This window comes from Variovorax sp. MSC1_012 (genome assembly GCF_023667525.1).
GTDB classification, from domain to species: domain Bacteria; phylum Pseudomonadota; class Gammaproteobacteria; order Burkholderiales; family Burkholderiaceae_C; genus Variovorax; species Variovorax beijingensis_B.
The window spans coordinates 2,526,060-2,638,436 of sequence record NZ_CM174443.1 but is presented as its reverse complement, the minus strand read 5'-3'; the positions used below and the strand labels follow the sequence as shown (position 1 = coordinate 2,638,436).

Here is a 112,377-nt window from a genome sequence, read left to right as displayed (position 1 = left end):
CGACGACACGCGGCCGCCGGTGGTAACCGGCAGCCACATCGACACCCAGCCCACGGGCGGCAAGTTCGATGGCAACTATGGCGTGCTGGCCGGGCTGGAGGTGATCCGCAGCCTCAACGATGCCAAGGTCGTCACCGAGGCGCCGCTGGAGATCGCGGTGTGGACCAACGAGGAGGGCTCGCGCTTCGTGCCGGTGATGATGGGCTCGGGCGTGTTCGCCGATGCCTTCACGCTCGAGCATGCGCTGGCGCAGCGCGACAACGACGGCATCAGCGTGGCCGAGGCACTGGCTTCCATCGGCTATGCGGGCAGCGCGCCGGCCTCGGCCGCGGCGTCGCCGGTGGGCGCGTATTTCGAGGCGCACATCGAGCAGGGGCCGGTGCTCGAAGCCAACGAGCGCGTCATCGGCGTGGTCGAGGGCGCGCTCGGCCAGCGCTGGTACGACGTGGTGCTGCAGGGCATGGAAGCGCATGCCGGTCCCACGCCCATGGAACTGCGCAAGGACGCGCTGCTCGCGGCCTCCGAACTGGTGATCGAGGTCAACCGCATCGCGCTGGCCCATGCGCCGCATGCGCGCGGCACGGTCGGCTGGATCGACAACTATCCGAATTCGCGCAACGTGATCCCGGGCCGCGTGAAGCTCAGTGTCGACCTGCGCGCGGCCGACGACGTGGTGCTGTCGGCCATGGACGCTGAACTGAAGCAGGCGGTGCAGCGCATCGCCGCCAAGGCCAAGGTCGAGGCCACGGTGGAGCAGGTCGTCTACTTTCCTCCGCAGCCCTTCACGCCAGCGCTGGTGTCGGCCATTCGAGAGGCCGCGCAGGCGCAGGGCATGACCTGGATGAACGTGATCAGCGGCGCGGGCCACGATGCGGTGTACCTCGCGCGCGTGTGCCCCACGGCAATGATCTTCGTGCCCTGCCTCGACGGCATCAGCCATAACGAGATCGAGGATGCGCAGCCCGACCATCTCGAGGCGGGCTGCAATGTGCTGCTGCAGGCGATGCTGCAAAGCGCGGGAGTGGTGTCGTCATGAAGGTGCTGATTGCGCGGCTCAACCACGAGACCAACACCTTCTCTCCGGTGCCCACGCCGCTCGCGGCCTTCGGGCCCGATGGCCCCACGTTCGGAGCGCAGGCTTACAAGGACAACAAGGGCATGCGCACCGCGATGTCCGCCTTCATCGACCTGGCCGAGCAGGCCGGCGCCACGCTGGTCACGCCGGTGTCGGCCTCGGCCAATCCGAGCGGACCGGTCGATGCGCAGGCCTACACCACGCTCACCCAATGCATCGTCGATGCAGCGCCGGGCTGCGACGCCATCCTGCTCGACCTGCACGGCGCCATGGTGGCGCAGAACAGCGCCGACGGCGAAGGCGACCTGCTGCTGCGGCTGCGCGCCGCGGCGCCCGGCGTGCCCATTGGCGTGGCGCTCGACCTGCATGCCAACGTCACGCCCGCGATGGTCGGCAATGCCGACGTGATCGTCGGCTTCAAGACCTATCCGCACATCGACATGTACGAGACCGGCGAGCATGCGGGCCGCCTGCTGTTCGATCTGCTCGCGGGGCGCAGCAGGCCCGCGATGCGCTGGCACCCGCTGCCGCTGATGGCGCACACGCTGCGCAGCGCCTCGTTCACCGGCGCGATGCAGCGCGCCATCGAGGCGGCGCGCGCCGCCGAAGCGTCGGAATCGCTCGCGGTGTCGATCTTTGCCGGCTTCTCGCTGTCGGACATCGAGGCGCCCTGCATGAGCGTGGTGGTGGTCGATGCCGAATCGCCCGAGCGCGCGCAGGCCACGGCTGACCGGATCGCCAAACAGATGTGGGACGAGCGCGAGGCCTTCATCTACCGCAGCGAGCCGCTGGCCGAGTCGATTGCGCGCGCCAAGGCCATCGCCGGCGGCGCGACGCGCCCGGTGCTGCTGCTCGACCATGGCGACAACTGCATGTCGGGCGGCAGCTGCGACACCATGGACGTGCTGCAGGAGGCGCTGGCGCAGGGGCTCGACGGCATCGGCGTCGGTCCGCTGTGCGACCCCGAGGCGGTGGCCGCGCTGATCGCGGCGGGCGAGGGCGCGACGGTGACGGTGGCGCTCGGCAACAAGGTGTCGCTCGAAGGCATCGGCCTGTCGAAGAAGCCCGTGACGCTGACCGGCGCGGTGCGCACCGTCGGCAACGGCGAATACGTGATCACCGGCCCCACCTACACCGGCCAGCGCAGCAGCATGGGCCGCACGGTGCTGTTCGACATCGGACCGGCGCGCATCGTGGTGACCGAGCGCACGCAGGAGCCCTGGGACATCGGCGTCTTCGAATGTGCGGGGCTCGATCCGCGCAAGGAACGCTTTCTGCTGCTCAAGTCGCGCATGTACTGCCGGCCGGTGTTCGAGCCGCTCTCCGCCGCGCTGGTCGAATGCGACAGCCCGGGCGTGACCAGTTCGGACTACAGCCTGTTCCCGTTCTCCAAGGTGCGCAGGCCGGTCTTTCCGCTCGACCCGGTCTGAGCCGGAGGGGGTTGAGCCTACCTATGCAAAAGTCTGCATAGGTAATTGGAGGTACACCCCGATACTGCGGCGCTTCCACCCATGAAGCCCACCGCGTGAACACCTTTGCCCAGAGCGCCGTCGCGGCCTGGCAGCTGCTCGTGTCCGGCGATCCGGTGCTGCTGGCCATCGTCGGGCGCTCGCTTGCGGTCAGCGCCAGCGCCTGCGTGCTGGCCTGCGGCCTGGGCCTGCTGCTGGGCGCCTGGCTGGGCGTGGCGCGCTTTCGCGGCCGCGCCGGCTTGCTCACGCTGCTGAACACCCTGCTGGCGCTGCCGTCGGTGGTGGTCGGGCTCGTCATCTATCTGCTGCTGTCGCGCTCCGGCCCGCTCGGCTTCCTGGGTTGGCTGTTTTCGTTCAAGGCCATGGTGCTGGCGCAGACGGTACTGGTGCTGCCGGTGGTGACGGCGCTGACGCGCCAGGCCATCGAGGACGCCGAGCGTGCGCATGGCGAGCAGCTGAATTCGCTCGGCGCCAGGCCGCTGGTGCGGGCGCTGCTGCTGGTGTGGGACGAGCGCTATGCACTGCTCACGGTGCTGATCGCGGCCTTCGGCCGCGCGGTATCGGAAGTGGGCGCGGTGATGGTGGTGGGCGGCAACATCGACGGCTTCACGCGCGTGATGACCACGGCCATCGCACTCGAAACCAGCAAGGGCGACCTGCCGCTGGCGCTGGCGCTGGGCATCGTGCTGCTGGGCGTGGTGCTGGTGCTGAACCTCGCGATTGCCGCCGTGCGCGGCTGGCGCGAGCGGGTCGACGGCGGTGGCGGTGCAGGTGGCATGGCGGCCTGGTGGCGGCCGGAGGCGCGCCCGTGAAGGAACACGCGCAACTCGCGAGCGTGGATGCCACCGTCTTCGCACTCTATGGCGTCGACGTTCGCCTGGGACGCGTCGCGGCGCTGCAGGGCGCGACCCTGACCATCGCGGCCGGCGAGCGCGTGGCGCTCATCGGCGCCAACGGCAGCGGCAAGACCACGCTGCTGCGGCTGCTGCACGGCCTGGTGCCGCATGCGGCAGGGAGCTTCACCAGCGCCGCGCCGCGCGGGCAGCAGGCCATGCTGTTCCAGCGCCCGCACATGCTGCGCGCCTCGGTGACGGTCAACGTGGCCCTGGCGCTGTGGCTGCGCGGCATGCGCTGGCGCGATGCCCGCCGCGCCGCCATTCCGGCGCTGGCGCGCGTGGGCCTGGAAGACCTGGCCGAGCGCAACGCGCGTGCGCTGTCGGGCGGCCAGCAGCAGCGCGTGGCGCTGGCGCGCGCCTGGGCGCTGCATCCGGCCGTGCTGCTGCTCGACGAGCCCACGGCCAGCCTCGATCCCACCGCCAAGCGCGAGGTCGAGACGCTCATCGCCGAAGCCGCGGCCGGCCGCACGCTGGTGTTCGCGAGTCACAACCTCGGGCAGGTCAAGCGGCTCGCGAGCCGCGTGGTCTACCTCGAGCACGGCCGCGTGCTGGCCGATCTGCCGGTCCACGATTTCTTCCATGGGCCCCTGCCGGAAGAGGCCCGCCTGTTCGTCAAAGGAGAGTTGGCATGAACCTGTTCCTCAAGCAGCACCGCGCAGGCACGGGCCTGCGCGCCTCGCTGGCCGTTGCGGTCTTCTTCGTGACGGCCGGCGCCGCGAACGCCGAGACCATCACCATGGCCTCGACCACCTCCACCGAGCAGTCGGGCCTGTTCTCGCACCTGCTGCCGGCTTTCAAGAAAGCGAGCGAGATCGACGTCAAGGTGGTGGCGGTGGGCACCGGCCAGGCCATCGACATGGCCAAGCGCGGCGATGCCGACGTGCTGTTCGTGCACGACACCGCGGCCGAGGAAAAATTCGTGGCCGAGGGCTTCAGCGCCAGGCGCTACCCGGTGATGTACAACGACTTTGTGCTGGTGGGCCCGCAGGCCGACCCGGTGGGCGCGAAGGGCAGCGACATCGTCGCTGCGCTGAAGAAGATCGCGGCCGCCAATGCGCCTTTCGTGTCGCGCGGCGACAAGAGCGGCACCGAGGCGGCCGAGCGCCGCCTCTGGACGCAGACCGGCGTGGCCGAGGCGGGGCAGCCGGTGCCCAACGAGCGCAAGGGCACGGGCTACAAGGAGTGCGGCTGCGGCATGGGGCCGGCGCTGAACATCGCGGCCTCCTCCGGCGCCTATGTGCTGGCCGACCGCGGCACCTGGCTCAGCTTCAAGAACCGCGCCGGGCTGGCGGTGCTGGTCGAAGGCGACAAGCGCCTCTTCAATCAGTACGGCGTGATGGTGGTGAGCCCGGCGAAATTCCCCTCGCTCAACAGCCGGGGCGCGCAGAAGTTCGTCGACTGGGTGATCTCGCCGGCCGGGCAGCAGACCATCGCGGCCTACAAGATCGGCGGCGAGCAGCTGTTCTTTCCCAACGCATCGGCGAACTGAGGCCATGACCTGCGAGGTCATCGACGCCGTGCGCGCCCGGCGCGACCATTCCTTCACCCCGCGATGTTGCGGGTCGAACCCTCGAAAGGAAATGGTCATCATGAACACTGCCGCACACGACGCCGCCGCCATTGCCCAACGCTACATCGCGGCCTGGAACGAAACCGATGCCGCGCGCCGCGCGCAACTGATCGAAGCCGGCTGGACGGCCGATGCGCACTACGCCGACCCGCTGGCGCAGGCCAGCGGCCGCGAGCAGATCGGAGCGCTGATCGGCGCCGTGCACCAGCGCTATCCGGGTTTTCGCTTCAACCTGTTCGGCAAGCCCGAGGCGCATGGCGACAACCTGCGTTTCTCGTGGACCCTGGGCCCGAGCGGCGCCGAAGATCTGATCCAGGGCACCGACTTCGCGCGGCTCGACGCGGGCAAGCTGCAGTCGGTGACCGGCTTCCTCGACAAGGTGCCTGTGGGGGCCTGAACAGGCTTCAGTCTGCGGCGCCCGAAGCGGCGCGGCCGCGCCAGAGCTTGCGGTAGACCGTGGCGCGGCTGATGCCCAGCGTGCGCGCGGCTTCGGCCACGTTGCCGCGGGCGTCGGCCACGGCCTTGCGGATCAGCGCGGCCTCGACGTCGCGCAGCCGCGGCCGGGCTTCGGGCACCGCGACGGCCAAGCCCTTGCCGCCGCGCTGGGGCCGGACCTGCACGCGCAGGCCTGACCACAGCGGCACCTCGAGCACGGCGTCGCCGCGGCGGGCCGCATCGAACAGCATGTCGAGCGGCATCGCGAACAGGTCGTTGCAGTGCAGCGTGTGCGGGCTGCGCGCCAGCGGCTCGTGCAGCATCTGGCGCGCCGCGGCATTCGCGCCCGCCACGGTGCCGTCGGCGTCGATGCATAGCAGCCCGTCGGTGGCTTCGCCGTGCGGGCAGCCCGGCCACGAGAGATGCAGGCGCAGTTCGCAGGGCTGGTTCAGCACCAGCAGGTTCTCGATGCTGCGCGCCGACAGCGTGGCCAGGTGCCGCAGCTCCGGCCGCTCCGCCGCCTGCACGCCGGTCAGGTCGAGCATGCCGATGCAGTCGCCCCGCGGGCCGAACAGCGGCGCCCCGGCGCAGCTGTAGATGCTGGTGTCCTCGAAGAAGTGCTCGCCGCGGTGCAGCCACACCGACTCCTGCTCGGCCAGCGCGGTGCTGATCGCGCTGGTGCCGACCGCGCGCTCCGACAGGTCGACGCCCACGCGGGCGATGTTGCGGGCATAGCGGCTCGCGGTGTCGGTGCCGTCGGGCAGCGGGCCCACGTCGACCACGATGCCCTCGGCATCGGTCAGGACGGCGAAATAGCGCGTGTCGGCGATGGCGCGCGACAGCCGCTCGATCACCGGCCGCGCCGCCGACACCAGCGCGCGGTTGCGCTCGGCCATGTCGCGCACGGCCGACCTGGCCACGGGCTCGAAGGTGATCTGCTGCTGCGGCTGCCGCCCCGCCTCCAGGCAGCGCTCCCAGGAACGCAGGATCCACGGCTCGATGCGCACCGCGCTCCGCGAGCGGGGGGCTTCGCCGTGGATCAGTTCCCGGCGGGCCTGCGCAATGGCGGCGGAACGTTCGGGCAGGGGCGCAACGATGGAGGCGGACATCGGATCGGTTCGCTCGGGTGGGGCGTTTTTTTCAGACTTGCCGGGCTGCAAGCTGTTTCATTTTGAGAATTTCGTACGGGCTGCGCAAGCGGCAAGGGTTTTGCCTAGGATAGTGCACCGGGCCGGCATCCAAGATGCCTTTCGCTGAACCAGCCATCACCTTCAACGGAGACAGCCAAATGCAGGTAGCTTTCACGGTCAACGGCCGACCGGCCACGGTCGACGCACCCCCCAATACCTTCCTGGTGCACGCCATCCGCGAGCATCTCCACCTGACCGGCACCCATGTCGGCTGCGACACCGCCCAGTGCGGCGCATGCACCGTCCACATGAACGGGCGCGCGGTGAAGTCGTGCAACATCCTGGTCGGGCAGGCGGCCGGCGCGCAAATCACCACCATCGAGGGCGTCGCCCAGCCCGACGGCACCATGCACCCTATGCAGGCGGCCTTCAAGGAATGCCATGGCCTGCAGTGCGGCTTCTGCACCCCGGGCATGGTCATGAGCGCCATCGACCTGTGCACCCACCATCCCAGGTCGAGCGAGTCCGAGATCCGCGAGCTGCTCGACGGCAACCTGTGCCGCTGCACGGGCTACCAGAACATCGTGAAGGCCGTGCAGATGGGCGGCGAGGCCATGGCCTCGGGCACGCCGGTCAAGACAACCGCCACGGCGTGAAAGGAGCAGCATCATGGGTGCCTCCGACTTCTCGAACCTGCCCCACATCGGCGAAGCGCTGCGGCGCAAGGAAGACTATCGCTTCCTGACCGGCGCGGGCAACTACACCGACGACATCACGCTGGCCAACCAGAGCCATGCGGTCTTCGTGCGCTCGCCGCACGCCCATGCCGTCATCAAGTCGGTCGACACCGCCGAGGCGCTCAAGATGCCCGGCGTGGTCGGCATCTTCAGCGGCAAGGACATCGAGGGCAAGATGGGGGGGCTGCCCTGCGGGTGGCTCATCAACAACCCCGACGGCACCCCCATGAAGGAGCCGATGCACCCGATCCTCGCGATCAACAAGGTGCGCTACGTGGGCGACCACGTGGCCATGGTGGTGGCCGAAACCGTCGAGCAGGCGAAGAACGCGGCCGAGGCCGTGGTGGTCGACTACGACGTGCTGCCCGCGGTCGTGAGCGTGGCCGACGCGGCGAAGAAGGCGAGCGGCGTCACCCTGCACGACGAAGCACCCGACAACCAGTGCTACAAGTGGACGCTGGGCGACAAGGCTGCGGTCGATGCGGTGTTCGCCACGGCTGCACACGTCACCAAGCTCGACCTGGTCAACAACCGGCTGATCCCCAACCCCATCGAGCCGCGCGTGGCCATCGGCAGCTACAGCCGCGGCACCGACGACTACACGCTCTATGTGTCCAACCAGAACCCGCACGTCGAGCGCCTGCTGATGACGGCCTTCGTGCTGGGCCTGCCCGAGCACAAGGTGCGCGTGATCGCGCCCGACGTGGGCGGCGGCTTCGGCTCCAAGATCTTTCTCTACGCCGAGGACGTGTGCCTGACCTGGGCCGCCAAGCAGCTCAACCGCAACATCAAGTGGACGGCCGAGCGCTCGGAGTGCTTCCTGTCCGATGCGCACGGCCGCGACCATGTGAGCCATGCCGAGATGGCGTTGGACAAGGATGGCAAGTTCCTCGCGATGCGGGTGCACACCGACGCCAACCTGGGCGCCTACCTGTCGACCTTCTCGACCGCCGTGCCGACCATCCTCTACGCCACGCTGCTCGCGGGCCAGTACACCACGCCGCAGATCTACGTCGAGGTCGATGCCTGGTTCACCAATACCGCGCCGGTCGATGCCTACCGCGGAGCGGGCCGGCCCGAGGCCACCTACCTGCTGGAGCGGCTGGTGTCGCGCTGCGCCTGGAAAATGAATCTGGGCCAGGACGAGATCCGCAAGCGCAACTTCATCACCACCTTTCCCTACCAGACCCCGGTGGCGCTGCAGTACGACACGGGCGACTTCCACGCCTGCATGGACAAGGCCCGCGTGCTGGCCGACGTCGATGGCTATGCGCAGCGCAAGTCGGCCAGCGAGGCCGCGGGCAAGCTGCGCGGCATGGGCTACTCGAGCTACATCGAGGCCTGCGGCATCGCGCCGTCGAACATCGCCGGGGCGCTGGGCGCCCGGGCCGGCCTGTTCGAATGCGGCGAGATCCGCGTGCACCCCACCGGCAGCGTGACGGTCTTCACCGGCTCGCACAGCCATGGCCAGGGGCATGAGACCACCTTTGCGCAAGTGGTGGCGGCGCGCCTGGGCATTCCCGTGGACAACGTCGACGTGGTGCATGGCGACACGGGCCGCGTGCCCTTCGGCATGGGCACCTACGGCTCGCGCTCCATTTCGGTGGGCGGCGCGGCCATCATGAAGGCGCTCGACAAGATCGAGACCAAGGCCAAGAAGATTGCCGCGCACCTGATGGAGGCGAGCGATGCCGACATCGAGTTTGCGAACGGCGAGTTCACGGTGAAGGGCACCGACAAGAAGATTCCGTTCGGACAGGTGGCGCTCACGGCCTACGTGCCGCACAACTACCCGCTCGACAAGCTCGAGCCCGGCCTGAACGAAACCGCCTTCTACGACCCGACCAACTTCACCTTCCCGGGCGGCACCTACATCTGCGAGGTCGAGGTCGACAAGCAGACCGGCGAGGTGCGCGTGGACCGCTTCACCGCGGTGGACGACTTCGGCACCATCATCAACCCGATGATCGTCGAGGGCCAGGTGCACGGCGGGCTGGTGCAGGGCATCGGCCAGGCGCTGCTCGAGAACTGCGTCTACGACAACGAGACCGGCCAGCTGCTCACAGGCAGCTTCATGGACTACGCCATGCCAAGGGCGGCCGACTTTCCGCAGTTCAAGCTCGACACCGTGTGCACGCCGTGCACGCACAACCCGCTGGGCACCAAGGGCTGCGGCGAGGCGGGCGCCATCGGCTCGCCGCCGGCCGTGATCAACGCCGTGCTCGACGCGCTGGCGCCGCTCGGCGTCAAGGACTTCGACATGCCCGCATCGGCCAGCCGTGTCTGGGAAGCGATGCAAAAAGGCAGCGGGAGCGCGGCGCGAGATTCGCAGCCGCAGGAGCCCTCGCTCTCCGCAAGTACCCAAGGCCGCCCGGTCCCCTGAACATAGAAGGAATCGCAAACCATGTACGCCTTCACACTCGAACGGCCGGCCACCGTGGCCGATGCGGCCAAACTCGTTGCCGCCGGCGCCAAGCCGCTGGCCGGCGGCCAGACGCTGCTCGCCTCCATGAAGCTCAGGCTGTCCGCGCCCGAGCAGCTCGTCGACCTGGGCGGCATCAAGGAGCTCACCGGCATCAGGAAAGACGGCGCCACGATCACCATCGGTGCGATGTCGCGCCACCTCGACGTGGCCAACAACGCCGACGTGAAAGCTGCCTTCCCGGCGCTGGCCGACCTGGCTGGACGCATCGGCGACCGGCAGGTGCGCGCAATGGGCACCATCGGCGGCTCGGTGGCCAACAACGACCCTGCCGCGTGCTATCCCAGCGCGGTGCTGGGTTCTGGTGCGACGGTCATCACCTCGAAGCGCGAGATAGCGGCGGACGATTTCTTCCTCGGGCTGTTTACCACGGCGCTGGAAGAAGACGAGCTGATCACCGCGATCCGCTTTCCGATTCCGAAGCGCGCCGTGTACGAAAAGCTGCGCCAGAAGGCATCGAACTTTCCACTCGTCGGCGTGTTCCTCACGCAGTCCGACAGCGGCGTGCGCGTGGCTGTGACCGGCGCGGGCAACGGGGTGTTCCGCCACGCGGGGCTGGAAGACGCGCTCAACAAGAGCTTCACCGCGGCAGCCGCCGCGGCCGTGAAGATCGACGCGAGCGAACTCAACAGCGACCTGCATGCCTCGGCAGCCTACCGCGCCAACCTGATCAGCGTGCTCACGCAGCGCGCCGTCACCAGGGCGCTGGGCTGAACCGGACAGCGCCGCCAACGCTCGCAGACGCGGAAGGCGCGACATCCCCGCGTCTTCCGCTACGCTTCGCCATGATCTTTCCGACCATCGATTCTCTTTCCGAAGGCTTGATGCAGGCCGGCTATTTTGCCGACCGGCGCCTGGCCACGGCCGTGTTCCTCGCGCTCAGGCTGCAGCGTCCGCTGCTGCTCGAGGGCGAGCCCGGTGTCGGCAAGACCGAACTGGCCAAGGCGCTGTCGAAGGCGCTCAACCGCGAGCTGCTGCGCCTGCAGTGCTACGACGGGCTGGAGCAGCGCGAAGCACTCTACGAATGGAACTACGCCGCGCAACTGCTGCACATGCGCGCGGCCGAGGCGCAAGCGAAGGCCCCCACGCTCGGCACTGCCGTGTCCTCGCTGCCCCCCGAGGGGGCGCTCGCGCCTTCGGGCGGCCGTGCGGCGCTCGGCGCGGCGCGCGACGTCGAGGCCGAGGTCTACCAGCCGCACTACCTGATCCGCCGCCCGCTGCTGCAGGCCCTGCAGACGCCCGCGCCGGGCGCCGTGCTGCTGATCGACGAAGTGGACCGCGCCGACGAGCCCTTCGAGGCCTTCCTGCTCGAATACCTGGGCGAGTACCAGGTCAGCATTCCCGAGCTCGGCACCGTGCGCGCCGTGGTGGCGCCGGTCACCATCCTCACGAGCAATCGCACGCGCGAGCTCAACGACGCGGTGAAGCGGCGCTGCCTCTACCACTGGCTCGACTACCCGGAGCGCGAACGCGAACTGGCGATCGTGCGGGCCCAGGTGCCGCAGGCCGGCGAGAAGCTCTCGGCCCAGGTGGCCGCCTTTGTCGCGCGGCTGCGCGATGCGCCCTTCGTCAACGCCTTCCAGCGCGCGCCCGGCATCGCCGAAAGCGTCGAGTGGGCGAGGGCGCTGATCGCGCTCGACACGGTCGAGCTCGACCCCGAAGTGGTGGTCGATACCGCCGGCATCCTGTTCAAGCAGCGCGACGACGTGGCGGCGCTCACGCACGAGCTGGCTTCCGATCTGCTGAAACCCGAGGAGCCGGTCGCGCCCTGAGCGCGGCCGAAGGTCGAGGCGCCCGCATGGCCGGCATCCAGCAACTCGGCGACGTACGCAGCGGCAAGCTGGCCGGCAACATCACGGCCTTCGGCCGCGCCCTGCGCCGCGCCGGCGTTCGCACCGATGCCATGCGCATTGCGCTGGCCGCCGAAGCGGCCACGCTGGTGGGCGTGGAAAGCAGGCTCGACCTGAGCGCCGCGATGGAAGCGGTCATGGTCAGCCGCGAGCAGGACCGCATGGTGTTCCGCGAGCTCTTCGATGCCTGGTTCCGCGACCCCGAGCTGGCCAACAAGCTGCTCGCGCAGATGCTGCCGAGCGCCGAGGGCAAGGCCGAGCCCTCGAAGCGGCGCCCGCGCGTGCGCGAGGCCCTCACGGCGCCGCGCGATCCCGCCCGGTCCGCTGCGGTTGCCAAGCCCGACAAGGAGGTCGAGTTCGATGCCGCCATGACATCGAGCGACCGCCAGCGCCTGCAGCATGCCGACTTCAATGCGCTGGGCGCGTCCGAGTACCGGCTGGTGGAACGGCTCGCGCGCGACATCAGCCTGCCGATTCCTTCGGTGCCGTCGCGCCGGCTGCGCGCGGCCAACGACGCCGGCCGTCAGCATGCGCGCATGCATTGGCCCGGCGTGCTGCACGAGGCGGCGCGCACGGGTGGCGAAATACTTCGCCTGCCGAAGCTGAACCGCCGCGATCAGCCCTTGCCACTGCTGGTGCTGGTCGACGTGTCCGGCTCGATGGAACGCTATGCGCGGCTGCTGCTGGCCTTTCTGCATGCGTCCACGCGGCGGGCCGGGCGGCGCGATGTGTTCGCCTTCGGCACCCGCCTGACCGATCTCACGCCGGCGTTCCGGCTGGCCGATACCGATGCCATGCTGGCGGCCGCCGGTCTGGCCATCGACGATTTCGCGGGCGGCACGCGGCTCGGCAGTTCGCTCGCCGAACTCCGGCACCGCCACGCACGCCGCCTGACCGGACGCCGCACGCTGGTGCTGGTGATCAGCGACGGGCTCGACACCGGCGAGCCGGCGCTGCTGGAAAACGAGCTGCTCTGGCTCAAGCGCCACTCGCGCCGCCTGCTGTGGCTCAACCCGCTGCTGCGCTTCGAGGGCTACGCCCCTTTGGCGCGTGGGGCCAGTGTGCTGCACCGGCATGCGGATGCGATGCTGGCGGTCCACAATCTCAGTGCCCTCGAACAGCTCGCAAGCAGCCTCGCCGCCCTGATGCGGTCCGGGCGCTAGGGACTTCACAGAAGCAAAAAAGGAAAACCACCATGGAAATGCTCGGCAACCGCCGTCTCGGCGTCACCCAACAACAGGCCTGGGAAGCGCTCAACGATCCCGAGACGCTCAAGAAGTGCATTCCCGGCTGCGACAAGTTCGAGCTCACCGGCGACAACCAGTACAGCGTGGCGCTGGCGGTGAAGATCGGTCCGGTGTCGGCCAAGTTCAGCGGCAAGGTCGCGCTGTCGGACATCGTGGCGCCCGATGGCTACAAGCTCAGCTTCGAGGGGCAGGGCGGCGTGGCGGGCTTTGCCAAGGGTTCGTCCAGCGTGACACTGCGGCCGCTGGACGGTGCCGCCGAAGCCGCGCCGGCTGCGACCGGCTGCGAGCTCGACTACACCGTGCAGGCGCAGGTCGGCGGCAAGATCGCGCAACTGGGCCAGCGCCTCATCGATGGCGCCGCCAAGTCGACCGCCGACGACTTCTTCAAGCGCTTCGAGGCCGAGATGCAGAGCCGCTACGGCCCCCCGCCGGCTGCTGCGGCTGCGGAAACGGCCGAGGCGCCCGCCGAAAAGGCCGGGGTGATGTCCGGCCTCATGAAGAAGATCGGCCTCGGCAAGAAGGACGACAACGACGCGTCCGCCGCACCGGGCGACGCCAGCTAGGACGGATCACGCGATGGAAAATCTCGACGTCATGGTGCTGCGCACGCTGCGCGACTGGCGCCGCGCCGGCAAGCGCGCGCTGCTCACGACCGTGGTGCGCACCTGGGGCTCCTCGCCGCGGCCGGTCGGCTCGATCATGGCGCTGGCCGACGACGGCGCAGTGGTGGGCTCGGTCTCCGGCGGCTGCATCGAGGACGACCTGATCGCGCGCTACAGCCATGCGCACGGCAACGGCGAACAGGTGCCCGTGGGCGCGCCGCCCGTACTCGTGAAGTACGGCATCACGGCCGACGAGGCGCACCGCTTCGGGCTGCCCTGCGGCGGCACGCTGGAGCTCTTGCTCGAATACGACCCCGACGCGGTCGCGCTCGACACGCTGGTGGCCCAGCTGGAGCAGGGCCGGCTCATGCAGCGCACCGTGACGCTTTCGACCGGTGCCGTGCGCCTGGCCGAAGCCACCGCGCCCGACGAGCTCAAGGTGGACGACACCGAGCTCACCAACACCTTCGGCCCCGAATACCGCATGCTGCTGATCGGCGCCGGCCAGCTCGCCGAGTACCTCGCGACCATGGCCAAGTTCAGCGGCTTTGCCGTGACGCTGTGCGATCCGCGCGCCGAATACCGCACCGCATGGACGCTGTCCGGCGTGAAAATCACGACCGAGATGCCCGACGATGCGGTGCTGGCCTTCAAGCCCGACCGCCGCAGCTGCGTGGTTGCGCTCACGCACGATCCCAAGCTCGACGACCTCGCGCTGCTCGAAGCGCTGCAGAGCGAGGCCTTCTATGTCGGCGCCATCGGCTCGCGCCGCAATGCCGATGCGCGGCGCAACCGGATGATCGAGCACTTCGACCAGACGGCCGAATCGCTCGCGCGGCTGCGCGGCCCCATCGGCATCTACATCGGCAGCAAGACGCCGCCCGAGATCGCCGTGAGCGTGATGGCCGAGATCCTGGCCGTGAAGAACGCGGTGACGCTGCCGCGCGAAATGGAAGTGGCGCGCGCCAAGGGGATGCAGCAGCTCGCGATGAGCTGACGAGGCGCCGGTTTCATTCAGCCGGACTTGGCCGCCGGCGGCACGTTGCCGCCCTTTTGCCGTTCCCGGAAGAGCGCGGCGCGCATCAGGAAGATGGTGGTGATGGGCGCCGTGAGCGCAATGAACAGGACAATGAGCACGGCGTGCAGGAAGAGGCTGAAGCCCTGCACCGAGAAATAGACGATGGTGGCAATCGTCATGCACCACACGCCCACCGTGGCGCCGAGTGTCGGCGCATGGATGCGGCGGAAGAAGGTGGGCAGCCGCACGAGGCCGAAGGAGCCGATGGCGGCAAAGGCCGCGCCGAGCACCGCGAACACGGCGGTGACGATTTCCGCCCACAGCGGCAGCGGCCCCACGATGAAGTCGTTCATTCAATGACCTCCCCGCGCAACAGAAACTTGGCCATGGCCGTCGACCCGACGAAGCCGAACAGCGCCGTCAGCATCGCGGCTTCGAAGTACACGTTGCTCGCATAGACGATGCCCAGCACCAGCATCATCAGCATGCCGTTGATGTAGAGGCAGTCCAGGGCCATCACGCGGTCCTGCGCGCTCGGGCCCACCAGCAGACGGGCCAGTGCGCAGAGCATGGCCACTGCCAGCAGCAGCAGCGCGAGTTTCAAGGCCCAGAAAAGTACAGGCGTCATGATTCGAAGATCTCCATCAAGGGGTGCTCGTAGCGCTGCTTGATCATGGCGATGAAAGCGGCTTCGTCGTCGACGTCGAACACATGGATCAGCAGCGTGCTGCTGTCGAACGCGATCTCGCCCCAGGCGGTGCCGGGCGTGAGGCACATGATCATGGCCAGCACCGCGAGCCCGTTCGGATCGCGAAGGTCCAGCGGCACGTTGATGAACCGAGAGGCGATGCGCGAGGTGCGGCGCGTCAGCAGCCGCCGCGCCACGAAAAGCGCCGATTCCAGCATGTCGGCCGAGGCCCGGCCCGCGAGCCGCAGCGCGACCCAGGGCTTGCGCATGCGCACCGTGGCGGGCCGCAAGCCCTTGGTGAGCAGCGGAACCGCAATGGCCAGCACCGCGGCCGACAGCAGCGTGGCGGCGTCGAGCGACTGGTTGAGCAGCAGCCACACCGCAAACAGCGCCAGCGAGAGCGGCGGCGAAGGAATCCAGCGCTTCATGGTTCCGGGCCTTTCGCGGGGGCCGCGGGGTTGGGCACCTGCCGCGCGCCCATCACGGCGTTGCGGTAGGCCGTGGGCGTACGCAGCCCTTCGGCGGTGGTGATGGCGTGGCGCATGACGGGGCCGGCCCAGACCGTGAGCGCCACGCTGGCCGCGAGCAGTCCGGCCACGGGCAGTACCTCGAGCGCGGGCAGGGCCGGCATGGTGGGATGCGGCTGGGTCCAGAAGTGGCGCATGCCGGTGCGGCTCAGCGCAATCAGCGCGAGCAGGCCCGAGACCACCAGCAGCGCCAGGAAGATCCATGCGGGCATCGAGGTGCCGCCGGTGGAGAAGGCGCTCGACAGCATCGCGAACTTGCCCACGAAGCCCGACAGCGGCGGCAGGCCCGCGAGCAGCAGGGTGCAGCCGATGAAGCTCAGCCCCAGGAAGGCCACCCCGGCGGGAATCGCGCGGCCGTAGAGCGCCTGCGCCTCGTCGTCGAGGTTCACATCGTCGAGCACGCGCAGGTCTTCCGCGAGGAAGGGCGCATTGCCGGCCTTCTCGTGCGGCGCAACGCTCATGCCGGCGTTGCGCCAGCGCTCGATCATGTCGGTCAGCAGGAAGAAGGCGCTCACGGCCAGCGTCGAGCTCAGCAGGTAGTAGAGCGCGCCGGCCCACACGGCCGGCTCCCCCAGCCCGATGGCCGCGAGCAGCGTGCCCGCCGACACCAGCACGCTGAAGCCCGCGAGGTTGGAGAGCCGCTGCGTGCCCACGATGCCGATGGCGCCCGCGAACAGCGTCGCGAGCCCGATCGCGATGAGCGCGGACTGACCGAACGCGGCCGAGCTGCCGGCATCCGGCGCGAAGAGCAGCGTCCACAGCCGCAGCAGCGTGTAGATGCCGAGCTTGGTCAAGAGCGCGAACACGGCACCCACCGGCGACACCGCCGCGCTGTAGGCCGGCACCAGCCAGAAGTTGAGCGGCCAGGCGCCGGCCTTCGCGAAGAAGGCGGTCGCAAGGATGGCGGCCGCCGCATGCACCAGGCCGCGGTCGGCCGGCGGGAGCTGCGCGATGCGCATGCCGAGGTCGGCCATGTTGAGCGTGCCGGCCGCGCCGTAGAGCAGCGCCGCGCCGATCAGGAAGAGCGACGAGGCGGCCAGGTTGATGGCGATGTAGTGGAGACCGGCCTGCACCCGCAGCCGGCCCGAGCCATGCAGCAGCAGACCGTAGGAGGCCGCGAGCATCACCTCGAAGAAGACGAACAGGTTGAACAGGTCGCCCGTGAGGAACGCGCCGTTCAGGCCCATGAGCTGCAGCTGCAGCAGCGGATGGAAATGCACCCCCGCGCGGTCCCAGCGCGAGGTGGAATAGATCGAGGCCGCAAAGGCGACGACGCCCGTGAGCGCCACCATCATGGTCGACAGCCGGTCCGCCACCAGCACGATGCCGAAGGGCGCCTGCCAGTTGCCCGGCAGGTACACGCCGACCGAGCCGGGGCCGTCGCCGGTCTCGGGTGCATTCACCCAGCGCAGCAGCGCCAGCGCCGCCAGCAGGCCCACCAGCCCCGAGACCACGCTCAACGCCGACTTGGTGCGGCGCCGGCTTTCGCCCAGCAGCAGCATCAGTGCGGCCGTGAGCAGCGGCACGAGGATCGGCACCGCGACGAGGTGCGGCATGCTGAACTCGAGCAGCCGGTCGAGCAGCTGGACCAGTTGCCCCGTCACTCTGCCGCCTCCTGCCGCTCTTCGCCGTCCACGTGGTCGGTGCCGGTGAGGCCGCGCGAGGCCAGCAGCACCACGAGGAACAGCGCCGTCATCGCAAAGCCGATCACGATCGCCGTCAGCACCAGGGCCTGCGGCATCGGGTCGGCGGTGTTGACCAGCGTGGCGGCGATGCCCTTGACCAGCACCGGTTCGCTGTCGAGCTTGAGCCGCCCCATGCTGAAGATGAACAGGTTGACCGCGTACGAGATGAGCGTGAGGCCCATGATCACCTGGAAGGTGCGGGGGCGCAGCAGCAGGTACACCCCCGAGCCGGTGAGCACGCCGATGGCCAGCGCAAGCACGATCTCCATCAGCGCGCTCCTTCCGGACTTGCGCTGGCGGCCGCAGCGGCTTCGGCTTCCTTTTCGCGCTGCTCATCGGCCCAGCGGTGGCTGCGTACCGACTGGTGGGCCAGCGCCGTGAGGATCAGCATGGTGGCGCCCAGCACCAGTGCGAACACGCCGATGTCGAAGAACAGGGCGCTCGGCACGTGCAGCTCGCCCAGCACGGGAAGATGCAGGTGCGCGGTGTGGGTGGTCAGGAACGGATAGCCGAACGCCACCGCGCCGCTGCCCGTGGCCAGCGCGAGCAGCAGGCCGCCGGCGATCCAGCGGCGCGGATAGATGCGCAGGTGCTCTTCCACCCACTCGGTGCCCGAGACGATGAACTGCAGCACCAGCGCCACCGACATCACCAGCCCCGCGACGAAGCCGCCGCCAGGCGCGTTGTGCCCGCGCATGAAGAAATAGACCGACACCAGCACCGCAAGCGGCAGCAGCAATCGCACCAGCACGGCCGGCACCATCAGGTAGCCCACGGCCGTGTCCTTGGCGAGGCGCGGGTTCAGCAAGTCGCTGCTGCCATCGTCGGCCTGCGCGCGCTGCTGTACCGGCAGGGCCATCGATTCGCGGGCCGGCCGGAAGCGGCGCAGCAGTGCATAGACGGTGAGCGCCACAACGCCCAGCACGGTGATCTCGCCGAAGGTGTCGAAGCCGCGGAAGTCGACCAGCATCACGTTGACCACGTTGGTGCCGCCACCCTCGGTGAGCGCATGCTCGAGAAAGAAGGGCGAGATGCTTTGCGGAAACGGGCGCGTCATCATCAGCCACGCGAGTGCCGCCATGCCACCGCCGACGCCGGCCGCCACCAGCAGGTCGCGTCCGCGCCGCCCCCAGGGGCGCAGCCTGGCGCGGGCCGGCTGGACCGCGTCCTTGCTGCGCATCGGCAGCCAGCGCAGGCCCAGCAGGATCAGTACCGTGGTCACGGCCTCCACCACGAGCTGCGTCAGCGCAAGGTCGGGTGCCGAGAACCAGATGTAGGTCACGCAGCACACCAGCCCGGCGCCCGAGGCCAGCATCAGCGCGGCCAGGCGATGGAATTTGGCCTGCCATGCCGCCGCCAGCGCGCAGACGCCGCCGATCAGCCAGGTCATCGCGAACATCGGCGAAAAGGGCAGCAGCTCGCGGTCGCCACGGGCGACGGGTGCGGTCCATAGCGAAGCCGCCGCGCCTGCCGCCGCCACCGCAATCAGCAGCAGCAATTGCGACTGCATGCGCCGCGTGCCCAGCAGGCGGCGGCTGCGCCGGCCAGCCTCGCTGAGCCGCGCGAGCAGGTGCTCGAAGATGGCCTGGCCGTCGAAGCGGTGCAGGAGCGGCGTGTGTTCGAGCTTGCCGTCGGCGCGGCGGCGGCGCTGCGACAGGTAGAGCGCCATGCCGCCGGCCAGCGCCACGAAGCTCATCGCCAGCGGCAGGTTGAAGCCGTGCCACACGGCCAGGCTGTATGCGGGCAGCACACCGCCGACCACCGGCGTGGCGGCAGCGGCCAGCAGCGTGCCGATCGACCAGGCCGGCGCCACGCCCACCACCAGGCAGACCAGCACCAGCAGCTCGACCGGCACGCGCATCCAATGCGGCGGCTCGTGCGGCTGCCTCGGCACCTCGGGGCCGCAAGGCGGACCGAAGAACACATCGAACACGAAGCGCGCCGAATAGGCCACGCTGAAGACGCCCGCAACGGTGGCAATGACCGGAAGGCTCAGGTTGATCCATGGCGTCGCCTGGATGAACACCGTCTCGGCGAAGAACATTTCCTTCGAGAGAAATCCGTTGAGCAGCGGCACGCCGGCCATCGATGCGCTCGCGATGATCGCCAGCGTGCCGGTGATCGGCATCAGCCGCAGCAGGCCGCTGAGCTTGCGGATGTCGCGCGTGCCGCTCTCGTGGTCGATGATGCCGGCCGCCATGAAGAGCGATGCCTTGAAGGTCGCGTGGTTGATGATGTGGAACACCGCCGCCACTGCCGCGAGCGGGCTGTTCAAGCCCAGCAGCAGCGTGATGAGCCCGAGGTGCGAGATGGTCGAATAGGCCAGCAATGCCTTCAGGTCGCGCTGGAACATCGCCACGAAGCCGCCGAGCAGCAACGTGATCGCGCCCGCGCCGCCCACCAGCCAGAACCACTGCTCGGTGCCCGACAGCACCGGCCACAGCCGCGCCATCAGGAACACGCCGAGCTTCACCATGGTGGCCGAATGCAGGTAGGCCGAAACCGGCGTGGGCGCCGCCATGGCGCGCGGCAGCCAGAAGTGGAACGGGAACTGCGCGCTCTTGGTGAAGGCACCCAGCAGTATCAGCACCAGCGCCGCCGGATAGAGCGCATGCGCGCGGATTTCGTTGCCCGAGGCGAGCACCACGTCGAGCTCATAGCTGCCCGCGATGCGGCCCAGCACCACCACGCCCGCCAGCAGGCAGAGCCCGCCGGCACCGGTGACGGTGAGCGCCATGCGCGCGCCGCGCCGCGCGTCCCGCCGGTGATGCCAATAGCCGATCAGCAGGAAGGAGAACAGGCTGGTGAGCTCCCAGAACAGCACCATCTGGATCAGGTTGCCCGAGAGCACCACGCCCGTCATCGCGCCCATGAAGGCAAGAAAGAACGAGAAGAAACGCGGCACCGGATCGGACGCCGACATGTAGTAGCGCGCATAGAGCACCACCAGCGCGCCGATGCCGAGCACCAGCATGCAGAACAGCCACGCAAAGCCGTCCATGCGGAACACGAGGTTGAGCCCGAGTTCGGGCAGCCACGCGATCTCCTGGCGCAGCACGTTGCCGCGCGCGATCTGGGGAAAGAACCATGCGGTCTGCAGCGCGCAGCCCAGCGCGACGAGCCCCGCCAGCGTCGACTCCCGGTTGCGCGCGTTCGACGGCATCAACGCGGCCAGCACGCTGGCAACAAAGGGGAGTGCGACGAGAAAGACCAGGGGCATTGCGGTCGATTCTATCGATCGGCACCCTGGATGCACCCGGCTATGACCGCAGGGTATGGGGGCTGTTTTCGGGGTGTGCCGCGGGCGGGAAGATCAGCCCAGCGCCAGTTGCACGGTGCGGATGCCGATCCAGGTCAGCACCAGCGAGCCGCCCAGATGCAGCATGCTCGTAGCCAGTGCCAGCAGCACGCGCCCGTCGAGAAGCTGCGCAACGACCTCGGCCGAGAAGCTCGAGAAAGTCGTCAGCCCGCCGAGGAATCCCGTGATGAGCAGCAGCCGCCACACTGGATCGAGCTGGGGCATGGCCTGGAATGCACCCACCGCCATGCCCACGAGGTAGCCTCCGATCAGGTTGGCCGCCAGCGTGCCGTAGGGCAGCGGGCCGCCGGTGTTGAGCCAGAGGCCCAGGCCCCATCTGGCAAGGGCGCCGAACGAGGCGCCAACGCAAATCGCAAAAACCGGCAAGGCGGGCATCCGTTCCTTCTTCTCGCTACTTCTCGACGCCCATCACCACGTTGGGCAGCACCGTGACGATACCCGGGAACAGCGTGATCAGCACGATGCACAGCACCAGGCAGAAGAAGAACGGGATGGCCGCCCTGGCGATCACGTTGCTATCTTTCCCGGTCATGTTCTGCAGCACGAAGAGGTTGAAGCCCACCGGCGGCGTGACCTCGGCAATCTCGACCAGCAGCACGACGAAGATGCCGAACCAGATCAGGTCGAAGCCGGCCTTCTGGATCATCGGCAGCACCACAGCGCTGGTCAGCACGATCATCGAGATGCCGTCGAGCGCCGTGCCCAGCACCAGGTACACCACCACCAGCGCGCCGATCAGCGCGTAGGGCGAGAGGTGCATGCTGTCGACCCATTCGGCCAACTCGCGCGGGATGCCCGTGAAGGCCATGGTCTTGGTGAGGAAGGCGGCGCCGGCCAGGATGAACATGATCATGCAGCTGGTGCGCGTGGCGCCCATGATCCCCTCCTTGAAGTTCTTCCAGGTGAGGCTCTTGCCGTACGCGGCGATGGCCAGCGAGCCCAGCACGCCGAAGGCCGCGCATTCGGTGGCCGTGGCCCATCCCGCCACCAGCACCCAGACGATGAAGACGATCAGCAGCGCGCAGGGGATGAGATTGCCCGAGAGCCTGATCTTCTCCATGAAGGTGGTCGGCGGGTCGGCCGGCGGCACCTGGTCGGGGTTGCGCAGGCTCCACCAGCCGATGTAGCCCGAGAACAGCAGCATCAGCAAGAAGCCCGGCAGGAAGCCGGCCAGGAAGATGCGGATGATCGAGGCGTCGGCCGCCACGGCATACACCACCATCGTGATCGATGGCGGAATCAGGATGCCCAGCGTGCCGGCGGTGGCGAGCGAACCGATGGCCAGCTTCTCGTTGTAGCCGCGGCGCTTGAGTTCGGGCAGCGCCACCTTGGCGATGGTCGCGCAGGTGGCGGCCGAAGAACCCGAGACCGAGCCGAACACGCCGCAGCCGAGGATGGTGGTGTGCATCAGCCGGCCCGGCACGCGGTTGAGCCAGGGGCGCAGGCCCTCGAACATTTCCTCGCTGAGCTTGGTGCGAAAGAGAATCTCGCCCATCCAGATGAACAGGGGCAGCGCCGCGAGCTCCCAGCTCGCATTGCTTTCCCAGAAGGCCGAGAACAGGTTCTTGCCCGGCAGCGTGTTGGTGAAGAAGGCCTGGCCGACCCAGCCGACGATGGCCAGCGTCATTGCGATCCAGACGCCGCCCGCCAGCAACAACAGCATGATGGCGAGCAGCAGGGCGCCCATCCAGAGGTTTTCGAACATCGGTGTCTTTGTTGTCGTGGTTCAGACGTCGGAGGAGAAGTCGCCCGCGGCGTGGCGCTCTTCGATGGCGCGCTGGTAGCTCGGTTTCTCGCCGCGCACCACGCCCACCAGTTCGTCGATCATGGCGATCAGGAGCAACCAGCAGCCGATCACGAAGGTCGATTGCGGAATCCAGATCGGAATGACCACCAGGCCCGTTGCCATCTCGGCGAACTCGTAGCTTTCCCAGGTGAAGCTGGTGGCCCAGTAGGTGAGATAGGCCACCGACGCCGCGGCGATCAGCAGGCAGACCACGTCCAGCACGCGTCGTGCCTTGGCCGGCACGGCGTCCAGCAGCAGCGTCACGCGCACGAAGTCGCCATGCCGGAAGGCATGCGCCATGGCAAAGAACGCGGCGGCGGCGCAGAGCCAGGAAACGACGTCGTTGAGTCCGCTCACATGCCAGTTCATCTGGCGGCCCACGCCACCCAGGATCATCAGCACGAAGATCAGGAACACGCAGAATGCGCCGAGCGCGCCTGCGCCGTCGTACAGACGATCGAGGAAGCGGCGCACGGTTTATTTCTTTTTGTAGGCGTCGACGATGGCCGCGCCGTCGGCGCCGGCGGCCTTGAGCCAATCCGCCTGCATGATGCCGCCGACCTGGCGCATGTCCGCGTCGAGCTTGGCGGAAGGCTTGTGTACCTTCATGCCGCGCTCGACCAGCAGCTTCTTGTATTCGTCGTTCTTCTCCTGCGCGACTTTCCAGCCACGGGTTTCGGCGTCGGCCGCGGCCTTGGTGACGGCGGCCCTGGTGGTGGCGTCGAGTGCGTCGAAGGCCTTGGCGTTGACGAGGATCGCGTTCTTCGGAATCCAGGCCTGCGTGTCGTAGAAGTTCTTGATGTGCTCGTAGGTCTTGGTGTCGTAGCCGGTCGAGCCCGAGCTCATGTAGCTTTCGATCACGCCGGTGGCCATGGCGGCGCTGAGTTCGGCCTGCTGGATCTGCACCGGCTGCGCGCCGATCAACTCAGCGATCTTGGCGGTGGCCGGGCTGTAGGCGCGCCACTTGATGCCGCGCAGGTCGGCCACCGAACTGATCTCCTTCTTGGAGTAGATGCCCTGCGGCGCCCACGGCACCACGAACAGCATCTTGATGCCCTGGGCGGCGAGCAGCTTCTCCATGGCGGGCTTGGACGCGTCGTAGAGCTTTCTTGCTTCGGGATATGTGGTGGCGAGGAAGGGCACGCCGTCGAGCGCGTAGATCGGGTTCTCGTTCGCGTAGTTGGCCAGCAGGATCTCGCCGGCCTGGGCCTGGCCGCTTTGCACCGCGCGCTTGATTTCAGGCGCCTTGAACAACGAGGCGTTGGCGTGCACCGTGATCTTGAGCTTGCCGCTGGTGGCGGCGTCCACGTCTTTCGCGAACTGCGCGATGTTCTCGGTGTGGTAGTTGGTCGCCGGGTAGGCGGTGGGCAGGTCCCACTTGGTCTGCGCGAAGGCTGCGGCGCCAAGGGTGAGGCCAGCCAGGGCAATGCCGAACTTGTGATTCATGAGCGCTCCGGAACGTATGAAAGTGAAAACGAACGCGAGCATACGTGCAAATTCCGGGCCACTTCTGAGGCATTTCCCTGCCACGCGCCGCTGTGCAGCGGCCTGCCTTGCTGCTGCGGCGCACGCAAAAAAGCCGCCTTTGCGGCGGCTTTTCAGCGGGTTGCGGACATGCCGCGAGCGCGGCATCGGCCCGCCCGGCCCCGAGCGTTTCGATCAGGGCTTGGGCGGCTTGGCAGCGGCTGCCTTGGCGGGCTTGTCTGCCTTGGGCGCAACCGCTTCGGCTGCGTGGCCGCCGAAGGCCTTGCCGTTGACCGTGAGCCCTTCGGCCGACAGCTTCTCGGGCTTCTTTTCCTTCACGCCCTTCACGCGCTGCATGAAGTCGGGCCAGTCCTTGAACTCGCCTTCCTTGCGTGCGTCGAGGATGCGCTTGGACATTGCAGGACCGACGCCCTTGATGCCGTCGAGATCGGCCGCCGTGCCCTTGTTGACGTCGACCGCGGCGAACGAGGCAGCCGCAAACAGCATGGCCATCACGGCCAGGATTTTCTTCAGCATGATTTTTCAAACTCCCTGATTTGTTGAGATCACAGTTCGCCGGCAGAAGGCGCCGGCTCGCGTTCAACGGTTCAGGGAAAGGCGCGTTGACGGCCTCGCGCCCTGCGGGAAGCGCGTTCACCATTGTTCCGAAAGGTGTTCGGAATGTAGTTCAGAGCTCCTCGACGCGCCGCGGCGGATAGCTGTCCCAGGCCTGGCATCCGGGACAGTGCCAGAAATGCTGGTGCGCCTCGAAGCCGCAGGCGGCGCAGCGGTAGCGCATCAGCGGCCGCGTGGCCTGGTCGAGCGCGCGCTGCACCTGCGGGTGGAACTGCTCGTGTTCGAAGCGCTCGCCCGCAAGCCAGCGCGAGGCGGCGACCAGCGAGGGCTGCTGGGCGAGGTGTGCGATGTAGCCGTCGCGTGGAGCGAGCGGCTGGCCGTTGGCCGCCGGAATCGCGCTGGTCGGCGAGCCGCCGAGCGCGATCAGCGCTTCGAGCACGTCGATCGAGGGCGACTCGTCATAGTGCCTTTGCAGCAGCGCGAGCGCTTCGCCCTCGCGGTGGGCGGCGACCGCGGCCTGCTGCAGCGCAGCGGCATACAGCGGCAGGGCGAGCGGGGCGGTGTCGCTCAGCGCGACGAGGGTATCGAAGGCCTTGCCGCCGTCACCATTGCGCAGTTGCAGCGTGGCGGAGTCGATGGCGGGGCGGGGCGCCTGCGGGGCCAGCGCCACCGCCTCGGAGAGCAGCCGGCCGGCCGCGGCCAGGTCGCCGGCCGCCACCTGCTCGGAGGCCTGCTCGCAAAGGTGGTGGGCGCGGCGCGTGCTGTAGCTGGCCTGGTCGGATTCGTCGAGCTTCTGCGCTACCGCGGCAGCTTGCGCCCATTCGCGCGACCGCTCGTAGATGGCCAAGAGCGACAGCCGTGCCTCGTTCTCGTAGCGCGTGCCCTCGAGCTTTTGCAGCGCGGCTTCGGCGCGATCAAGCAGCCCGGCGCGCAGGAAATCCTGCGCCAGCGCGTGCTGAGCGCGTTCGCGGTCGCTGCGGCTCAGGTCGCCGCGCCCCAGCAGATGCTCGTGCACGCGCACCGCGCGCTGGTATTCGCCGCGCCGGCGAAACAGGTTGCCCAGCGCGAAGTGCAGCTCCTGCGTGTCGGGGTCGTTCTGCACGGCCTCGATGAAGGCATCGATGGCCTGGTCCTGCTGTTCGTTGAGAAGAAAGTTGAGGCCGCGGAAATACGCCTTGGGGGCTTGCCGGTTCTCGAGCTTGAGCTGCCGGATATCGAAGCGCGAGGCGAGCCAGCCCAGCACAAAGGCAACGGGCAGGCTGATCAGCAGCCAGCTGGGATCAAAGTCCATGTTGGCGCACGGTGGGTAGGTCGGTGGCGGAAATGGACGGCGGCGCCGCAGCCGGAGCAGGCGTGGATGGCGCAGGCGCCGCGGCTTCGTCGCCGCGCGTGGCCGGAACCTGCGCCGCCGCCGCACGGTGCTTCCACCATCCGGGCAGCATGCCGAGCGCGCCCACCACGAGGCCGCCGGCGAAAGCCGCGAGCACGACGAGCACCAGGGGCGCGCGCCAATGCGTGCCGAAGAAGAAATAGACGGTCGCGTCGTGCTGGTTGTTCAGCGCGAAAGCAAAAAGCGTAAAAAAAATGGCTGCCTTGAGCAGCCACAGGAGGTATTTCATAGCCGTTCCCGTTGCCGGGAGCATTCTACGTTTGCATCCATGCGATCAGGCCTTGCGGCCCTTTGCGTCGAGCTCGGCGGTCTTGGCGTCGACGGCCTCGCGCAATGCCTTGCCCGGCTTGAAATGAGGCACCCGTTTTTCGGGGATCTGAACGCTCTCGCCCGAACGCGGGTTGCGGCCGATGCGAGGCGGACGCCGGGTGACCGAGAAGCTGCCGAAGCCACGGATCTCGATGCGGTGCCCGCGCACCAGCGCGTCGCTCATCGCGTCGAGGATGGTCTTGACGGCGTATTCGGCATCGCGGTGCGTCAGCTGCGCGAAGCGCGCTGCGAGTTCTTCGACGAGGTCAGAGCGGGTCATAGGCCAAACAAAAACGTGGACGAAAAAAAAGACAGAGCGGCCCCAGGGCCTGCTCTGTCTTCGGACTCAGCTTACTTGCTGTCGTTGTTGTCGAGCTTGGCGCGCAGCAGGGCGCCCAGGCTCGTCGTGCCCGCGTTTTCGCGTGCCGACTGCTGGCTCAGGTTGGCCATGGCGCCTTGTTCGTCGACCATGTCCTTCTGCTTGATGGACAGCTGGATGTTGCGGGTCTTGCGATCCACGTTCACGACGATGGCGGTGACTTCGTCGCCTTCCTTCAGCACATTGCGGGCATCTTCGACGCGGTCGCGCGAGATTTCCGAAGCACGCAGGTAGCCGATGATGTCTTCGCCGAGATCGATTTCAGCGCCGCGGGCGTCAACCGTCTTGACCTTGCCGGTCACGATCTGGCCCTTGTCGTTCACCGTGGTGAAGGTGGTGAACGGGTCGCTGTCGAGCTGCTTGATGCCCAGGCTGATGCGCTCGCGGTCGACGTCGACGGCCAGCACTATCGCTTCGACTTCCTGGCCCTTCTTGTAGTTGCGAACGGCGGTTTCGCCGGCTTCGTTCCACGAGAGGTCCGACAGGTGCACCAGGCCGTCGATGCCGGCAGCCAGGCCCACGAACACGCCGAAGTCGGTGATCGACTTGATCGGGCCCTTGACGCGGTCGCCGCGCTTGGTGTTCTGCGCGAACTCTTGCCACGGGTTGGCCTTGCACTGCTTCATGCCCAGGCTGATGCGGCGCTTGTCTTCGTCGATTTCGAGGACCATGACTTCGACTTCGTCGCCCAGCGAGACGATCTTGTTCGGAGCGATGTTCTTGTTGGTCCAGTCCATTTCGGAGACGTGCACCAGGCCTTCGATGCCGGGTTCGAGTTCGACGAACGCGCCGTAGTCGGCAATGTTCGTGACCTTGCCGAACAGGCGGGTCGATTGCGGGTAGCGGCGCGAAACGCCCATCCACGGATCGTCGCCCATTTGCTTGAGACCCAGCGAGACACGGTTCTTCTCGGTGTCGAACTTGAGGATCTTGGCGGTGATTTCCTGACCGGCCTGAACGACTTCGCTCGGGTGGCGCACGCGGCGCCATGCCATGTCGGTGATGTGCAGCAGGCCGTCGATGCCGCCGAGGTCCACGAACGCACCATATTCGGTGATGTTCTTGACCACGCCGCGCACGACTGCGCCTTCCTTCAGGGTTTCCATCAGCTTGGCGCGCTCTTCGCCCATGCTGGCTTCGACCACGGCACGGCGCGACAGCACGACGTTGTTGCGCTTGCGGTCGAGCTTGATGACCTTGAATTCGAGGGTCTTGTTCTCGTAGGGGGTCAGGTCCTTGATCGGACGCGTGTCGATCAGCGAGCCCGGCAGGAAGGCGCGGATGCCGTTGACGAGCACCGTGAGGCCGCCCTTGACCTTGCCGCTGGTGGTGCCGGTGACGAAGTCGCCCGATTCCAGGGCCTTCTCCAGGGCGAGCCACGAAGCGAGGCGCTTGGCGGTGTCGCGCGAGAGAATGGTGTCGCCGTAGCCGTTTTCAACGCTGCCGATGGCAACGGAAACGAAATCGCCGGCCTGGACTTCGAGTTCGCCCTTGTCGTTCTTGAACTCCTCGATCGGCACATACGCTTCGGACTTGAGGCCGGCGTTGACCACCACGTGGTTGTGTTCGACGCGCACGACTTCGGCCGTGATGACCTCGCCGGTGCGCATTTCGGAACGCTTCAGGGACTCTTCGAATAGGTCGGCAAAAGATTCAGACATTGATGGTTCCTTCCGTCAGGCAGGGTTGGCAGGCGCTCATGCGAAATTGCGTGCGGCTGCTGTAGGTCTGGAGACGGCGGTTTTGTGGGCGTGAGCCCGGGTTGGTTGAACAACCATCAGGCCGGTGCGCTGTCGCGCGAGAAGAGCCTGCTGGAGCGGTATGCGCCACCGGAACAACCCGGTTGGCGCGAGCCTTTCAAGCGGGCTTGAAAGGCTGTACTTGCCGCCACCAGTCCAACACTGTGTCGATCGATTGCTCGATGGACAGCTGGGAGTTGTCGAGGTGGCGGGCATCCTGCGCCGGCTTGAGGGGAGCGACGCTGCGGGACGAATCCCTGGCGTCGCGCGCTTCCAAGTCGGAGCGAAGACTGTCGAGTGTAGTTGAAATACCCTTTGAAATCAACTGCTTATGCCGGCGTTCAGCCCTCTGGGCGGCGCTGGCCGTCAGGAAGACCTTGAGCGCCGCGTCCGGGAAGATCACGGTGCCCATGTCGCGGCCGTCGGCCACCAGGCCCGGGAGCTGCCGAAAGCGCTGCTGCAGGGCCAGAAGCGCCTCGCGCACCGCGGGAAGCGTGGAGACGCGGGAGGCGTCCATGCCGGCGGCTTCGGTGCGGATTTCGTCGCTCACGTCCTCGCCGGCCAGCAGCACCTTGCCCTCGGTGAAATGCAGGGGCAGGGCGGCCGCCAGGGCGGCGATCTGCGCTTCGTGCTGCGGCTCGGCGCTGAGCGCGGCGCGCCGCATGGCCAGGCCGGTCACGCGGTAGAGCGAGCCCGAATCGAGGTAGTGGTAGCCCAGGAGGCGCGCCACTTCGGCCGCGAGCGTGCCCTTGCCCGAGGCGGTGGGACCGTCGATGCAGATCACCGGCACCTCGGGCGCATCGGCCACCGAGAACAGCGTTTCGAAATAGTCCGGGAAGGTCTTGGCGACGCAGTGCGGCTCCAGTATGCGCACCGGCAAGCCCGCCGGATTGAACGCCGCGAGCGAAAAGCACATGGCCACGCGATGGTCGTCGTAGGTGCGGATGCTTGCCGCCTGCCAGCCCGAGCGTTCCAGTGGATGGACCCGGATGAAATCGGGGCCGGAGTCGACCGTGGCGCCGAGCTTCCTGAGCTCGTTGGCCATGGCGTCGATGCGGTCGGTTTCCTTGACCCGCCAGCTGGCGATGTTGCGCAAGGTGCTCGGGCCGTCGGCGTACAGCGCCATCACGGCCAGCGTCATCGCGGCATCGGGGATGTGGTTGGCGTCGAGGTCGATGGCCTTGAGCGGCCAGGCGCCGCGGCGCACGTCCAGCCAGTTCGGGCCGCTGTCGACCTGCGCGCCCATTTGCTGCGCCGCCTCGATGAAGCGGATGTCGCCCTGGATCGAATCGGCGCCTACGCCTTCGATCCGGATGCTGTCCTGGTCGGACGCGCCCGTGGCAATGGCGCCAAGTGCTATGAAATAACTAGCAGAAGAGGCGTCTGCCTCGACGTGGATGTCGCCCGGCGAGCTGTAGCGGCTGCCGGCGAGGATGGTAAAGCGCTCCCAGCCCTCGCGCCGCACGGCAATGCCGAAGCGCGCCAGCAGGTTGAGCGTGATCTCGATGTAAGGCTTGGAGATCAGCTCGCCGACCACTTCGATCACGACGTTCTTCCGGGCTGCGAGTGGCAATGCGAGCAGCAGCGCGGTCAGGAACTGGCTCGAGACGTCGCCGCGCACGCGGATCGGCGCGTCGAGCACCAGTGCGGCGTGATCTATCGGGCGGATGCGCAGCGGCGGGTAGCCGGGGTTGCCCAGGTAGTCGATGCGGCAGCCGAGCTGGGTCAGCGCGTCGACCAGGTCGCCGATCGGCCGCTCGTGCATGCGCGGCACGCCGCTGAGTTCGAAGTCGCCGCCGAGCAGCGACAGCGCGGCGGTCAGCGGGCGCATCGCGGTGCCGGCGTTGCCGAGGAAAAGCGGCAGCATCGGCCCGCCCGGCTTCAGCTGGCCGCCGATGCCGGTGATGCGCAGCGTGCTGCCCGCTGCATCGATGCCGCAGCCGAGCGCGCGCAACGCATCGAGCATCACGCGGGTGTCGTCGGAGTCGAGCAGGTCGTGGACGGTGGTGGTTCCGCTCGCCAGCGCGGCCAGCAGCAGCACGCGGTTCGAAATGCTCTTGGAGCCCGGCAGCCGCACAGTGCCCGAAGCCCCGGCCAGCGCAGGAATGTCGAGGAATGCCGTCGAGAACATGTCAGGAGTCCTGGGACGCGTCGGTGTTGGGCTGCCAGGCGGCGCGGACCTTGCTGGCGGCGGCAATCGAGTGCTCCAGCGCCTGGGCGTCGCCGGCCGTGACCAGTGCCTCGAACTCGAGCAGCGCCTTGCGGAATGCCTGCGATTGCAGCAGCACCTGCTCGCGGTTGGCGAGCAGCACGTCGCGCCACATGACCGGATCGCTGGCCGCAATGCGCGAAAAATCGCGAAAGCCCGGCCCTGCAAGGCGCAGGAAATCGTCGCCCTTCGGCTGCGCGATCAGTGCATTGACATAGGCAAAGGCCAGCAGGTGCGGCAGATGGCTCACGGCCGCGAAGGCGCTGTCGTGCTCCTCGTGCGTCATGGTGACGACATGGGCGCCGATGCCGCTCCAGATCTGCGAGGCGCGCTGCACGTTCGAGCGCAGCGTGGCCTTGACCGGCGTCAGCACGACCTTGCGGCCGGTGTAGAGCGAAGCCTCGGCATGCTCGATGCCGGACACTTCCTTGCCGGCGATCGGATGGGCCGGAACGAAGTGGGCGAACTGGTCCTGCAGGCCGTTGCGCGCGGCTTCGATCACGTCGCCCTTGGTCGAGCCCACGTCCATCACGAGCGTATCGCTCGAAATGCCGTGGCGAATGGCCTTGAAGGTGGCTTCCGAGGCCGCCACCGGCACCGCCAGCAGCACGAGGTCGGAGCCCGAGACCGCCAGCAGCGCGGAAGGCGCCGCCACGTCGATCACGCCGAGCTGGCGCGCCCGTTCGGTGGTGGAAGGCGACTTGCTGTAGCCGACCACGCGTTTCACGAGCTTCGCGCGCTTGAGCGCAAGCGCAAAGGAGCCGCCCATGAGGCCGCAGCCGATCAATCCCAATTGCTCGAACATGGTGCTTGTCCGGCTCAGGCTTTGACGGGGTAGGCGCCAAGCACCTTGTAGAACGCGCAGAGGCCGCGCAGTTCGGCCAGCGCCGCAGCCACGTTGGGCTGCGAGGGATGGCCGTCCAGGTCGATGTAGAAGTAGTACTCCCACTGGCCGGTGCGCGCCGGACGCGACTCGAACCGGGTCATCGACACGTTGTTGACCTTCAGCGGCACCAGCAGGTCGTGCACGGCGCCGGGTCGGTTCGGCACGGAGACGATCAGGCTCGTGCAGTCGCGTCCCGAGGCCGGTGGCATGGCCAGTGTCTGCGGCAGGCAGATCACGGAGAAGCGGGTGCGGTTGTACGAATCGTCCTGGATCGCATGCGCCACGATGTGCAGGCCGAAGCGCGTGGCGGCGCGTTCGCCGGCCAGCGCGGCCCAGGCCGGATTGGTGGCTGCGAGACGCGCGCCTTCGGCATTGCTCGAAACTGCGCGTCGCTCGGCATTGGGCAAGTGCTTCGACAGCCAGGTCTGGCACTGCGCCAGCGCCTGCGGGTGGGCCAGCACGGCCTCGACGCCATCGAGCGTATTGCTGCTGCGCAGCAGATGGTGGCGCACCAGCAGGCTGACTTCGCCCACCACGTGGGTCGGCGAATGCAGGAACAGGTCGAGCGAACGCGTGACCACGCCTTCGGTCGAGTTTTCGACGCCCACCACGCCGTACTGGGCACTGCCGGCTGCCGTGGCGTGGAACACCTCGTCGAAGCTGGCGCAGTAGATCAGGTCGGCGGCGCCGCCGAAGTATTCAATGGCGGCCTGCTCGCAGAAGGTGCCCTCGGGGCCGAGCACGGCAACGCGCTGCGGCGATTCGAGCGCCAGGCAGGCCGACATGATTTCGCGCCAGATGGCGGCCACATGCAGGTCCTTGAGCGGGCCTGCATTGCTCTTTTGCATCTTCTCGATGACCTGGGCCACGCGATCGGGGCGGAAATACGGCGTGCCTTCGCGCTTCTTGACCTCGCCGACCAGCTCTGCCACGTGGGCCCGCTCATTGAGCAGGCCGAGCAGTTGCTGGTCGAGCGAGTCGATCTGCACGCGCAGATCGGCAAGGCTTTCGGAGTTGTCGGGAGAGGAGGGCGGTGTTGGAGCGGAGGCGGTCATCGGTGCGAGCAACTGGGCATGCGCCTAGGCATGCGATCGCTCGAATTCTCGCATGTAGCTCACGAGTGCCTGTACGCCTTCCAGCGGCATGGCGTTGTAGATGCTCGCGCGCATCCCGCCGACCGACTTGTGGCCCTTGAGCTGCAGCAGGCCGGCCTCGCGCGCACCGGCCAGGAAGGCGTCGTTGTGGCTTTCGTCCGCCAGGAAGAACGGCACGTTCATGCGCGAACGGCAGCCCGGGTCGATCTTGTTGAGGTAGAACGAAGAGGCGTCGATGAAGTCGTACAGCAGCCTGGCCTTGGCGATGTTGCGCTGCTCCATGGCGGCCACGCCCGTGAGTCCGCCCTCGGTCTGCTGCAGCAGCCACTGGAACGTCAGCCCTGCCATGTAGATGCCCCAGGTCGGCGGGGTGTTGTACATGGACTTGTTGTCGGCCACGATCTTGTAGTTGAACGCGCTCGGGCAGATTTCGAGCGCATGTCCGAGCAGGTCGTCGCGCACGATCACCAGGGTGAGCCCGGCCGGTCCGAGGTTCTTCTGGGCACCGCCGAAGGCAAGGCCGACGCGGCGCCAGTCGACGCTGCGCGAGGCCACGTGCGACGAAAAGTCGATGACCAGCGGCGCATCGCTGCCAAGGGCCGCGAGGTCGGGCAGCTGCTGGAATTCGATGCCGTTGATGGTCTCGTTGGTGCACAGGTGCACGTACGAGGCGTTCTTGCTGAGCTGCCAGGTCGAGGGATCGGGCAGCCGCGTGTGGTGGTCGCCGGCGTTGCTCGCGGCGATGTTCGCCGTGCAGTAGCGCTGCGCTTCCTTTTGCGACTTGATGCTCCAGCTGCCGGTGATGACGAAGTCGGCGGCGGTGCCGCGCGACAGGTTCATCGGCACGATGGCGTTCTCGCCGAGGCCGCCGCCCTGCATGAAGAGGATGTGGAAGTGCTCTGGCACGGCCAGCAGCGTGCGGATGTCGGCTTCGGCCTGGGTGCAGATCGCGCCGAACTCCTTGCCGCGATGGCTCATTTCCATCACGCTCATGCCGCTGCCCTGCCAGTCGAGCATTTCGGCGGCGGCGCGTTGCAGCACCGCCTCCGGCATGGCGGCCGGACCGGCAGAAAAGTTGTACGGGCGCGTGCCGGCTGGCTGGTGCTGCTGGGTCACGTCACTTCTTGGCGGGAGCCTTGGATGGTGCCTTGGCGGGAGCGGCGCCTTGCGAGCCGCCGGTCGGTGCACCCAGGGCCTTGGCCACGTTCTCGTCGAGCGCGCGCATCTTCGGCTCGATGGTGGCGCGCGTGTCGCTCACGAGCTTTTCGGTCAGCGCGGTCTGCATCTTCGGATTGAGGTCCTGGTACTTCTTGCTGAGCGGCGAGTTGATCCAGGCCAGCAGCTGTTTGAGTTCTTCTTCGCTGAAGTTCTGCTCGAGCAGCGGGGTCAGGGCGCCAGGTGCCAGTTGCACGGCCTTGTCGCGCACGATCGGGTAGGCCTCGTCGAAGTATTTCTTGAGTTCGGCGTCGGCAGCCTTGGCAGCCGATTCGCGCTTGGCTTCGGGCACTTGCGTCTGCAGGTACTGCGAGCCGGCTTGCGCGATGGGGGCGCTCGATTGCTCGACCAGGCCGCGGGCCAGCGACTCGATGCCGGGGCGCTGCACGTCGATGAACTGCTTGATGAGCGCAGCCTTGTCCTGCGCCATGGCGGCCATCGAGCTGCCGGCCAGGGCGACGGTCAGAAGTGCGAGCTTGAATTTTTTCACTGAGGATTCTCCGTTGAAGATGAGGAAGTATCGTCTGCGCCAGGCTCACTCTCGCCGTTGGCGTCGTTTTCGACGATACGTTGTAGCCCGCTGAGTTTGGCGCCTTCGTCGAGCCCGATCAGCGTAACGCCTTGCGTTGCGCGACCTAGCTCACGAATCTCGGCTACCCGGGTGCGCACGAGCACGCCCTTGTCGGTGATGAGCATGATCTCATCGTCCGCATGCACGAGGGTGGCGGCAACGACCTTGCCGTTGCGCTCACTCTGTTGAATCGCAATCATGCCTTTGGTTCCGCGGCCGTGACGCGTGTACTCGGTAATGCTTGTGCGCTTTCCGTAACCATTTTCGGTGGCGGTGAGCACGCTTTGCTGCTCGTCCTCGGCCACCAGCATCGCGATGACGCCTTGCCCCGGATCGAGCGACATGCCGCGCACGCCGCGTGCATTGCGGCCGAGCGGGCGCACGTCTTCTTCGTCGAAGCGCACGGCCTTGCCGCCGTCGCTGAACAGCATCACGTCGTGCTTGCCGTCGGTCAGTGCGGCGCCGATGAGGTAGTCGCCCTCATCGAGGTTCACTGCAATGATGCCGCCCTTGCGCGGGTTGTTGAATTCGTCGAGCGTGGTCTTCTTGACCGTGCCCATCGAGGTGGCCATGAACACGTACTGGTCGGCCGGGAAGTTGCGCTTCTCGCCGGTCAGCGCGAGCGCCACGTTGATCTTCTCGCCTTCCTGCAGCGGGAACATGTTGACGATGGGGCGGCCGCGCGAACCGCGCGAGCCCGCCGGCACTTCCCACACCTTGAGCCAGTACAGCCGGCCGCGGTTGGAGAAGCACAGGATGTAGTCGTGCGTGTTGGCGATGAAGAGCTGGTCGATCCAGTCGTCTTCCTTGGTGACGGTGGCCTGCTTGCCGCGTCCGCCCCGTTTTTGCGCGCGGTACTCGTTCAGCGGCTGGCTCTTGATGTAGCCGCTGTGCGAAAGCGTCACCACCATGTCGGTGGGCGTGATCAGGTCTTCGGTCGAGAGGTCGTAGGCGCTGTGCTCCACCAGGCTGCGGCGCGCGCCGAGCTTCGACTGGCCGAACTCGTGCTTGATGGTGCCGAGCTCGTCGCCAATGATGACCGAGACCCGTTCAGGCTTGGACAGGATGTCGAGCAGGTCGTCGATCTCGGCCATGACTTCCTTGTACTCGGCAACGATCTTGTCCTGCTCGAGGCCGGTCAGGCGCTGCAGGCGCATCTGCAGGATTTCCTGGGCCTGCGTCTCCGACAGGCGGTAGAGGCCGTCCGAACCCATGCCGAACTCGCGCTCCAGGCCCTCGGGGCGGTAGTCGTCGGCATTGACCACGCCGCCGTCGGCGCGCGAGCGCGTCAGCATCTCGCGCACCAGCTTGCTGTCCCAGCTGCGGGTCATCAGCTCGGCCTTGGCAACCGGCGGAGTGGGCGACTCGCGGATGATGCGGATGAACTCGTCGATGTTGGCCAGCGCCACCGCCAGGCCTTCGAGCACGTGGCCGCGTTCGCGCGCCTTGCGCAGCGTGAAGACGGTGCGGCGCGTGACCACTTCGCGGCGGTGCTGCAGGAAGACCTCGATCAGGTCCTTCAGGTTGCACAGCTTGGGCTGGCCGTCGACCAGCGCCACCATGTTGATGCCGAAGGTGTCCTGCAGCTGGGTCTGCTTGTACAGGTTGTTGAGCACCACCTCGGGCACTTCGCCGCGCTTGAGCTCGATGACCAGGCGCATGCCCGACTTGTCGGACTCGTCCTGGATGTGGCTGATGCCCTCGATCTTCTTTTCGTGCACCAGTTCGGCCATGCGCTCCTGCAGCGTCTTCTTGTTGACCTGGTAGGGGAGCTCGTCGACGATGATTGCCTGGCGCTGGCCGCGGTCGATGTCCTCGAAGTGGCACTTGGCGCGCATCACGACCTTGCCGCGGCCGGTGCGGTAGCCGTCCCGCACGCCATTGATGCCGTAGATGATGCCGGCCGTCGGGAAGTCGGGCGCCGGCACGATTTCCATCAGCTCGTCGATGGTGGCCTGCGGATTGCGCAGCAAGTGCAGGCAGGCGTCCACCACCTCATTGAGATTGTGCGGTGGAATATTGGTGGCCATGCCAACCGCAATACCGCCCGAGCCATTCACCAGCAAATTCGGCAGTTTGCTCGGAAGGACCTTTGGTTCTTTTTCGGAGCCGTCGTAATTGTCCTGGAAATCGACAGTTTCCTTGTCGATATCGGCCAGCATTTCGTGCGCAATTTTGGCCAGGCGGATTTCCGTATACCGCATTGCGGCTGCGTTGTCTCCGTCGACCGACCCGAAGTTGCCCTGGCCATCGACCAGCATATGGCGCATGGAAAAGTCCTGCGCCAGCCGCACGATGGTGTCGTAGACGGATTGATCGCCGTGCGGGTGGTACTTGCCGATCACGTCGCCCACGATGCGGGCGGATTTCTTGTAGGCCCGGTTCCAGTCGTTGTTGAGCTCGTGCATGGCATACAGCACGCGCCGGTGCACGGGCTTGAGGCCGTCGCGCGCATCGGGAAGCGCCCGGCCCACGATCACGCTCATGGCGTAATCGAGATAGCTGCTGCGCATTTCCTCTTCGAGACTGATGGGCAGGGTTTCTTTGGCGAAGGAGGTCATTGAGCAAGAGGCTGGCGGCAGGAAGGCGAAATTTTACGCTGTGAGGGGTGTCGCACCGCCGCAACACAAGGCCGCTATTCCGCCTCCGTCCTACGCTTCCGGGGTGCCCAGCGGCCTGTTTGCCAAAGACCCTATGGCACAATCGCCTCAACGTTTTGGGTGGTGGTCACTTAAAGCGTCCTTGATTCGCAGCGCGGCTGCGGCTTTTTCCCCAAGAGGAGAACCATGAAGAAACTGAATAAAGTGGCGATGATGTTTGCAGTCGCTGCGCTCGCCACTGCCGCCGGCGCGCAGACCCGTGTCACCGCTGCGAACGGCGGTCCTACGATCGACAACTGGCAAAACGGCACCGGCGAACTGGTTTGGAAGAACGGCACGAACGAACTGTGCTGGCGTGATGCCAACTGGACGCCGGCTACTGCCGCCGCCGGTTGCGACGGTGCTCTGGTTCCGGCTCCCGCCGTTACGCCTCCCGCTGCTGTGACGCCGCCTGCTGCTGTCGCACCGCCGGCCGTGGCTGCTTCGAAGGTCACCTTCGCTGCCGACGCATTCTTCGACTTCGACAAGTCGGTCCTCAAGCCTGAAGGTCGCGCCAAGCTGACCGACCTGGTTTCGAAGATCCGCGACGTCAACCTCGAAGTGATCATCGCCGTGGGCCACACCGACTCGATCGGTTCGGACGCCTACAACCAGCGTCTGTCGGTGCGCCGCGCCGAAGCCGTCAAGGCCTTCCTGGTCTCGAAGGGCATCGAACGCAACCGCGTCTACACCGAAGGCAAGGGCGAGAAGCAGCCTGTTGCGGACAACCGCACCAAGGAAGGCCGCGCCAAGAACCGCCGCGTGGAAATCGAAGTGGTCGGCACCCGCGCCACCCGCTGATTCGATTGAATCGCTAAAAGAAAACCCCGCTTCGGCGGGGTTTTTTTATGCCTGCCGAATTCCTTCCGGCGGGCGCCAAGTGCGCGTCGATGTCCGATGGCGCATTCTCCGTTTCATAATCACGGCATGACAGATAACGTGAATGCCGATCCGGCGGAACTCGCCAAGTTTTCGGAGCTTGCCCACCGCTGGTGGGATTTGGACAGCGAATTCCGCCCGCTCCATGAAATCAATCCATTGCGCCTGGAATGGATTGACGGTATTGCGCCGATTTCGCAGCGCCGGGTGCTCGATATCGGTTGCGGCGGCGGCATTCTGGCCGATTCGATGGCCCGAAAGGGCGCGGACGTGCTCGGCATCGATCTGGCGAGCAAGGCGCTCAAGGTGGCGCGGCTGCATGCGCTCGAAGCCGGAACGCAGGGCGTCAAGTACCGGGAAGTCAGCGCGGAGGCGCTGGCCGCGGAGCAGCCGGGCAGTTTCGACGCCGTCACCTGCATGGAAATGCTCGAGCATGTGCCCGAGCCCGCTTCGATCGTCCAGGCCTGTGCCACGCTCGTCAAGCCGGGCGGATGGGTGTTCTTTTCCACGATCAACCGCAACCTGAAGTCGTTCATGCTTGCGATCGTCGGCGCCGAATACGTTCTGGGCATGCTGCCGCGCGGCACGCATGAATACGCGAAGCTGTTGCGCCCCAGCGAACTGGCGGCCCACTGCCGCGCCGCCGGCCTCGACCTGCGGCACACCCGCGGCATGGAACACAACCCGCTGACGCGGCGGTACTGGTTGAGCGCCGACACCAGCGTCAACTACATGTTCGCCACGCAGAAGCCGGCCTTGCCGGGTTCGCCAACGTGATGGCAGCAGCAATTCAGGCGGTACTGTTCGATCTTGACGGCACGCTGATCGACAGCGCGCCCGATCTCGGCGCCGCGGCCGACAAGATGCGCACGGATCGCGGGCTCGAGTCGTACCCACTGGAACGCTATCGGTTCATGGCGGGAGCCGGTGCCCGGGGCATGCTCGGCGTGGCTTTCGGCATCACGCCCGAGGCACCGGAATTTCCTGCGTTGAGGGAAGAGTTCTTCGTCGCCTACGAAAACCGCATGCTGCTCAACACCCAGGTGTTCGACGGGGTGCAGCCGCTCATCGACGCCATCCGGGCGCACGGCCTGGCCTGGGGCGTGGTTACCAACAAGTCGGCGCGCTTTACCGATCCGCTGACGCGCGCCATTCCGCTTTTCGGGAGCGCCGGCGCCATCGTGAGCGGCGACACCACGCCGTACGCCAAGCCGCACCCCGAGCCCCTGCATGAAGCGGCACGCCGGCTTGGAATTCCGGCCAGCGCCTGCATCTACGTGGGAGACGACGAACGCGACATCATCGCGGGCCGGGCTGCAGGCATGCGGACCATTGCGGCTACCTATGGTTACATGGGACCCCAGGCGGACGTGACGCTCTGGGAGGCCGATGCCGCAATTACTTCACCCCTGGAGCTCTTGCAATTCCTCAACCCGGCCTAAAATGGTGAGCTTGGGGCTGCACTGGTTTCGACGTGGGTTCGGAGTCGCAGCGGGGCATGTCGAGCTGAATGCGCTCGTAAAACAGATTCAAACAAACTAACTGCAAACGACGAACGTTTCGCACTCGCTGCTTAATTGCCAGTGAGCCTTGCAACAGTTGGCCGATGGGCTGGGCAAGGGGGTCTGGAGCAATCCTGACCTCCCGGCTGCAAGGATAATTACATGGGCTGGCTCCGATCCGGGTACCTTGGGTCGGGGCGAGAAAATAGGGTGCTGGCGTCCGGTTTAGCGTGTGACTGCGCGACTCCGGAAGCGAGACTCAAATCAGATCACTAAACATGTAGAACTGCGCGATGAAGGCTTGCGGACGGGGGTTCAAATCCCCCCAGCTCCACCATCCACCGCAAAAAGCCAACCTTCGACGGGTTGGCTTTTTTTTGCCCGGCGCGAGGCTATAGTCAGCGGGAACTGACACACCATGGCCGCTGCTTCCCCTTGGCAAAAGGGTGCTGCGGCCGGCCTCGATTCCAAAGGACGCCGTGCCCGATTCACTGACTTCCACGCTCACGAGCTACTACGACGCGGTGCCCTATGAGTCGCACCCGTTCCCGCAAACCGCCGTCGAGCACCTGGAGGCCATTGCCTTTCTGTTCGGCCTCGAAGCACCGGCCCCGTCCCGGGCGCGGGTACTGGAGCTCGGCTGCGCGGCCGGTGGCAATCTGATTCCGTTCGCGGCGCGCCACCGCGAAGCCAGCGCCCTGGGCCTTGATCTGTCGACGGTGCAGATCGAGCAGGGCCGTGAGGCCATCGCGCGCGCCGGGCTGCCGAATGTCGAACTGCGGGCGTTCAATCTGGCCGAGGTCGATGCATCGTTCGGCCAGTTCGACTACATCGTCTGCCACGGCGTCTACAGCTGGGTACCCGGACCGGTGCAGGACGCGATCCTGCGCGTGTGCTCGGAGAATCTTGCACCCGATGGCGTCGCCTATGTCAGCTACAACGTGTACCCGGGCTGGAAGGCGAGGGAGATCGTGCGCGACGCGATGATCCTGCGCGGCGGCCCGCGCGATACACCGGAGGAAAAGCTGTCCTATGCGCGCGGCATGCTCGAATTTCTCGAGCAGTCGGCCCGTCCCGGCAGCGTTCTCGGGAAAACGCTCGAGGAAACGATGCCGATCGTGCGTGGCGCCAACGGCTCCTACCTGCTGCACGAATTCCTCGAGCCCTGCAACGCACCTTGCTATTTCAAGGAGTTCGTGGCGCGCGCCGAGGCGAATGGCCTCTGCTACCTGGCAGAGGCGGAACCGTCGACCATGTTCGTCCAGAACTACGGCGAGAAGGTTCGCGAGCCGCTGTTGCGCGAATGCGGCGGCAGCCAGATCCTGATGGAGCAGTATCTGGATTTCCTCGTGAATCGCACGTTCCGCCAGACGCTGCTGGTGAAGCAGGGCCGGGCCGGGGACATCCGCTACCGGTTGGACCCAGCCCGCATCAGCGGCTTCGAGTTTGCCGGCGTGTTTTCTGCTGCGGACGGCAGCGCGCTGACGCTCGATGCGCGCGAGCAGCCATGCAAGGCGCTGCGCAACCTGACGGTGACGCTGCGGCTGCCAGTGCACAAGGCCCTGGCGCAGGTGCTCGAAGCGCACTACCCGGCCAGCGTGTCGTTCGAGCGGCTGGTTGCCGCGGTACTCGCGCTGCTGGGCGGGTCGCGTTCGTCGGTCGAGCCGGCGGTGCTGTCGATGCTCGAGGAACTGGTGATTCTCGGCGCCGTGCGCGTCCGGCGCGCGCCGGTGCATGCCGCCGCGGAGGTCTCTGCCTTGCCGCAGGCGCTGCCGTCGGTGCGCAGTGCGCCCGGCCTGGCGTTGTCGGCCGGAAGTTCGGCCAGTGTCTGCAACCAGTGGCACGAACCCGTGGGGGTTTCCGCGCTCGAGCGCTGCCTGCTCCCGCTGCTCGATGGCGCGCATTCGCACGGCATGCTGGCCGACCACCTGGTGGACGAAGTGGGCGCCGGCCGCCTGCGCTTTATCCAGAACGACAAGCCGCTGACCGAAGCTTCGGCGCTGAAGGAATTCGCGCTCCAGCAGGTGGTGCTTGGCCTGGCGGCCCTGCGGCGCAAGGCGCTGCTCGTCGCGTGACCGTTACCGCTCCCATCGAACTCAAAAGAGGAAAACCACCCATGCAGAACCTCCACTGGACTCCGACCCTGCGCGCCGCGGTAGCGGCAGCACTCCTGCTCGCAGGCGCGAGCGCCTCGAACGCCGCGTCGCAGGCGCCGGTTGCGGCCGAGCACGGCATGGTCGTGAGTGCGCAGCACCTGGCCACCAAGGTCGGCGTCGATGTGCTCAAGCGCGGCGGCAATGCCGTCGATGCGGCGGTGGCCGTGGGCTATGCGCTGGCGGTGGTCTATCCGGCGGCAGGCAACCTGGGCGGCGGTGGCTTCATGACCGTGCAGCTGGCCGATGGCCGCAAGACTTTCCTCGACTTCCGCGAGAAGGCCCCGCTGGCCGCCACAGCCAACATGTACCTCGACAAGGACGGCAATGTCATCAAGGGCTTGAGCACGAACGGCCATCTTGCCGTCGGCGTGCCGGGCACGGTTTCGGGCATGGAATACGCACGTGAGAAATACGGCACCATGAAGCGCGACCAGCTGATTGCTCCCTCGATCCAGCTGGCCGAAAAAGGCTTTGCGCTGGAGCAGGGCGACGTCGACATGCTGCGCACCTCCACCAACGACTTCAAGAAAGATGCCGTTTCCGGCGCCATCTTCCTGAACAAGGGCGAGCCCTTCGCGGTCGGGCAGAAGCTGGTGCAGAAAGACCTCGCCAAGACGCTGCGCGCTGTCGGCGCCAAGGGCGTCGACGGCTTCTACAAGGGCTGGGTCGGGCAGGCGATCGTGGCATCGAGCCAGGCCGGGAAGGGCATCATCACCCAGGCTGACCTCGACCAGTACAAGACGCGCGAATTGGCACCCGTGGAATGCGACTACCGCGGTTACCGTGTGGTGTCGGCGCCGCCGCCGAGCTCGGGCGGCGTGATCATCTGCGAGATGCTCAACATCCTCGAGGGCTATCCGCTGAAGGACCTGGGCTTCCGCTCGGCCGAGGCGGTGCACTACCAGATCGAGGCCATGCGCCATGCGTACGTGGACCGCAACAGCTACCTGGGCGACCCGGATTTCGTGAAGAACCCGCTTGACCGTCTGCTCGACAAGGGCTACGCCGAGAAGATCCGCGCAGCCATCGACCCGAAGAAAGCCGGCGTCTCCAAGGACATCAAGCCCGGCGTCGCGCCGCACGAAGGCAGCAACACCACGCACTATTCGATCACCGACCAGCAGGGCAACGCGGTGTCGGTGACCTACACGCTCAACGACTGGTTCGGCGCCAAGGTCACGGCCGACAAGACCGGCGTGCTGCTGAACAACGAGATGGACGATTTCACCGCGAAGATCGGCGTGCCCAACATGTACGGCCTGGTGCAGGGCGAGGCCAATGCCATCGCTCCGGGCAAGCGCCCGCTCAGTTCGATGAGCCCGACCATCGTCTCGAAGGACGGCAAGCCGGTATTCGTGGTCGGCACGCCCGGCGGCAGCCGCATCATCACGGCGGTGCTGCACACCATCCTGAACGTGGTCGACTACGGCATGAACGTGCAGGAAGCCGTCGATGCCCCGCGTTTCCATCAGCAATGGCTGCCTGACGTGACCAACGTCGAGACCTTCGCCCTGAGCCCCGACACACGCAAGATCCTGGCTGACATGGGCCACAACCTCGGCGTGCCGCAGCCGGCCAACCACATGGCGGCGATCATCGTCGGCGCGCCGTCGCTGGGCGGCAAGCCGGTGGGCGCCAACCGCTTCTACGGCGCGAACGACCCGCGCCGCAACACCGGCCTGGCACTCGGCTACTGAATTCCAATCCCAAAACCCCTGGCTCAGCCTTTTTTCGATGCGCGAAACACCGTGGAACCGGCTTTGCCGGACCACCGGTGTTGCCCCCGGTAGGGGTGGGCGTAGCGACACGAAGTGCGCGAAGCCTGGGGGCGAGCCATGCACTTTCAAGACATTCTCTATACCCAGGGCTTCGGCACCCGCCGCGTGTGCGCGGGGCTGATCCAGCAAGGCCACGTGAGCATTGCCGGCGCGGCCGTGACCGACCCCTTCGCCGACCTCGATCCCGAGGGCCTGCTTTTCACTGTCCAGGGCACCGAGTGGGCCTACCACGAGAAGGCCTACCTGATGCTGCACAAGCCCGCGGGTACCGAGTGCTCGCAGAAGCCCTCGACCTACCCGAGCATCTACACGCTGTTGCCGTCGCCGCTGCGCCTTCGGCCCAACAAGGGCGCGGTGCAGGGCGTGCAGGCCATCGGCCGGCTCGACCAGGACACCACGGGGCTGCTGCTGCTGACGGACGACGGCCAGTTCATCCACAAGATGGGTTCGCCCAAGCATCATGTGCCCAAGGTCTACGAGGTCACGGCCAAGCACCCGGTGGACGCGGCCCAGATCGACAAGCTGCTGGCCGGCGTGGTACTCGACGACGATCCGAAGCCGGTGCGCGCGGCTGCCTGCGAGTCCGACAGTCCGCTGCACCTGCGGCTGACGCTGACCGAGGGCAAGTACCACCAGGTCAAGCGCATGTTGGCGGCGGTCGGCAACCGGGTCGAGGGCCTGCACCGTTCTCGCATCGGCGAGCTGGCGCTGCCGAGAGACTTGGCTGCCGGCCAATGGCGCTGGCTCACGGCCGAGCAGGTCGCGGCGCTGCGGGCACCCGCCAAGCTCCCGAAAGCGCCGAAATAAGGACAGAAAGCGCGTCTTCCCGGTCAGCCAGTCTTCAGGTGCGGCCGTTAAGATTCCCAGCTCTCTCTCGGAACCTTCCCTTGCGATTTCCTGCCCGACCGAATGGCCGCTTGCCGGCCTTCCTGTTTTCATGCCTCGCGGTCTGGCTGGCGCAAGCCGCCACCGCCGCACCGCCCGAAGCCCCGCCGATCTTCGTGCTCAATTCGCTGGATGCCAGCGTCAGCGTGATCAGTCCGGTCGACTGGACCGAAAAGCAGCGCATCGCCACCGGCAAGGAACCGCACCACATCTACATGACGCCCGACGAAAAGTCGGTCATCGTGGCCAATTCGGCGGGTGATTCGCTCACTTTCCTGAACCCCAGGACGGCCGAAGTGCAGCGCGTGGTCTACGGCATCATCGATCCGTACCAGCTGCAGTTCTCGCGCGACATGAAGTGGTTCGTCACTGCGGCCAACCGCCTGAACCACGTCGACATCTACCGCTGGGACGGCAAGGACCTGAAGCTGGCCAAGCGCATCGCGTCGGGCAAGACGCCCAGCCACATCTGGATCGACAACACCAGCACCATCGCCTACGTGACCATGCAGGACAGCGACGAGCTGATCGCCATCGACCTGCCCACGCAGACCATCCGCTGGCGCGTGGCCACCGGCGCCATGCCGGCCGACATCTTCGGCATCCACAACGACAAGACCCTGCTCGTGGGCCTGACCGGCAGCGATGGCGTGCAGGTGTTCGACGTGGCCGGCGCCGAGCCCAAGCTGGTCGGCAAGATCCCGACCGGCAAGGGCGCCCATGCCTTCCGCTCGGCCGGCGACGGCAAGAGCGTGTTCGTGAGCAACCGGGTGGCCAACACCATCAGCCGGATCGACCTGGCGACGCTGAAGGTCGGCGCCGTCTACCCGGTGCCCGGCGGGCCCGACTGCATGGACGTATCGGCCGACGGCAGGACGCTGTATGTCACCTCGCGCTGGGCCAAGAAGCTCAGCGTGGTGGATCTGGTGAACAACAAGCTCGTGCGCCAGATCAACGTCGGCCGCTCGCCGCACGGCGTCTGGACGCTGGACCATGCCAAGCGCATCTAGCCGCGCCGGCCGGGCCGCGGCCCTGCTGGCGATTGCCATCGCGGCGATGCCGATTGCCTGGGCGCAGCAGCAGGGCGCTTCCTGCGAGAAGCCCGTCTACCTGACCTTCGACACCGGCCACATGGGTGTGGCCGCGCTGGTGGCCGATGTGCTCAAGCGCCAGAACGTCCGCGTCACCTTCTTTGCGGCCGCCGAGCGCACCCAGACCGACGGCGACAGCCTCGACAGCCACTGGGCGCCATGGTGGAAGGCGAGGGCGGCCGAAGGCAACGAATTCGCCTCGCACACCTACGACCACGCGTACTGGCGCGGCGACCTCAAGGGGGTTGAGCCGAGCTTCCGCATCAAGCCTTCGGCGGGCGCATTGGCCGGACGCGAGTTCACCTGGAGCGCGGCCGAATACTGCGCCAACATCAGCAAGGCTTCCGAACGGCTGGCCCTCATTACCGGCAAGAAGCCGCTGCCGCTGTTCCGCGCACCGGGCGGCAAGACCTCGCCCCGGCTGCTCGCGACCGCCAAGGCCTGCGGCTTCGAGCACGTGGGCTGGTCGCCGGCCGGCTTCCTGGGGGACGAGCTGCCGAGCGAGAAGTTCAGCAACGAAAAGCTCCTTTCGCAGGCGCTGGAGAGCATCCGCCCCGGCGACATCCTGCTCGCGCACCTGGGCATCTGGTCGCGCAAGGATCCGTGGGCGCCGGCCAATCTCGAGCCGCTGATCACCGGCCTCAAGGCCAAGGGCTTCTGCTTCGAGACGCTGCGCCAGCATCCGCAGTACCGCGCCTGGATTGCGTCCCACCCCTGAGGCCGTTGTCGTGATCGATTGGTTGACGGATACTTTTTCCGCACTGCAGGGCTGGTTCTTCGAAACGCTGGTCCAGCCGCTGGTGTTTGCGGCGGGCCTGGGCGGCTGGACCGAGGATGCCTTCGACGCCACCGGCTGGCTGCTGGTCGGGCTGATCCAGGTCGTGGTGCTGCTCGCGGTCATCGGCCCGTTGCAGCGCTGGCGTGCCGTCGAGCCGGTGACCGACCGCCGCGCGATCCGCATCGACGTGCTCTACACGCTGATCCATCGGCTGGGCCTGTTCCGGCTGGCCATGTTCTTCACGCTCGAGCCGCTCTTCGATGAGGCCATCGGCTTTCTCCGCACCGCGGGCTGGGGCACTTTCCATCTCGACGAGGCCTGGCCCGGCGTGACCGACGTGCCGTGGGTGGCCTTTGCGATCTATCTCGTGGTGCTCGACTTCGTGGGCTACTGGATCCATCGCGGCCAGCACCAGTTCAGGTGGTGGTGGGGCCTGCATTCGCTGCACCATTCGCAGCGCCAGATGACGATGTGGAGCGACGACCGCAACCACCTGCTCGACGACATCGTCCATGACACGCTCATCGTCATCGTCGCGCAGCTGATCGGCGTGGCGCCGGGGCAGTTCATTGCGTTCGTGGCGTTCACGCAGCTCAGCGAAAGCCTGCAGCACGCCAACCTGAAGCTCGGTTTCGGCGCCGTCGGCGAGCGGCTGTGGATCAGCCCGCGCTTCCACAGGCTGCACCACAGCATCGGGCTGGGCCATGAATCGCGTGGCGCCCATACGCTGGGCGGATGCAACTTCGGCGTTCTGCTGCCGTGGTGGGACATGCTCTTTCGCACCGCGAACTTCGAGGAGCGCTACGACCCCACCGGCATTCGCGACCAGGTCGAGCCCGGCGCGGACGGCCGGCTGCGCGACTACGGGCGCGGCTTCTGGACCCAGCAATGGCTCGGACTGAAGCGGATGGTCGGCCGCGGCTGAGCGCCGGGGCCGAACCGGGCCGGTTATCCTCCCATCCAATGCGCCTGCTCCTCGATTCCTTCTGGCGCGCGGTCGCCTATTGCATGCTGCCGCGCGTGATCGTGCTGTCGCTGCTGCCGCTGGGCCTGATGGTGCTGCTGGCTGCAGGCTTCGGCTATTTCTACTGGGACGCGACCGTCGCGTGGACCCGCGAGGCGCTCGATGCCTGGCCCCTGCTGTCGAGCTTCTGGGGCTGGATCGGGCGGCTTTTCTCGGGCGATGTCACGGCCGTGCTGGCGCCGCTGGTGGTGGTGTTTGCCGCCACGCCGCTGATCGTGGTGGTTTCGCTGCTGATCGTGGCCGGCCTCATGGCGCCCCCGCTCACCGCGCTGGTGGCGCACCGCCGCTTTCCCGTGCTCGAACGCAAGAAAGGCGCGTCCTTTTTCGGCAGCGTGGCGCGCTCGCTCGGCCTCACGCTGCTGGCGCTGCTCGCGCTCGTGGTGTCGATGCCGCTCTGGCTCATTCCGCCGCTGGTGCTGATCCTGCCGCCGCTGATCTGGGGCTGGCTCACCTATCGGGTGATGAGCTTCGACGCGCTGGCCGACCACGCAAGCCCCGAAGAGCGAGCTGCACTGCTGCGCGCGCACCGGCTGCCGCTGCTGTGCATCGGCGTGCTGTGCGGCTACTTGGGCGCGGCGCCCAGCATCGTCTGGGCGTCCGGCCTGCTGTTTGCCGCCGCCTTCTTCGTGCTGGTGCCGCTTGCGATCTGGATCTACACGCTGGTGTTTGCGTTCTCGGCGCTCTGGTTCGGCCATTACTGCCTCGACGCGCTGGCGCAATTGCGCGCGCAGCGCGGCGCCGCCGATGCTTCTTCCGGCCCGACCGACGGTCCACCCGCGACCGAGGCTGACCAGGCCCTTCTCTCCCAATGGAAATCCCCATGACCCGTGCATTCGGCCTGATCGTCGTCGGCGACGAAATTTTGTCGGGCAAGCGTGCCGACAAGCACATGCCCAAGGTCATTGAACTGCTCGCAGCGCGCGGCCTGCAGCTCGGCTGGGCCGAGTACGTCGGCGACGAGCCCACGCGCATCACCGCCGCGCTCGGCCGGGCCTTCAGTTCGGGCGACATTGTCTTTTCGACCGGCGGCATTGGCGCCACGCCAGACGACCACACGCGGCAATGCGCCGCGCAGGCCCTGCGGGTGCCGCTGGAGCTGCATCCCGAAGCCGAACTGCTGATCCGCGAGCGCATGCAGGACACCGCGCGCGAGCAGGGCATTGCCTACGAGCCCGACAGGGCGGACAACATTCACCGCCTCAACATGGGTGTGTTCCCGAAGGGCGCCACGATCATCCGCAATCCGTACAACAAGATTCCGGGCTTCAGTGTCGAGCACGTGCATTTCGTGCCGGGCTTCCCGGTCATGGCCTGGCCCATGATCGAATGGGTGCTCGATAGCCGCTATGCGCATCTGTTCACCAGCGGGCAATCGGCCGAGAAGTCGGTCATCGTCTTCGGCGCCATGGAGGCAACGCTCACGCCGCTGATGCAAGCCATCGAAGCGGCGCACACCGGCATCAAGGTCTTCAGCCTGCCGAGCGTTGACCATCCCGAATACGGCCGCCACATCGAACTGGGCGTGAAAGGCGACCCTGCCCGCCTGGATGCGGCCTACGCGCAACTCATCGAGGGCCTGCACGCCTATGATGCGAGGCTTGGCCCGGAATTGGTGCGGTAGTTTTTATTGCACCAATTTGGTGATCATTCGCCTTTTTTTGGGGTTTGCGCCCGCCGTCGAAGCCTCTGCGTGAGCGGCGACAATGGCATAGAAACTGCATCCTCCGTCCCTGTATTCCTAACCACCATCCAACTCAGGAGAAACTGATGGCAAAGACCGTCGCCGATGTACTCAAGCTCGTCAAGGAAAACGAGGTCAAGTTCATCGACTTCCGCTTCACCGACACCCGCGGCAAAGAACAGCACGTGACCGTGCCCGTCTCGGCTTTCGATGAAGACAAATTCACTTCGGGCCATGCTTTCGACGGCTCGTCCATCGCTGGCTGGAAGGGAATCGAGGCTTCGGACATGCAGCTCATGCCCGACCCGAATACCGCCAACATCGATCCCTTCTTCGAAGAAACGACGCTGATCCTGACCTGCGACGTGATCGACCCCGCCGACGGCAAGGCCTACGAGCGCGACCCGCGTTCGCTCGCCAAGCGCGCCGAGGCCTACATGAAGGCCTCGGGCCTGGGCGACACCGCCTACTTTGGTCCGGAACCCGAATTCTTCGTGTTCGACGGCGTCCGCTGGAAGAACGACATGTCGGGCTGCTTCGTGAAGATCGACTCCGAAGAAGCGTCGTGGAACACCGACAAGGAATACGAGCACGGCAACACCGGCCACCGTCCCGCGGTCAAGGGCGGCTACTTCCCGGTTCCCCCGGTCGACAGCTTCCAGGACATGCGTTCGGAAATGTGCCTGGTGCTCGAATCGCTCGGCATCCCGGTCGAAGTGCATCACCATGAAGTGGCCAACGCCGGCCAGATGGAACTCGGCACCAAGTTCAGCACGCTGGTGCAGCGCGCCGACTGGGTCCAACTGCAGAAGTACGTGATCCACAACGTGGCCCACGCCTACGGCAAGACCGCCACCTTCATGCCCAAGCCCATCGTCGGCGACAACGGCTCGGGCATGCACGTGCACCAGTCGGTCTGGAAGGACGGCAAGAACCTGTTCGCCGGCGACGGCTATGCGGGTCTCTCGGACTTCGCGCTGCACTACATCGGCGGCATCATCAAGCACGCCCGTGCCCTGAACGCCATCACGAACCCCGGCACCAACAGCTACAAGCGCCTGGTGCCCGGCTTCGAAGCCCCGGTGAAGCTGGCCTACTCGGCCAAGAACCGCTCGGCCTCGATCCGCATCCCGTTCGTGGCCAACCCGAAGGGCCGCCGCGTCGAAGCGCGCTTCCCCGATCCGCTGATGAACCCGTACCTCGGTTTCGCTGCGCTGCTGATGGCCGGCCTCGACGGCGTGGAAAACAAGATCCATCCGGGCGAAGCCGCCAGCAAGGACCTGTACCACCTGCCGCCCGAAGAAGACGCGCTGATCCCGACCGTGTGCCACAGCCTCGACCAGGCCCTGGAATACCTCGACAAGGACCGTGCGTTCCTGACCAAGGGCGGCGTGTTCACCGATGCCTACATCGACGCGTACATCGAACTGAAGATGCAGGAAGTCACGCGCTTCCGCATGGCGACCCATCCGGTCGAGTTCGACATGTACTATTCACTCTGATTGCAAGCCCCTGACGGGGATTCAAGACAAAAGGACGGCCTCGGCCGTCCTTTTTTGCTGGCGTGGAACATCTTGTCACCAGTGGCGTCGAATTGCAGGAAAATGCACCTTTGTTGCGCCATCATCGATTCACATGAAGACTGCTTCTCTCATTTTCCTGGCCGGTTCATTGTTGGTCGCCTTGCCCGCGCTCGCCCAGGAGCGCGTGTGGCGCTGCGGCAATGAATACACCAACAACTCGACCATCGCCCAGCAAAAGGGCTGCAAGGTCATGGAAGGCGGCAACGTCACCGTCGTGCAGGGCACCAAGCCATCGGGCGGTGGTTCGGCCGGTGGCAGTTCGGCTCCGGCAGCCTCCCGTGCGCCCGCGGGCAGCCCGCGCGTCGAAGGCGTCGACCAGCGCGCACGCGACGGCGAAGCCCGCTCGGTGCTCGAATCCGAGCTCAAGAAGGCCGAGGCTCGGCAGGCCGAGCTCAAGAAGGAATACAACAACGGCGAGCCCGAGAAGCAGGGCAGCGAAGGCCGCAACTACCAGAAGTATCTCGATCGCGTGGCTGAAATGAAGGCAGAGCTGGCCCGCAACGAGAGCGACATCGCGGGCATCCGCCGCGAACTCGGCCGCCTGCCGGCCAAGCAGTAGGAACATGGCGTTCGGGAAGAAGGCGGCCGGCGCCACTCCGCGCTTTCAGTCCTTCGACCTGCTGTCCACGCTGATTGCCGTGGTCAGCACCAACGGTTCGGTGCTGTTTGCCAATGCGGCCCTCGAAGACGCGCTGGGCACGTCGCGTCGCACGCTCGAAGGCTCTCAGTTCGGTGCCTGCTTTCACGAGCCGCACGTGCTTCGCACCGCCATCGACGGTGCGCGCAGCAACGACTTCGCCACGCTGCGTTACGAGGCCTTCCTGCGCCGCGTCAATCATGAATTGATGCCGGTGCAGGTCACGCTGGCGCAGGGCGACAAGCCGGGCGAGCTCATCATCGAGATGTCGCCCCTCGAGCAGCAGGTGCGCCAGGACCGCGAGGAGCGCCTGCTCGACCAGGCGCAGGCCAACAAGGAGCTCATCCGCAATCTCGCGCACGAGATCAAGAACCCGCTCGGCGGCATCCGCGGCGCGGCGCAATTGCTGCAGATGGAGGTCGAGTCGCGCGACCTCATCGAATACACGCAGGTCATCATCCACGAGGCCGACCGGCTGCAGACGCTGGTCGACCGGCTGCTGGCACCGCATCGGCGCCCGCACGTGGTGGGCGACGTGAACATCCACGAAGTCTGCGAGCGCGTGCGCTCGGTCATTCTTGCGGAGTTTCCGCGCGACCTGCACATCGAGCGCGACTTCGACGTGTCGATTCCCGAGTTCCGCGGCGATCGCGAGCAGCTCATCCAGGCCACGCTCAACATCGTGCACAACGCGGCGCAGGCCCTGGCCGAGCGCCGCGCCGCGGGCGATGCGCAGATCACTTTCAAGACGCGCATCGCCCGGCAGGTGATATTCAACAAGCAGTGGTATCGATTGGCACTGGAATTGCATGTCATCGACAATGGACCGGGTGTGCCGGACACGATCAAGGACCGCATCTTCTATCCGCTCGTCTCGGGCAGGGAAGGCGGGACAGGGCTCGGATTGACGCTTGCGCAAACTTTTGTGCAACAGCATCACGGCGTGATCGAGTGCGACAGCGTCCCGGGCCGAACCGATTTCAAGATATTGATACCGCTGCCCTAGCAGCCACGGCAACAAGGAGATGCATGAAGCCGATCTGGATAGTTGATGACGACCAATCGATCCGCTTCGTGCTGGAGAAGGCCCTTTTGCGCGAAGACCTGCCCACGCGCAGCTTCACCAACACGCGCGAGGTGCTGGCCGCCCTCGAACTCGCCGACGACGACGAACAGCAGGGGCCCCAGGTCCTGGTGAGCGACATCCGCATGCCCGGCGGTTCCGGGCTCGACCTGCTCGACAAGATCAAGGCCAAGCACCCGGGCCTGCCCGTCATCATCATGACGGCCTTTTCCGACCTCGACAGCGCCGTCTCGGCGTTCCAGGGCGGTGCCTTCGAATACCTGCCCAAGCCCTTCGACCTGCCGCGCGCCGTCGAGCTGATCCGCCGCGCCGTCGACGAAAGCCAGCGCGAGGAAGTGGCCGAGGAGCGCATGGTCGCCGCGCCCGAAATGCTGGGCCAGGCACCCGCCATGCAGGACGTGTTCCGCGCCATCGGCCGGCTCTCGCAAAGCAATGTCACGGTGCTGATCACCGGCGAATCGGGCTCGGGCAAGGAACTGGTGGCGCGCGCGCTGCACAAGCATTCGCCGCGCGCCAACGGCCCCTTCGTGGCCATCAACACCGCAGCCATTCCCAAGGACCTGCTCGAGAGCGAGCTCTTCGGCCATGAGCGCGGCGCCTTCACAGGCGCGCAGACCATGCGGCGCGGCCGCTTCGAACAGGCCGAGGGCGGTACGCTCTTCCTCGACGAGATCGGCGACATGCCCTTCGACCTGCAGACACGCCTCTTGCGCGTGCTGAGCGACGGGCATTTCTACCGCGTGGGAGGCCACAACTCGGTCAAGGCCAACGTGCGCGTGATCGCGGCCACGCACCAGGACCTCGAGCAGCGCGTCAAGCTCGGCGGCTTCCGCGAAGACCTGTTCCACCGCCTCAACGTGATTCGCCTGCGCCTGCCGGCGCTGCGCGAGCGCGGCGAAGACGTGCCGGCGCTCACGCGCCACTTCTTGCAGGTGAGCGCGCGCCAGCTCGGCGTCGAACCCAAGCGCATCTCCGATGCGGCGCTGGCCAAGCTGGCTTCGTTCAGCTTTCCGGGCAACGTGCGGCAGCTCGAGAACATCTGCCATTGGCTGACCGTGATGGCGCCGGCCCAGCTGATCGAGGCCAAGGACCTGCCGCCCGAAGTCATGGCCGCGGCCGCCGGTGCGCCGGCGCAGGCCGCGGAAACAACCGCCGCGGCGGCGCCCGTGCAAGCCGCGGTGCAGCCATCGCCCAGCCTGGAGCGCGAAGCGGCACCGGCGAGCGGCGCTGCACCGGAAGCCACTGAAGGCCTGGCGGGTGCAAGCAGCTGGGAGAGCGGCCTGGAGATCGAAGCCCAGGCGCTGCTCGCGGCCGGGCGCACCGACGTCTGGGATGTGCTGTCGCGCCGCTTCGAATCGCGGCTGATCCTCACGGCGCTGGCCAATACCCGCGGCCGCCGGATCGAAGCCGCTCAGAAGCTGGGCATCGGCCGCAACACCATCACCCGCAAGATCCAGGAACTAGGAATCGAGTAAGCCGCCTCGTAAAGAGAGAGCGGCTGTCTCCCTTCCAGAAACACCGCGGAACCGGCTTTGCCGGGCCGCTGGTGTTGCCCCCGGTAGGGGTTGGCGTAGCGACACGAAGTGCGCGAAGACTGGGGGCGAGCTTACTTACCGGCTGCGCTGCCCCAGCGTCAGCGAGTCGAGCTGGAAGTTGCCGCTCTTGTCCCAGAGCCATGTGTCCACATACGTGTGGCCGCCCAGGCGCCCCGGGCTGGGCAGCGGCGACGCCGCCTTGATGAGTTCCGCAATCTTTCCCGGCACCTCGGGCGCATGGCCCGGCACACGACTGAATGTGACGTTCCTGACGTTGCCTTCGGCATCGAGGTCGGTCTCGACCACCACCACCGCATAGACCAGCGGGGGAATCTTTCCCTTGTAGATGCGCTGCGGATAGGCCTTGTAGATCTGGCGCGCCCCGGTCTTGCGATAAGCCCGCACGGCAGGCGTCTGCGCGGTGATCAGCCGCACGGTGGGCACGTCGCCCCTGGTGCCAGGCACCTCGTCGGTGGCGGAGGTGGACGACTTGCCGTCGTCGGCCCTGTCCGCAGTCTTGAATGCGGAACAGGCGGTGAGCGCGAGCGCCGCCGCAATGATCGTGAGGGTGCGGATGGTCATGGTCATCAAATTCCCTGGTCGATATCGAGCACCACCGGGGCGTGGTCGCTCGGCTTTTCCCACTTGCGCGGCACGCGGTCGATGATGCAGCCCTTGGCGCGCGGCACCAGCGGCTCGCTCACCAGGATGTGGTCGATGCGCAGGCCGCGGTTCTTCTGGTAGCCCAGCATCCGGTAGTCCCACCACGAAAAGCTTTTCTCGGGCTGCTCGAAAAGGCGGAAGCTGTCGACCAGGCCCAGCTGGAGCAGCGCCTTGAAATGCTCGCGCTCCTCGGTCGTGTGATGGATGGTTTCCGCCAGGCCCACGGGGTCGAAGCTGTCGCGGTCTTCCGGCGTGATGTTGAAGTCGCCGAGAAGCACCAGGTTCGGATGGGCCGCCATTTCCGCACGCAGCCATTCGCGCAGGGCGCGCAGCCAGCCCATCTTGTATTCGAACTTGTCGGTGCCCGGCGCCTGGCCGTTGACGAAGTAGCCGTTCACGATGCGCAGCGGACCCGCCGGCGTCTCGACCGTGGCCGCGATCACGCGGGACTGGTCGTCGGTGAAGCCGCCGATGTTCCTTGCCACGTCGCGCATCGGCGCGAGGCTCAGGATGGCGACGCCGTTGTAGGTTTTCTGCCCGAACACGGCGGCCTCGTAGCCGGCCGACTTGAGCACGTCGAGCGGGAATTTGTCGTCGCTCATCTTGAGCTCCTGCAGGCACAGCACGTCGACCGGGTTGGCAATCAGCCAGTCGAGCACATGCTGCAGGCGGGCAGTCAGGGAATTGACATTCCAGGTGGCTATTTTCATGAATTATTGTAACCTATTGATTTTAAAAGGTTTTTTAACGTGTTCGGAGCGCTTGTTTGGGCGCATACCCGCCAGCGTACCCGTTTTATGCTTCGCTGCACTTGGCCCCCGGGAACGAAGTTAGCCAGCTTAGCAAAAGCCCTCGACTTTGCCTTGTCGGCGCCCCAACAGGGTGCAACAGCGAGTTGGTGGAAACAGGGGGGGCTTTGGCACTCGTGTGCTGGGCGCGCTAAGGTCTGAACAAGTCCACCGATCATTCCACCAGACGTTGATCGCTCAAAGGAGCCGAAGCGATGAGCCAGCTGAGCTTTTCGGACGCGGAGTACGCGGGCAAGAGGAAGAAGACCAGACGCGAGGTCTTCCTCGAAGAGATGGAACAGGTGGTGCCCTGGAAGGCGCTGCTGAAGGTCATCGAGCCGTTCTATCCGGTGGCCGGTCGCGGCCGCAGGCCGTATCCGCTTGAAGCTATGCGGCGTGTGCACCTGATGCAGAACTGGTTTGCGCTGAGCGATCCAGCGATGGAGGAAGCGCTGTATGAGATCGCCTCGCTGCGCAACTTCGCGGGGCTGAACCTGAGCGAGCCCATTCCGGACGAGACCACGATCCTGAACTTCCGGCAGCTGCTGGAGGAATACGACTTGGCCGAAGACATCCTGAAGCAGGTCAATGCGCACCTTGCGCGCAAGGGCCTGCTGCTCAAGCGAGGCAGCATCGTGGACGCAACGATCATCGCAGCGCCCAGCTCGACGAAGAACGCCGAGGGCGAACGCGACCCCGAGATGCACCAGACCAAGAAGGGGAACCAGTGGCACTTCGGAATGAAGGCGCACATTGGCGTGGACGCTGACAGCGGGCTGGTCCACACGGTGACCACCACGCCAGCCAATGAGGCCGACGTGGAGCAAGTTGCCGATCTCCTGCATGGCAAGGAGCAACAAGTCTGGGCCGACTCCGGCTATCGAGGCGCCCCGAGTCGCGTGGAGCGCGAAGACCTGCAGTGGCATATCGCCGCGCGGCCCAGCGACATCGCCAAGATGCCCGACGGGAGGGCCAAGACGCGGCTGCAGAAGCAAGAGCATCGCAAAGCAAGCATCCGCGCGAAAGTGGAGCATCCGTTCCGCGTGATCAAGCGCCAATTCGGCCTGGTGAAGGTGCGCTTCCGCGGCCTGCAGAAGAACACGGCCCATCTGCTGACGCTGTTCGCGCTGTCGAACCTGTGGGATTGGCGGGCCACTGGGGGAACGCCCTGCGCGCGCTGGAGATCCATGTTGCCTTGCGGCTGTGGGTGCTTAGCAACGGCGCCCGGGAAGAGGCAATGATTCCCAGCTGAAAACATCCAGAGTCATTCCACTGCCAGCTTTGCCGCTTCGAGGCTCGAATCAAAAATGAGTGAACGGGGCCAAGCAGGCCAAGCAGCACCTAGGCCTGCGCTATTGGGGTCTCCGCGGTCCGCGAAGCTGCCAATGCTTTGCATCATCTTGGCCGACAGGTCGAGCCGGCCCGCTCGGTTCGCCTGGCTGAACGAGATGTTCGAATAGAGCGAGGGTCCGAAATTGCCAAAGACGAACGGCAAGTCAAAACTGTGTGCCGCGCCGTAGACCTTGTCAAAAGGCGTTGGCAGCTCATCCCAGTCGAAACGGTAGTGCCAGACATCGGGCTGGCGAGACTTGAGCGCATTGAGCACGTCGTCTCGAAACGCGAAGAACCAGATGCGGTCGAGTTCTGCGATGCGCGCGTTCAACCCCGTTTTCGGCGCGTCGACCGGCAGGTATTGCGCAGGCACCCAGTCCTCGATACGGCTGGCAGGTGGGGCATCGGGCTGGTAGCCATGGGCCAGCTTGAACACCGCGGCGTCATCGAGCAGGCGGCCGCTGGTGCCGCCCAGAGCCGGCCGCATGGCCAGCAGGGCCGGGAACAGTTTGCTTTCGTCGCGCGTATTGCCAGCCAGTACCGGCACCTTGACGTATTCGCCTGCACGGATGGCTGCGATGGGATCCGCAGGTACGACGTGCCCATCGGGGATCGGGTTGGCTGCCGCCAGGCCCATCGGTGCAAGCCGCGTGCGCACGGTGGTCAAGATGGCGTCGGGTGAAAGGCCGCGCATGTAGGCGGCCAGTTGCTGGGGCGTGCGCGAAGCGATGTGCGCTTCGGCGGAGGGTCGGTCGGTGGCAATCCCGTCGGCTGCGAGCGAGTGGTCCAGCAAGGCGTTGCCTCGCGTGGTCCATACGCTGCGGGGCAGGATGGTCGCGAAAGAACCCGGCGGCAGCGTGGCGGCCGATGAAATACCCCCGCTGAGCGCCACCAACCGGTGAAACAAGGGCGTAGGCTTGGCGACCACCATAGGGGAGGTGAGCAGCGCGTAGACGTTGACCGCGCCGGCGGACTCACCCATCAACGTGACCCGGCCAGGGTCGCCACCAAAGGCATCGATATTGCGCTGGACGAATTCCAGCGACTTCACGATGTCGAGCAGTGCGAAGTTGCCCGAGTCGGTCGCAGCGTCCCCCGTCTTCAATGGTGCAAGCTCCAGAAAACCGAAGACGCCAAGCCGGTAGGCGACCGACACCACGACCGAGCCAGTCGCGCGGGCCAGCGTGGCGCCGTCGTACACCGGGTCCGCGGTGTAGCCGGTGATGTTGCTGCCACCGTGCACCCATACGATGACGGGGCGGGAGGTTGACGCGGATGCGGTCGGCGCCCAGATGTTGAGGTAGAGGCAGTCCTCCGAGCCCAATGTCTGGCCCAACGTGCTGCCGATGGTGGCGTCGTATCGATTGTTCAGACCCGGCCCATACAGCCGGCTGGTCTGAACGCATGCGTTCGCAAACGATGTCGCCGCACGTGGCTGCGTCCATGCGGGCGGGTCCTCAGGTGCACGCCAGCGTAGCTGCCCCACTGGCGCTGCCGCATAGGGAATGCCTTTCCAGCTGTGGATGCCACCGACCGATGCATCTTCGGCGCCGACTACCGGACCAAAGGCAGTGGGTCGTTGCAGGCCCGTGTTCACGGCGGACGTGTGGGTGCAGGCGTTGAGCATCAGCAGTGCACCGATGGCGAAAGCCCAGCAAGTTGAGGTGGATTTCATCGTGCGCTCAATCGATCTTGATGTTGGCATTGCGGATCACACTGGTCCACTTGCGCGTCTGATCATCGATGTATTTCGCGAATTCGGCCCCCGGCGCGCCGCTGGCCTCCAGGCCCATGTCGAGCAGCTTCTGCTTGATGGTGGAATCATCCAGTGCTCGCAAGACGGCGGCTTGCAGCTTCGCCACCACCTCCCCGGGCGTGGCGGCCGGCACCATGAAGCCATACCAACCGGATGCGACCACGCTCGGGAAGCCCTGTTCGCGAATCGTGGGTGCTGACGGGTACAGCGCACTGCGTTTTTCAGAGGCCACGCCGAGCACCCGCAGTTTGCCGGCCGCGATGTGGGGCAAGGCCGAACTGATCGCCGTCAGAGTGGCATCGACGCGCCCCCCCAGCAACTCCGAGTAGGCGATGGCATCGCCGCGCATGTGCACGTTGATCCCCTCCATGCCTGCTTCGCGCAACAGCAGTTCGCCGGCCAGGTGGGGCTGCGACCCCGCACCGGGCGTTCCAATGTTGGTGCCCCCCGGGCGCGTCTTGGAGAACGCCACGAGATCGCGCACGCTCTTGATCGGAGTCTGCGCATTGACGATCAGGAACAGCGGCGCGTGCATGGCCATGGCGATCGGGCGTAACTGCTCGCGCTGGTAGCTCAAGCCCTGGCCGTACAGCGCTTCGGCCGTTGCATAGGGAGCGGCTACGTAGAGCACGGTGTAGCCATCGGCGGGCGCGCGCGCCACGAACTCGGTCCCCAACCGAGTGCCCGCACCGGGCTTGTTTTCGACGACGAACTGCTGGCCCAGAGCCTTGGCAAGGTATTCGCCCAGCGCACGGGCCGAGAGGTCGCTGGCGCCGCCCGCCGCGTAAGGCGAGATCAGTTTGACCGGCCGCGTGGGCCAGTCCGCCTGCGCGTGCGCGAGCACGCCGGTGCCCGACGCCAGGCCGACCGCCAGCGTGGCGAGCACGGTGCGGCGCTGAGGCCGCGTTGGTGAGAGGCTGTTCAAAGGCGGGGGGCGCAAGCTCATGTCTGTCTCCTTATATCTTTCGAATAGTTCAAACTTCATTGCTCGAGGTGCTGCAAAGCACGTCGATCAGTGAACGGGTTGACTCGCCACCGCGCAGCCTGGGTCTCCTGCGAGCCCGAGCTCGACCTACAGCACAGGGCGCGCGGTGGTGGTCTCTTTGTTCTGCTGCATCCCGAATGGTTGATCGAACACATTTCGTATTCATAAGGCTGGGAGCCGGAGAACTGTCATGAGTGAACCTGTCTACGTAGGCATCGACATCGCCAAGGCCAGCTTCGAGGTGGCCGCCAGTGGCGAGACACAGACCTTGAACCTGGGCAACGACGAGGCCGGTCATGCCGAGTTGTGTCAGGTGCTCGTGCCGCTGGCACCTCGCCTGATCCTGTTGGAGGCCACCGGTGGCCATGAGCAGGGTCTGGCGCTCGCGCTGGCAGCCGCTGGTCTGCGCGTGTCGGTCATTAACCCGCGACAGGCGCGCGACTTCGCGCGCTGTATGGGCAAGCTGGCCAAGACCGATCGAATCGACGCGCAGATGCTTCGCGGATTCGCCGAACTGCTGGACGCCCAGGGCCATGAGCCACGCGCGCTGGCCGACGAGCAGCAGCGTGAGCTCACCGCCATGGTGGCCCGCCGACGCCAGCTGGTGGCCATGCTCGTGGCCGAACGCCAACGCCTTGCACTGGCTCATCCGAAGGCCAAGGCCAGCATCCTGGCGATCATGGATGCCATTGCCGCCCAGCTTCACGACATGGACGGCGAGCTGCGCGAGCACGTGCACGCACATCACGCAGACCTGGCGCGTTTGCTGACCTCGGTCAAGGGGGTGGGGCCGACCACGGCCAGCACCCTGCTGGCGCAATTGCCCGAACTGGGCAAGCTCAACCGCAAGCAGATCACTTCCCTGGTGGGCCTGGCTCCAGTCAACCGCGACTCGGGCACCTTGCGCGGACAGCGTCACATCTTCGGTGGACGCGCGGACGTGCGCCGCGTGCTGTACGTCGCCGCTTTGGTAGGCACGCGATTCAATCCCGTGCTCAAGGCCTTCTATGCGGCCCTGCTGGCCGCAGGCAAGCCAAAGAAGGTCGCCTTGGTGGCATGCATGCACAAGCTGCTCATCATCCTCAACGCCATTGCCAGAACCAGGCAACCTTGGCGCGACGACTTTGCGGTGGCAGCTTGAGTTGGTCATACAAGATGGTTGCTGTTGTGTTTGTGTCGAGGGTCAGCCGTGCTACAGGCGGCGCAGGGGGGGATACGGGAACCGGAACTCGAGATGCCGACGCCTGGGCTGATAGAGCCGAAGGACCAGGAAGAACTCCTCTGCGCGTGGGGCGGGCAGCCAGTTGTGCGCCCGGCCCGGGTCCTCAGCCTGAATTCGGATGGAAAGGCTTCCGTCCGCCCCCCTCAGCAGACCCGGCAGGCGGTCACCCACCGAGTAGCGATGCGCCGGGTTGGCAACTAGCAGGCAATCGCTTCGCCGGTACAGCGTGAGCGACCAGAAGGCGTCCACCTCTGGCAAAGCGCTTGGCTCAAAGCGCAGCTCGTAGGCGTGCGACCCGTTGAGCAGCGCGCCGTCGGCGTCCACCTCTGCGGTGGGGTACATGGCCTCCTCAATGCCCAGTGCACCGATGAAGTTGCGCGCGACGCGCGCGCGCATCGCCACATCCGCGCCCCAGTGCGTGCGCACCGCCACGGGCAGTGCCCAGCCACCCCCCAGCGCGTGGGGCTGGGCCTTCTGGCGAAGCTCCTCGAACACCTGCGGCAATGCGCTCGCAAGGGCTCCGTCCTCTACCGGCCAACACAGGCGCTCCCCCGCCGGCACCGGGTTGCGGGCCAGGGCTGCGTCGATCGTGGCGCGGTAGAGCGCGGCATCCGGTGCATGCGCCGCGCCGCCATCCAGCCCCGTGTCCACCCGAAACGCGGCCACGCCGTCGTCCAGGCGGTGCAGGGAGATACCGCGCTGCAGGGCGGCCGCCTGTTCCATGTCGTCCGGGTCGTCGTCCACAAGGAGACGGCCGATGACCCAGGCTTCCTCGCCCGGCGCGGCAATCACGTTGTCCACGCCGTCGGGCACCGTTCCCTGCCAGGCAGGCCCATGCACCAGTGTGCGCTGGCGCCGGTTTCCCGTGGTGCGGCGTCCCACGTAGGCGAACGGGTTGGTCCATGCGTCGAGCAGGCCCAGCGTCCAGTAACGTTCTCCCATGTCGGGTGTGTCGATGAGCACGGGCCCTCGGGACAGATCCAGCCACGCGTTGCTGAAGACCGTGTCGTTGTTGGGACTGACCACTTCGCGGTCCTCTGGCCCGATGCGGCGGTGAGTGTGGGTGAAATGGTTGACCCAGCGCACGTGCGACGCACGGTCGTCGCTCGCGAAACCCAGAACGGGATGGCGCCGCGCCGTGGTTGCAGCGCGCATGCGCATCATCTCGAACAGCGGCAAGGTTTGCAGCACCGCGGCACGCGCGGTGTCGAGCGAAAGCGTCGCGGTATGGGAGCAAGTCGCGGTCATGTTCATGCCACCGCCCCGGCTGCGCGCAGCGCGGCAATATCTTGCGCCGAGTAGCCGAACTCGGCGAGCAGTTCGTCGCTGTTCGCGCCGCACTCTGGCGCCGCCGCGGGCGCGGGCCGGTAGCCATGGCCCATGCGGTACGGCAAGCCCAGCGCCCGGTACCGCTCGCCGTCAGCCGACGCGGCGTCCACCATGATCCCGCTGGCGATCACGTCCGCGTTGGTCAGCACATCGCTGTAAGGGCGCACCGCCCCGGCAACAATCTGGTGCCGGCTGAGCATCTCGACGGCCGCGTCGCTGGTGTAGGCCGAGAGGCATTCATCCAGCACCCGGCGAAGTTCAGTGCGGTGGGCAACCCGCTGGTCGTTGCTGGAGAAGCGTGGGTCGTGCACCAGTTCTTCCCGGCCCACGGCGCGGCAAAAGCGCTTCCAGTGGTCTTCGGCGTAGGCTGACAACACGATGTGGCCATCGCGCGTGGCCACGACTTCGGCCGCGGGCGCGTTATGTGGCTGCCCATGCCCGATGCGGGTAGGCTCTGGCCCTCCACCCAGGTAATCGCACCAAGTGGCCGCCTGAAGGTGGAGGGCTGTCTCCAGCAGCGACACCTCCAGCGTCTCGCCCACGCCGCTGCGCTCGCGTCCGTAGAGGGTCGCCAGGACGGCCTGGGCCCCCAGGTCCGCCGCAGCAGCATCGATGATCGGCACACCCACCTTCTGCGGCGGGCGATCGGCCTCACCTGTGACGGACATGAGGCCGCTTTCCGCCTGCGCTGCGATGTCGTAGCCGGGGCGTTCGCTCGACGGCCCCCCGCTGCCAAAACCTGAGATCGACAGGTAGATGACCCGAGGATGGCGAGCGCGCACCTGCGAAGGGCCCAGGCCCAGCTTCTCGACTGCGCCCGGGCGCAGGTTTTGCACGACCACGTCGCATCGGGCAATGAGCCGCCAAGCAACTTCCCGGCCCGACTCGCTCTTGAGGTCCAAGGCGATGGAACGCTTCCCCCGGTTGTAAGCCCGCACCATGGCCTCGCCATATCGCCCCACATGGCGTGCCTGATCGCCCGTCATCGGCTCGACCTTGATCACTGTGGCCCCCAAATCCGCCAGCACCATCGCGGCGCCGGGGCCTGCGATGTATTGGCCCAAATCAATGACGGACACCCCGGCCAGGGGCGCTGCGGGTGCCGTGGAAACGTTTTCTCGGGAATATGACATGGCCGCAACGATAGTCGCGGTAGACATTCCTGAAAAATCCATAATCCTGATTGCGTGATCACATTGGGTGATCACCATCCACTTGCAGCCGTTCGCGGAGACTCCATGTCTTTCCCATCCGACTACCTGGTGCGGCGTCTGCGCATGCGGCATCTGGAACTGCTGGTGGCCCTGGCCGATGCAGGCTCGATGCGCGCCGCCGCGACCCAGCTAAACCTGAGCCAGCCGGCGCTGAGCAAGATGCTTGGCGAGATCGAAGCAGGCTTCGACGCCCGCCTGTTCGAGCGCACAGCGCATGGACTGGTAGCCAACGCGGCCGGAAACGCAGCGATCTACCGGGCCCGGGTCATCCTGGGCGAGCTTTCGCGCAGCAAGGACGAAGTGGATGCAATGCGAGACGGTGCAGAGGGTTTGCTGCGGCTGGGCACCCTGTCCGTGACTGCCACCGTGCCTCAGGCGATCATCGAACTGCGCAGGCGATTGCCACTCGCGAAGGTACAAGTGCAGGAAGGCAGGGTCCGCGAACTGATCCAGCGACTTTTGAACGGCGAGCTCGACTGCGTGTTCGGCGCGGTCACACCCGAGCTGCTCACGAGCGCCCAACTGTCGCTGCTGAAGCCCGAGTTGCTGGTGGATGACGAACTGTGCGTGCTGTGCGCGCAAGGGCACTCTCTTTCGCGCAAGCGGCGATTGACCTGGAGCGATGTTCACGTTCAGCCATGGGTCGCCCCCCCAAAGGACACGCTGGTTCGACAGGCATTGATGACCGCGTTTCTAAACGCGGGCCTTAAGCCTCCAGAGCCCGCCATTGAAGTGCTTTCCTCTGTCACCCTCGGCAGCGTTTTGCGCTTGGATGGAACCATGCTCGGGGCGGTGCGTTTCGAACAGGCACGGGACGAACTTTCGCGCGGTGGCATCGTTCGTCTGCCCCTCACACCGCCGGTCCTGCTTCCGTCGCTGGCTTTGTACACGCGGCGCGCGGCTGAAGGTTCCCCCCTGCTCGTGCAGGCTTTCGCAGATGCAATACGCTCGGCAAGCACTTGCACCGACATACCGAAACCATTGGGGGCGCCTAGTAAAAGAAGTCGGGATGATCGCATTGCAGGCATTGCGCGCTCAGCGGACTTTTGAACAGTACACTGACCGCAAGCCCAAGCAGCAAGCCACTTCCAGGAAGAATCAGGGTCCAGAATATCTCGCGTGAGCCAATTTATTCCGCAGGGGTTGCGGGATACATCACGCTATGCATCGGCATGAGAGCTCAGCATGAGAGCTCAGCATGTACGAAGCCGAACTGCGACAAATTGACGAAAGCAACTGGGAGCTCTTTGCTCAGGACGTGCTCTTTCATCTCGGCTTCTCAATCATCGTTTTGGCAGGGTGTTGCCCGGACATAGGACTCGCATTCGGGCGCGCGGGGTGAACGCCTCCTCGATCCGGGCAACAAGCTCCATCAGGAGCGCGTCAGCGCTGTGGAAGAAACGGATTAATCGCCGCCACGGCATCGTCGAATCGACCTTCCTTCTCCGCATTGCGCATGAAGTCGACCCCTTCCACGAGGATCTCGCTCGGAGTGGGCGTCTGCTGGAAGATCGCCATGACCTGATCGGCGAACTTGTCGAGTGGCATGAAGCGCTCGTTGTTCTTCTGACCAGGGGTCAGGTCGGTCTGCACCGCGGGTGGCACCAACTCGATCACTTCGACCTTGTTCTTGAGCACCGCACGCAGCGAAACGGTGTAGCTGTGGATCGCAGCCTTGATCGCCGAGTAGGTCGGCGCAATGACCAGGGGCACGAAGGCAAGGCCCGAACTCACGTTGACGATGGCCGCATCGGGCTGACGGGTCAGATGCTCGATCAATGCGTTCGTGAGGCGGATCGGCCCGAGCAGGTTGCTGGTGACGCTGGCTTCCGCATCGCTCAGGTCCCGGTACTTGTCCAGGCCCGACTCCATGCGCATGATGCCGGCGCTGTTGACCAGCACGTTGACTTCTGGGAAGTCCGCGACTAGCTTCTCGGCAAACGCCGCGACGTTGGCGGCATCGTCCATGTCGAGCGTGAGCGCGTGCATGCGCGGCCGGTCTCCGACCGCCTTCTTCAGCGTTTCCATGCGCCGGCCCGCGATGATCACGGTGTTGCCGAGGTCATGGAAGCGATGCGCGAGCGCCTCGCCGATGCCCGTGCCGCCGCCGGTGATGAGGATGGTGTTCTGGGTGGTTTTCATTTCGGTGTTCCTTTTGAAGACAAGTTTCGGTCTGCGCCAAGGTCTTGGCGTGCTTCGTGAATGCGATCAAGGCCGGTCGAGGGTGCCCTCTGCGAGCAGTTCGCGCGTCCGCTTGAGCGTCGAGAGCAGCGCGGCCCTGTAGCCCTTGTCGACGCTGTCGAACTGCGCCTGCTCGGCCTGCTCTTCGGGGCCGTTCGGCGCCTTGTCGCGCAGGCCGATGAAGCAATAGAAGCGAAGCTGCAGTTCCCCGGCCTCGTCCTCGAACAGTTCGTTCACGATCGCGCCTTCGCGCGGACCGATGGCCTGGAAGAAGGTCACCTTGCTTTGCGGTTCGAGCGTGATGATCTCGCGCAGATCGGCGCCGGCGATCGTCGCTTCGCGCACGAAATGCGTGACGGTTTCTTCCGTGACGTCGCAGCGTGTGCACAGGCCTGGTGGGAGGAACTGGCGGGCATCGCGGGCCTTGAGCACCAGGCCGGCCCACACCTGGGCGCGGGTCAGCGGAAGCTCGCCCGCGGGGTTGACGGGAACGGTGGCGGTCGAATAGATCATGAAGAGACTCCTTGTGTGTGGGTGGACGGGTCAGGCCGAAGCCGAGATCTCGGCAGCGAACGCGCGGTACGAGCGCAGCGGCCGGCCGAGCAGCGTCGTCAGGCGGTCGACGTCACCCGCGTTCGGGTTCATGCCCTCGGTCAGGAAGCGTTCGCTCATGAGGCGCATGTCGTACGCCATCCAGCTTGGCATGAAGTTCAGCAGGTTCTTCTCGAACCCCGTGGTGTCGTCGCCGCCGTAGTTGATTGGACGACCCAGCACGTCCGACCAGATACCGGCGACGTCGGTCCCGGTCAGCGCGTCGGGGCCGACCAGGTTGATCCGGCTCAGCGGCAGCGCCTCGGGAGCTTGTTCGCGGCGCAGCAGTTCGAGGGCGGCGACTTCTGCGATGTCGCGCGTGTCGACCATGGCCAGACCCTTGTTGCCGATGGGCATCGGATACGCGCCGTAGCCGGTGACGACGTCCTTGACGGTGAGGTCGTTCTGCATGAAGTACGCCGGCCGCAGGATGGTGGCGCCGAAGCCCATCTGTTCGAGCATCCGCTCCACGCCGAACTTGCCTGCGAAGTGGGGAACGTTCAGGTACTTGTCGGCATGGATCACCGACAGGTAGACGACTCGGTCGATGCCGGCATCGCGTGCCAGGTTGAGGGTGACCAGGGCTTGCGTGAATTCGTCTGGGACCACGCCGTTGAGGAGGAACAAGGTGGATACGCCCGCCAGTGCTGCGCGCAGTGACTGGACGTCGAGCAAGTCGCTTTGAACGACTTCGACGCCAGCGGGGAAGCTGGTCTTGGCCGGGTCGCGTACAAGTGCCCGCACGGCGGCGCCGCGCTTGACGAGTTGCTGAACGACTTGGCGGCCGATGGCACCAGAGGCGCCGGTGATGAGGATGGTCATGAAGAACTCCGGTTGGTTGAAACGAGCCCTGATCTTCTTTGTTCCAAGATAATTCAGATAGCCGTTATATTTGGACACTTCGTCCCACAGGTGGAACAAATGGATTTGCTTGCACTGGCTGACTTCAACCTGGTCGCTCGTCACGGTGGCGTGGGTAGTGCAGCGCGCGAATCGGGCCGACCCAAGGCCACGCTGTCCCGGCGCGTCGCCGATCTGGAAAGCGGCCTCAACTTGCGCTTGTTCGAGCGGGGCGCGAGGGCGTTGAAACTCACCGAAGAGGGACGCGCGCTCTACGAGAGGACCTCGGCGCTGCTGCTTGAGATCGACGAAACGGCTGCGGCAATCTCATCGGGCGGTGAGACGGCGCGAGGCCACTTGCGAGTGAGCGCGCCGCTGCTGTTCTCGCAGGCCGCCATGGGAAAGCTGGCAGCCGAGTTCGCGCTGCGGTATCCCGAGATCCAGCTCGAGGTCACGACCGAGGATCGGGCCGTGGACATGGTGGAGGAGGGCTACGACCTCGTGATTCGGGTCAATCCCGATCCGGATGCCAGGCTGGTCGGGCGGATCTTCATGAGAGACCGTCTCGTCGTTGTTGCCAGTCCGCAGCTCAAGCCACCTGTGGGCAAGGCAGCGGTTCCAGCGGTCATGCGGGGCAGGGGCTTCGGCGCAGCGGCATCTTCATGGGAGTACACAGGCAAGTCGGGCAAGAAGCGCATCAGCGTGAAACCTGCGCTGTGCCTTGCCTCGTTGTTCATGGTGCGGGACGCCGTCCGTGCAGGCGTCGGTGTCGCCCGCGTACCGATCTCTCTGGTGACCAAAGATCTGGCCGCTGGGAAGCTGATGTGCTGGGGCGATGTCGAAGGCCCGGAGATCGCGCTGTGGGCCTTGTACCCGTCGCGCCGGCTGCTGAGTGCTCGCGTGTCAACGTTCCTGGACTTCTTGAAGGAATCATTCCCTACAGGATCTCCAGACGAACTGGCAGCCTTCATCGATTGAGCCGCCGTTCGGTGCTTTACAGCCGACGGGATCGCTTGCCGCCTCTGACCGTTGGCGGGCTTCAGGCGTCCAGAGATCAAGGGGCGACTTTCTCTAAATTGAGTAAACCTCAAATAAGGTGACGGCATGTTGTCCCTGAAAGCTATCTCCATAATGCTTGCCAAATACTTCTAGTCCGAGATAAACTTGAGCAACACTCAAATAATCGCTCATGCAAGCAGTTTCACGTCGTCAAGCCACCACCCCACGCACGCTGCAACGTATTGCGGGGCTGTTGGCGGTGGCGAGGGAAGTGTTTGCAGCACGCGGGTTCGAATCTGCGACGACACAGGAGATCGCGCAGCAAGCGGGCGTTTCCGAAGCTACCGTGTTCACCTACTTCGGCAGCAAGCGAGAACTGTGCGTAGAGGTGATCCGTCAGTGGTACGCACAGATCACGGCAGAACTCGAAACGCAGCTTCCCGCCTCCCGCAGCTTGCGCGAGCAACTTCAGTTCATCGTGCGCAAGCATCTGGACAACCTGATGGGCGAAGGCGCCGGCATCTGTGCCCTTGTGCTCAGCGAAGGCCGTACCGCGGACAAGTCGTTCACCGACGTCATCGCAGAGCTCAAGCGCAGCTATACCGCACCCTTGATGTCGATCCTCAAGGCTGCCCGCGCTGCCGGCACGGCGCGCGACGACCTGCCATTGCGGTTGATGCGAGACATGGTGTACGGCTCCATGGAGCACGTGCTCTGGGGCTATGTCGAGTCTGGCTCGAAGCCGGACATTGCCCTCACCAGCGAACAGCTGAGTGAGATGTTGTGGTCGGCCTTCGCGCCACGGACCGCTGCCGAACAGGCCCTCAAGGACCTGCACGCCGATATGACGACCGTCTTGAAGCGGTTCGACGACAAGGTGCGATAGCGCATCCGCGCGAAGAGAACCAGGGTCGCTTCGGCGGTCTCCGCCACGGAGATAAACGATGGTCACAGAGGCGAGGTGATTGGCATCGGACATATGAGGACAGGACTATCTATCGGGCCGGCGCGCGAGCGCATCCAACAAGTCGTGCTGCAAATCGCCGGCAAAGCCATGCACCTCTCGGACACGAGCACCGGCTCTGGCTACGGAAAGTATCTCAACCATCTTTGGACCTGAAGCTTGATGACGACTTCAACAATCACCCACACCATGCCTGCGACCGTTGCGCCCGTGCCGGAACGCTGCGTGATCGTGGTCGACAGTGCCCTGCCGCCGGGCCGCGCCGCCAATGCCGCTGCCGTGCTCGCACTCACCATCGGCCAGCGTCACCCCGGGCTGGTGGGTGCATCCCTTCTCGACGTGAAAGGGCAGGCCATGCCGGGGCTGATCCCCATCGGCATCTCGGTCTTGGCCGCGACTCAGGACGAGCTAGGCGCGCTTGCCAGCGCGGGCGATGCAGCAGGTTTTGATGTGCTCCGCTTTCCCGTCGAGGGGCAACAGACCAAGAACTACACGGAGTTTCTCGCCGCGGTGGCGCAGGTGGAACGCGCCGCGCTGCGCTATGTGGGCATCGCACTCGTGGGCGGCAAGAAGCCCATCTCCAAGCTGGTAGGCAGGCTTGCCCTCCTGGGGCAGGAGAAAGCGTGATGGCGGTGCACGAGCCGGTTCTCCAGGGCGAATGCGCCACCGAGGCCATCGAGGGGACCTTGGTCTCGGGCGCCGTGTGGCATATCGTCCTGCGCCGCCCGAGCAAGCGCAATGCGCTCACCTTGCCTATGTTCGCCGCGCTGGCCGAGAGTTTGGCCATCGCGGATGCGCACACCGCAGTTCGCGCCATCGCGATCACCGGAGAAGGGCCGGTCTTCTGCGCGGGGCACGATCTGAAGGCACTCGCGCAATGGCCCCAGCATGAAGGCGACCCCGTACCTCGGTTCCTCCACGCTCTCGCCGAGATACGCAAGCCTTTGGTGATCGGCGTCCATGGCGCTGGCGCGGGCATCGGCGTCACTATGCTGATGCATGCGGACTGGGTGATCGCCGCGCCGGACACCCAACTGGCACTGCCCTTCGTGAATCTGGGCATCGCGCCCGAGGCGGCCAGCACGCTCTTGCTGGCTCGCCATGTGGGGGCGCTTCGCGCCCGGCGTCTGCTGCTCGGCGGTGAAGCGTTCAGCAGCGAAGACGCTGAGCGCTGGGGTCTGGTGACCGAACTTGTTTCGCTCGACGTGCTGCAAGCTCGGGTGTTGGATCGCGCGGCCGCATTGGGTGCCAAGGACTCCGTGGCTTTCCAACGGATCAAGACCATGCTCGCAGAGGCTGATGCGGTGCACAGGCGCATCGACGACGAGGTCGACGCCATCAACCAGGCACTGCAAGCGCGCAAGTCCGTGTCATGCGCCGCTGGAGTTGCTGCATGACGCCCGGCGATACCCGAGGTCGCGCCCACATCGTGTACGCGCATTTCGAGCCACGCTCCTTTGTCGCCGCCATGCGCGACACAGTCACGGACGGCCTCGTCGCACAGGGGTGGGCCGTCACCTGCAGCGACCTGTATGCCGAGCAGTTCAACCCAGTGGCCCAAGCCCAAGATTTCGCCGAGCGCCGCGATCCAGGCTACCTGGTCTACTCGCTGGAACAGCGTCACGCGCTGCAGCACCAGGCGTTGGCTCCCGACATCGCTGCTGAGGTGGAGCGCCTGCGCAACGCAGACCTGTTGGTGCTCGTGTTTCCGGTGTTCTGGTTCTCGATGCCCGCCATCCTCAAGGGCTGGATCGACCGGGTCTTCCTCTCTGGCCTGTTCTACGGCGGGCGGCGGGTGTACGACCGCGGTGGCATGGTGGGCAAGCGAGCGCTGGTCGTCACCTCACTGGGAGGGCGCCGGCACATGTTCGGTCCAGATGGAATTCATGGCGACATCACTTCCATGCTGCGCCACGTGCTGCAGGGCAGCCTGGCCTACGTCGGCTACGAAGTGCTCGAGCCCTTCGTGGCCTATCACGTGCCCTACATCACGGATGCGGAACGCGGCAGCCTGTTGGAGGATCTGCATGCCTCGCTGCACGCCTTGGACAGCCGGGCCACGCTGCGGATGCCCTCGCTGGACTGCTTTGATGAAGAATTTCGACGCCTTCAGTAGTCGTTACGGTGCACAGCAACCCGACGTAGCACGACAGGGTCTGTCCCTGTTGCAGCGGCCGCGGAGGGCCTGGAACAACGCGCCTTCATAGACTTTTCCCGCGAGCCTGGCCGCATCTACGCGCATTGCGACGGCTGGAGCGTTGTGTCCAAGGTACGGACCGCGCGGGACTGTTCTACCCGTGGAACCCATCGTTCCACTCACTCCATGCTCGACAAGGCGTACGGCAACCTACACTTTTTGCTGCATTCAGTTGATAGTGATCGAGGGTTCGTCATTGACTTCCAATTTTCAAGACACATCACCCGCTCCTGCCTTGTTCGGAAAGACCGTTTTGGTCGCCGGAGCGGCAGGCGGGGTGGGCGAAGGAATCACACGGGCTCTTCTGCAGTCCGGTGCTCGTGTGGTCGCCGTGGGACGCAACTTGTCGTCCCTGGAAGACTTGGCCGAGCGCGTTGGTGCGGACAGCGAGCAGTTGGTGATTCAGGCGATGGACCTAGCCCGGGTCGACGCTGGAGCCGGCACGCAACGAATCCTGCAGACCCATGGACCTCTGGACGCCGCGGTGGTGGCGATTGGCGAGTGGGGCACCCCCGGGCCGGCGTGGCATTCTCGAGCTCTCCGAGCAGGACTGGGAACATGCGCTGGCGACTCGTCAGACCAGTGTGTTCCGCGCCATGCGTACGCTGCTGCCGACGATTTCGGCATCGGGGGCCCTTGTGAATTTGAACGGGTACAGCGCTGACATTCCCTTCCCGGGTTCCGCCCTGATCGGAATGACGAACGCGGCCATGAAATCCCTCACCGTCAGCTTGGCAGCAGAGGTCGGCCCGCGCGGTCCGCGCATCTATGAGCTGATTCTCGGCGTCGTCCGGACACGCGCCCGACAACTCGCCGGCATTGACGACGAGCGTTGGATCTCCAACGTGCAGATCGGTGCCCATGTGGCCTCGCTCATCGCCGCGACACACCCGCTCTCAGGCACCGCACTCCAATATTTCGTGGACGCAAAGTTCGGTCCTCAGGCGGAGCCGCCCGCAGGACGGCGCTGATGGAAGTCATCCTGCCCGAGGACGCGCGCTACGCTCGCCATCGGCACACGTACACGGCGAGGGGAGCCCCCGCAACCATCCTGCTGCCGGAAAAGGATGAGGAGGTATCTGCTGCGCTTGAGCAGGCAGCGATGCAGCCTGGCGCGATCTCGATTCGAAGTGGTGGCCACGGGATCAGCAGCGTGTCCACCAACGAAGGCGGGACGGTGATCTCACTGGCGCGCCTGCAGGCTGTCGAGGTGATCGACCCCGCGCTCGGGCTCGTCCGTCTTGGCGCCGGAGCGCACTGGGGGGAGGTGGCCGCGGCACTTGCGCCCCACAACCTGGCCATCAGTTCCGGCGATTCCGGCGACGTGGGCGTTGGAGGGCTGGTCACCGCTGGAGGCATCGGGCTGATGGCGCGCCAGTACGGGCTCACGATCGATCGTGTCGTCGCCGCCAGCATCGTCACTGCCGATGGGAAGTTGCGTCGCGCCAGCGCAACCAGCGAGCCAGACCTTTTCTGGGCGGTCCGCGGCGCCGGGGCCAATTTCGGGATCGTCACCGCGGTGGAAGTTACGGCGGCTGTCGTCCCTAGCGTGGCGCACACGGTGCTAGTTTACGAAGTAGGTGATGTCAGCGCCTTCCTCGTGCGCTGGGGGGAACTGGTCGAGACGGCTCCACGCGAGTTGACCCCTTTTCTCTACCTGCTTCGGCAACCGGGCGGGCGGGTCATTGTTCAAGCAACGTTCGTCGACTGCGGCCCTCACGCGGCACCCTTGGACGGGTTCCTGACGTTGGGGCGGTTGCTCGGCCACCGTTCACAGCGGGTTTCCTACGCGGAGGTGATGCCCCGCTCAGGCCAGCCTCATGCCGGCCAGCAAGAAGCGAGCAGCCGCAGCGGGCTCGCCCGTCACATGGACCATTGCCTCGCCCAGGCATTGGAGGGACTACTGCAGTCCGGCGCTGCGGACATGCTTCAGGTACGCAGCGTGGGTGGTGCGGTGAATGACCTCGCCGCCGAGGCAACGGCATACGCGCACCGTCACCAGAACTTCCACTTGGCCGCCATTTCAGGTGGCCAGATCAGCAAGCTGGACGAAGCTTGGGTGCCGCTGCGGCCGCTGCTCGATGGGCTGTACCCGAGTTTTCAAACGGCCCCCTCTGCGGACGATCTGTCTCGGGCGTTTCCGCAGCCCACGCTCCAACGGCTTCGGCAGCTCAAGAGCAAATGGGATCCAGGCGGCCTGTTTCGGCAGAACTTTGATTTGACGCCTCCAGCCGCATCGTGAAAGCGGGCGCCGATCAGGCAAAACCCCCGTTGCTGCGCACGACCTGCCCGTTGATCCAGCCGCCGTCCGGACCGACGAGAAAGGCAACGAGGCTGGCGATGTCCGCAGCTTCCCCGAGTCGCTCCATCGGCGATATCTTCGCCAGCGTTTCGATCTGCTGATCCGTCTTGCCCTTGAGGAACAACTCGGTGGCCGTCGGCCCGGGTGCAACCGCGTTGACCGCGATGTTGCGACCCCGAACTTCGTTCGCCAGAACGCGCACGAGCCCCTCGACGGCGGACTTCGAGGCGATGTAGGGCCCGTACCCTGGCGACGACTTCGCAATGACGCTGCTCGACAAGGCGACGATGCGTCCGCCCTCGCCGAGTACTTCCGCGGCCTTGGCGAGCACGAGAAAGGTTCCTCGCACATTGATCGACATCATCTTGTCGAACGCTGCGACGCTTTCCATCTTGATGGGCGCGATGTCCATGACGCCTGCGTTGCTCACGACCGCGTCGAGCCGGCCAAAGGCCTGTCGTGCCGCCCCGAACAGGCCGTCTACCCCCTCCGACCTCGACACATCGCCCTTCACAGCGATCGCGCGGCCACCGGCGACCTCGATCGTCGCGACCGTCGCTTCAGCCTGCGCGCGTTCTCCGGCGTAGCCGACAGCAACGGAGAAGCCGTCGGCCGCGAGTCGCCGTGCGATGGCTCTGCCGATGCCGCGTGACGCTCCGGTGACGAGGGCAGCCTTGGAATGGGTCGTGCTCATGGTGTCGTTTCCTCGTTGATGGCACCAAGGGGCGGCGCCGGTAGCAGGTCATCCAGCGTCATTTGGCGCAAGAAGTTCGCCTGTTTCTCGTGATGGAGCGCATCGATCGCCTCGGTACCCTTGTGCTGGCCGTCGATGGTGACGCCCGACGGACGATGCCCGCGGGGCATCGCCAGCACCCGGCACGCTGCGTCGCCGACGGCCGAGACGTCGAGCGCCCCGCCGTTGGCTGCATCGATGGCCTGGAGCCGGCCCGCAAGGCCACTCATGCGCGCCGGAAGGTCGCCGTACTGCTGCTCGATCGCTGGGTACGCTGGCGACTGCGCGTGCGCAAAGTGCTCGGTGCCTTCGGTGAAGGCGCCTGGAACCAGGATCACGGTTTCGATGCCGGCAGGACGAACCTCCATGCCCATGATCTCGGCCAATGCGTCGCCGGCCGCCTTGCTGGCGACGTACGGGCCCAGGAAGGGTTCGTGCAGCCGCGAGGTCGTGCTGCCGACGTACATCAGCACGCCATGACCTTGACGCCGCATCACGGGCAAGGCCGCACGGTTGACGCGAAGCCACGACAACGCATTGGTATCGATGATGCGCGCGACCTGCTCGACGGAGAAGGCCTCCGTCAGACCTTGCATGAGCATGCCAGCGTTGTTGACGACGACATCCAGTTGTCCATGTCTGGCGACGATCAGGTCGACCGCTGCTCTGCAGCTGACTTCCGACAGGACGTCCAGTTCGATCACCTCCAGCGCAAGGCGTTCGTGATGCGCGAGCTGCGTCATTTCGTTCGCGCGGGCGCTGTTTTTCTCGCTGGTGCCGCGCATGCTCGCAAAGACGCGATGTCCAGCTCGGGCCAAGGACAAGGCGACCGCCTTGCCGATGCCGGAGCCAGCGCCGGTCACAAGAACAATCAGTTGTTCAGTCGTCATCGCTGACCTCTTGTTCACTGGCCCACGCGCACGATCAGCTTGCCGCGCGCATGTCCGCTCGCCTGTCGCTCGAGCGCACTGCGGACATCATCGAGCTTGAAGATCGCGTCCGTGACGATCTGGAGCTGCCCGCGCTCGAACAGGCTGAAGGCCTGCGGCAAATACGGAACGGCGCCGGCGAAGAAAACGAACGTCCCGGCGTGACCGTCGCGTTCGGTGATGGAGAAGTCCACCGTCGTGACGATGCGGCCGCCCGCGCGCAGCACCTTCCACGACTTCTCCAGCGTGTCGCCACCGAGGGTGTCGAGCACGAGGTCGACATCGCGCAAGGCGGAAAAGTCCTGCGTGCGATAGTCGATCACCTCGTCTGCGCCCAGGCTGCGCACGAGTTCGTGGTTGCGCTCCGAGGCCGTGGCAAGGACTCGCGCGCCGACGCTGTGCGCCAGTTGGACGGCCATGCCGCCCACGCCGCCTGCACCTGCATGCACGAGCACCGTCTCGCCGGCTTGCAGCGCGCCGACATCGAACAGCGCCTGGCGGGCCGTGCCGAAGGCCGTCGGCAGCGCCGCGGCCTGCTCGAAGTTCATGCCATCGGGGATCGGCAGGATCTGATCGGCAGCGATCACGAGACGCTTTCCGAAGGCGCCGCCCACACCGGGCGCCGTCCGCCCGACCACGCGGTCGCCGATTCTCATTCCCTCGACGTCGTTGCCGACGGCTTCGATGGCGCCGCTGAAATCGGTGCCCGGAACGTAGGGAAGCTGGCTCGGGAACACCTGCTGCATGGCGCCGGCGATCATTTTCAGATCGAGTGGGTTGACCGCGGCGGCCTCGACGCGGACCGCAATCTCGTTGGCTTGCACTTCGCGCAGGTCGATGTCGGCGAGGGTCACGACATCAGGGCCACCGAAGGCTCGTATCAGTGCTGTCTTCATGAGGGCCTCCTTGTGCGTTCAGGCTTGCGGTGGAAATTGGCCCAGCTGCGAGAACAGGCCGAACCAGTCCTCCATGTGCCACGTCGTAGTCACGAGGCCATCGTTGACGGTGTGGAACTCGTGCAGCCGGAAGCTCACCTTCTTCCCGGTGGGTGCGATGCCGAAGAAAACGCCCCGGTGGGTCCCGCTGATCTCCGCGCGGACACCGATCTTTCCCGGTTCCTGCACCATGTCGTGGATCGCGATCTGCACGTCAGGAAACGCCTCGGCCACGCTGCGGATGATGGGCTTGATGCCGGCCGGGCCAGCGACCTGCCCTGGGGCCAGGGGAATGTCGTCCCACTCGGGCGAGAGAACGGCGTCCACGAGGTCGGGGTCCTGGTCGCTGAAGGCGCGATACAGCGTCTCCACGGCCCGGCGCTCTATGGAGAGTCTGGTGGAAAGGTCTTGATCGATAAGTTGCATGTCGAACTCGTAGGTTGGTTGGTGGTAGGGTGATTCTGTAAATTGCCCGTCATCTGTCCAACAGATAAACTGTATAAAACTCTATTCGTTCTATGGATTTTCACGGCGTCGATCTCAACCTCTTGGCGGCCTTCGACGCTTTGATGGAGGAGCGCAATGTGACGCGGGCTGCAGCGCGCGTTGGCGTGAGTCAGCCGGCCATGAGTGCGGCGCTGGCGCGACTGCGCAAGCTGCTCGGCGATCCGCTGTTTCTGCGCAGCCCGGAGGGCCTGTTGCCCACGCCGAGGGCACGCGAGCTCGCGGGGCCCCTCTCCCAGGCGCTCGCGCAGATCGAGACCGTGCTGGTGAAGAAAGCGGCCTTCGTGCCGGGCGACGCGTCGCTGACGTTCAATCTTGGACTGTCGGATTACCCGACCTTTGTACTGCTGCCGCAGCTCTTGGAGGCCCTTGCTCAGCAGGCGCCGGGCGTGTCGTTGAATGTCCGGGCGTTCATCGACAGAGACCACGCTGTCGATTTGTTGGATGCCGGTGCGATCGACGCCGCCATCGGCGTGTCGCCGACGCAGGCCGACGGAAGAATCTCGAGCATGCCGATCCTGCAGGATGAATTCGTCACCATCCTCGCCAGCGACCATCCCGACGCTCGGCGTGGCATGACCATGAAGACCTATCTCGCGTTGCCCCATGTGCTCGTGTCGCCGGAGGGAGACCGGCACGGCGTCGTTGACCAGGCACTGGCGCAGAAGGGCAAGAAGCGCCAGCTTGCGTTGACGCTACCGCAGATGTTCGCCGTGCCCGCTGTCGTGGCGCGCACGCGCATGACGGCCACCGTGATGAGGCGCGTTGCGCTTTCGTCTGAGGCAGGCGGAAAGCTTGCGCTCTTCCCGCCGCCCTTGGCATTGCCTTCGATCGTGTTCCACCTGATATGGCATCGACGCGCCCAGAGCAATCTGGCGCAGGCGTGGTTCAGGGCCTTGATTGCATCAACTGCAGCTTCGCTGTGAATGTTGTGGATGCGCCGGGAGCCTGAGAGATCTGCCTCTTTCCCCCACGCGCGTAGGCACCGGAATTGCACGCTGGCAGCCCTTCAAGAGCGGCTCACCTGGGCAAGTGCTTACGGGCTCGCGATTGACCTGAGACGCGCACCTCTCAGCATCGGACACATCGGTCGACGAACCAACGGAGCCCGTTCTTCTCCGGAAGGTCTACGAAGACAAGAACCGCCAGGAAGCCCTGGTGCAAGAGAGCCTGTTGGGCTGGGTGCTCGTACGGCCGTCCTTGCTGAACGACAACGCATCACAGGCATCCGTCCGGGCCCTGACAGATATCCCTGAATTCCACGGTGGGAACATTGCCACGTCAGACGTCGCCAGCTTTGTGCTCGATCAGGTGCGAAATGGCGCCTGGCTTCACCAAGCGCCGCTGATCTTCTGGTAAATCAGATGGGGTATCAAAGGCATGGCTAGGGGAAAAAGCGTTCAAACGAACGCCTCTTTCTGAACACCCGTCGCGTCACTCGGGGGTTCCACCTTGGCTCGACTTACGCTTCATCGAACCATCCTTATTGGTGCGACGGGCGTCACGCGATTCCGCGCGCTTTTCGCCTGAGAGAGCCGCTCGGTCAGTGCCGATGGCGCCGCCTTCAGGAACCTTGTTGATGTCTCCGCCGGCACCAGCCTTCACCTGGCCGGCCGGCTTGCCAGCAACTTTGGCTTCAGCGCGTGCCTGAGGCTTCGTATTGGTCACCGGCGCCTGTTCTGCAGAAGCGTTCGGCGGATTTTGCGCGTACGCACCTGCTGCGAAAAGGCCGGTCATAAGGAGTGCAAGAGCTTTGTTCAATTAGAGATCCTCAATGGTTGGGCAACGACGCCTTCAGGCAGATGAAGTCGGGCGCTTCTTTGCCCCCGCCGTATGGCGAGGGGACGCGCACTGCGGTTTGCAGACCACGCCAAAAGCGGCGGTGGCCGATAGCATCGTAGCCACCGCATGGCGCGCAATGCGAGGTTGATTGTTCCGAGGATTGAACGCAGCGTTCACGCGGTCGATCGCACGGTGTTGAGCTCTTCGTCCTCAAATTCGGTTTGCCAAAGCTTATTGGTGACGGTCGACTGCTTTATGAAATCGACGAAAGCTCGAACAACGGGCGAAAGCGTCCTGTTGCTGGGGAAAACCACGCTGACGTCGACTGAGGCAGGACGCCAATCAGGAAGGACTCGAATCAGTCGACCAGCGCGTACATCTTCGGCAGCAAGGTAGGCCGCCAAGCAGGCCAAGCCCGCGCCTTGAACGACCATGCGGTGCATTGACGTCTGATCGTTGACACTGACACGCGGCAGAACCTCGATCTTCTCGGTTTCGCCCGCCGCATTTGCCAGCAACCAAGTGCGAGGCCTGCCATTTGGACTGGGCATCTCGACGATATCGTGGGCGCGCAACTCATGAAGTGCAGAAGGCAGGCCTCTTCGGTCGGCGTATTCAGGCGAACAACAAAGCCAACGAGGTATGGATCCTAGCCGGGAGGAGACAAGCTCCGAGTTGGGCATCGGTCCCATCCGGATGGCAACATCGATGTTCTCTGCGACAAGGTCGACGGTCCGGCTGCTCAGGTCCAACGAGATCTCGACCTCCGGGTAGCGTTCGAGGAACCGGGGCACCAGGTCGGCAAGCATGTGCAGCCCGGTACCGATGCCTGAGCTGACCTTCAGCAGTCCGCGCGGCGCCGAGCCTAGGCTGCTGACATAGTCCACTGTCTCCCCGATGCGCGCCAGAACGTCTGCACAGCGCTCCTTGAATGCTGCTCCCGATTCGGTCACGACGACTTCGCGCGTGGTTCTCTGGAGCAGCCGGGTTCCAAGCTCTTGCTCGAGCATCAGGATCGAGCGGCTCACGCTGGACTTGGGCATTCCCAGCGCTCGTGCGGCAGCAGAAAAACTACGGAGCGATGCGACCTTGTCGAAGATGCGAAAGGCATTGAGATCAAGCATGCATCCATTGTCCCCGAGAGGGAACAATGGATGGACGAAGTAGACGACCAGCGAACCACGTGCGAGAACCCATCTCACGACGGATGCGCGAACTTCTTGACCATCACGTCGCTGGCCTCGAACAGGTCTTTAGAAATGCGCGGGTCCTTCGCCTGGGCTGCGGGTTCCAGTTGCTTCCCGGTGTAATTGAAGTAGGCGCCGTTGTGCGATCCGCGCAGCTTCCCTGTGAGCAGATCAGCAAGCACTGCTGAAGAACGATCGGTGGAACTGGTGCCAGGCAGCAGGCTGGACAACCGCGGAAGAACCTTCTTCCACGCCCATTGCATCAGTGGCCCCTGTTCTCGTGCGAGCCCGGTACCGGGCATCAGCCCCGGATCAAACGAAAAATAGTTTCTCGTCGTCGAACCATCTGCTCCGAACGCGCGAGCCGAGACGATGTTGCAGAGCTTGGACGTGGCATAGGCATCCCTGCATGCCTGCTCGGCAGAAGCGCCTGCATAGTCGCCTTTGGCGATCCGCACAGCCGTCGTGTATCGAGAGCCGCGAAACCCGGACATCTTGGCGGACCTCTCTGCCGGGTCGTGCGTGCCGCTTGCGGTCCATCCGACGGTTGCCTTGGTCGACAAGCGGCTTGTCAGCCCCTTGAGCAGCAGGTGGTGCGCCAGGTGGTTCACGGCGAACGTGGACTCGAATCCGTCCATCGTTTCGACCAACTTGCTGGCGGACTGCCGGCCCGCGTTGAGCAGAACGCCATCAAGCAGGATCGATGTGTCGCGTTGAAACTCCTTCACAAATGTGGCGACGCCCTGCAGGGACGAAAGGTCGAGTACCGGAACCATGACCTCGGACGCCCCGAGAGCGAGAAGCTCGGTTTGAAGTTCTTCGGCTCTTGCGGCGTCGCGCGCCGGAAGGACCAGACGATGCCCACCCAAGCGGGCGAGCCGGAGGGCGACTTGACGACCAAGACCAGAAGTCGCGCCAGTGATGAAGTACGTTGCCATGAGAAGCTCCTGTGGTTGATGGAGCAACTATATGAATGATCCTTCATCTTTTGAATTCGCTTTTCCTCCGGGGAGATGGATGCCCAGCATTCCCTCGTACAGCGGCGCTCAACGTGCGCGCCGAGGTGAAAAATATGGAGAATCCTTCATGTTTTTCGGCTGCACAGGTCGGCGTGCATGGCGATACTCCGATCATCGAATACCCCCGCAAGAACAGGAGTCCTCATGCCCCCATCGTCCGTCTTGCCTCTCGCTTCGCGTCGGAGCCCCAGCCAGTCACGGTCCGTCGTGACCGTGGCCGCGATCTTCGAAGCGGCCATTCAGGTCCTCTTGAAGGAGGGCATGCACCGACTGACGACGACCAGGGTGGCAGAGCGTGCCGGGGTCTCTGTCGGTACGCTCTATCAGTACTATCCGAACAAGCTGGCGCTGCTGAATGCCGTTTTGGAACGCCACCTGGATGGTGTCGCCGAGGCGGTGGAGGACGCCGCTCGGAAGGCAAACGCAAAGCCGCTGTCGAGCATGGTTGAGTCGGTCGTAAACGCCTTCGTGAAGGCAAAGATCGAGCGCGAGGACGAGGCCCGCGCACTCTACGCCGTCGCTGCAGAACTGGGCGGCTCGGTGCTGGTGCAGCGTGCGAGCGAGCGCGTGGGCACAGCGTTGGCGCAAATGCTCTCCACCGCAGTGGATGCACAGTTCGGCAACCTCGACATCGTCTCCTACATGTTTGCGACCGCCATGGTCGGGCCGACGAAGGGCGTGCTGGAAGAACAGGCTCCGCGGAAGTTGACCCGAATCCTGCGCGGGCAGTTGATTTCGCTTTGCCTCGGCTACCTGGAGCGGGAAGCGAGGGCCTTCGTGCGCGCTGGCTGAGCCGCTGCAGCGGCTTCAAACCATCTCGCCGCGTTCTATTCGGCCTTGATGTTGTTGTCCCTCACCACCTTGCCCCAGCGCGTCGTTTCGGTCTGCATCCACGCTGCGATCTGCTGACGGTTCATGTCCGAGGGTTCGGATCCGAGTTCCTGGAGACGCTTGGCCACGTCGGGCCTCGCCACGATGCGCTGGACCTCCGACTGCAACTTCTCCAGCACCGCGGGTGGCGTGCCACCGGGGGCCAGCAGACCCTGCCAGGAGCCGGTCACGAAGTTCGGGATCTGCGAGGCGACGGTCGGTACACCCGGGACGGCGGCAAAGGGCTTGGCGCTGGTCACGGCGATGGCCTTGATCTTGCCGCCCTGCACCAGGGGATTGGTGGCCAGCACGCTCGCCATGGCCGTGTCGATTTGCGCGCCTGCCAGGTCGGCCAGCGCCTGCGCACCCCCCTTGTAGCCAATCACGTTGAACTCGAAACCTCTGTCTTGCGCGAGCAGGATGCCCGCCAGTTGGCTGATGGAAGCCAGCGGTGTGCCGAAGCTGAGCGGCTTGCCGCTCTTTTTCTGGTACGCGGCGAGTTCGTCGATGTTCTTGACGGGCAGATCCTGGCGAACAACCAGCAGATGCGGCGAATAGGCCGGAATGGCAATGGGCGCCAGGTCTTTTACCGGGTTGTAGTTGAGCTGCGGAATGACGCTGGGACCGATCGTCAGCACCGACATGTCGAGCACCAGCAACGTGTACCCGTCGGGTGCGGACTTGGCGACGTAAGAGGCGCCGATCTGGCCGTTGCCCCCGGCCTTGTTCTCGACGATCACCGTCTGCTTGAACGTCTCGCCCAGCTCCTTTGCCAACAGACGCGCCAGCACGTCGGAGGTGCCGCCCGGCGGATTGGGCACGATGATGCGGATCTGTTTGTGCGGGTAGGCCGCCGCGTCCTGGGCATGGGCCGCAAGCGATGCGCCGGCCAGCAGGGCCGCCGCCGCGAGGCCGACCACGCTGCGCCGCCCGATGAGCGGGATGAATGAAGTGTCGAGGGTTGCCGAGGGCATGGTTGTCTCCAGTTGTTCGAGGGTCGAAACGGTACGGCGCTGATGGCCATGTTCAAGGTGCCGGGTAGATCACGTTCTCCAGCGCCTGCCCCTGCTGCAGTCGCGTGATATTGCGGGCCATGAAGCCGTAGCGCCGCTCCAGCAGGGCGGGCGTGATGGCCGATATGTGGGGCGTGCAGCGCACGTTGTCCAGTTCATGCAGTGGCCAGCGCGACGGTGGCACGGGCGCTGCGCCCTTCTTGGGATACTGGTACCAGACGTCCAGCACGGCCCGACCCAGTCGCTGCTGGCTCAAGGCTTCGTACAGCGCCTGCTCTTCGACCACCTCGGCACGCGCCACGTTGACCAGCAAGGCGCCCGGCGGAAGCAGGCCCAGTCGGCGTTCGCTGATGAGGCCGCGTGTGCTGTCGTCCAGCGGGCAGCAGAGGACCAGCACCTGGACCCGCGGCAACACCTCGTCGAGCGCGGCGGCCGCGACGTACTCATGCGCCAACTCGGCCGGCCCCTGCCTTCCGCTACGCGTCACGGCAATGACGTGCATGCCGAAGGCACGCGCACGCCGTGCGATCTCCTGACCGATGTGCCCAAAGCCGACGATGGCGACGGACTTTCCATGGGCCTCGTCATGCGGGGCACGCTTCGAATAGGACGCCGCCCAGGCAGCCGCGTCCAGGCGCGCGGGGTACTGCCACAGTTGCAGGAAATGCTCCAGGATGGCGTGCAGGGTGAACTCCGCAATCGGAACTTCATGGCCGTGCACGTTGCATACGGTGATACCGGCCGCCAGCGACTGGCAGGCGATCTGTTCCGACCCGGCGCCGGGCACGTGCACCAGACGGCAGCGCAGGCGCGCGGCCTCGTCCGCGTTCAGGCTGTTACTGATGACCACGTCCGCGTGGATCTCGCCGGTGGGGGGAAAGCTGTCCAGGGACTGGACTTCGTGTTCGGGCCCGAGCAGCGCACGCAGGCGCGGCGCATGGGGGGCGTGGAGTCCGACAATTTTGATCAACATGAAGAAGAGTCCTGTACGTCTGCGGTGCGTGCGGGTCAGCGGCTTTCCCGCACGATCAACCCAGGCTGTTGCTTGAAACCGTCCTGCAGGCGGGTGCCCAGCCCGGCCATGACCGGTGGCTGGGCCATGCCCTCGGTGATCACCGGCAATTCGGTGACGATGTCGCGATACCAGGTGGCCAGCGTCGCACGCACGACCTCCTGGTAGATCGCGGTCGGCGCATGCAAGGCCATGTGAAGGCCGGCCATCAGCGTGACAGGACCCGTGCAATCGTGCGGTGCCAGCGGTCGGTTGTAGGCCTGGGCCAGCGCGGCGATCTTTCGCCCTTCGGTGAAGCCGCCGCACCACGCCAGATCGAGCATCACCACATCCAGCGCGTCCGCCGCCAGCAAGTCGCGAAACGGGCGCAGCCCCCCCAGGGTCTCGCTGCCGCAGATCTGGACACGGGTGCGGCGGCGCAGATCCGACAGGCCGGCCGCGTCATCCATCTTGCAGAGCGGGTCCTCGACCCAGAACACGTCGTATTGCTCCAGCGCCTGACAGATGCGAAGTGCCGAGTGGCTGCCGAACAGGCTGTGCAGTTCGCACATCACCTCGATCCTGTTGCCGACGGCTTCGCGGATCAGGCGGAACGGCTCGAGCCCCTTCTCCAGGTCCTGCAACGTGATCAAGTGGCCGTTGCTGGCAGGCGCATAGATGTCGAAGGGCCAGATCTTCATTGCCTTGTACCCCTCCGACAGCAGGCTCCTGGCCAGCGCGCCGGCATCCCGCATGAAGGCGACCTGATCGTCGTACGGCCCGTCTGACCGGTCCGCGGCGCCGATGTCGCGGCGCTTGCCATTCGTGTTGAAGGCGTAGCCCGCACAGGTGTTGTAGACCGGCACGCTGGAGCGCGCGCCTCCGCCCAGCGCCTGATAGATCGGCACACCCTGCCGCTGGCCGGCAAGGTCCCACAAGGCGAGGTCGACGGCGCTGGCGGCGCGCACTTCCACCCCCGAACTGTTGTACCCGACGTAGGGGGTGAGCAGGTGGCGCGAGACGCCTTCGATATGACGAGCGTCGCGCCCGAGCAGCCAGTGTGCGAGCTCTTCGTGGAGGCAGGTCTCGACCGACGCGGCCCCCCTGAAGGTTTCCCCAAGTCCGACGAGCCCGTCATTGGTTTCGAGTTCGAGCCAGATCAGATTCGGGCGGTCGGGCAGCCGAAAAGTACGAATGCAACGGACAATGGGCATGTTTGCAGCTTTTTATATGTTCAAGACTACTTTGCCCTAAATCCAAGGCAAATCCATTGTCTCCATAACAATCCGAGAGAAGAATGACCCATTTCCTCTGTTTACCCTGTAAATTTCTGTCATGACATCCAAGGCGCGAACCGCATCTGACACACAACGGGACATCGACCCGGATCTCCCCTCAGCACCGCACCGCGCACGCCGACTGCTGAGCGACAAGGCGTATGAGGACCTGATGCAGTTGCTGGGCACTCCGGGCTTCGAGCCGCGGGCGCGCCTACCCGGCGAGACAGCGCTGGCGCAGCGCCTCGGCGTGTCGCGCCCGGTGTTGCGTCAGGCCTTCGCGCGCCTTCGCGAAGAAGGCCGCATCGAGGCGCGCAAGGGGTCGGGGACCTTCGTCACCGATGCCCTGCCGCAAGTCAAGCCGCTCTCGCTCGGCACGCTCGAGAACATCGCGGACATCCGCGCCTTTCTGGAATTCCGGTGCGTCATGGAGGGCGAAGCTGCCGCTCGCGCTGCGCTGATGCGCAACGCCGACCAGATGCACCAGGTGAGCCTTTGCCGCGAGCGCTTCGAGCAGGCCCTTGCAGAAGGCAGCGATGCCGTCGAGGAGGACGTCGCCTTCCACGACGCTGTCGCCCAGGCCTGCGGCAACCGCTTCTTCAGCATGACGATGACTGCGCTGGCCCCGCAAACCCGCTTCAGCATCGGTCTCTCGCGCAGCCTCGCCGGTCGGCCTCGGGATGCACGGAGGGCCGGCGTTTGCCAGGAGCATGCCGCCATCGAACTGGCACTGGCACAGCAGGATGCAGTGGCTGCGCGACAGGCGATGGAAGCCCATCTGCGCGGCGGCATCGCTCGACTCTTCGGGTCCGGAGCAAACGATTGACAACAACGCCTGAAGGGGCGGGGCGGCGTGTTCCAGGCCGCCCCCGTGGAACTCACGCGAAACCGTCTGAAAGAGACTTGGTTCCTGAGCGGCAGAGCCCGCGTGCTCAGCAGCCCACCAGGGTTCAACCTGGCAGTTCGGCTTCCGGTGGGTGCTCTGCAAGAAAGTCGATCAGGAAACGTACCCCTGGCAGCATGCCTCGTCGGGTCGGAAACGTCGCCTGAATCTCGCTGGGCGTGCAACCCCATTCGGGAAGGACGCGCTTCAGTCGACCTTGCTGGAGCTCGTCATCGCAGATCAGCTGGGGCAGCAAGGCGATGCCGACTCCGTCCAGTGCCGCGCGGCGAAGCGCGTACATGTCGTCCGAGACGAACCGGGGACTGATGCGCGTCTCGGCGGATTCGCTACCGCGCAGGAGCGTCCACGTAAAGCGATCACCGGATGTGGCCAGCGCCAACGTGGCCCAGTTCGCGAGATCCGAAGGGAGAGCAGGCTGGGCCTGCGCCGCGAGCAGTTCGGGACTGGCCACGAGCACGTCCGTGGTCTGGCCGAGTCGGCGCGCGACGACGCTCGAATCGTCGAAAGGCGGCCGTCGAACCCGCAGCGCAACGTCAATGCCTTCCTCGATCAGGTCGATCCGGCGGTTGGTGGCGAACAGCGAGATGTTGATCATGGGATGCTGCTTCATGAACGTCGGCAGCAGTGGCGTGAGCCAGAACTGCGCAAGCGTAATGGGGCAGCTCAGGCGCAGCGTGCCGGACGGTTGCCCGATCGCCTGTTGCACGACCTCGCTCGCCGACTCGCCGGCAGAGATGACAGCCAGACAGCGCTCATAGAACAGCTGGCCTACGGCTGTGACGGCCAAACGGCGTGACGATCGCTGCAGCAGCCGTGCGCCCATGCGATCTTCGAGCAGCGCAATGCGCCGGCTGAGCCGGGATTTCGGAATACCCAACTCACGGCTGGCGGCGCTGAATCCGTTGTGCTCGACCACCCGCGCGAACAGCACCAAATCGTTCAGATCTTCCATGCGATCTCCGTCGCCACATCATGCATCGGAGATCGTTGCGGCAGTGGAACGAAGCGTTCCATCCGGCTGAGTTGTTCGGTGGCGCGCTTGCCTCAATGATCGGCCCATCACTCGTCCAGCCCGGCCGAGTTAAGGAGCCTCCGATGAACCTTCTTCATATTGACAGCAGCGTCCTTCGCGAGCGTTCAGTCTCGCGAGAACTGAGCGCTGCGACCGTTGATGCCTGGCGTCAGGCGCATCCGGGAGGGACGGTCAAGTATCGCGACTTGACCAGTGTACTCACCGGGCACCTCAATTCCCCAGCTGTTCAGACGCTTCGGTTTGGAGCCCCTCCGACGCCGCAGGCCCAGGCGGAACTGGCCCTCTACGAGGAGCTCGTCAGCGAGTTCCTGGCCGCCGATATCGTTGTCATAGGCACGCCGATGTACAACTTCAGCATCCCCAGCCAGTTGAAGACCTGGCTCGATGTGCTTGCGCAAAAGGGGCGCACCTTCAAGTACACCGAGAAAGGCCCCGAAGGGCTTGCAGGCGACAAACAGGTGGTCATCGTCTCCTCGCGCGGTGGCATTTACAGCCTCAGTCCGGGCAGTGACATGGATTTTCAAGAACCTTACCTGGCTGCTGTCCTGAGGTTCTTCGGCATCCAGCGCATTGACGTGATCCGCGCGGAGGGCGTCAACATCAGCCCTGAGAAGCGACAGGCAGCCATGAGCGACGCCCACCGGCAGATCGACGAACTCTTCGCGAACGCCGCTGACGACGCCGCCAAAGCCATCGCATGAAGCTCGCTTCGTTCCATCACCAAGGTGATATGCACTTCGGCAGGGTCGAAGGCGATGCGGTCATCGTCCTTTCGGAGCGCGATGACGCACCGGCCGGAGTTCGAGAGCTCCTGACGCGGGGGGAGGGCGGCCTCGCTTGGGCTCGAAACGAGAGGACGGGCGATCGACGTGTTTCATTGAAGAGCATCGAGTTACAGGCGCCCGTCCCGGATCCGCAGAAATTCCTGGCCCTCGGCGGCAACTATCCTTCGCATCTTGCCGAAGCAGAAAAAGCCGGCGTCGTGCGCGGGGCCGGGCAAGTCTGGTTCAACAAGCAGGTGTCATGCATCACCGGCCCATTCAGCGACGTTCTGAAGCCCTGGATCTCTGATCAGTTCGACTACGAAGGCGAACTTGGCGTCGTCATCGGCACGCGATGCCGCCACGTTCGAGCCGAGGATGCTGAATCGGTCATCGCCGGTTATGTTGTCTGCAACGACATGAGCGTGCGGGACTGGCAGCTCCGATCACCCACGCATACGCTGGGTAAGTCCTTCGATACGCACGGCCCCTTCGGCCCTTGGCTCGTGACGCGCGACGAAATACCAGACCCACATTCGCTTCGCCTGAGAACCTGGGTGAACGGCGAACTGCGGCAGGACGCCAACACATCCGAGATGACACATCGCATCGGCGCAATGATTGCCGAACTCTCCACCGCCTTCACTCTTGAGCCCGGCGACGTGCTGTCGACCGGTAGTCCCGCCGGCGTGGGCGGATTGATGGAGCCTCCCCGCTACCTCCAGCCAGGTGATCGGGTCCGGGTCGAGATCGACCGCATCGGTGCGATCGAGAACAGAGTGACGGCAGAGCCGACGCTCTGAGCGGCGGCAGCGCGGCGTTCACATCCCCCTATTGGAGACAGTCATGACCGACCCACGTGTTCTTCCGGACTATCAGGCGACCCGCATCTATCCGGTCAAGCTGGCGCACGTCGTGCTGCGGGCTTCCGACCTTTCGCGTTCACGCGAGTGGTACATGAAGGTCCTGGAAGCGCGACCCGCTTTCGAGAACTGCACCGTGTGCTTCCTGATGTACGACGACGAGCATCACCGCATCGGCCTGATCGCCCGGCCCGAGCTGACCGGGAGCTCCGATGACCGTCCCGGTCTTGAGCACATTGCTTTCACCTACGGCTCACTAGGGGAGCTGCTTGCGACGTACAGGCGCTTGGCATCCCATCAGATCGAACCTTACTGGTCGATCAATCACGGCCCGACGATCTCGCTTTACTACAAGGATCCGGACGGCAACCGCCTGGAGCTGCAATACGACGTCTTCCGGCGAACTGAAGACCTGGACGCCTTCTTCGCCAGCGGTGCCTACGCCGACAACTTCATGGGCGTGCGCTTCGTCCCGGAGGAGCTCATTGCCCGATTCGAGGCGGGAGAGCCGATCGAGCAGATCACCGCGCGCCCGCCGCTTGCCGCCGGCACGACCCCGTGGGACATGTTCGTTGCCTGATCCTTGCAAGCGAACATGCCGGGCGGGCTCTTAGCGGCACCAGGCTCAGGAGGCCTCGCGAGCCCACTGAACCGCGTCGGCGCCTGCCGGGATTTCCATCGGAGACGACGGGTCGATCGCTGCGCGCCAGACCGCTTCGGCCACATCCGCAGAGCGGGTGCCGGGCCCCGGCGAGGCCCGCATTGTGGCCATGGTCTGGCGCATGAAGTCCCCGTAGGCTTCGTCGTCCGCGCCGCGCAGGTGGGTGCCGGCTGTCTCACGGAAGCGGGTTTCGCCGGAGGAGCCTGGCAGCACGATCCGCACCCGGATGCCGAAAGGCTCGACCTCCGCTGCCAAAGACTCGGTGAGGGCGTTGACTGCCGCCTTCGAGGCGCGGTAGATGCTCACGAGCGGCAGTGGCTTCATCGTGACGCTCGAACTCACGTTCACGATCACGCCCGAACGGCGCCGGCGCATCTGAGGCAAGACGGCCTGCGTGACTGCGATGGTTCCGAACGCATTGGTCTCGAACAGCGCGCGCACGGTCTCCATGTTTGTCAGCTCGAAGGGCGCCGGCGCGCCGAAGCCGGCATTGTTGACGAGGACATCGATCGGGCCGGCGGCTTCGACGGCCCTTCGAATGCTCTCAACGTCGGTGACATCGAGCTGCAGCACACGCAAGCGGCTGGATGCGGGAAGCAAGTCGTCGCGGGGCTCGCGCATCGTCGCAACCACCTGCCAGTCTTGCGCGAGAAAGTGTCGGGCCGTTTCGAGGCCGAAGCCCGAGGAACAGCCAGTGATGAGAATGGTCTTCATGAATGTCGTCTGGAACAATGGAAGCCTCACGATAGGGCGGGGCGAGCAAACTATCCACAATGGAGAGTCCGTGTTTCATGAGCGAGAGTCCGGCTGTGGTTGACCCGTTTGCGGAGGTGGTGGCGCTGTTGCAGCCGACTGCGCGGTTTTCCAAATCCATCGCGGGCGCGGGCAGCTGGAGGATTCGGCGCTCCGACGCGGGGCAGCCCTTCTACTGCCTGATCCTGGAGGGAAGTTGCCGGCTTGCGCTGGACGGACAGGCCCCGATCGTCCTGGAGGCCGGCGACTTCGTTCTGGTTCCCGCGGCGTTCGGGGTCGGCATGTCGAGTCTCCCGCCGCCAAAAGAAGACGCCGATTCGGTGCCTGTCGCTCTCGGCGCAGGCATCTTCAGGATCGGCATGCAGCACGGCCCGCCGGATCTGCGCATCCTGGCGGGCCACTGCCGGTTCGGCTCTCACGATGCTGCGCTGCTGGTGTCGCTGTTGCCGCAGTTCATTCACGTGCGCGGCGCTCAGCGCCTGTCGACCCTGGTACAGCTGTTGGAGGACGAGTCGCGCGAACAGCGCCCCGCGCGCGACGTCGTGCTGGGGCGGTTGCTCGAGGTGCTACTGATCGAGGCCCTGAGATCGAACACGGGGACCAGCGCGTCGACCGGCCTTGCAAGGGGGCTGGCCGACGAGCGACTCGCCGGCGCCATCCGGGCCATGCATGAACAGCCTGCCAAGGCGTGGAGCGTTGCGGCGCTGGCCGAGAGGGCGGCGCTCTCGCGTTCCACCTTCTTCGAGCGGTTCAACCGCGAGGTCGGAATGGCCCCGATGGAGTACCTCATTGCCTGGCGCATGGCGCTCGCGAAGGATCTGCTTTCCCGCAAGGAGGGTGGGATTGCCGAGGTCGCCGAGCGAGTCGGCTACGGCTCGGCCAGTGCTTTCAGTATCGCCTTCGCTCGCCATGTGGGTCAGCCCCCGTCGCACTACGCGCGCGAGCAGGCATCCCTGCGTACGGCTCGGTCGTCGATGATGTAGACGCGCCACGAACATCCGATCCATCGAGGATCAGGTCAGCAGTCCGGAAGAGTCCTTGGACGAATTGAGAAATCAGCCATGCCAGTGATGAAAAACTGCCTCCGACACATGCTTTCGATGACGTTGGCCGTGCTGCTGACCGCGTGCGCGAGCTTGCCGCCTGGGCGCGTCGGCCCGGACACCGAAGCCATTTCCGACTGGGCCCAGACGCAGTTGCACAAAACGGTTTCGCGCGCATTGCCGGCAGACGGCCGCTCGGGGTTTCGCCTCCAGCCGTATGGTCCGACAGCTTTTGCAACACGCATCGCGCTTGCAAGGATGGCCACCCGCAGCATTGACGTGCAGTATTTTCTTCTGGCGCCCGACAGCACCGGGCTGGTCCTGCTGAGGGAGCTTCGCGATGCAGCAGTGCGGGGTGTGCGCGTGCGGATACTTCTGGACGACTTCAACACCGTGGGCGAAGACGAACTGCTGTTGGCTCTGAGCAGCTACCCGAACGTCCAGGTCCGTTTGTTCAATCCGTATCCAGCAGGGCGATGGAGCATCTGGTCGCGTTTTGCCGCATCTGCACCTGACTTCAACAGACTCAATCGGCGCATGCACAACAAGCTGTTCGTGGCGGACAACGTCGCGGCCGTGACCGGCGGGCGAAACGTTGCAGACGAATACGCCATGAACAATGCAGGGTCGAATTTTCTCGACATGGACCTCTTTGTCGCGGGCCCGATGGTGCGCGACCTGTCGGACGCGTTCGACCACTATTGGAACAGCGAGGTCGCGCACGATGTTTCCGACGTGGTGCGTAGCGCATTGGGTAGGAGTGCCTTGCAGAGCGCCTTTGAGAAACGCGCTGCAAGTGCAGTGTCATCGACTGTCGGCCCTCTCGACGGCGAGCGCGTGATCGGCCACTCTACCGGCGACTCTCTTCAGTCGGTGACCGATCGAGCTGCCATGCTTGCCCTCCCTGAGGAGCTGACTTCCGGCCGTCTGAATCATCTGGTCCCAGCGAGAGGCCGCGTGCTGTTCGACCCGCTGAGCAAGACCCATCGCTCGGGGTCGCTCTCCAGCGAGAATTCCACCGTGACCCAGCGCGTCGTGCAGTGGATGCAAGGCGCCCGTGCGCGGGTGACCATGGTGACCCCTTACTTCGTGCCGGACGACGAGGGGATGGAAGCACTCATCGGTGCGAGCGGTCGAGGACTGAAGATCACTCTGATCACCAACTCTCTCGCGTCCACGGATGTTCCGCTGGCCTACATGGCCTACTGGCGGCGACTGGAGGCTCTGCTTCGCGCCGGCGTGAACGTGACCGAGGTCAGTCCTGACTTGGTTGTTCGCAGGCATCGCGCCGGCGCCGAATCGGAGCAGGCGGAGGACCGAGCGCTTTCGGCACTCGCGTTGCACATGAAGAGCGTCATCGTCGACGATCAGGAGATGTTCCTTGGTTCGATGAACCTGGACTTGCGCTCCACAAAGCTGAACAGTGAACTTGGCGTGATCGTCGACAGCCAAGAGTTGGTTCAACAGATCAAGAGGTTTATCGAGGCTACCCGTTGGTACACGCTGCGGCTGAGTTCAGCGGGGGAAGTTCAGTGGGTGGAGCAGGTCGGAGACCAGGCAGAAAGAGCCTACAACGCTCCGCCGGAGACCTCTGTGTGGCGACGCACGTTGCTTCGGCTGCTCGCCCCTCTTGTCACCGAGGACAACTTGTGATGGATCCTTGCCGTGCTTGAAGGCAGGATTGGCAGCCTCCTGAAGGCATCATGCATATGGGCCTGACGAACTAGGCGGGTCGACGGAAACGGGGGTGCGGATAAAAACTTGGACTACCAGGAGGTAGTTCGTGTATTCCTACGAAGATCGGATTCGAGCCGTTGAGCTCTACATCAAGCTCGGCAAACGCGTCAGACCCACCATCCGTCAGCTGGGTTATCCAACAAAGAATTCTCTGAAGGGCTGGTACAACGAGTACCAGCAGAAGCTCGACTTGCCGGCGGGCTATGCGGGCCGGAGACCCAAGTTCTCGCAGGCGCAGAAAGCGGCAGCTATCGAGCACTACATCGCCCACGACCGCTGCATTGCTGCCACCATGAGGGCACTGGGCTACCCCTGCAGGGGGACGCTGACCGCTTGGATTCGCGAGGCCCTTCCTGAGGCCAGAAGGGCTGTCGTTGGCAGTGTGGGGCGACGAAGGTATTCCGGGAAGCTGATGCAAGCGGGAGTCATGGCGCTTTGCACGCGCGAGGAAAGTGCCCAGGCTGTCGCCGACAAGTTCGGCGTGTGCCGGCCAACGCTGTACAACTGGAAGAACCAACTTCTGGGACGTGAGGCACCCGCATCCATGAAACGCACCAATCCATCTCCGCCATCGCAGGAGCGCGACGAGCTCGAGCGCCAGGTGGAGTCGCTGCGCCGCGAAGTCAGGCAACTGCGCCTTGAGCAGGACCTCTTGCACAAGGCGAACGAACTGTTAAAAAAAGGCCTGGGCGTCGACATGCAGCTCCTGCCCAACCGGGAGAAGACACTGCTGATTGACGCCCTCAGGGAGCACTATGGCCTGCCAGAGCTCCTTGCACAGTTGGACCTTGCGCGTAGCTCGTACTTCTACCATCGGGCCCGTGCAGAGGTGGGCGACAAGTACCTGGAGGTGCGGCAATCCATCACCGACATCTTTGAGTCGAACCACCGCTGCTATGGCTACCGCAGGCTGCAAGCTTCGCTCACCAGGCAGGACGTCGCAATCTCCGAGAAGGTCGTGCAACGGTTGATGAAGCAGGAAAGCCTGGTTGTTCCAAAGCCGAGGAAGCGCAGGTATGCGTCATACCTTGGCGAGATCAGTCCAGCGCCTGAGAACCTCATCAACCGCGACTTCCAGGCCGCGGTCCCCAACGAGAAATGGCTCACGGACATCACGGAGTTCCAGATCCCGGCTGGCAAGGTGTACCTCTCGCCCATCATCGACTGCTTCGATGGAATGGTCGTCAGCTGGACCATTGGGACCAGTCCGGACGCTGAGTTGGTCAACACGATGCTGGATGCAGCCATCGAGACAGTGGCCGAAACTACTGACCGGCCTGTGGTTCACTCCGATCGGGGCGGCCACTACCGCTGGCCTGGTTGGCTATCAAGAATGAGCGACGCGAACTTCACCCGCTCGATGTCTCGCAAGGCATGCTCACCTGATAACGCAGCTTGCGAAGGCTTCTTCGGTCGGCTGAAGAACGAGCTGTTCTATCCTCGAGACTGGAAGAACGCCACCATTGAGCAATTCATCGAGGCGGTCGACTCGTACATCCGCTGGTACAACGAGAAGCGGATCAAGATCTCTCTTGGCTCTCTCAGCCCTATCGAATACCGGGTGAGCCTTGGACTTGCGGCATAAAACCAGTCCAAGTTTTTATCCGCACCCCCGCCGGGTCAATTTTCGGTGGCAATCAACAGTTAGGCGAGACTGGAGACGAGATTGCGCAACATACGCCAGTTCTTTCAACGTCATTCGAAACTCCTTCGTTGTCGACACGTCGCCTCGGGAAAGCGGTGCGCGCGTTTAAATGCCCGAGGACGACAAGCGTCGGAAGAAGAGATCTGCGTTGAATGAAGGGAGATGGAAAGCGGCCTTTTTCTACTCGCGCGCAAGTAAGGTTGGCACCTGGCGCGCAGTTTAGCGTAGCCACTGGCTGGCAAGCAATAGCGGGCAGGGCGGGGTGCCGGCGGCCGGTGTCGTTATCGTGGCCTTCGTAAACGCCCGTTTATCGTCAGTTGGTGGGCTAGGCCACGCACAGGTTTCAGAATCGGACCTGCAGCGATAGCAGACGCCGAGAGAGGAACTCAGCCGGGCTGCGCCGCTGCATCAGCTATTTGGAGGGCTCTCGATCTGATTCGCATCGAAGCTCGCGCCCATCCAACGTTCTATGCGGGTGCACACGAACCTGCTCTGCTTCGACTGTCCGGTGAGCCTTGCCAGCCTTGCAGTCAAGCAATACTGGCATGAACGGATGCATCGGGATCCTGGTCATAGCTGGCTTCGCGCGACGGTTGCCATCATGTTTCATCAGCCGGAGAACCGAGAGAAAGAGCAGCCGTTGACCAACCCCCGTGCATTGGTCTCTTTTTGCCCCGTGATCTTCCGTGTACTGCATCGAACGGTTAAATCGCAGCCAATAACCGACCGATGGTGCGACAGCGTTTGGAGCGCGGCCCCGGAGCCGAAAGATTCGTGGACCTCGCGAGCTACCCCGAGGCGCTAGTCTCCCCGCTGTCGCAAGGATGGGCGAGTGTTTGTAAGCGGCTTCCGTTAGGCAGCCCTTAGCCGAAATACGACAGCAACCTCAACGGCTCCGCCGCCTGGCAGCGATGCCACACCCACCGTAGTGCGGACTGGAAGCGGGGTGTCTGGGAACGCAACTTGCAATTCCTCGGACGCGGCGTCCATGACGGCGGCGTGTTCTTCGAAGCTCTCCACTGACCGTAGGTAACCTGTCAGCGAAATCACTTGTGCGATCGTATGCAAGCCGCCGAGCTCTTCGTCAGCTGCATTGAGAATGGCACCAGTCGCAGCCCGCGCGGCATTGCGGCCGAGCTCCACGTCCGCTGGCCCAACCAGAATGCCGCGAATGACTTCGCCGTTCAGCCGTCCGACAACACCGCTAGAGTACACCCGGTCTCCCGCGCGGCAGAAGCTCGAGTAAAGCCCTCTGGGCCGGGCGCGGTCAATGAGAATCACTGGGCGCCTCGTCAACTCGCATCTCATAGGCGCCGCCGCGCAGCCAACAGCGTTCTTCTGGGCTTTCAACCGATAGTGGCAGCCGCACTGAGATTTCTGAAGGTGAACCCATGGCCTCCCCTTGGCGAACGGTGACGAACGTAGTTGCATGCCCGATGCAGCCTAGGTAACGCAGGCCCCACGCAAGCGCCGTGGCAGCGATGCCGGTGGCCGCGTCCTCTGGATAACCCGAAGCCTTTGGAAACTGGCGCGCGCTGACAGCCGCGCTAGCCTCTGGCTGCATGGCAAAAGGGTAGAGGCCGGTGGAGCCAAGACGTTCACAAAGCGACCCGACACGCGTGTAGTCTGGCGACACCGCATGCAAAGCCTGCAAGCTCGGAAGCTGAATTAGCGTCTTGACCCGGCTGGTGGCTGCGTTAAGCACCGGACCGACGATCGCTTCAGGGGCGATCTGCAAGCAACTCGCTATCTCACCTAGCAGCTCTTCGCCGACCGTCTCGATCACAGCTCGAGGCTGACTGATTTCAACTTGACCTTCCGAATGGCGTCCATGAACGGTACCGCTGAGGGTCTCGATCGAAAGGGGTTTCCCGCTCCAGCGTCCGAGCGAATGCAAAAGCCAGAGCGCTCCGATCGTTGCATGGCCGCACATCTCCATCTCGTGCAAGGGGACGAAATATCGAAGACGCAGATCATGATGAGGGCTGGACGGGCGCAGCACAAAAGCCGACTCATGGCCGGTCGCGAATGTGCGCGACTGCATCTCGGTATCCGTCATGCCATCGGCATCCAGCCAGACAGGGGCTGGATTGCCGCCGAGCGGTTGGCCAGGCGCAGGAAACACGCGAATCAGATGCATGGCTCAGTCCGCTTTCGCATTCACAGAGCGTGCGATTGCACCCCACAATGCAATATCTGCACGAATCTGTGCACTGAACTGCTCAGAACTGCTGGTCAGCGGAGCCACGCCTTTCGCAAGCATGTCGGCGCGCAGCGCGCGGTCTTCAAGCGCCTTATCGAGTGCTATACGGACACGAGCCACGATCCCTTTCGGTGTGGCCGCAGGCGCCATGAGCCCATACCAAAGCACGGGCTTGAAGTCCTTGACGCCCGCGTTCTCAAAGGTCGGAACGTCCTGCAGCGCGGCTGACGGCTCGCTCACGGCAATGGCTCGCATCCTCGCGGCCCGCACCTGTTGCAGGAGAGCGGTCGGGTTGTCAAACAACAGCTGTATCTGGCCCGCCATCAGGTCCGCTTGGGCCGGCGCAGCGCCGCGGTAGGGAATGTGCGTCATGTCAGCGCCGGTACGCTGTTTGAAGAGCTCGCTCACGAGATGGCTCGACGAACCGTTGCCGACGCTGCCGTAGTTAAGAGTGCCTGGATTGGCTTTCGCGTAACGCACAAGTTCCGCCACTGTGCGGACCGGCAGACCTGGCGTTGTCACCAGTACAAATGGTGTGGTTCCAATGATGCCTACCGGGACCAGATCACGGACTGGGTCGTAGGAAAGCTTCGGGTAAACAGCCTGCGCAGAAGCCACGGTTGTCGTGGTGGCGGCCACCAGCGTGTAGCCGTCGGGTTGTGCTTTGGCTCCAAACGCAGTGCCGACGGTTCCGCCGGCGCCGGCTCGGTTGTCGACGATTACCGGGACGCCGAGTTCGGTTTGCAGCCTCACTTGCACAGCTCGGAAGATCACGTCGGTGCCACCACCTGCGGGAAAGGGCACCACAATAGTGATGGGTTTGCTGGGGTAGTCTGGAGCTGACCACGTGGGGGTGGCACTGAACAAGACGCTGATGTTCACCGCAGCGAGACAAGCGCGTCGTAGACTTCGAGGACCCATTGCATATTCCTTGCTAGTTCGATACCTTGCATTCTTGGCAATAACGCCAGTATCCGTACGCCGGATCGCGACGCACGCGGTCTGATTGCGACAATCCAGCATGCCGTTCGATAAGCCGACCGCTCCGCCGCCTATGTCCTTGTTCTCCGGCACTCTCAAGCGCCGGGTGAAGATGGTTGCGAGCACGCGAGACCGATACGCTACGGCGCCTCACACTCACGACTGCGACATGCTTCTTGTTCCAGTTGCTGGCCGCTTCGAGGTTCTCAGTGAGCATGGAGAACCGATGCCGGCGGCACCTGGCGTTTTCGTCTGGTACGCCGCGGGAACAGCGCATGCCACATCAGCGCAAACGCTCAAGCAAACCCACTTGGCCGTCTACGTGGATCCGGACTTCTGGTGCACGGCACTTCGTGCGCAGGGAATTCGTGAGCCCCAAGAAGGGATGCGCGCCGGCAGCGAAGCGCTCAGTAAACTGTCTCAGAAGATGCTCGAAGTCGCACAGGCGGGCGAGCATGACGAAGAAGGTGCTGTCTACAGCGGCGCGCTGATCATGGAAGCCGCGCGCCTCAGCGCCAATCCGCTTCTGCACGGACAGCAGACCCCGGCTCGCATGGTGGCGACTCTGCTTGCCGAGGTTATAGAGGCGGACTTGGCGCAACCGCTGGCACTCGAGGCGTTCGCTGCTCGAAATCGCATGTCACGGCGTCAGGTGGAGCGGTTGTTCGGAGCCGAATTTGGCATTTCGCCGCTGGCCTTCCAACAGATCAAGCGTGCTGACCGTGCGCGCTACCTGCTGTCCACGAGCGATGACTCTGTGCTATCTATCGCCCAACAGGTCGGCTGGCAATCTGGGTCCTACCTTGCACGCGTTCTTGAGAAAACATGGGCACTCACGGCGACCGAGATCCGAAACTCAACACGTCCTCGACGCGGATGACTCGGCGAGACCAAAGACGGGTTCAAAAGCCGTCTCGCGCGGTCGACCGGTTAGCGGCATCTGGAGTTCGAACTGCAGTTTCGCCGATGGATGGTGTAAACCAGCGAACTCGATAACTAAGGGCAGCGCACTCGTCGGAAGTCGTCACCTTGTAGGGCAGCATTGTTGTGATCAGGGAGACGTGAGCTCACAACATCACAAGATGGGGCCGACTCCAACTTGCGATAGACGCCAACCCCTTCCTGTCGAATCTCACTGGAACCTGAAGCAGGCACTGGAATCCGTCGATCCGCTTCCGATATAGACCGCTCGCGTCGGATATAGACACAGGTTGCGCGGTTGATTGATCGCGCGACCGTTCCTCGTCGGCAGGCGACCAGGCGTGTCTTTCCAACCTGTTGCACCATCCCCGGACATGAGCGCATTCGACCAGCGCGCGAAGGAGATGGAGCTTCACGATTTGCAGTCCTCGAAACACGCCCAAGCAGCGCTGGCTGAGCAGCACCCCGGGGCCCGTTCGAATCGGCAGATGAGTCAGCGACGGTGCGTGGCTGAGATTCCGTTAGCCCAGCGCGACAGCAGAAGCTCTTTCAGGAGCGCAGTCGATTGTTCGATGAGCGGCCCGCGCGGGCGTTGTGCCGAAGTGGCGATCCAAAGCGTTGTGATCAGCTTCGGTTTGCCAATAGGACGAACGTGAAACCCATCGGTGTTGCCAGTCGATCGGATGGCGTTCAGCGCCAGTACCGCGCTGAAACTTTCGTCTCGAACTAGGTCGAGGATCGCGGGGATGCTTTCAATCTCCAGCGCGACTTTGGGCTTCAATCCTTGCTGGGCCATGGCGGTTTCCAGAAGCATGCGCAAGGAATGAGGCCGACTCGGTATCACCAGCTCATGCTGCGCCACGTCGCCCAGGGTGATCATCGATCCCTCGAGGGTGTGGGCTTTGGTCCTCGCGCGGCCGGAGACAAGATAGAGTTGTTCGTCGAGAACAGGTAGCAAGTCAATGCTGCCCGACGGCGCCACGTTATAAACCACCGCGCAATCGACGCGACCGACGGATAACCACTCGAGCGCATAAGTGGACAGCCCTTCGACCATGCTCAGGACGGCCTTGGGATAGCGGTCCCGAAAGGCGCGTACGAGCGGACCGGTCAATGTGCGACTGACGCTGGGCGGCATCGCAATCACGATGCGGCCGGTCACCGCGTCGCGATCGTCTTCGAGGTCGAGCTTGGCGCGCGAGACCTGGGCCAGGATGCCGCGACTGTGTTCGAGAAGTCTCTGTCCGGCCGGCGTCAGCGTGACGCCCCTTCCATTGCGCTCAAGCAACGTTTGCCGGAGTTCGACCTCCAGCGACCTGATCTGGCGACTGAGCGCGGGTTGTGCGACCGCGAGGAAATTCGACGCCTTTGTGAAGCTGCTCATCTCCGCGACATGGACGAAATATTCGAGTTGCTTGAGATCCATGAGCAGCCTCACCTATGCCGGTTTGATCTTTCTGCTTTACATCCTATCTCATTGATGCATGGCGAGGATATCCCAAGAATCGATGCCATGACAAAACAGACCATGGCGTACACCGTCAAGGTTCAGAGACAAGGACTGCCAATGGATTTCGAGATGACACCGGGATGGCTTCCCTTCCATCCGGACCCTTCCACGCCTTGCTTCCGGCTGCCTGCCGGAAGCGTCGATGCGCACTGCCATGTATTCGGACCGGGCAATGTATTCCCCTATGCGCCTACGCGAAAGTACACGCCATGCGACGCCTCCCGGCAACAGCTCTTTGCCCTGAGGGACCGCCTGGGTTTCGAGAGAAATGTAATAGTGCAGGCAACCTGTCACGGAACCGACAACAGCGCGCTGATCGATGCGCTGAGGCATTCCGAAGGAAGGGCTCGAGGGGTGGCTTCGGTCTCACGCTCCGTCAGCGATCGGGAGCTTCTTGACATGCACGAGGCAGGAGTGAGGGCAACGCGCTTCAATTTCGTTCGTCGTCTGGTCGACTTCACGCCGAAGGAGGAGTTGACGGAGATCGCGGCGCGCATCGCTCCGCTCGGATGGCACGTCGTGGTCTATTTCGAGGCGGTCGATTTGCCGAGCTGTGGGACTTCTTCACGGGCCTGCCCACCGTCGTGGTCGTGGATCACATGGGCCGGCCGGATGTCGGCAGGCCCGTCGACGGTCCGGAGTTCGAACTGTTCATGCGTCTCATGCGAGAACACCCGAACGTGTGGTCCAAGGTCAGCTGTCCGGAGCGACTCAGCCTATCCGGTCCTCCAGCGCTCGCCAGTGAACAACACGCGTACCGGGACGTTGTGCCATTCGCGCAGCGACTGGTGTCCGAGTTTCCGGATCGCGTGCTTTGGGGCACCGACTGGCCGCATCCGAATCTGAAGGATCACATGCCGGACGACGGGCGCCTCGTTGACTTCATTCCTCACATTGCGCCAACCGCGAGAGCGCAGCAACAATTGCTCGTGAACAATCCCATGACGCTGTACTGGCAGGCATGACATCTGTTGCATCAGAGACATCCAGGAAAGACAGCATGACACCGGAGCGCGACTACCACGACATTCCCGGCACCTATGTGTTCGACGGCTTGCACTGCCGGAAGGGCTATCACCTCAACATGTTCTGCAAGTCGCTTGACCTCGCGCATAACCGCGCGTCGTTTCGCCGGGATCCATTCGCATACCTCGCGAGCTACCCCATGACGACCGAGCAGGTCCGCGCTGTGCTTGATCGCGACTGGTTGGAAATGCTTCGTCTTGGCGGCAACATTTACTACACCTTCAAGCTGGCCATCTTCGATGGCCTCACGATGCAGCATGCCGGTGCCGCCATGTCGGGTACCGGGATGACGGTGGACGAGTTTCGAGCCATGATGATGACCGGCGGGCGGTCGATCGACTCTAACCGCAGCAAGAAGGAGCGCTCGCATGGCTGAACTCGTTGGTGGCCTTGCCACGTCGCATGTACCGTCAATCGGTGCGGCAATCGATCACGGGAAAACAGGTGAGCCCTACTGGAAGCCTTTGTTCGATGGCATCCAGCCAGCGCGCGAATGGATCGCCGAGGCAAAGCCCGATGTCGTCATCGTGGTCTACAACGACCATGCATCCCGGTTCGGCTTGGATGTCACGCCGACCTTCGCGGTCGGGGTCGGTACGGAGTTCGCCCCGCACGATGAGGGATACGGACCCCGGCCGGTGCCTGTGTGTCGGGGAAATCCGGAGTTCGGTTGGCATCTGGTCGAGTCCCTCATTCTCAACGACGAGTTCGATCTCACGATCGTCAACGACATGACGGTGGACCATGGATGCACGGTTCCGCTGTCCCTGGCGTTCGGGCAGCCCGCGGAGTGGCCCTGTCAGGTGATCCCTCTGTGCGTGAATGTCATTCAGTACCCCTCGCCTACGGCCAACCGCTGTTTCCGTCTGGGCCAGGCGATACGCCGTGCGATCGACTCGTATCCGTCGAATCTCAAAGTCGCCATCTTCGGAACGGGAGGCATGTCGCATCAGTTGCAGGGGGAGCGCGCGGGGCTGATCAATGCGCCGTACGACCAATCCTGGCTCGATAGGATGGTCAGCGATCCGCTGGCGCTCACGCGCATCGGGCACACGGAGTTGCTGCGCGAGGCAGGCTCGGAAGGCCTGGAGATCATCATGTGGCTCGTCATGCGTGGTGCACTCGATGCCGATGTACGACAGGTGCATCGCTTCTATCATGTGCCGGCATCGAACACGGCGTACGGCATGCTGGTGCTCGAGAACGTATGAGAACCATCAGGGTTGCTGTCGCGGGCATCGGTGCATTCGGTGCCAAGCATCTGGACGCGCTCAAGCTGATTGACGGCGTCGAGGTGGTGTCCTTGATCGGCGGCGACAGCGGTGAGACCCTTGAGGCGGCGCGGCGGTACGGCGTGGCACACGCGACCACGAAGCTTGAGGAAAGCCTGGCGCTTTCGCAGGTCGAGGCCGTCATTCTTTGCACGCCCACGCCGCTGCATGCTGCGCAGGCGATCCAGTGCATGATCGCGGGCAAGCATGTGCAGGTCGAGATACCGCTGGGCGATCGAATCGCTGACGTCGAGGCGGTGGCGGCATTGCAGGCATCTACCGGGCTTGTGGCCATGTGTGGCCATACCCGCCAGTTCAATCCCAGTCACCAATGGGTCCATCGCAAGATCGTGCAAGGAGAGTTTGCTTTGCAGCACCTTGACGCTCAGACCTACTTCTTCCGGCGGACCAACAAGAACGCCTTGGGACAGCCGCGCAGCTGGACGGACCATCTTCTGTGGCATCACGCGGCGCACACCGTCGACCTGTTCATTCATCAGTCGCAGGGCGGCATCGTGGCCGCGCATGCCATGCAAGGTCCGGTGCATCCGGACCTGGGCATCCCGATGGACATGTCGATCCAACTCAAGAGCAGTTCCGGCGCGCTGTGCACGCTCGCCCTGTCTTTCAACAACAAGGGACCACTGGGCAGCGTGTTTCGCTATATCGGCGACAGCGGAACCTACGTGGCACGCTATGACGAACTGGTTGACGGAGAGGGCGCCGCGATCGACGTTTCAGGCGTGGCGCCTTCCCTGAACGGTATCGAATTGCAGGACCGAGAGTTTCTTGCGGCCATCCGAGAAGGCAGAGAGCCGCAGGCCAGTGTGCAACGTGTTCTGCCGTGCTATCGTGTGCTCGCGACGCTCGAGGAATCTCTCGGCGGTTCGCGCGCGCACAACCTGCCCCCGTGAATCTCGAGCCGCAGCTGCGCCAGCTGTCGGTTCTCGCCCGATTTCGCGCAGTCTCTAGGGAAGGTCTGAACAAGTCCACCGATCATTCCACCAGACGTTGATCGCTCAAAGGAGCCGAAGCGATGAGCCAGCTGAGCTTTCGGACGCGGAGTACGCGGGCAAGAGGAAGAAGACCAGACGCGAGGTCTTCCTCGAAGAGATGGAACAGGTGGTGCCCTGGAAGGCGCTGCTGAAGGTCATCGAGCCGTTCTATCCGGCGGCCGGTCGCGGCCGCAGGCCGTATCCGCTTGAAGCTATGCGGCGTGTGCACCTGATGCAGAACTGGTTTGCGCTGAGCGATCCAGCGATGGAGGAAGCGCTGTATGAGATCGCCTCGCTGCGCAACTTCGCGGGGCTGAACCTGAGCGAGCCCATTCCGGACGAGACCACGATCCTGAACTTCCGGCAGCTGCTGGAGGAATACGACTTGGCCGAAGACATCCTGAAGCAGGTCAATGCGCACCTTGCGCGCAAGGGCCTGCTGCTCAAGCGAGGCAGCATCGTGGACGCAACGATCATCGCAGCGCCCAGCTCGACGAAGAACGCCGAGGGCGAACGCGACCCCGAGATGCACCAGACCAAGAAGGGGAACCAGCGGCACTTCGGAATGAAGGCGCACATTGGCGTGGACGCTGACAGCGGGCTGGTCCACACGGTGACCACCACGCCAGCCAATGAGGCCGACGTGGAGCAAGTTGCCGATCTCCTGCATGGCAAGGAGCAACAAGTCTGGGCCGACTCCGGCTATCGAGGCGCCCCGAGTCGCGTGGAGCGCGAAGACCTGCAGTGGCATATCGCCGCGCGGCCCAGCGACATCGCCAAGATGCCCGACGGGAGGGCCAAGACGCGGCTGCAGAAGCAAGAGCATCGCAAAGCAAGCATCCGCGCGAAAGTGGAGCATCCGTTCCGCGTGATCAAGCGCCAATTCGGCCTGGTGAAGGTGCGCTTCCGCGGCCTGCAGAAGAACACGGCCCATCTGCTGACGCTGTTCGCGCTGTCGAACCTGTGGATGGCGCGCAGGCCATTGATGGCGATGACGGGTGTAGTCCGTCCAAAAGCGACGTGAGCGCCTAAGAGGCACCTCAAAAGCCACTTCTGGAGGCGATCGCATCATGAACTCAGCGAACCATCGCAACATACGCGTGCGCCGCCGGCTCGCGTTTGCGAGTTGTTCAGACCTTCCCTAGGGGGCACGCCCGTGTCGACGCCGGATGGCATCCTCGACATCGGTGTGAAACGCTTTTAGCCGCTCCGGGATAACTTTGCGTAGCAAGGCCATCGTTGCATCCATCAGAGGGTCGGCCTGGTGCTCGGCAGGCAGCGCGACACACAACGTGCACTGCATAGAGGGCTTGCGTATCCGGTGGAGTGTGAGCCCCGGATCGTCGATGCATGAGTGCAGGCCGCTGAGCGGGATGACTGATGCTCCGTGCCCCCTGCGCACCAGGTCAAGAATCGCGTTCAGATTGGCGATCTCATGGGCGATGCGGGCGGTTCGCCCGATCGCGGTCATCGCGGATTCAAGGACGGCATGAATCGCGTTGTGCGCGCCGGCGATGACCAGCGGAATTTCGGAGATCTCTTCGATAGAGACGGCCGCACGGAGTGCGGCTCCAGGCGGCGCCTGGGTTGCGGTAACCAGGTACAGCGTTTCCGAAGCCAGCGGCACATAAGCGAGTTCGGCACGCGGTGCGGGATCGTAGACCACCGCACAGTCGAGCCGGCCGGACGCCACGAGCTGCAGCAGGTTCACTGAAAGCCCGTCTACCGAACGCATCGAAGCCTCAGGGAGGGTGGCCTGAAATGCCTCGATCAACGGCACGGACATGGTGCGCGCCAGGCTGGGCGGCAGGCCCAACGCCAGTGTGCCGAGGATGGGGCCATGCCCACCTTGTACGGCACGCCGTGCTTGCGCGATCTGGCGCAGGATCGGGTGGGCGTGCTCCTGGAGCCGCATGCCAGCGTCGGTCAGCACCACGCCGCGTCCATTACGGCGAAACAGCTCAACTTCCAGTTCCGCTTCCAGAAGTGCCATCTGTCGGCTCAACGCAGCCTGTGTGACCCCGAGCGTCGCCGCTGCGCGCGTGAGGCTTCCCGCATCCGCGATCTTGATGAAGTGCTGGAGTTGTTTGAATTCCATAGGCTGAGTCGATGCCGTTTCTGAATATCAGATATGACATTCACTAAGTTTTAAGAACTCGGATATTAGCTTAAAGTAATTCTCAAGGCCAAGCGATTCACTCTCTCCGAGCCAGATTCAAAAGACAACGAACGGGATTCCACCGTGACCGAGACAACGACACAGCATCCCAGAAAGCCTGAGCGCCGCTTGCGACCGCTCATTCGGCGACTTTTGGGCACCTGGCTGGCGCGCCGAAAGTGTCTGCCGATTGGCTGGCTGGGGTCCTTTCTGACCTGCCTGGGCGGTGCGTTGACAACCAGCGCATGGTCTGCGCTTTCGGGCGGTGTCGCTCCGGCTTCGTTCATGTCCAGGGTCGGAGTGAGCTATGTCGGCGCCGCAACAGTGGTCACGCTGCTGTTTCCTTTGCTGCCCACCGGGGTCGGTGCCATTGCTAAGACGCTCCGGCGCAAACGCGGCGGCGACACGGCCTGCTTTCCGGTGCGGCGCTGACCCATCGGCCTGCGTCCCCCCACTTTCAAAACCCATATGGAGATATCTGCAATGACCGAAGAAGTCCAAGCCAAACCCGTGAAGATGAAGCCACGAGGCGCCGATCGCTATCAATACCTGACACAGACCGGCCCTGGCACCCCGACGGGCGACCTGATGCGCAGCTATTGGCAGCCAGTGGAACTGGTGGAAGCTCTGCCGCAAGGCGCCGCACCACGGCCGATCCGCATCCTGGGCGAGGATCTCGTGCTGTTCAGGGATGACCAGGATCGCGTCGGTTTGATCGACCGCAAGTGTGCGCACCGTTGCACCGACTTGGCGCTGGGCCGGGTCGAAGATGGCGGGATTCGCTGCCCCTATCACGGCTGGCTGTTTGATGTTCACGGTCGCTGCTTGGATCAACCCGCCGAGGCGTCGCCCAAGGCGAAGGACCGCATCCAGATGAAGTCCTACCCGATCCATGAGGCGGCGGGTGCCTTTTGGACCTATATGGGGCGCGGGGAGCCTCCGCTGTTCCCGAACTATCCGGCATTGGCAGGAGGCGGCGAATTCAGGTACACGACGCGCTGGTTCGGCGACTGCAACTGGCTGCAGGCGAGCGAAGGCAACATCGACCCTGTTCACACCTCGTACTTGCACCAGCTCGAACTTGCCGATGCAGAGATGAAGGCGCGCTGGGGGGTGTTTGCCAATCAGGCGCGTCCCGAATTGGCGGTCGAAGAAACCCGTTTCGGCGTGCGCCTGTACACCAGTCGAGACATAGAAGGCACGGATCGCAAATCCCTACGCATCACGAATTTCGTCATGCCCAACGCCTGCGCGGTTGGAGGGTTCGAAGGCTATCTGGGCGAAGGTGGCCTCACGATGCTGTGGGACGTGCCGATCGACGATCAGCATCACTGGCGCTGGGAGTTCATCTTCCACCGTAGCGGGCGTCTGGACAAGGAGGCGTTGATCCGTCAGTACGAAGCGGAAAAGGCCGAAGGCGACCGGATGTGGCGTGCCAAGGACGACCTGTATTCCCAGGACCGCGCGTCCATGCAGGGCAAGGCCTACCTTGGCCTCGGCGAGTGCTTCTCCGTCCACGACATCGCGATCACGCAGTCCCAGGGAACGATCCATCAGCAGGTCGACGAACACCTGTCCTCGTCCGACATCGCGATCGTTCGCGCGCGCCGAATGCTCGACGAGGCAGTGGACGAAGTGATGGCCGGCCGCGATCCACGGGGCGTGGTGCGCACGGAAGCGGACAACGATTTCCGCGACATGGTCGTGATCACCGGCGAGATCGCAGGTGACCAGCAGAAGGAGGACTTCTGTGCTGCGTATGCCGCAGACGACCGACTCTTTGCCTTGGCACGCAAGCCCCAATCGACCTGAGCGACGGGCCAGGCACCTACACAAAAATACTGGAGACACGAACATGAATGCAATGGTGCAGGAGCGCCTCGTCGCGACGAGACGTACCCTCTCTTCCGAAGAGCGCAAGATTCTTATCGCCTCCTCACTCGGGACGATCTTCGAGTGGTACGACTTTTTTCTCTACGGCTCGCTCGCTGCAATCATTGCCAAGCAGTTCTTCGCGCAAACAGATGCGCAAACGGCTCTGATTTTTGCGCTGCTCGCATTCGCTGCGGGTTTCATCGTGCGGCCATTTGGCGCCATCGTGTTCGGTCGGCTTGGCGACATGATCGGGCGCAAGTACACCTTCCTCGTGACCATCTCCTTGATGGGCGTGTCCACCTTTGCAGTCGGTCTGTTGCCGACCTACGCTTCTATCGGCATTGCTGCGCCGGTCATGCTGATCATCCTGCGCCTGCTTCAAGGTCTGGCCATGGGCGGCGAGTACGGCGGTGCCATCGTCTACGTCGCCGAACATGCGCCAGCGGACCGACGCGGCTACTTCACGTCGTGGATTCAGACCACTGCTACCGGCGGTCTGGTTCTGTCGCTGGCAGTCATCCTGGGCTGTCGCACCATGCTGGGTGAGCCCGAGTTCGCGGCATGGGGGTGGCGCATTCCATTCCTTTTGTCCATCGTGTTGCTCGCAATATCGGTGGTCGTTCGGATGGCGATGCACGAATCTCCGGTGTTTCAGAAGATGAAGGAGGAGGGCCGGCAGTCCAAGCAACCGCTGGACGAAGCCTTTGGGCGCTGGTCGAACTTGCGCATCGTCCTGTTGGCCTTGTTCGGTGTGACCGCAGGCTTAGGCATCGTCGGCTATACGGGCCAGTTCTATCTGCTGCTCTTCCTGATGCAGACGGTGAAGCTCGATCCACTCACCACCAACATCCTGGTGGTCGGCGGCCTGGTGCTGGCAGTGCCTTTTACCGTGCTTTTCGGATGGTTGTCTGATCGCTATGGCCGAAAACTGATCATCCTCGCGGGCTTGGTGTTTTGCGCGCTGACGTACTTCCCGGCGTTCAAAGCGCTCATGCACTATGGTAATCCTGCGCTGGAGGCAGCATTGCAGCAGTACCCCGTCATCGTCGCTGCCGATCCTGCGGACTGTAGCTTCCAGTTCAATCCCACCGGAACCAAACAGTTCAAGAGTTCCTGCGATATCGCCAAGAGCCGCCTCGTGGGAGCGTCGGTCAGCTACAGCAATGAAGCCGCGGCACCTGGTTCGGTCGCCAAGGTTCGCGTTGGAACGACTGTGATCGAATCATTCGATGGTTCGTCACAGGATGCGAAGGCCCAGAGCACCCGATTCGCGGCCGAGTTGGCGCAAGCCATCAAACAGGCCGGATATCCAAGCACCGCCGACCCTGCGCAGGTCAACAAGCCAATGCTGCTCCTGATCATCTTCGTCTTGGTCGTCCTTATCTCGATGGCCTATGGGCCGGCCGCCGCACTGCTGGTGGAGATGTTCCCGGCGCGGATCCGCTACACATCGCTCTCCCTGCCTTATCACATCGGAACGGGGTGGTTCGGCGGGTTGCTACCAACGACAGCGTTTGCTTTGGTTGCCTACAGCGGCGACATCTACTTCGGGCTCTGGTACTCGGTCATCGTGCTGGCTGTCTGTGTGGTCGTCGGCGCCCTCGGGTTGCGGGAGACCAAGGACATCGACATCTCCGCCTGATTGTGTCGCACACAGTAAACACATATGACAAGTCCAACCATCCCCGTCGTCGTGGTCGCCGCGGAGCAGGTCGCCCAAGATGTCCGGCATCTGCGGCTTGCGCGCCGCGACGGATTGCCGCTGCCCAGCTTTACGCCCGGAGCCCACATCGATCTGCATCTGGGACCGAACCTGATTCGGCAGTACTCGCTGTGCGGTCAGGTCAACGATACCGCCAACTACAGCGTGGCGGTCAAACGCGAACCTGAGTCCCGCGGGGGATCGAAAGCGGTACACGACGAGCTGCATCAAGGCTCGGTGCTCGAGATCTCTGCGCCGCGAAACAACTTCTCTTCGGCGAAGGACGCCCGCCACAGCATCTTGGTCGCCGGCGGAATCGGCATCACACCGATGCTGTGCATGGCATATGAGCTCCATGCTCAGGGCAAGTCTTTCGAACTGCTCTATTTTTGCCGAACGCCTGCCCACGCCGCATTCCTGGAGACTCTGAAAAATGGTCCGTTCGCCGAACGTTGCCGATTCTATTTCGGCCTTGATCGCGATGCAGTCGCATTGACTCTGAACGATGCACTGGCGCATCCCATCAATGGCGCTCATGTGTACCTCTGCGGGCCTCGTCCATTCATGGGCTTGGTGCAGGAACTCGCTCGCCCGAGTTGGCCGGAGGACTCGATTCATCTCGAGTACTTCTCGTCCGACACGCTGGCGCTCTCGAAGCCCTCAGACGGTTTTGAGATCGAGCTAGCACGCAGTGGCCTCACGTTGCGCGTGAGTCAGGACGAAACCATCGCCGACACCGTGCGAAAAGCCGGGGTCGATGTGGAGACTTCTTGTGAGCAGGGCGTGTGCGGAACATGCATCACTCAGGTCATCGATGGGTTGATTGATCATCGGGATTCATTCCTGAGCAGCACTGAGCGCGCGTGCGGCGATTGCATGGCGATCTGCGTCTCGCGTGCGCGCTCTGCGCGTCTTGTCTTGGATCTTTGACGGCAGGTCAACCTCTCATTCCAGACAGGAGGTGTGAGCACCCAGATCACATTAGTTGCTGGAGGCCGGCATACGCCGCCCGAGTAAAAGCGCGCCGCAGCCTCGTTCGGCAAGCGCAGGTTCTATAAATACAACAGGAGACAAAAGATGAAAAAAGCATTGGCTACGGCCCTGCTTTCGATGGGGTGCGCCTGCCCGATCTGCGCGCAGAGTTCGAGCGCGCCGGGCGTCCAGATCTACGGTCTGGTCGATACCGGCGTCGAGTACATCAAGGGAGGTGGTGTCCATACCACTCGCTTGACCTCACTCAGCGGCGGGCAGTCTCCCTCGCGCCTGGGCTTCCGCGGCGCAGAAGACCTTGGTGGCGGTTTGGGTGCCGTCTTCGCGCTGGAAATGGGTTTCGGCGTGGACAACGGCCTGCCGCAGCAAAGTGGCCGGTCATTTGGACGTCAGGCATACGTCGGGCTGGCGACTGGCTGGGGCACCTTCTCAGTGGGACGCCAATACACCATGACGTTCTACTCGATGTTCGATGCAGATGTCATCGGCCCTGCAGTTTTCGGTGCGGCAGCACTCGATCCCTATCTGCCGCAGTCGCGCGTCGACAACTCTTTCGCCTACCGCGGGACGTTCGGCGGCCTGACGTTGGGCGCCACGTACTCGTTGGGCCGGGATGTTGCCCCGCCGGGCAATTGTCCCGGCGAGACGGGTGGGCGAGCTTGCCGAGAATGGTCCGCCATGGTCAAGTACGACACGCCGGGGTGGGGAGTCGCGCTGGTGCACGATGAACTCAACGGAGGTGCGTCAGGCAACTTTTTCGGCCAACCCGTTGGCACTCGACCGAGCGTGGACAACAAGGACCGACGAACCATTCTTAACGGCTACGTCAAGTTCGGAGACGCGAAGATCGGCGCGGGCTGGATCAAGCGCAAGCTAAGCGCGGCCCCTATCCCGCTCTCGACCGACATCTACTTCGTCGGCATCAACTACGTTGTGTATGGCTCATTCAGTGTCGATGCACAGTTGCTCGCACTGAAGGACGCACGGCAAGACGCTGGCGCCAGGATGGCGGTTATCCGAGGTAACTACGGATTGAGTCGCCGCACGTCGGTATATGCGATGGTTGGGCATGTTTCCAACGAACGCAATGCGGCCTACTCAATTACTGCGAGTGAGCTCACGGGGGTGCCACCTGGTGCTGGTCGCGGGCAATCGGGCGTGATGTTGGGTATACGGCACAGCTTCTAATGGGATGGCGGGTCGCTGCGATGCACGGCATTGGTGGCGACGATGCAGCGCATGGGCCATCTGCGAACGACGAACTGCTCGGGCACGCTGCGTCTGACGGCGCAGTGGGGTTGAGTGCCGTAAGGCTGGAAAATCCCGGTGCGCGCGAGCAACGCTTGATTGTGGTCCGCTACCAGCGAAGCTCCGGCAAGCTTTTGCATGGCAATCGCTCGAACCAGGACGACGTTGAGTGCCACCGAAAATCGATCCACTAGTGGAGTAATGGGAATGCAGCGATTGCTGCCAATTGTTTCCGCGTGATGACGCTGGAAACTTGGTTTCCTTCAAAAGCGGACGAAAGCACCCGGCTCTCAAGAGCAAACTATGAGGCGCTATTGACCAGCACGCCTCGGCCGGTACCGGTCATTTGAACGGATGTCGGTCCTAGCTTTCTCCCGGCTTCCAGTCTGGGCTGAAGCCACCCAGTGTGGGGTGGTACATCTCGTCGCCATCGTGCTGAGTGAACTCGACGTTCAATCGGTCCTCACGTACGCCCAGTAGTTCGATGCAATGAGCGCACAACGCTTTGGCTACCGCCATCCGAAGTTCGGCTGGCCGGCCCCGGCGAATGTCCAACATCAGCAAGGAAACGGGAACAGGAACCTTACCCACTTCGGTGATGCGCCAGATACCGCCTGCGCCCAATTCCCGAATCGCTACGGATATCCGCCGAATATCAACGCTCATCATCGAAGCATAGGTCTCGCACATCCGAGCCGCGAGTTGTTGCTTCAAGTCGTCGGGATAGCTGTCGTTGACGTCGAGTTGCAGGTAAGGCACAGGGTTTCCTTGGAAAATCTAACGCTCGCATTCCGCCAGGGGACAAGAGAAATGATAGCTCTCGCACTCGATGCTATGCACAGTGCGGCCGCGAGGCGCTCGAGCTCGAAGCTCTTCATCGGCAGCAGGTTTGCGCCGCACGTGCGCGCCTCGTCGGCCGGTATTCCTCATTGAGCGCGGAGCCAGGCGGCGGGCAGGCAGAATGCGGCCGAGGCCGTGTGAAAACGCGCTGTGTTGCTGGTCATCTCGGAAGTTGGCGCACCTACCGCATGGGCGATCATTTGCCCATGTAGATTGAACTTGGTATCGATGATGCTGATAGCCACCTGACTCAATAGCCTGATTGAACTCAGGCTTCAGGAGTGCGAACCTTGAAGGTTCGCACCCGCCTTTCCATCGGGCGGGATGCGCGCGGCGCCTCACCTTCGTAAATGCCCACTTATCGTTGGTTGGCGCGTTTGTGGCTGAAAGGTCGCCGATTTTTTGAGCGCACATGTCGGGGGCTGAATTGCAGCGATTACCGACATCTCGGCCTCGCGCGAATGGGTACTTTCGGCCACCATTGGCCAGTCGGATCTGAGGCAGAATTCGCCCGATAGCAGTCATACAAGGCGACGCACTGCGCGACGCCAGTTCGCGAGGAGCGCTGATGGCGGTGGGAGTGACGGTCGGGTCAATCACGGACGAACTGGGTGCGCCGGCGTTCGTCCATTCGTTCTTCTCGACCGTCAGCGCGCACTGCGAACCCAATGGATGGGGCAGTCAGTTCCCTCATCTTATGAAAGAGCTCTACCAAGGGCGCCTAGAACACCGGAACGCCTTGCTAGCGCTCGGAGAACTGCGGCAGGCCAAAGCCACATTGAGCAGCTTGCCTCCCTCAGCGGTGGTGTGGGAAATCGAGAATCGCCAGTCGAGGCCACCTTGGGGAAACAACATCGCGGCAGAAATCACGAGCCTCGGCAACTACTTCGTGTCAAGCGCAGGCCGCGACGTGTTCAGCATCCTCGAGGAAGCCCTCGCGGCTTCGGCCGCGGAACAGCGCGATGCGATTCTCCAGTGACAGGCTTCAACCGGCCGAGGTTGTGTGAAAACACTTCGTTGATCGCTTCGCTCCAAATAAAATCTGCCAACCCGT

General features: G+C 64.6%; 109 protein-coding genes, 1 other RNA gene and 3 pseudogenes (1 of these 113 cut by a window edge). 63 read left to right on the top strand and 50 right to left on the bottom strand.

Features of this window, described 5'->3' with window-relative positions:
- The 6 genes from L1081_RS12540 to L1081_RS12515 all read left to right on the top strand — a co-directional run.
- Window positions 1-1,036, top strand: the 3' portion of a protein-coding gene (locus L1081_RS12540; protein ID WP_489416687.1) for an allantoate amidohydrolase. It extends 221 nt beyond the left edge of the window; only the last 1,036 of its 1,257 coding nucleotides appear in the window; its start codon lies beyond the left edge, outside the window; its stop codon occupies window positions 1,034-1,036.
- A complete protein-coding gene (locus tag L1081_RS12535; protein WP_489416686.1) occupies window positions 1,033-2,505 on the top strand; it encodes a M81 family metallopeptidase in 1,473 nt (490 codons plus the stop codon). Before L1081_RS12540 ends, L1081_RS12535 begins: the two co-directional genes overlap by 4 nt.
- A gap of 95 nt (window positions 2,506-2,600) precedes the next feature.
- Entirely contained in the window at window positions 2,601-3,356 is a 756-nt protein-coding gene (locus L1081_RS12530) for an ABC transporter permease (protein ID WP_489416685.1), read from the top strand.
- Window positions 3,353-4,072, top strand: a complete 720-nt coding sequence (locus L1081_RS12525; RefSeq protein WP_489416684.1) for an ATP-binding cassette domain-containing protein — start codon at window positions 3,353-3,355, stop codon at window positions 4,070-4,072. Before L1081_RS12530 ends, L1081_RS12525 begins: the two co-directional genes overlap by 4 nt.
- On the top strand, window positions 4,069-4,929 hold the full coding sequence (locus L1081_RS12520; RefSeq protein ID WP_489416683.1) for a substrate-binding domain-containing protein: 861 nt from the start codon (window positions 4,069-4,071) through the stop codon (window positions 4,927-4,929). The genes L1081_RS12525 and L1081_RS12520 overlap by 4 nt, the downstream gene beginning before the upstream one ends.
- Window positions 4,930-5,029: 100 nt before the next feature.
- Window positions 5,030-5,407: a nuclear transport factor 2 family protein gene (locus L1081_RS12515; RefSeq protein ID WP_124956920.1), complete on the top strand. Its 378-nt coding sequence runs from the start codon at window positions 5,030-5,032 to the stop codon at window positions 5,405-5,407.
- A gap of 7 nt (window positions 5,408-5,414) precedes the next feature.
- On the opposite strand, the gene L1081_RS12510 is transcribed toward L1081_RS12515, so the two are convergent.
- On the bottom strand, window positions 5,415-6,554 hold the full coding sequence (locus L1081_RS12510; protein ID WP_489416682.1) for a helix-turn-helix domain-containing protein: 1,140 nt from the start codon (window positions 6,552-6,554) through the stop codon (window positions 5,415-5,417).
- Between the two features lie 179 nt (window positions 6,555-6,733).
- Here L1081_RS12510 and L1081_RS12505 point away from each other — a divergent pair, with 179 nt between their 5' ends.
- From L1081_RS12505 to L1081_RS12475, 7 genes are all read left to right on the top strand, one after another.
- Window positions 6,734-7,231: a 2Fe-2S iron-sulfur cluster-binding protein gene (locus L1081_RS12505; protein WP_489416681.1), complete on the top strand. Its 498-nt coding sequence runs from the start codon at window positions 6,734-6,736 to the stop codon at window positions 7,229-7,231.
- Between the two features lie 13 nt (window positions 7,232-7,244).
- Complete coding sequence (locus L1081_RS12500; RefSeq protein ID WP_489416680.1) at window positions 7,245-9,695, top strand: molybdopterin cofactor-binding domain-containing protein; 2,451 nt, start codon at window positions 7,245-7,247, stop codon at window positions 9,693-9,695.
- Window positions 9,696-9,716: 21 nt separating this feature from the next.
- Window positions 9,717-10,508, top strand: coding sequence for an FAD binding domain-containing protein (locus L1081_RS12495; protein WP_489416679.1), 792 nt, complete (start codon window positions 9,717-9,719; stop codon window positions 10,506-10,508).
- A 71-nt stretch (window positions 10,509-10,579) separates the two neighbouring features.
- Window positions 10,580-11,566: an AAA family ATPase gene (locus L1081_RS12490; RefSeq protein ID WP_489416678.1), complete on the top strand. Its 987-nt coding sequence runs from the start codon at window positions 10,580-10,582 to the stop codon at window positions 11,564-11,566.
- 26 nt (window positions 11,567-11,592) lie between these two features.
- Window positions 11,593-12,807 carry a VWA domain-containing protein gene (locus L1081_RS12485; protein ID WP_489416677.1) on the top strand — a complete coding sequence of 405 codons (1,215 nt, stop codon included), beginning with the start codon at window positions 11,593-11,595 and terminating at the stop codon, window positions 12,805-12,807.
- A 32-nt stretch (window positions 12,808-12,839) separates the two neighbouring features.
- Window positions 12,840-13,454, top strand: a complete 615-nt coding sequence (locus L1081_RS12480) for an SRPBCC domain-containing protein (protein ID WP_489416676.1) — start codon at window positions 12,840-12,842, stop codon at window positions 13,452-13,454.
- Between the two features lie 13 nt (window positions 13,455-13,467).
- Window positions 13,468-14,490, top strand: a complete 1,023-nt coding sequence (locus tag L1081_RS12475) for an XdhC family protein (protein ID WP_489416675.1) — start codon at window positions 13,468-13,470, stop codon at window positions 14,488-14,490.
- A 17-nt stretch (window positions 14,491-14,507) separates the two neighbouring features.
- Here the strand turns inward: L1081_RS12475 and mnhG are convergent, their stop codons facing one another.
- The 21 genes from mnhG to gyrA form a co-directional block, all read right to left on the bottom strand.
- Complete coding sequence (mnhG, locus tag L1081_RS12470) at window positions 14,508-14,864, bottom strand: monovalent cation/H(+) antiporter subunit G (RefSeq protein ID WP_489416674.1); 357 nt, start codon at window positions 14,862-14,864, stop codon at window positions 14,508-14,510.
- Window positions 14,861-15,139: a K+/H+ antiporter subunit F gene (locus tag L1081_RS12465; protein ID WP_021006334.1), complete on the bottom strand. Its 279-nt coding sequence runs from the start codon at window positions 15,137-15,139 to the stop codon at window positions 14,861-14,863. The genes mnhG and L1081_RS12465 overlap by 4 nt, the downstream gene beginning before the upstream one ends.
- Entirely contained in the window at window positions 15,136-15,627 is a 492-nt protein-coding gene (locus tag L1081_RS12460) for a Na+/H+ antiporter subunit E (RefSeq protein WP_489416673.1), read from the bottom strand. Before L1081_RS12460 ends, L1081_RS12465 begins: the two co-directional genes overlap by 4 nt.
- The gene (locus L1081_RS12455) at window positions 15,624-17,282 is read right to left on the bottom strand and encodes a monovalent cation/H+ antiporter subunit D (protein ID WP_489416774.1); all 1,659 of its coding nucleotides are present in this window, start codon (window positions 17,280-17,282) and stop codon (window positions 15,624-15,626) included. Before L1081_RS12455 ends, L1081_RS12460 begins: the two co-directional genes overlap by 4 nt.
- Before the next feature lie 44 nt (window positions 17,283-17,326).
- Window positions 17,327-17,680 carry a Na+/H+ antiporter subunit C gene (locus tag L1081_RS12450; protein WP_489416672.1) on the bottom strand — a complete coding sequence of 118 codons (354 nt, stop codon included), beginning with the start codon at window positions 17,678-17,680 and terminating at the stop codon, window positions 17,327-17,329.
- Window positions 17,680-20,631 (bottom strand): monovalent cation/H+ antiporter subunit A, encoded by a 2,952-nt coding sequence (locus L1081_RS12445; protein ID WP_489416671.1) that lies wholly within the window; start codon window positions 20,629-20,631, stop codon window positions 17,680-17,682. The genes L1081_RS12450 and L1081_RS12445 overlap by 1 nt, the downstream gene beginning before the upstream one ends.
- Before the next feature lie 93 nt (window positions 20,632-20,724).
- Window positions 20,725-21,105 (bottom strand): fluoride efflux transporter CrcB, encoded by a 381-nt coding sequence (gene crcB / locus L1081_RS12440; protein WP_489416670.1) that lies wholly within the window; start codon window positions 21,103-21,105, stop codon window positions 20,725-20,727.
- Between the two features lie 16 nt (window positions 21,106-21,121).
- A complete protein-coding gene (locus L1081_RS12435; RefSeq protein WP_489416669.1) occupies window positions 21,122-22,435 on the bottom strand; it encodes a TRAP transporter large permease subunit in 1,314 nt (437 codons plus the stop codon).
- A 21-nt stretch (window positions 22,436-22,456) separates the two neighbouring features.
- The gene (locus L1081_RS12430) at window positions 22,457-22,990 is read right to left on the bottom strand and encodes a TRAP transporter small permease subunit (protein ID WP_489416668.1); all 534 of its coding nucleotides are present in this window, start codon (window positions 22,988-22,990) and stop codon (window positions 22,457-22,459) included.
- A 3-nt stretch (window positions 22,991-22,993) separates the two neighbouring features.
- Window positions 22,994-23,962: a TRAP transporter substrate-binding protein DctP gene (locus L1081_RS12425; RefSeq protein WP_489416667.1), complete on the bottom strand. Its 969-nt coding sequence runs from the start codon at window positions 23,960-23,962 to the stop codon at window positions 22,994-22,996.
- A 213-nt stretch (window positions 23,963-24,175) separates the two neighbouring features.
- Window positions 24,176-24,517 (bottom strand): helix-hairpin-helix domain-containing protein, encoded by a 342-nt coding sequence (locus L1081_RS12420; RefSeq protein ID WP_489416666.1) that lies wholly within the window; start codon window positions 24,515-24,517, stop codon window positions 24,176-24,178.
- A 151-nt stretch (window positions 24,518-24,668) separates the two neighbouring features.
- Window positions 24,669-25,847: a lipopolysaccharide assembly protein LapB gene (gene lapB, locus L1081_RS12415; RefSeq protein WP_489416665.1), complete on the bottom strand. Its 1,179-nt coding sequence runs from the start codon at window positions 25,845-25,847 to the stop codon at window positions 24,669-24,671.
- Window positions 25,837-26,175 carry a LapA family protein gene (locus L1081_RS12410; RefSeq protein WP_489416773.1) on the bottom strand — a complete coding sequence of 113 codons (339 nt, stop codon included), beginning with the start codon at window positions 26,173-26,175 and terminating at the stop codon, window positions 25,837-25,839. Before L1081_RS12410 ends, lapB begins: the two co-directional genes overlap by 11 nt.
- A gap of 45 nt (window positions 26,176-26,220) precedes the next feature.
- Entirely contained in the window at window positions 26,221-26,535 is a 315-nt protein-coding gene (locus tag L1081_RS12405; protein WP_012746756.1) for an integration host factor subunit beta, read from the bottom strand.
- Window positions 26,536-26,606: 71 nt separating this feature from the next.
- A complete protein-coding gene (gene rpsA, locus L1081_RS12400; protein WP_012746757.1) occupies window positions 26,607-28,295 on the bottom strand; it encodes a 30S ribosomal protein S1 in 1,689 nt (562 codons plus the stop codon).
- Between the two features lie 196 nt (window positions 28,296-28,491).
- Window positions 28,492-30,504 (bottom strand): bifunctional 3-phosphoshikimate 1-carboxyvinyltransferase/cytidylate kinase, encoded by a 2,013-nt coding sequence (locus L1081_RS12395; RefSeq protein WP_489416664.1) that lies wholly within the window; start codon window positions 30,502-30,504, stop codon window positions 28,492-28,494.
- A 1-nt stretch (window position 30,505) separates the two neighbouring features.
- Complete coding sequence (locus L1081_RS12390; RefSeq protein WP_489416663.1) at window positions 30,506-31,387, bottom strand: prephenate dehydrogenase/arogenate dehydrogenase family protein; 882 nt, start codon at window positions 31,385-31,387, stop codon at window positions 30,506-30,508.
- A gap of 14 nt (window positions 31,388-31,401) precedes the next feature.
- The gene (gene pheA, locus L1081_RS12385) at window positions 31,402-32,523 is read right to left on the bottom strand and encodes a prephenate dehydratase (protein ID WP_319441397.1); all 1,122 of its coding nucleotides are present in this window, start codon (window positions 32,521-32,523) and stop codon (window positions 31,402-31,404) included.
- Window positions 32,524-32,547: 24 nt separating this feature from the next.
- Window positions 32,548-33,615: a 3-phosphoserine/phosphohydroxythreonine transaminase gene (gene serC / locus L1081_RS12380; protein WP_489416772.1), complete on the bottom strand. Its 1,068-nt coding sequence runs from the start codon at window positions 33,613-33,615 to the stop codon at window positions 32,548-32,550.
- A gap of 64 nt (window positions 33,616-33,679) precedes the next feature.
- Window positions 33,680-34,267 carry a DUF2059 domain-containing protein gene (locus L1081_RS12375; RefSeq protein WP_489416662.1) on the bottom strand — a complete coding sequence of 196 codons (588 nt, stop codon included), beginning with the start codon at window positions 34,265-34,267 and terminating at the stop codon, window positions 33,680-33,682.
- Entirely contained in the window at window positions 34,264-36,909 is a 2,646-nt protein-coding gene (gyrA, locus tag L1081_RS12370; protein WP_489416661.1) for a DNA gyrase subunit A, read from the bottom strand. The genes L1081_RS12375 and gyrA overlap by 4 nt, the downstream gene beginning before the upstream one ends.
- A 225-nt stretch (window positions 36,910-37,134) precedes the next feature.
- Between gyrA and ompA the strand changes: the two genes are divergently transcribed.
- From ompA to ntrC, 16 genes are all read left to right on the top strand, one after another.
- Window positions 37,135-37,788, top strand: a complete 654-nt coding sequence (gene ompA, locus L1081_RS12365) for an outer membrane protein OmpA (protein ID WP_319430900.1) — start codon at window positions 37,135-37,137, stop codon at window positions 37,786-37,788.
- 126 nt (window positions 37,789-37,914) lie between these two features.
- Window positions 37,915-38,643 (top strand): bifunctional 2-polyprenyl-6-hydroxyphenol methylase/3-demethylubiquinol 3-O-methyltransferase UbiG, encoded by a 729-nt coding sequence (ubiG, locus tag L1081_RS12360; protein WP_489416771.1) that lies wholly within the window; start codon window positions 37,915-37,917, stop codon window positions 38,641-38,643.
- Window positions 38,643-39,308 carry an HAD-IA family hydrolase gene (locus L1081_RS12355; protein ID WP_489416660.1) on the top strand — a complete coding sequence of 222 codons (666 nt, stop codon included), beginning with the start codon at window positions 38,643-38,645 and terminating at the stop codon, window positions 39,306-39,308. Before ubiG ends, L1081_RS12355 begins: the two co-directional genes overlap by 1 nt.
- A 12-nt stretch (window positions 39,309-39,320) precedes the next feature.
- Window positions 39,321-39,705, top strand: a transfer-messenger RNA (tmRNA) gene (ssrA, locus tag L1081_RS12350).
- Window positions 39,706-39,847: 142 nt separating this feature from the next.
- Entirely contained in the window at window positions 39,848-41,443 is a 1,596-nt protein-coding gene (locus tag L1081_RS12345; RefSeq protein ID WP_489416659.1) for a methyltransferase regulatory domain-containing protein, read from the top strand.
- Window positions 41,444-41,484: 41 nt separating this feature from the next.
- Entirely contained in the window at window positions 41,485-43,221 is a 1,737-nt protein-coding gene (gene ggt / locus L1081_RS12340; RefSeq protein ID WP_489416658.1) for a gamma-glutamyltransferase, read from the top strand.
- A gap of 138 nt (window positions 43,222-43,359) precedes the next feature.
- Window positions 43,360-44,109: a pseudouridine synthase gene (locus L1081_RS12335; protein ID WP_489416657.1), complete on the top strand. Its 750-nt coding sequence runs from the start codon at window positions 43,360-43,362 to the stop codon at window positions 44,107-44,109.
- 80 nt (window positions 44,110-44,189) lie between these two features.
- A complete protein-coding gene (locus tag L1081_RS12330) occupies window positions 44,190-45,197 on the top strand; it encodes a YVTN family beta-propeller repeat protein (protein ID WP_489416656.1) in 1,008 nt (335 codons plus the stop codon).
- A complete protein-coding gene (locus L1081_RS12325; protein WP_489416655.1) occupies window positions 45,181-45,996 on the top strand; it encodes a polysaccharide deacetylase family protein in 816 nt (271 codons plus the stop codon). The genes L1081_RS12330 and L1081_RS12325 overlap by 17 nt, the downstream gene beginning before the upstream one ends.
- A gap of 10 nt (window positions 45,997-46,006) precedes the next feature.
- The gene (locus tag L1081_RS12320; protein ID WP_489416654.1) at window positions 46,007-46,981 is read left to right on the top strand and encodes a sterol desaturase family protein; all 975 of its coding nucleotides are present in this window, start codon (window positions 46,007-46,009) and stop codon (window positions 46,979-46,981) included.
- A gap of 38 nt (window positions 46,982-47,019) precedes the next feature.
- On the top strand, window positions 47,020-47,904 hold the full coding sequence (locus L1081_RS12315) for an EI24 domain-containing protein (protein WP_489416653.1): 885 nt from the start codon (window positions 47,020-47,022) through the stop codon (window positions 47,902-47,904).
- The gene (locus L1081_RS12310; RefSeq protein WP_489416652.1) at window positions 47,901-48,701 is read left to right on the top strand and encodes a molybdopterin-binding protein; all 801 of its coding nucleotides are present in this window, start codon (window positions 47,901-47,903) and stop codon (window positions 48,699-48,701) included. Before L1081_RS12315 ends, L1081_RS12310 begins: the two co-directional genes overlap by 4 nt.
- A gap of 146 nt (window positions 48,702-48,847) precedes the next feature.
- A complete protein-coding gene (gene glnA / locus L1081_RS12305; protein ID WP_012746775.1) occupies window positions 48,848-50,263 on the top strand; it encodes a type I glutamate--ammonia ligase in 1,416 nt (471 codons plus the stop codon).
- Between the two features lie 133 nt (window positions 50,264-50,396).
- Window positions 50,397-50,903: a hypothetical protein gene (locus L1081_RS12300; RefSeq protein ID WP_489416651.1), complete on the top strand. Its 507-nt coding sequence runs from the start codon at window positions 50,397-50,399 to the stop codon at window positions 50,901-50,903.
- Window positions 50,904-50,907: 4 nt separating this feature from the next.
- Entirely contained in the window at window positions 50,908-51,987 is a 1,080-nt protein-coding gene (glnL, locus tag L1081_RS12295; RefSeq protein WP_124956831.1) for a nitrogen regulation protein NR(II), read from the top strand.
- 23 nt (window positions 51,988-52,010) lie between these two features.
- Entirely contained in the window at window positions 52,011-53,540 is a 1,530-nt protein-coding gene (ntrC, locus tag L1081_RS12290; RefSeq protein WP_489416650.1) for a nitrogen regulation protein NR(I), read from the top strand.
- Between the two features lie 135 nt (window positions 53,541-53,675).
- Here the strand turns inward: ntrC and L1081_RS12285 are convergent, their stop codons facing one another.
- Both L1081_RS12285 and xth read right to left on the bottom strand, forming a co-directional pair.
- On the bottom strand, window positions 53,676-54,182 hold the full coding sequence (locus tag L1081_RS12285) for a hypothetical protein (protein WP_489416649.1): 507 nt from the start codon (window positions 54,180-54,182) through the stop codon (window positions 53,676-53,678).
- Window positions 54,183-54,187: 5 nt separating this feature from the next.
- Window positions 54,188-54,973 (bottom strand): exodeoxyribonuclease III, encoded by a 786-nt coding sequence (gene xth, locus L1081_RS12280; protein WP_489416648.1) that lies wholly within the window; start codon window positions 54,971-54,973, stop codon window positions 54,188-54,190.
- Window positions 54,974-55,266: 293 nt separating this feature from the next.
- On the opposite strand from xth, the gene L1081_RS12275 reads away from it, so the two are divergent.
- Window positions 55,267-56,292: an IS5 family transposase gene (locus L1081_RS12275; RefSeq protein WP_489416647.1), complete on the top strand. Its 1,026-nt coding sequence runs from the start codon at window positions 55,267-55,269 to the stop codon at window positions 56,290-56,292.
- Between the two features lie 23 nt (window positions 56,293-56,315).
- Here L1081_RS12275 and L1081_RS12270 read toward each other — a convergent pair whose 3' ends face one another.
- A complete protein-coding gene (locus L1081_RS12270; RefSeq protein WP_489416646.1) occupies window positions 56,316-58,058 on the bottom strand; it encodes a carboxylesterase family protein in 1,743 nt (580 codons plus the stop codon).
- Between the two features lie 7 nt (window positions 58,059-58,065).
- Window positions 58,066-59,085, bottom strand: a complete 1,020-nt coding sequence (locus tag L1081_RS12265; RefSeq protein ID WP_489416645.1) for a tripartite tricarboxylate transporter substrate-binding protein — start codon at window positions 59,083-59,085, stop codon at window positions 58,066-58,068.
- A 229-nt stretch (window positions 59,086-59,314) separates the two neighbouring features.
- Between L1081_RS12265 and L1081_RS12260 the strand changes: the two genes are divergently transcribed.
- Window positions 59,315-60,265: an IS110 family transposase gene (locus tag L1081_RS12260; protein WP_209503614.1), complete on the top strand. Its 951-nt coding sequence runs from the start codon at window positions 59,315-59,317 to the stop codon at window positions 60,263-60,265.
- A gap of 51 nt (window positions 60,266-60,316) precedes the next feature.
- Here L1081_RS12260 and L1081_RS12255 read toward each other — a convergent pair whose 3' ends face one another.
- Together L1081_RS12255 and L1081_RS12250 are read right to left on the bottom strand one after the other, a co-directional pair.
- Window positions 60,317-61,600 (bottom strand): DUF1254 domain-containing protein, encoded by a 1,284-nt coding sequence (locus L1081_RS12255; RefSeq protein ID WP_489416644.1) that lies wholly within the window; start codon window positions 61,598-61,600, stop codon window positions 60,317-60,319.
- Window positions 61,597-62,835 (bottom strand): CoA transferase, encoded by a 1,239-nt coding sequence (locus tag L1081_RS12250; protein ID WP_489416643.1) that lies wholly within the window; start codon window positions 62,833-62,835, stop codon window positions 61,597-61,599. Before L1081_RS12250 ends, L1081_RS12255 begins: the two co-directional genes overlap by 4 nt.
- A 78-nt stretch (window positions 62,836-62,913) precedes the next feature.
- On the opposite strand from L1081_RS12250, the gene L1081_RS12245 reads away from it, so the two are divergent.
- Both L1081_RS12245 and L1081_RS12240 read left to right on the top strand, forming a co-directional pair.
- Entirely contained in the window at window positions 62,914-63,939 is a 1,026-nt protein-coding gene (locus tag L1081_RS12245) for a LysR substrate-binding domain-containing protein (RefSeq protein WP_489416642.1), read from the top strand.
- A gap of 148 nt (window positions 63,940-64,087) precedes the next feature.
- Window positions 64,088-64,231: a hypothetical protein gene (locus tag L1081_RS12240; RefSeq protein WP_489416641.1), complete on the top strand. Its 144-nt coding sequence runs from the start codon at window positions 64,088-64,090 to the stop codon at window positions 64,229-64,231.
- A gap of 41 nt (window positions 64,232-64,272) precedes the next feature.
- On the opposite strand, the gene L1081_RS12235 is transcribed toward L1081_RS12240, so the two are convergent.
- From L1081_RS12235 to L1081_RS12225, 3 genes are all read right to left on the bottom strand, one after another.
- Window positions 64,273-65,031, bottom strand: a complete 759-nt coding sequence (locus tag L1081_RS12235; protein WP_489416640.1) for an SDR family NAD(P)-dependent oxidoreductase — start codon at window positions 65,029-65,031, stop codon at window positions 64,273-64,275.
- A 66-nt stretch (window positions 65,032-65,097) separates the two neighbouring features.
- Window positions 65,098-65,583 carry an AtaL-like protein gene (locus L1081_RS12230; RefSeq protein ID WP_489416639.1) on the bottom strand — a complete coding sequence of 162 codons (486 nt, stop codon included), beginning with the start codon at window positions 65,581-65,583 and terminating at the stop codon, window positions 65,098-65,100.
- 30 nt (window positions 65,584-65,613) lie between these two features.
- On the bottom strand, window positions 65,614-66,483 hold the full coding sequence (locus L1081_RS12225) for an NmrA family NAD(P)-binding protein (protein ID WP_489416638.1): 870 nt from the start codon (window positions 66,481-66,483) through the stop codon (window positions 65,614-65,616).
- Between the two features lie 99 nt (window positions 66,484-66,582).
- Here L1081_RS12225 and L1081_RS12220 point away from each other — a divergent pair, with 99 nt between their 5' ends.
- The 8 genes and pseudogenes from L1081_RS12220 (at window position 66,583) to L1081_RS12185 (ending at window position 72,903) form a co-directional block, all read left to right on the top strand.
- Window positions 66,583-67,479, top strand: coding sequence for a LysR substrate-binding domain-containing protein (locus L1081_RS12220; protein ID WP_489416637.1), 897 nt, complete (start codon window positions 66,583-66,585; stop codon window positions 67,477-67,479).
- 211 nt (window positions 67,480-67,690) lie between these two features.
- A complete protein-coding gene (locus L1081_RS12215) occupies window positions 67,691-68,386 on the top strand; it encodes a TetR family transcriptional regulator (RefSeq protein WP_489416636.1) in 696 nt (231 codons plus the stop codon).
- Between the two features lie 267 nt (window positions 68,387-68,653).
- Window positions 68,654-69,091 (top strand): DUF2000 family protein, encoded by a 438-nt coding sequence (locus tag L1081_RS12210; protein WP_489416635.1) that lies wholly within the window; start codon window positions 68,654-68,656, stop codon window positions 69,089-69,091.
- Window positions 69,091-69,861 (top strand): enoyl-CoA hydratase-related protein, encoded by a 771-nt coding sequence (locus tag L1081_RS12205; protein WP_489416634.1) that lies wholly within the window; start codon window positions 69,091-69,093, stop codon window positions 69,859-69,861. The genes L1081_RS12210 and L1081_RS12205 overlap by 1 nt, the downstream gene beginning before the upstream one ends.
- Window positions 69,858-70,580: an NAD(P)H-dependent oxidoreductase gene (locus L1081_RS12200; RefSeq protein WP_489416633.1), complete on the top strand. Its 723-nt coding sequence runs from the start codon at window positions 69,858-69,860 to the stop codon at window positions 70,578-70,580. Before L1081_RS12205 ends, L1081_RS12200 begins: the two co-directional genes overlap by 4 nt.
- Window positions 70,581-70,761: 181 nt before the next feature.
- Window positions 70,762-71,091: pseudogene (locus L1081_RS12195) on the top strand (SDR family NAD(P)-dependent oxidoreductase); the annotation flags it as partial.
- 34 nt (window positions 71,092-71,125) lie between these two features.
- Window positions 71,126-71,632: an SDR family oxidoreductase gene (locus tag L1081_RS12190; protein WP_489416632.1), complete on the top strand. Its 507-nt coding sequence runs from the start codon at window positions 71,126-71,128 to the stop codon at window positions 71,630-71,632.
- Window positions 71,632-72,903 (top strand): FAD-binding protein, encoded by a 1,272-nt coding sequence (locus tag L1081_RS12185; RefSeq protein ID WP_489416631.1) that lies wholly within the window; start codon window positions 71,632-71,634, stop codon window positions 72,901-72,903. The genes L1081_RS12190 and L1081_RS12185 overlap by 1 nt, the downstream gene beginning before the upstream one ends.
- A gap of 13 nt (window positions 72,904-72,916) precedes the next feature.
- Here the strand turns inward: L1081_RS12185 and L1081_RS12180 are convergent, their stop codons facing one another.
- The 4 genes from L1081_RS12180 to L1081_RS12165 are packed head-to-tail and all read right to left on the bottom strand — an operon-like array spanning window position 72,917 to window position 75,986.
- Complete coding sequence (locus L1081_RS12180) at window positions 72,917-73,657, bottom strand: SDR family oxidoreductase (RefSeq protein WP_489416630.1); 741 nt, start codon at window positions 73,655-73,657, stop codon at window positions 72,917-72,919.
- Window positions 73,654-74,586, bottom strand: coding sequence for an SDR family NAD(P)-dependent oxidoreductase (locus L1081_RS12175; RefSeq protein ID WP_489416629.1), 933 nt, complete (start codon window positions 74,584-74,586; stop codon window positions 73,654-73,656). Before L1081_RS12175 ends, L1081_RS12180 begins: the two co-directional genes overlap by 4 nt.
- A 14-nt stretch (window positions 74,587-74,600) precedes the next feature.
- Window positions 74,601-75,521 (bottom strand): zinc-binding dehydrogenase, encoded by a 921-nt coding sequence (locus L1081_RS12170; protein ID WP_489416628.1) that lies wholly within the window; start codon window positions 75,519-75,521, stop codon window positions 74,601-74,603.
- A gap of 18 nt (window positions 75,522-75,539) precedes the next feature.
- Window positions 75,540-75,986, bottom strand: a complete 447-nt coding sequence (locus tag L1081_RS12165) for an ester cyclase (protein WP_489416627.1) — start codon at window positions 75,984-75,986, stop codon at window positions 75,540-75,542.
- Window positions 75,987-76,078: 92 nt separating this feature from the next.
- Between L1081_RS12165 and L1081_RS12160 the strand changes: the two genes are divergently transcribed.
- Together L1081_RS12160 and L1081_RS12155 are read left to right on the top strand one after the other, a co-directional pair.
- Window positions 76,079-76,990, top strand: coding sequence for a LysR substrate-binding domain-containing protein (locus tag L1081_RS12160; protein WP_489416626.1), 912 nt, complete (start codon window positions 76,079-76,081; stop codon window positions 76,988-76,990).
- A 193-nt stretch (window positions 76,991-77,183) separates the two neighbouring features.
- Window positions 77,184-77,423, top strand: a pseudogene (locus L1081_RS12155) (NAD(P)H-binding protein); the annotation flags it as partial.
- A gap of 75 nt (window positions 77,424-77,498) precedes the next feature.
- Here the strand turns inward: L1081_RS12155 and L1081_RS12150 are convergent.
- From L1081_RS12150 to L1081_RS12140, 3 genes are all read right to left on the bottom strand, one after another.
- A complete protein-coding gene (locus L1081_RS12150) occupies window positions 77,499-77,825 on the bottom strand; it encodes a cell envelope biogenesis protein TolA (RefSeq protein ID WP_489416625.1) in 327 nt (108 codons plus the stop codon).
- Between the two features lie 194 nt (window positions 77,826-78,019).
- A complete protein-coding gene (locus L1081_RS12145; RefSeq protein WP_489416624.1) occupies window positions 78,020-78,970 on the bottom strand; it encodes a LysR substrate-binding domain-containing protein in 951 nt (316 codons plus the stop codon).
- Window positions 78,971-79,044: 74 nt separating this feature from the next.
- Entirely contained in the window at window positions 79,045-79,971 is a 927-nt protein-coding gene (locus L1081_RS12140) for an SDR family NAD(P)-dependent oxidoreductase (protein ID WP_489416623.1), read from the bottom strand.
- A 294-nt stretch (window positions 79,972-80,265) separates the two neighbouring features.
- Between L1081_RS12140 and L1081_RS12135 the strand changes: the two genes are divergently transcribed.
- Window positions 80,266-80,844 carry a TetR family transcriptional regulator gene (locus L1081_RS12135; protein WP_489416622.1) on the top strand — a complete coding sequence of 193 codons (579 nt, stop codon included), beginning with the start codon at window positions 80,266-80,268 and terminating at the stop codon, window positions 80,842-80,844.
- Window positions 80,845-80,879: 35 nt separating this feature from the next.
- Here L1081_RS12135 and L1081_RS12130 read toward each other — a convergent pair whose 3' ends face one another.
- The 3 genes from L1081_RS12130 to L1081_RS12120 are packed head-to-tail and all read right to left on the bottom strand — an operon-like array spanning window position 80,880 to window position 84,140.
- Entirely contained in the window at window positions 80,880-81,896 is a 1,017-nt protein-coding gene (locus L1081_RS12130) for a tripartite tricarboxylate transporter substrate-binding protein (protein WP_489416621.1), read from the bottom strand.
- 52 nt (window positions 81,897-81,948) lie between these two features.
- Window positions 81,949-82,908: an NAD(P)-dependent oxidoreductase gene (locus L1081_RS12125; protein WP_489416620.1), complete on the bottom strand. Its 960-nt coding sequence runs from the start codon at window positions 82,906-82,908 to the stop codon at window positions 81,949-81,951.
- A 35-nt stretch (window positions 82,909-82,943) separates the two neighbouring features.
- Entirely contained in the window at window positions 82,944-84,140 is a 1,197-nt protein-coding gene (locus L1081_RS12120; RefSeq protein WP_489416619.1) for an enolase C-terminal domain-like protein, read from the bottom strand.
- A 121-nt stretch (window positions 84,141-84,261) separates the two neighbouring features.
- Here L1081_RS12120 and L1081_RS12115 point away from each other — a divergent pair, with 121 nt between their 5' ends.
- Window positions 84,262-85,029 (top strand): FCD domain-containing protein, encoded by a 768-nt coding sequence (locus L1081_RS12115; RefSeq protein WP_489416618.1) that lies wholly within the window; start codon window positions 84,262-84,264, stop codon window positions 85,027-85,029.
- Window positions 85,030-85,153: 124 nt separating this feature from the next.
- Here L1081_RS12115 and L1081_RS12110 read toward each other — a convergent pair whose 3' ends face one another.
- Window positions 85,154-86,059 (bottom strand): LysR substrate-binding domain-containing protein, encoded by a 906-nt coding sequence (locus L1081_RS12110; protein ID WP_489416617.1) that lies wholly within the window; start codon window positions 86,057-86,059, stop codon window positions 85,154-85,156.
- Between the two features lie 143 nt (window positions 86,060-86,202).
- Between L1081_RS12110 and L1081_RS12105 the strand changes: the two genes are divergently transcribed.
- The 3 genes from L1081_RS12105 to L1081_RS12095 are packed head-to-tail and all read left to right on the top strand — an operon-like array spanning window position 86,203 to window position 88,344.
- Window positions 86,203-86,841, top strand: a complete 639-nt coding sequence (locus L1081_RS12105) for an NAD(P)H-dependent oxidoreductase (protein ID WP_489416616.1) — start codon at window positions 86,203-86,205, stop codon at window positions 86,839-86,841.
- Window positions 86,838-87,704 carry a fumarylacetoacetate hydrolase family protein gene (locus L1081_RS12100; protein ID WP_489416615.1) on the top strand — a complete coding sequence of 289 codons (867 nt, stop codon included), beginning with the start codon at window positions 86,838-86,840 and terminating at the stop codon, window positions 87,702-87,704. The genes L1081_RS12105 and L1081_RS12100 overlap by 4 nt, the downstream gene beginning before the upstream one ends.
- 43 nt (window positions 87,705-87,747) lie before the next feature.
- Window positions 87,748-88,344, top strand: coding sequence for a VOC family protein (locus L1081_RS12095; RefSeq protein WP_489416614.1), 597 nt, complete (start codon window positions 87,748-87,750; stop codon window positions 88,342-88,344).
- Between the two features lie 45 nt (window positions 88,345-88,389).
- Here the strand turns inward: L1081_RS12095 and L1081_RS12090 are convergent, their stop codons facing one another.
- The gene (locus L1081_RS12090; RefSeq protein WP_489416613.1) at window positions 88,390-89,139 is read right to left on the bottom strand and encodes an SDR family NAD(P)-dependent oxidoreductase; all 750 of its coding nucleotides are present in this window, start codon (window positions 89,137-89,139) and stop codon (window positions 88,390-88,392) included.
- A 95-nt stretch (window positions 89,140-89,234) separates the two neighbouring features.
- Between L1081_RS12090 and L1081_RS12085 the strand changes: the two genes are divergently transcribed.
- From L1081_RS12085 to L1081_RS12075, 3 genes are all read left to right on the top strand, one after another.
- On the top strand, window positions 89,235-90,161 hold the full coding sequence (locus tag L1081_RS12085; RefSeq protein ID WP_489416770.1) for a cupin domain-containing protein: 927 nt from the start codon (window positions 89,235-89,237) through the stop codon (window positions 90,159-90,161).
- 78 nt (window positions 90,162-90,239) lie between these two features.
- Window positions 90,240-91,874, top strand: a complete 1,635-nt coding sequence (locus tag L1081_RS12080) for a phospholipase D-like domain-containing protein (protein WP_489416612.1) — start codon at window positions 90,240-90,242, stop codon at window positions 91,872-91,874.
- A gap of 130 nt (window positions 91,875-92,004) precedes the next feature.
- On the top strand, window positions 92,005-93,543 hold the full coding sequence (locus L1081_RS12075; RefSeq protein ID WP_489416611.1) for an IS3 family transposase: 1,539 nt from the start codon (window positions 92,005-92,007) through the stop codon (window positions 93,541-93,543).
- A gap of 912 nt (window positions 93,544-94,455) precedes the next feature.
- Here the strand turns inward: L1081_RS12075 and L1081_RS12070 are convergent.
- The 3 genes from L1081_RS12070 to L1081_RS12060 are packed head-to-tail and all read right to left on the bottom strand — an operon-like array spanning window position 94,456 to window position 96,913.
- Window positions 94,456-94,911, bottom strand: a complete 456-nt coding sequence (locus tag L1081_RS12070) for a Rid family hydrolase (RefSeq protein ID WP_489416610.1) — start codon at window positions 94,909-94,911, stop codon at window positions 94,456-94,458.
- Window positions 94,871-95,743, bottom strand: coding sequence for a PhzF family phenazine biosynthesis isomerase (locus L1081_RS12065; protein WP_489416609.1), 873 nt, complete (start codon window positions 95,741-95,743; stop codon window positions 94,871-94,873). Before L1081_RS12065 ends, L1081_RS12070 begins: the two co-directional genes overlap by 41 nt.
- 3 nt (window positions 95,744-95,746) lie before the next feature.
- Window positions 95,747-96,913 (bottom strand): tripartite tricarboxylate transporter substrate-binding protein, encoded by a 1,167-nt coding sequence (locus L1081_RS12060; protein ID WP_489416608.1) that lies wholly within the window; start codon window positions 96,911-96,913, stop codon window positions 95,747-95,749.
- Between the two features lie 43 nt (window positions 96,914-96,956).
- Between L1081_RS12060 and L1081_RS12055 the strand changes: the two genes are divergently transcribed.
- Complete coding sequence (locus L1081_RS12055) at window positions 96,957-97,667, top strand: helix-turn-helix domain-containing protein (RefSeq protein ID WP_489416607.1); 711 nt, start codon at window positions 96,957-96,959, stop codon at window positions 97,665-97,667.
- Between the two features lie 534 nt (window positions 97,668-98,201).
- On the opposite strand, the gene L1081_RS12050 is transcribed toward L1081_RS12055, so the two are convergent.
- On the bottom strand, window positions 98,202-99,134 hold the full coding sequence (locus L1081_RS12050) for a LysR substrate-binding domain-containing protein (protein WP_489416606.1): 933 nt from the start codon (window positions 99,132-99,134) through the stop codon (window positions 98,202-98,204).
- Window positions 99,135-99,275: 141 nt separating this feature from the next.
- Between L1081_RS12050 and L1081_RS12045 the strand changes: the two are divergent.
- The 5 genes and pseudogenes from L1081_RS12045 to L1081_RS12025 all read left to right on the top strand — a co-directional run bounded on the left by L1081_RS12045 (window position 99,276) and on the right by L1081_RS12025 (window position 103,534).
- Window positions 99,276-100,183: pseudogene (locus L1081_RS12045) on the top strand (amidohydrolase family protein).
- A gap of 35 nt (window positions 100,184-100,218) precedes the next feature.
- The gene (ligA, locus tag L1081_RS12040) at window positions 100,219-100,620 is read left to right on the top strand and encodes a protocatechuate 4,5-dioxygenase subunit alpha (protein ID WP_489416605.1); all 402 of its coding nucleotides are present in this window, start codon (window positions 100,219-100,221) and stop codon (window positions 100,618-100,620) included.
- Window positions 100,613-101,455, top strand: coding sequence for a class III extradiol dioxygenase subunit beta (locus L1081_RS12035; protein WP_489416604.1), 843 nt, complete (start codon window positions 100,613-100,615; stop codon window positions 101,453-101,455). The genes ligA and L1081_RS12035 overlap by 8 nt, the downstream gene beginning before the upstream one ends.
- On the top strand, window positions 101,452-102,429 hold the full coding sequence (locus L1081_RS12030) for a Gfo/Idh/MocA family oxidoreductase (RefSeq protein ID WP_489416603.1): 978 nt from the start codon (window positions 101,452-101,454) through the stop codon (window positions 102,427-102,429). Before L1081_RS12035 ends, L1081_RS12030 begins: the two co-directional genes overlap by 4 nt.
- A 100-nt stretch (window positions 102,430-102,529) precedes the next feature.
- Window positions 102,530-103,534, top strand: coding sequence for an IS5 family transposase (locus L1081_RS12025; RefSeq protein WP_489416769.1), 1,005 nt, complete (start codon window positions 102,530-102,532; stop codon window positions 103,532-103,534).
- Between the two features lie 117 nt (window positions 103,535-103,651).
- On the opposite strand, the gene L1081_RS12020 is transcribed toward L1081_RS12025, so the two are convergent.
- On the bottom strand, window positions 103,652-104,608 hold the full coding sequence (locus L1081_RS12020; RefSeq protein WP_489416602.1) for a LysR substrate-binding domain-containing protein: 957 nt from the start codon (window positions 104,606-104,608) through the stop codon (window positions 103,652-103,654).
- Window positions 104,609-104,752: 144 nt separating this feature from the next.
- Between L1081_RS12020 and L1081_RS12015 the strand changes: the two genes are divergently transcribed.
- The 5 genes from L1081_RS12015 to L1081_RS11995 all read left to right on the top strand — a co-directional run bounded on the left by L1081_RS12015 (window position 104,753) and on the right by L1081_RS11995 (window position 110,423).
- Window positions 104,753-105,100, top strand: a complete 348-nt coding sequence (locus L1081_RS12015; protein ID WP_489416601.1) for a hypothetical protein — start codon at window positions 104,753-104,755, stop codon at window positions 105,098-105,100.
- A 51-nt stretch (window positions 105,101-105,151) separates the two neighbouring features.
- The gene (locus L1081_RS12010; RefSeq protein WP_489416600.1) at window positions 105,152-106,480 is read left to right on the top strand and encodes a Rieske 2Fe-2S domain-containing protein; all 1,329 of its coding nucleotides are present in this window, start codon (window positions 105,152-105,154) and stop codon (window positions 106,478-106,480) included.
- A gap of 43 nt (window positions 106,481-106,523) precedes the next feature.
- Window positions 106,524-108,185 carry an MFS transporter gene (locus L1081_RS12005; protein ID WP_489416599.1) on the top strand — a complete coding sequence of 554 codons (1,662 nt, stop codon included), beginning with the start codon at window positions 106,524-106,526 and terminating at the stop codon, window positions 108,183-108,185.
- 24 nt (window positions 108,186-108,209) lie between these two features.
- The gene (locus L1081_RS12000; protein WP_489416598.1) at window positions 108,210-109,175 is read left to right on the top strand and encodes a 2Fe-2S iron-sulfur cluster-binding protein; all 966 of its coding nucleotides are present in this window, start codon (window positions 108,210-108,212) and stop codon (window positions 109,173-109,175) included.
- 147 nt (window positions 109,176-109,322) lie between these two features.
- A complete protein-coding gene (locus L1081_RS11995; protein ID WP_489416597.1) occupies window positions 109,323-110,423 on the top strand; it encodes a porin in 1,101 nt (366 codons plus the stop codon).
- Here L1081_RS11995 and L1081_RS11990 read toward each other — a convergent pair.
- Complete coding sequence (locus L1081_RS11990) at window positions 110,420-110,659, bottom strand: hypothetical protein (RefSeq protein WP_489416596.1); 240 nt, start codon at window positions 110,657-110,659, stop codon at window positions 110,420-110,422. The genes L1081_RS11995 and L1081_RS11990 overlap by 4 nt on opposite strands.
- A gap of 187 nt (window positions 110,660-110,846) precedes the next feature.
- Window positions 110,847-111,242, bottom strand: a complete 396-nt coding sequence (locus L1081_RS11985; RefSeq protein ID WP_489416595.1) for a tautomerase family protein — start codon at window positions 111,240-111,242, stop codon at window positions 110,847-110,849.
- 649 nt (window positions 111,243-111,891) lie between these two features.
- Here L1081_RS11985 and L1081_RS11980 point away from each other — a divergent pair.
- Window positions 111,892-112,302: an Imm70 family immunity protein gene (locus tag L1081_RS11980; protein ID WP_489416594.1), complete on the top strand. Its 411-nt coding sequence runs from the start codon at window positions 111,892-111,894 to the stop codon at window positions 112,300-112,302.
- Window positions 112,303-112,377 lie beyond the last annotated feature (75 nt).

Excerpts from the sequence above, each read along its gene's own strand:
- L1081_RS12115 (WP_489416618.1), top strand. The coding sequence starts at position 84,262 with ATGACATCCAAGGCGCGAACCGCATCTGACACACAACGGGACATCGAC.
- L1081_RS12485 (WP_489416677.1), top strand. The coding sequence starts at position 11,593 with ATGGCCGGCATCCAGCAACTCGGCGACGTACGCAGCGGCAAGCTGGCC.
- L1081_RS12180 (WP_489416630.1), bottom strand. The coding sequence starts at position 73,657 with ATGAGCACGACCCATTCCAAGGCTGCCCTCGTCACCGGAGCGTCACGC.
- L1081_RS12030 (WP_489416603.1), top strand. The coding sequence starts at position 101,452 with ATGAGAACCATCAGGGTTGCTGTCGCGGGCATCGGTGCATTCGGTGCC.
- L1081_RS12005 (WP_489416599.1), top strand. The coding sequence starts at position 106,524 with ATGAATGCAATGGTGCAGGAGCGCCTCGTCGCGACGAGACGTACCCTC.
- glnL (WP_124956831.1), top strand. The coding sequence starts at position 50,908 with ATGGCGTTCGGGAAGAAGGCGGCCGGCGCCACTCCGCGCTTTCAGTCC.
- L1081_RS12460 (WP_489416673.1), bottom strand. The coding sequence starts at position 15,627 with ATGAAGCGCTGGATTCCTTCGCCGCCGCTCTCGCTGGCGCTGTTTGCG.
- L1081_RS12405 (WP_012746756.1), bottom strand. The coding sequence starts at position 26,535 with ATGACCCGCTCTGACCTCGTCGAAGAACTCGCAGCGCGCTTCGCGCAG.
- L1081_RS12185 (WP_489416631.1), top strand. The coding sequence starts at position 71,632 with ATGGAAGTCATCCTGCCCGAGGACGCGCGCTACGCTCGCCATCGGCAC.
- L1081_RS12130 (WP_489416621.1), bottom strand. The coding sequence starts at position 81,896 with ATGCCCTCGGCAACCCTCGACACTTCATTCATCCCGCTCATCGGGCGG.
- L1081_RS12250 (WP_489416643.1), bottom strand. The coding sequence starts at position 62,835 with ATGTCTACCGCGACTATCGTTGCGGCCATGTCATATTCCCGAGAAAAC.
- L1081_RS12495 (WP_489416679.1), top strand. The coding sequence starts at position 9,717 with ATGTACGCCTTCACACTCGAACGGCCGGCCACCGTGGCCGATGCGGCC.
- L1081_RS12335 (WP_489416657.1), top strand. The coding sequence starts at position 43,360 with ATGCACTTTCAAGACATTCTCTATACCCAGGGCTTCGGCACCCGCCGC.
- L1081_RS12145 (WP_489416624.1), bottom strand. The coding sequence starts at position 78,970 with ATGCTTGATCTCAATGCCTTTCGCATCTTCGACAAGGTCGCATCGCTC.
- L1081_RS12220 (WP_489416637.1), top strand. The coding sequence starts at position 66,583 with ATGGATTTGCTTGCACTGGCTGACTTCAACCTGGTCGCTCGTCACGGT.
- L1081_RS12435 (WP_489416669.1), bottom strand. The coding sequence starts at position 22,435 with ATGTTCGAAAACCTCTGGATGGGCGCCCTGCTGCTCGCCATCATGCTG.
- L1081_RS12245 (WP_489416642.1), top strand. The coding sequence starts at position 62,914 with ATGTCTTTCCCATCCGACTACCTGGTGCGGCGTCTGCGCATGCGGCAT.
- L1081_RS11995 (WP_489416597.1), top strand. The coding sequence starts at position 109,323 with ATGAAAAAAGCATTGGCTACGGCCCTGCTTTCGATGGGGTGCGCCTGC.
- ligA (WP_489416605.1), top strand. The coding sequence starts at position 100,219 with ATGACACCGGAGCGCGACTACCACGACATTCCCGGCACCTATGTGTTC.
- L1081_RS12520 (WP_489416683.1), top strand. The coding sequence starts at position 4,069 with ATGAACCTGTTCCTCAAGCAGCACCGCGCAGGCACGGGCCTGCGCGCC.
- L1081_RS12105 (WP_489416616.1), top strand. The coding sequence starts at position 86,203 with ATGAACCTTCTTCATATTGACAGCAGCGTCCTTCGCGAGCGTTCAGTC.
- L1081_RS12535 (WP_489416686.1), top strand. The coding sequence starts at position 1,033 with ATGAAGGTGCTGATTGCGCGGCTCAACCACGAGACCAACACCTTCTCT.
- L1081_RS12110 (WP_489416617.1), bottom strand. The coding sequence starts at position 86,059 with ATGGAAGATCTGAACGATTTGGTGCTGTTCGCGCGGGTGGTCGAGCAC.
- ubiG (WP_489416771.1), top strand. The coding sequence starts at position 37,915 with ATGACAGATAACGTGAATGCCGATCCGGCGGAACTCGCCAAGTTTTCG.
- L1081_RS12000 (WP_489416598.1), top strand. The coding sequence starts at position 108,210 with ATGACAAGTCCAACCATCCCCGTCGTCGTGGTCGCCGCGGAGCAGGTC.
- serC (WP_489416772.1), bottom strand. The coding sequence starts at position 33,615 with ATGCCGGAGGCGGTGCTGCAACGCGCCGCCGCCGAAATGCTCGACTGG.
- L1081_RS12275 (WP_489416647.1), top strand. The coding sequence starts at position 55,267 with ATGAGCCAGCTGAGCTTTTCGGACGCGGAGTACGCGGGCAAGAGGAAG.
- L1081_RS12475 (WP_489416675.1), top strand. The coding sequence starts at position 13,468 with ATGGAAAATCTCGACGTCATGGTGCTGCGCACGCTGCGCGACTGGCGC.
- L1081_RS12420 (WP_489416666.1), bottom strand. The coding sequence starts at position 24,517 with ATGCTGAAGAAAATCCTGGCCGTGATGGCCATGCTGTTTGCGGCTGCC.
- L1081_RS12455 (WP_489416774.1), bottom strand. The coding sequence starts at position 17,282 with ATGCCGCACCTCGTCGCGGTGCCGATCCTCGTGCCGCTGCTCACGGCC.
- L1081_RS12270 (WP_489416646.1), bottom strand. The coding sequence starts at position 58,058 with ATGAAATCCACCTCAACTTGCTGGGCTTTCGCCATCGGTGCACTGCTG.
- L1081_RS12315 (WP_489416653.1), top strand. The coding sequence starts at position 47,020 with ATGCGCCTGCTCCTCGATTCCTTCTGGCGCGCGGTCGCCTATTGCATG.
- L1081_RS12510 (WP_489416682.1), bottom strand. The coding sequence starts at position 6,554 with ATGTCCGCCTCCATCGTTGCGCCCCTGCCCGAACGTTCCGCCGCCATT.
- L1081_RS12215 (WP_489416636.1), top strand. The coding sequence starts at position 67,691 with ATGCAAGCAGTTTCACGTCGTCAAGCCACCACCCCACGCACGCTGCAA.
- L1081_RS12450 (WP_489416672.1), bottom strand. The coding sequence starts at position 17,680 with ATGGAGATCGTGCTTGCGCTGGCCATCGGCGTGCTCACCGGCTCGGGG.
- L1081_RS12200 (WP_489416633.1), top strand. The coding sequence starts at position 69,858 with ATGACGCCCGGCGATACCCGAGGTCGCGCCCACATCGTGTACGCGCAT.
- L1081_RS11980 (WP_489416594.1), top strand. The coding sequence starts at position 111,892 with ATGGCGGTGGGAGTGACGGTCGGGTCAATCACGGACGAACTGGGTGCG.
- L1081_RS12210 (WP_489416635.1), top strand. The coding sequence starts at position 68,654 with ATGCCTGCGACCGTTGCGCCCGTGCCGGAACGCTGCGTGATCGTGGTC.
- L1081_RS12160 (WP_489416626.1), top strand. The coding sequence starts at position 76,079 with ATGGATTTTCACGGCGTCGATCTCAACCTCTTGGCGGCCTTCGACGCT.
- mnhG (WP_489416674.1), bottom strand. The coding sequence starts at position 14,864 with ATGAACGACTTCATCGTGGGGCCGCTGCCGCTGTGGGCGGAAATCGTC.
- L1081_RS12225 (WP_489416638.1), bottom strand. The coding sequence starts at position 66,483 with ATGACCATCCTCATCACCGGCGCCTCTGGTGCCATCGGCCGCCAAGTC.
- L1081_RS12170 (WP_489416628.1), bottom strand. The coding sequence starts at position 75,521 with ATGAAGACAGCACTGATACGAGCCTTCGGTGGCCCTGATGTCGTGACC.
- L1081_RS12175 (WP_489416629.1), bottom strand. The coding sequence starts at position 74,586 with ATGACGACTGAACAACTGATTGTTCTTGTGACCGGCGCTGGCTCCGGC.
- L1081_RS12490 (WP_489416678.1), top strand. The coding sequence starts at position 10,580 with ATGATCTTTCCGACCATCGATTCTCTTTCCGAAGGCTTGATGCAGGCC.
- L1081_RS12325 (WP_489416655.1), top strand. The coding sequence starts at position 45,181 with ATGCCAAGCGCATCTAGCCGCGCCGGCCGGGCCGCGGCCCTGCTGGCG.
- L1081_RS12265 (WP_489416645.1), bottom strand. The coding sequence starts at position 59,085 with ATGAGCTTGCGCCCCCCGCCTTTGAACAGCCTCTCACCAACGCGGCCT.
- L1081_RS12100 (WP_489416615.1), top strand. The coding sequence starts at position 86,838 with ATGAAGCTCGCTTCGTTCCATCACCAAGGTGATATGCACTTCGGCAGG.
- L1081_RS12465 (WP_021006334.1), bottom strand. The coding sequence starts at position 15,139 with ATGACGCCTGTACTTTTCTGGGCCTTGAAACTCGCGCTGCTGCTGCTG.
- L1081_RS12065 (WP_489416609.1), bottom strand. The coding sequence starts at position 95,743 with ATGCATCTGATTCGCGTGTTTCCTGCGCCTGGCCAACCGCTCGGCGGC.
- L1081_RS12080 (WP_489416612.1), top strand. The coding sequence starts at position 90,240 with ATGCCAGTGATGAAAAACTGCCTCCGACACATGCTTTCGATGACGTTG.
- L1081_RS12395 (WP_489416664.1), bottom strand. The coding sequence starts at position 30,504 with ATGTTCTCGACGGCATTCCTCGACATTCCTGCGCTGGCCGGGGCTTCG.
- L1081_RS12285 (WP_489416649.1), bottom strand. The coding sequence starts at position 54,182 with ATGACCATCCGCACCCTCACGATCATTGCGGCGGCGCTCGCGCTCACC.
- L1081_RS12090 (WP_489416613.1), bottom strand. The coding sequence starts at position 89,139 with ATGAAGACCATTCTCATCACTGGCTGTTCCTCGGGCTTCGGCCTCGAA.
- L1081_RS12230 (WP_489416639.1), bottom strand. The coding sequence starts at position 65,583 with ATGATCTATTCGACCGCCACCGTTCCCGTCAACCCCGCGGGCGAGCTT.
- rpsA (WP_012746757.1), bottom strand. The coding sequence starts at position 28,295 with ATGTCTGAATCTTTTGCCGACCTATTCGAAGAGTCCCTGAAGCGTTCC.
- L1081_RS12500 (WP_489416680.1), top strand. The coding sequence starts at position 7,245 with ATGGGTGCCTCCGACTTCTCGAACCTGCCCCACATCGGCGAAGCGCTG.
- L1081_RS12390 (WP_489416663.1), bottom strand. The coding sequence starts at position 31,387 with ATGTTCGAGCAATTGGGATTGATCGGCTGCGGCCTCATGGGCGGCTCC.
- L1081_RS12355 (WP_489416660.1), top strand. The coding sequence starts at position 38,643 with ATGGCAGCAGCAATTCAGGCGGTACTGTTCGATCTTGACGGCACGCTG.
- L1081_RS12235 (WP_489416640.1), bottom strand. The coding sequence starts at position 65,031 with ATGAAAACCACCCAGAACACCATCCTCATCACCGGCGGCGGCACGGGC.
- L1081_RS12050 (WP_489416606.1), bottom strand. The coding sequence starts at position 99,134 with ATGGATCTCAAGCAACTCGAATATTTCGTCCATGTCGCGGAGATGAGC.
- xth (WP_489416648.1), bottom strand. The coding sequence starts at position 54,973 with ATGAAAATAGCCACCTGGAATGTCAATTCCCTGACTGCCCGCCTGCAG.
- L1081_RS12010 (WP_489416600.1), top strand. The coding sequence starts at position 105,152 with ATGACCGAAGAAGTCCAAGCCAAACCCGTGAAGATGAAGCCACGAGGC.
- crcB (WP_489416670.1), bottom strand. The coding sequence starts at position 21,105 with ATGCCCGCCTTGCCGGTTTTTGCGATTTGCGTTGGCGCCTCGTTCGGC.
- L1081_RS12260 (WP_209503614.1), top strand. The coding sequence starts at position 59,315 with ATGAGTGAACCTGTCTACGTAGGCATCGACATCGCCAAGGCCAGCTTC.
- L1081_RS12165 (WP_489416627.1), bottom strand. The coding sequence starts at position 75,986 with ATGCAACTTATCGATCAAGACCTTTCCACCAGACTCTCCATAGAGCGC.
- ompA (WP_319430900.1), top strand. The coding sequence starts at position 37,135 with ATGAAGAAACTGAATAAAGTGGCGATGATGTTTGCAGTCGCTGCGCTC.
- ggt (WP_489416658.1), top strand. The coding sequence starts at position 41,485 with ATGCAGAACCTCCACTGGACTCCGACCCTGCGCGCCGCGGTAGCGGCA.
- L1081_RS12410 (WP_489416773.1), bottom strand. The coding sequence starts at position 26,175 with ATGAAATACCTCCTGTGGCTGCTCAAGGCAGCCATTTTTTTTACGCTT.
- L1081_RS12310 (WP_489416652.1), top strand. The coding sequence starts at position 47,901 with ATGACCCGTGCATTCGGCCTGATCGTCGTCGGCGACGAAATTTTGTCG.
- pheA (WP_319441397.1), bottom strand. The coding sequence starts at position 32,523 with ATGACCGCCTCCGCTCCAACACCGCCCTCCTCTCCCGACAACTCCGAA.
- L1081_RS12425 (WP_489416667.1), bottom strand. The coding sequence starts at position 23,962 with ATGAATCACAAGTTCGGCATTGCCCTGGCTGGCCTCACCCTTGGCGCC.
- L1081_RS12205 (WP_489416634.1), top strand. The coding sequence starts at position 69,091 with ATGGCGGTGCACGAGCCGGTTCTCCAGGGCGAATGCGCCACCGAGGCC.
- L1081_RS12070 (WP_489416610.1), bottom strand. The coding sequence starts at position 94,911 with ATGAGATGCGAGTTGACGAGGCGCCCAGTGATTCTCATTGACCGCGCC.
- lapB (WP_489416665.1), bottom strand. The coding sequence starts at position 25,847 with ATGGACTTTGATCCCAGCTGGCTGCTGATCAGCCTGCCCGTTGCCTTT.
- L1081_RS12095 (WP_489416614.1), top strand. The coding sequence starts at position 87,748 with ATGACCGACCCACGTGTTCTTCCGGACTATCAGGCGACCCGCATCTAT.
- L1081_RS12300 (WP_489416651.1), top strand. The coding sequence starts at position 50,397 with ATGAAGACTGCTTCTCTCATTTTCCTGGCCGGTTCATTGTTGGTCGCC.
- L1081_RS12190 (WP_489416632.1), top strand. The coding sequence starts at position 71,126 with ATGGACCTCTGGACGCCGCGGTGGTGGCGATTGGCGAGTGGGGCACCC.
- gyrA (WP_489416661.1), bottom strand. The coding sequence starts at position 36,909 with ATGACCTCCTTCGCCAAAGAAACCCTGCCCATCAGTCTCGAAGAGGAA.
- L1081_RS12480 (WP_489416676.1), top strand. The coding sequence starts at position 12,840 with ATGGAAATGCTCGGCAACCGCCGTCTCGGCGTCACCCAACAACAGGCC.
- L1081_RS12120 (WP_489416619.1), bottom strand. The coding sequence starts at position 84,140 with ATGCCCATTGTCCGTTGCATTCGTACTTTTCGGCTGCCCGACCGCCCG.
- ntrC (WP_489416650.1), top strand. The coding sequence starts at position 52,011 with ATGAAGCCGATCTGGATAGTTGATGACGACCAATCGATCCGCTTCGTG.
- L1081_RS12055 (WP_489416607.1), top strand. The coding sequence starts at position 96,957 with ATGCTTCTTGTTCCAGTTGCTGGCCGCTTCGAGGTTCTCAGTGAGCAT.
- L1081_RS12140 (WP_489416623.1), bottom strand. The coding sequence starts at position 79,971 with ATGGCAACGTACTTCATCACTGGCGCGACTTCTGGTCTTGGTCGTCAA.
- L1081_RS12445 (WP_489416671.1), bottom strand. The coding sequence starts at position 20,631 with ATGCCCCTGGTCTTTCTCGTCGCACTCCCCTTTGTTGCCAGCGTGCTG.
- glnA (WP_012746775.1), top strand. The coding sequence starts at position 48,848 with ATGGCAAAGACCGTCGCCGATGTACTCAAGCTCGTCAAGGAAAACGAG.
- L1081_RS12255 (WP_489416644.1), bottom strand. The coding sequence starts at position 61,600 with ATGAACATGACCGCGACTTGCTCCCATACCGCGACGCTTTCGCTCGAC.
- L1081_RS12515 (WP_124956920.1), top strand. The coding sequence starts at position 5,030 with ATGAACACTGCCGCACACGACGCCGCCGCCATTGCCCAACGCTACATC.
- L1081_RS12505 (WP_489416681.1), top strand. The coding sequence starts at position 6,734 with ATGCAGGTAGCTTTCACGGTCAACGGCCGACCGGCCACGGTCGACGCA.
- L1081_RS12035 (WP_489416604.1), top strand. The coding sequence starts at position 100,613 with ATGGCTGAACTCGTTGGTGGCCTTGCCACGTCGCATGTACCGTCAATC.
- L1081_RS12240 (WP_489416641.1), top strand. The coding sequence starts at position 64,088 with ATGTACGAAGCCGAACTGCGACAAATTGACGAAAGCAACTGGGAGCTC.
- L1081_RS12020 (WP_489416602.1), bottom strand. The coding sequence starts at position 104,608 with ATGGAATTCAAACAACTCCAGCACTTCATCAAGATCGCGGATGCGGGA.
- L1081_RS12125 (WP_489416620.1), bottom strand. The coding sequence starts at position 82,908 with ATGTTGATCAAAATTGTCGGACTCCACGCCCCCCATGCGCCGCGCCTG.